The following is a 112,074-nucleotide window of genomic DNA, read 5'->3' as shown; positions in this document are numbered from 1 at the left end:
GGAGACCCGCACCCGCGCCTTCGCCCGCCGGGACGCCGCCACCGCGGCCACCGGCTACGCCGACGATCTCGTGCTGTACGACGCGGTCGGCCCGCTCGTCCGCCGCGGCGAGGACCCGGCTGACCGGTTGGAGCGGTGGGTCGCGTCGTACCGCACGGGGATCGGCCACGAGATCCGCGACCTGGAGATCACCGCCGGCGCCGATCTCGCGTTCTGCCACTTCCTGGTCCGGATCAGCGGCACGATGCGGGACGGCGCCGAGGTCGGCATGTGGGTACGCGCGACAAGCTGCCTCCGCCGCCGAGGCGACGCCTGGACGATCGTCCACGAGCACGCGTCGGTGCCCTTCGACGCCGACACCGGCCGCGCCACGCTCCGCGCCGAGCTCTGATGACGCTCCAGGACCGGGTCGAGGATGTCGCGGCCTTCATCAACGCGCTCTGACACGTTCTCGGTGAGTTCGATGCGTGGAAGTGATTGACCGGTCCCGGCGGAGGGCCGTACGTTGCCGTGAGTGGAACTGTGTTTCTTTCAGTGAAACGGTTGGTCCGGCATGGTGTCACTCATCTTCGCGGTGCTGGCGGTCGGCATGGTCGGTGCCGGGGTGGTGGCGGTGCGGCTGCGGGCCTGGCTCGTCGTCGTGGTGGCGGGTGCGCTCGTCTACGACAACACGGTGATCGCGGCCGGGCGGTTCGTCGGTGAAGGGGATGTGCTCGAAGGGCTCAACGCGGGGCGGTTCGTGGGGCACGCGCTGTTCACGCCGTTGCTCATCGTGGTCGGGGCGGGGCTGGCGAGAGGCGGGCGCAGGACGCTGGCGGCGCTCGCGGCGGTGCTGGTCGGGATCGGGATCTGGGCCGACGTCGTGCGGCTGCGGCTGGTGCCCGAGCGGTACGCCGACACCCTCCGCTACGTCAACGACAACGCGGCCGGGCCGCCGGTGCCGGCGGTCGTGGCGATCCTCGTGCTCATCGGCGTCGGGGTGGTGCTGTGGCGGCAAGACCGGTGGCCGTGGCTGTTCGCCGGGGCGGTCGCCATGTTCGGCGCCGCGGCGGCCGGGTTCGCGGTGCCGTGGCTGGGCAACCTCGGCGAGCTCGTCCTGCTGACCACCGTCGTGCTGAGCCTGCGCCACGCCCACCGGAGCATTGATGACACCGCGAACCACACGATGGACAACGCGGCGGGGAAGGCCGCAACCGGATAGACGGGCATAGCGTGTGACGTGACATGCCCGAGTCCGACCGCCGCGCCACCGACCGGCCGCCGCCCGCCGCGGCCGACTTCGACGCGCTCTACGACGCACGCTACGGCGACGTCGTCGCCATGGTCTATGCCCTCGCCGGCGACCTCGCCGAGGCGCAGGACCTCGCCCAGGAAGCGTTCTGCCGCGCCTGGCAACGCTGGGGCGACGTCTCACGGTACGACGACCCGCTCGCCTGGATCCGCCGGGTCGCGGCCAACCTCGCCACGTCCCGGTGGCGGCGCAGCCGGGTCGCCCGCGCGTATCTCGGCCGGGAACGCACGACCGACGTCCCCGCGCTGAGCCCCGACCATGTGGCGCTCGTCGCGGCCCTGCGCCGGCTCCCCAAGGAGCAGCGGCGGGCCGTCGTGCTGCACCACCTGATCGACCTGCCGGTCGCCGAGGTGGCTCGGGAGATGGACGCCGCCGTCGGCACCGTCAAGTCGTGGCTGCACCGCGGGCGGGCGTCGCTCGCCGCCGAGCTGGCACACACCACCGAGGAGGTGACCCACCGTGACTGACGAACTGACCTACGCACTGTCGCGGCTGCGCGCGGACGTCGGCGGCAGCGTCGCGCCACCCCCCGGCGCGCGGCTGCGCCAGGTGGCCGAGCGCAGGCGGCGGCACCGCCGGATCGCCACCGGGATGGTCGCCGCCGCCGTGGTGGGGGCGATCCTCGTCAGCGGCGGGCTGATCTGGCGGGGCGGACCGTCGAAGACGGCACCTGTCCCGGGCGTTTCGCCGAGCCCGTCACCCACCCGGACCGCATCCGCTGACGCCAGGCCGAGCAAGCAGGTGCCGGCCAGGCAGGGACCGCCGCAGACGCCCGCGATCTGGGCCGGGGTGGACTGGGCGTCCGCCACGATCACGCTCCCCGCGCACGAGGGCTGCCCGTCCGGAACGGTCACGCTGCGGAAGGAGGCCTTTATCATGGGGTTCGGGATGGACAGGATCGTGGGCCCCGTGTCGTCGTGGCCGAAGATCTCGATCCTGCCGGAGCCGGTGATGTACGGCGATCTCAACGGCGACGGGAAGCCCGAAGCGGTTTTGTATGCCGATTGCAAGCAGACCGTGGAGGACTCCGGGGACGGGGAGGGGCAGCTGCTCGCGGTGCGCCGCGACGGCGCGACGCTGCGGGCGCTCGGCTGGTCCGGGCCGCGTGGCGAGCTGATCACCGAGTGGTGGGTCGACGGCGGCCGGATCGTGATGGACGCCAAGCCGTGGCACACGGACTGGGGCTACCGGCTCGGCGCCGCCCGCGCCTACCAGTGGACCGGGCAGTCGTTCACGGAGGTGGACTCGGGCCTGCCGGGCATCGTCTCGGCGATCGACTTCGCGCCGGTGGCCGGGCTGATCGGCTGCCCTGCGGCGTCGATCCGGTTCGGCGACCGGCGCCAGGTCACGTCGGACGGCGTGACCTGGGACCTGACCCAGCCGTCGGCGCCGGACCAGCTGCAGCATCTCGCGGACCTCGACGGTGAAGGGCACCGGCGGGTGCTGATCGCCGTCTCCTGCGGCGGCACCGCGGCGGTGGTGCTGCTCGACCGGCTGGCCGACGGCTCGTTCCGTGCCGTCGACGCCATCCGCCCGCCGGAGGGCACGACGGTGGCGGACTGGGCGCTCACCTACGGCGTCCTGACGGTGAAGACCGGTTCGGGCCAGGAGATCCCGTACACCTGGAACGGCGAGTACTTCCAGCGGTGACTACCGGCCCAGCGCCGCACGCGCGAGCTGCTCGTCGTGCGGCCGGGCCAGGTCCCGCGCGACGGTGATGACCCGTTCGAGCTGCGCGGCGGCCTCGTCGCGCAGCCCGGCGGCCCGGCACGTCTCGGCGTAGGCGTGCCGGCAGTCGAGCTCCAGCTGCACCTCGGCGAGCGGTTCGAGCAGCTCCAGGGCGCGCCGGTGGTGCTCCAGGGCCTCGTCGAGCGAACCCTGCCCGCGCAGCGCGACGCCGAGGGCGTTGTGGCACAGGGCCTGGTTGTGCGCCAGGTTGTGCTCCTCCGCGAGCCGCAGCGCGTCCTGGAGGGTGCGCAGCGCCTCCTCCGCCTCGCCGGTGGCGAGGCCGAGCGTCACGAGCCCCGTGATCCGGCCCGGGCCGGCGGCGAGCGCGACGGAGGCCCGCGCGAGCTCGACCGCCTCGGCGGGCCGGCCCAGTTGCAGCGTCACCCAGCCGTCGATGGCCAGCGCCTGCGCCTGGCCCGGGGGCCGGCCGAGCTTCTCGAAGAGCTCGCCGGCCCGCCGCAGCTGCGCCCGCGCCGCCTCGAGGTCGCCGAGGTCGCGATGGGCCATGCCGGCGCGCAGCGCCAGCCCGGCCGCGATCTCGTCGTCGGCCGCACCGGCCTGCTCGGCCTCCTCGTATGCGGCCATGGCCTCGGTCAGTCGGCCCGCGGCGGCGCGGGCGAAACCGAGGTCCGACAGCAGCGCCACCCGCTCCCGTTCCCGGCCGAGCCGGCCCGCGGCAGCGGCGGCCGCCGCCAGCAGGCGGGCCTGGTCGTCGGTGCCGCGGTGGCGGAAGAAGTACACCCGCATCAGCTGCGGCAGCCCGGCGGCGACCTCGTCCGCGCCGATCCGCACGGCGGCGTCGACGCAGGCGACCAGGTTCACGTACTCCAGCTCGAACCAGGCCATCGCCCGCGCCGGGTCGCCCGGTTCGGGCCGCGGGCGGTGCGGCGAGGGCAGGGTCCGCTCGTGGGCGGTGGCCTGCGCCAGGTAGTGGTCCAGGGCGCGGCGCAGCGCGGCGTCGGCCTGGGGCTCCTCGTCGGCGGCGAGGTCGGCGGCGTACTGGCGGATCAGGTCGTGCATCCGGAACCGGCCCGGCGCGACCTCCTGCAGCAGGTGCGCGTCGACGAGCTCGTCGAGGACCTCGCCGACGCCGGAGCGCAGGCCCGCCAGGGCGCCCGCCGTCGAGGCGTCGAAGTCGGCGCCGGGAAGGACCCCCAGCAGCCGGAACACGCGCCGCTGGTCCGCGTCGAGCTGCTGCAGCGACATGCCGAAGACCGCGTCGAACCGGCCGGTGGCGTCGCGCAGCCGCTCGGCGAGCACCGCGACCGTCCAGCCGGGCCGGTGCCGCAGCCGGGCGCCGGCCATCCGCAGCGCGAGCGGCAGCCCGGCGCACTGCTGGAGCACCTGCCCGACCGCGTCCTCCTCGGTGGCGGTGAGTCCGGCGGCGCGGCCGAACAGCCGCGCGGCGTCGCCGTCGGCGAGGGGTTCGAGCGACACCGGCGGCACGCCGTCGAGGCTGACGAGCCGGTTGCGGCTGGTGACGAGGACCGCGGACTTCCCGGCCCCGGGCAGCAGCGGCCGCACCTGTTCGGCGTCGACGGCGTTGTCGAGCACGACGAGCGCCCGCCGGCGGGACAGCTCCGAGCGCCACAGCGCGGCCCGTTCGGTGAGGCCGGCCGGCGGGTGGGTGACGTCCAGCGCGGCGAGGAGCCGGCCGAGCGCCGCCGGCGGGTCGAGCGGCTCCTGCCCCGGCGTGAACCCGTGCAGGTCCAGGTACAGGCCGCCGTCGGGGTACGCGCCGGCGAGCCGGTGCGCGACGTGCACGGCGAGGCTGGTCTTGCCGACCCCGCCCATGCCGTCGACGGCGACCGCGCCGGCGGTGCGCAGCAGCTGCTCGACCAGCGCCGACTCCGCCTCCCGGCCGGTGAAGTCGAACAGGTCGGCGGGCAGGTCGTTGCGGCGGGGCGGGGGAGCGGCGCCGGCCTTGGCCGCCTCCGCCCACACGGCGCGCAGCGGGCGCGGGTCGCGGCCCACCGCCCGGCAGAGCGCGACGACGGCCTCCCACGGCGGCACCAGCTGGCCCGACATGTACCGCGACAGCGACGAGCTGCTCAGGCTCGCCTTCGTCGCGAGGGCGCGCAGGCTGAGCCCGCTGAGCTCCTTGATCCGGGCGAGCTGCGCGACGAGGTGTTCCTGCGGGCTCGACACGTGCAACACCGTACCCGTCCCGCCCCACGAGGTCGGATCGACGGGGTATCTGCCCAGCTCAGCGCCGTTGCGCGTGTCCCACGGTGTCCCATGGACGTCGAGGGACGGGGTGCGCCGCTGATCAGATGGGTCCTGTCAGCGAGAGCACACAGCAAGGGAGTTCGCGATGTCGACGGAGCGCATGCCCAACCCGGCGGCCCTGATCCCCGGGGCGATGGAGGCCCTGATGGCGCTCACCGGCGCGATCGCCGGCGCCGGGGTGAGCGAGCGGGTGCTGGCGCTGAGCCACCTGCGGGCCAGCCAGATCAACGGCTGCGGGCCGTGCGTCGCGGGCGGCGCCGCCCAGGCCCGCCGGCACGGCGCCGGCGACAACCAGGTCGACGCCGTCGCCGCGTGGCGGGAGACGCCGTGGTTCAGCGACGAGGAGCGGGCGGCGCTCGCCCTCACCGAGTCCGTGACCCGGCTCGCCGACCGGTCCGACGCCGTGCCGGACCAGGTGTGGGACCTGGCCGCGAAGCACTTCGACCACAAGGAGCTGGCGGCGCTGCTGCTGAACATCGCCGTCACCAACGCCTTCAACCGACTCAACGCCCCGACCCGCCAGCAGGCCGGGCAGTGGTGACCAACTTCAACGTCAGCTCCGACTTCAACGAGAGAGGCACGATCATGGCGAACACCGAGAAGTACGACGGCTTCACCACCGCCGAGCGCACCGCGATGAAGGACCGGGCGAAGGAGCTCAAGTCGACCGCGCGGCGCGGTACCAAGGCGGACACCGAGAGCGAGGTCCTGGCGAAGATCGCCGAGATGGCCGACACCGACCGCGTCCTCGCCGAGCGCCTGCACGCCATCGTGAAGGAGAGCGCCCCCACGCTGACGTCGAAGCTCTGGTACGGGATGCCCGCCTACGCCCGCGACGGCAAGGTCCTGTGCTTCTTCCAGAGCGCCGCCAAGTTCAAGACCCGCTACGCCGTCCTCGGCTTCAGCGACGAGGCGCAGCTGGACGACGGCACCATGTGGCCCACGTACTTCGCCCTGACCACCCTGTCCGCCGACGACGAGGCCCGCATCGCCGCCCTGCTCAAGCAGGCCGTCGGCTGAAGCCAGCCGCTGCTGGTTCGCCGTGCCGCCAGAAGGCCCCCTCCCCAGGGGGCCTTCCGCGGTGCGGCACGGGCATCATGCGTGAGATGCGGAGCAGGGTGTTCGGTGAGGTCGCGGAGCTGTACGACGCCGGGCGGCCCGGCTACTGCGACGACATGGTCGACGAGGTCCTCGCCTACGCCGCGCTGGGTGCGCGGCCGGCGGCCGAGATCGGGGCCGGCACCGGCAAGGCGACGGTCCAGTTCGCGGCCCGCGGCGTCCCGGTCGTCTGCGTGGAGCCCGACGAGCGGATGGCCGAGGTGCTCCGTCGCAACACCGCCGGGCACGGTGAGGTGACGGTCGAGGTGAGCGCGTTCGAGGATTGGCAGCGCGCCGGCCGGCGCTTCGGGCTGCTGTACGCGGCGACGTCCTGGCACTGGACGGACCCGGGCCGCCGGTGGGACCTGGTGCACGCCGCCCTGGAGCCGGGCGGCACCCTCGCGCTGTTCTGGAACCCGCACGGCGTCATGGACGCCGGGCTGCAGGCGGAGCTGGCCGAGATCGACCGCCGGCACGGTGTGGAGCACTCACCGCATGACGCGGTCGCGTCCTTCTACGACGACGTGCCAGGGGCCTGGACCGGTGTGGAAGGTTGGCCGCTGGAGGAGTGCCAGCGCGACGGGCGCTTCGCTGACCTGCGGTCGGCGCGGTTCCGGGACCAGGTCAGCTACGACACCGGCCGCTACCTGGCCTACCTGACCTCGATCTCCGCCTACCGGATTCTGCCCGCCGCCGACCGTGAGCTGGCCCTATCGGAGACCGCCCGGGTGCTGGACGCCAACGGCGGCGGGATCGACATGCTGCGGCTGAGCGACCTGTTCCTCGCCCGGGCCGCGTAGTCACTCGCAGAAGACGCGGACCTTGGCGTCGGGCTGGTCGACGTCGACGGTCATCTCGTCGAGGTGCTCGATGAGCGCCTCGAGCTGCTCGGGCTTCAGCTGGGTCAGGTCGAACGGCACGCCCGACTTGTGCATCTCGGCGTTGGCGTGCTGGAGCGCCTGCGGCGGGATGAGCGCCACCAGCTTCACGCCGGCGCGCAGCAGCTGCAGCGGCACGCGGACGTTGACGCGGCCCGGCTCGCCGCCCTCGAGGGTGTCGACCAGCACCCGCAGGTACTTGGGCTTGCCCTTCGGCCGGGCCTCGGGGAGGGCCGCGACGGGCGGCTGGTCGCGCTCCAGCGCGGCGATGAGCTGCTCCGCCTCGTCGACGGTGATCTTGCCCGCGGCGAGCATGTCGAGGATGTCCTTGCGTTGCTCGTTCATGGTTGACGCTCCTATCTGATGGAGACGAGGACGGCCGTGTTGCCGTCTTCGATGTCGACCCGGGTGCCCGGCAGCGCGGAGAAGACGCGCCAGCCGGTGCCCAGGGTCCGTGGCACGCTGATGCGGAAGATGAGGCAGGCGATGATCCCGCCCAGCACCGCGAGCAGCAGCAGCGGCGCCAGGATCAGCGCCACGGGCAGCACCGGGATCCAGAGCCGGACGGGCCGGCGGTGCCGCCGGTCGACCCGCACCGTCAGCAGCTGCGGCATCATGTGCGACCGTCCAGTTCGGACAGTGCCTGCTGCGCGGTGATCTCACCGCGCCGCAGCCGGTCGATGACGTCGGCCCGCGACGGCCGCGGATCGGTCTCGACGAAGTCGAGGGACTGCGTGATCCTGTTCAGCCGCGCCTTGATCGTCGGGTAGCTCACCCCGAAGATCCGCTCCATCTCCTTGATGGAGCCGTGGCACCGCACGAACGCCGTGACGAAGACCTGGTCCTCGACGTTGAGCTGGGCCAGCTGCGGCAGCTCGAACCGGCCCTCGATCGCGACGTCGCTGTCGGTCAGCCGCACCCGCTCCACGACGAACGGCCGGCCCCGGGTCAGGTTCGTCAGCTCCTGCCAGTCCATCGCCTGCTCTGTCATACCTGAAGTATGCGCGCCTCTAGGATTAACTTTCAAGAAGTTGATCTTAAGATTTTTAATTACGCCCTCTGGAGGGGAGTCGCGATCCTGACAGCGGGGAACGGCGCCGCCCGACGGCCGGTCAGAGCTGCCATGAGACGCAGATTCGCCGCAGCCGCCGTCGTGACCGTCCTCGCCGCCGCGGGCTGCGATGGTGGAGCGGTCCAGCCGAGCCCGAGCCCGAGCCTGCAGCCGACGACGGCGCCGGTCGGCGGGCCCGTCCCGTTCAGCGTCAAACTCGGCGCGGGCCAGCGGCTCATCCCGCTGTCGCCGGGGCCGCAGGGCTGCCCGGGCGTCGACACGCGGGTGCACCTCGGCGACGGCCGGCTCATCCGGTTCACGGCCTACGCGACCGGCTGCCCGCTGCCGGACGACCCCCGGCGCATCAACGGGCGGCACGGCGTCTACCGCAGCGCCGCGGACATCCCCGCCGACCTCCGCGCCGGCGCGACCAGCATCCAGACGCCGCTGGGCGAGGCGACGGCGTTCACCCAGGACTACTCGGAGTACACCAACTCCGCCAACCACTACACGGAGCCGGTCGCCGTGATCACGCTGGCCCGGCCGGCGGATCCGGCGTACCAGACGCTCACCGTCATCGCGGAGAAGGGGACGCTGCCGATGGACGGGCTCGCCACCGTCCTGCGGGAGCAGCTGCTGGCACCCTGAGCCCGGGTCAGCGCAGCGGCCCGCACTGGCCGCAGGTGCAGATGGAGCCTCTCGTGCGGCTCGACGTGATCGGCAGCCGCGTCAGCACGTGGTGCCACGGGCGATGGATGTGGCACTGCGTCAGCAGCGCCCGCTCGTCGACCACCGTGTCACCCTCCGGGCTGCCGACAGCACCCGCCAGGTCCTACAGACCCGCGTACGCGTCGAGCAGCCGCTCCGTCATCTTCTGCCGGACGTTGCGGCGGTAGCTGTGCCCCAGCCAGAGACCGGCCACGCCGAGCACCACCGCGACAAGCACCTGCGTGTCCAAACACCGCCCTCGGTCCGCGCCCACCGGCCGCCGCGACATCATCGCAGCATCGCCGGCGGACGTGGGGCACGTCGATGGACGAGATCAGGGCGACCCCGCTGCCGGACTCGATGGCGCTCACCGAGCCGCAGGCCCTCGCGGCCGTCCTCGACCGTCACCCGAACGTCCTCGGGGTCCTGGCCGGTCATGCCCATACGGCGGCCGCGACGACGTTCGCCGGGCGGCCCGTGCTGTGCGCGCCGGCCGTCACGTGGACCCTGCGCCTGCCGTGGGAGGGCGACGGCGTCGCGGACCTGCAGGCGCCGCCGGCCCTGGCCTACCACGTCGTCGACGGCGGCAGGATCGTCACCCACTACCGCGTCGTGCCGTGATGCAGCCGGCCGCCGTCGCCGGGTTCGTGCTGGCCGTGGCGCCGCTGCTCGCCGCGCCCGGAGCGAGTCTCGCCCTGCTCGCCGACAGCGTCGCCGCCGGCCGGACGGGTGATGCCGCGCTGGTGATCACGGGTACCGTGACCGGGCTCTACGTGCACGCCACCCTGGCCGCGGCCGGTCTGTCCGCGCTGGTGCTGCGCTCCGACGCAGCCTGGCGGGCGGTCCAGCTGGCCGGCGGTGTGTACCTGGTCGGGCTCGGCCTCTGGATGCTGCGGATCCGGCGGCCCGCCACCGGGGTGCGGGGCGGGCGGGGCCCGGCGTTCCGGCGGGCGCTGCTGGCCAACGTCCTCAACCCCAAGGCGGCGGCCATCGTCCTGACCCTGATGCCGCAGTTCATGGACGACCGCACCGCCATCGGCGTCCAGTACGCGGTGCTCACGACCGCACAGGCCCTGGTGCTCACGGTCTGGCTGACCGGCTGCGCCGTCGCGCTTTCCCGCGGCGGGCGCGTGCTCGCGCGGACGGTGCTGCCGCGGCTCGGTGCCGCCGGCCTGATCGCCGTGGGCGTCTGGACGGTCTACCTGGGGACGAGGCCGCACTCGTAGGCGACGACGACGAGCTGGGCGCGGTCGTGGGCGCCGAGCTTCGTCATCGAGCGGTTGATGTGGGTCTTCACCGTGTGCGGGCTGACCCGCAGGTGGGCGGCGATCTCGTCGTTGGACAGGCCCGTCGCCACCAGGCCGACGATCTCCCGCTCGCGGCCGGTCAGCAGGTCCACCAGCGGCGCCGCGTCGAGGCGGCGGCGGGCGGCCGGGGCGGGCTCGGCCAGGAAGCGGGCGATGAGGGCGCGGGTCGCCGCCGGGGAGAGCAGCTGCTCGCCGCGGTGCACGGTGCGGATCGCGGCGAGCAGCTCCGCCGGCTCGGCGCTCTTGCCGAGGAAGCCGCCGGCGCCGGCCCGCAGGGCCTGGAACACGTACTCGTCGACCTCGAACGTGGTGAGGATGAGCACCCGCACGCCGGCGAGGTCCGGGTCGGCGGTGATCAGCCGGGTGGCGGCCAGGCCGTCGAGGTCGGGCATGCGGATGTCCATGAGCACCACGTCGGCGCGGGCGGAGCGGGCCAGCTCGACCGCCTCGCGCCCGGTGGCGGCCTCACCCACGACCGTCACGTCGTCGGCCGAGTCGACGAACACCCGGAACCCGCTGCGGATCAGCGGCTGGTCGTCGGCCAGCACCACCCGGATCACCGGGCCTCCAGCGGCAGCACCACGGTCAGCCGGTAACCGCCGGCAGGCCGCGGGCCCGACTCCAGCGACCCGCCGAGCGCCGACACCCGCTCCCGCATCCCGACCAGCCCGACACCGGGCGCCGCCGCAGGCCGGCCCGGGGTCCCCGGTGCGTTCTCGACCTGGATCGTCAGGGCCTCCTCAGACCGTTGCAGCAGGAGGTGTACGGCCACCGCCCCGGCATGCTTGCAGACATTCGTGAGCGCCTCCTGCACCACCCGGTACGCGGTCAGGTCGACGGGCACCGGCAGGTCGAGCGCGTCGCCCAGCCCCGACGCCGACACGGCCAGCCCGGACCGGCGGAACGTGTCGAGCAGGTCGGGCAGACCCGTCAACCCCGGCACCGGATCGACCGGCGCGAGCTGGTCACCCGGCTGGCGCAGCAGGCCGATCGTGTCGCGCAGCTCGCCGAGCGCGGTCCGGCTCGCGTGCCGTACATGGGTGAGCGCCTCCCGGGCCCGGACAGGCTGCGCGTCGAGCAGGTGCGCGGCCACGCCCGCCTGCACGTTGATCAGCGCCAGCTGGTGCCCGACGGCATCGTGCAGGTCCCGGGCGATCCGCAGCCGCTCGTCGGTGACGCGGCGGCGGGCGTCGGCGTCACGGTCGCGTTCGGCGCGCAGCGCCCGCGCCTCCACCTCCGCCAGGTACTCCCGCCGGCTGCGGGCACCATCGCCGGCGGCCACGGCCAGCCCGCCGAGCGCGGCGAGCGCGAGGTTCTCCGCGCCGAGCCACGACGCCGGCTTCGCCAGCATGTGCAGGCCGGCGAACGCGGACACCGCCAGGACCCCGATCGTCAGCGCACGCCGGCGGCTGGCCGACTCCGCGACCGTGTACAGGGCGATGAGCGGCGCGGCCAGGATCAGCATGCCGTTCGCCGTCTTGTGGTTGAACACCAGATACGCCTCCGCGGCGACCGAGCTGACCAGGAACGTGTGCAGCGGCCACCGCCGCCGCAGCGCGAGCACCAGGCACGCGACCGCCGCGACCAGCGTCGCCGTCACGTCCAGCGGCGCGGCGTGCGGCGTGCCGTGGGTGGTCGCCAGCACCACGACCCCGACGACGAGCCCGATGGCCAGGTCGACGGCCGGGTCGATGCGCATGCCCACACGGTAGGCCGGTGCTACCGCGCGGACATCCCGCAGCCGCGGTATACGGAATGCCGCCGCCGCGGGACGACTTCTCCGGCCCCGGCGGCGATCGTAGGCGGCATGACAGCAGTCCACGTCCGAGAGCTGACCAAGCGGTACCGGGGCGTCCGCGCGGTCGACGCCCTCACCTTCGACGTCCCCGCCGGCTCGGTCACCGGCTTCCTCGGCCCCAACGGCGCCGGCAAGACCACCACCCTGCGCATGCTGCTGGGCCTGGCCCGGCCGACCAGCGGCACCGCCCTCATCGACGGCCGCGCCTACCACGACCTCGCCGAGCCGCGCCGGACCGTCGGCGCCGTCCTCGAGTCCGGCGGCTTCCACCCGGGCCGCACCGGCCGCGACCACCTGCGGATCCTCGCCGGCTCGGCGCGGCTGCCGATGGCCCGCGTCGACGCGGTCCTCGACGAGGTCGACCTGACCGGCGCCGCCGACCGGCGGGTCCGCACGTACTCCCTCGGCATGCGCCAGCGGCTCGGCCTCGCCGGCGCCCTGCTCGGCGACCCCGGGCTGCTCGTGCTCGACGAGCCCGCGAACGGCCTCGACCCGGCCGGCATGTCCTGGCTGCGCGGCCTGCTGCGGCGGCGGGCGGCCGCCGGCGGCACCGTGATCGTCTCCAGCCACGTGCTGTCGGAGATCGCGCAGACCGCCGACCACGCCGTCATCGTCGGCGCCGGCCGCCTGCGCCACGCCGGCCCGGTCGGCGACGACCTGGAGCGCACCTTCCTGGCGGTGACCTCGAATGCGAACTGAACTGCGCAAACTCGCCACCGTCCGGGGCCCGTGGCTGCTGCTGGCCGCCACCGTGGCCCTCGTCGTGCTCGGCGCGAGCGGCCGGCTGTCCGGCCACCCCGACGACGTCGCCGGCGCCGCCGCGCACGTCGGGCTCGTCGCCCTGTTCCCGCTGATCCTCGGCGTCATCGCGGTCGCCGGCGAGTACCGGCACCGCACCGTCGCCGACACGTACCTGTCCACGCCGCGCCGCGAGCGGGTGCTGCTGGACAAGCTCGCCGTGCACACGCTGCTCGGCGCCGGCTTCGGCGTGGCCGCCTCCGTGACGGCCCTCGCCACGATCGCGGCCTGGGGCTCCTGGACCTCCTCGACGCTCGACGACGTGTGGCCGACCCTCGCCGGCGACGTCGGGTGGAACGCCGCCTTCGCCGCGATCGGCGTCGGGCTCGGCGCCCTGGTCCGCAACCAGATCGCCGCGGTCGCCGGCGCCCTCGCCTGGCTCGCCCTGATCGAGGGCGTCGCCGCCGAGCTGATCGGCGCCGACGCGGCCCGCTGGCTGCCGTTCCGGGCCGGCAGCGCCCTGGGCCGGCTCCCGGCCGCCACCGGCCTGGACCAGTGGACGGCCGCCGCGGTCCTCGCCGGCTACGCCGCGGCCTTCACGATCGCGGCCGTCGCCGCCCAACGCCGCGACCCGCTCTGAGCCGGCAGGGTCGTCGATGCGATGCGGCGCAATACCCTCGACCGTGGCGGCGGGACCCTTTCATTGACACCAGGACCGGCGTCCATCCGGGGATAGCTGTCTTAGTCTGCTGAACAGTGAAGCCGAGGTGTTGAGGAACCTACAGGATTCGTCGATATGGTGAGGCGTGGCCATGTTCCGGACGGTTGCTGCTGCGCGGCGGTTGGGTGTTCATCCGCAGACGTTGCGGTTGTGGGCGGGTTCGGGGCGGGTTCCGTTGGTGTGGGTTGGTTCGGAGCGGCGGTTCCGGTCGGAGGATCTGAGCGGCTCTCGCGAAGCGCGTGTCCGGCTGCTGGGCCGGCCATCGGAGCGCCGGGACGGTGACCGGTGACGGCGACGGTCACCGCGACCGCGACGGTGACCGCATTTCGCGGGATGGAGGTGTCGACGGGGCGGCTGCTCAACGCGGATGCTGCCGCGCGGCGGGTTGGCTGGCTGTCGGTCATCGTGCGGGACATGACCGCCCGGCTGGTCGCCGGGCGTTGGACGGCCGAGTCCCTGGCCGCACTGGCGGCGGGCGTCGACCAGGCCGGGAAACCTTTGCCGGGCAAGGGGTGGGTGGCGTTGCGCCGGCTCGGCTGGGTGAGTGTCCCGCCGGCCGGTGTGGTGGTGTCGGATCGGGTTCGCAGGATGGCGGAGGAGCATGCGGCGAGGCTGTTGCGGCTCGCCGTGCACCGTGACGCGCTGCTCCGCGCGGTGATCGCGTCGTGGCCGGCGAACCCGGCCAGGCGCACGCAGGCGGAGTGGGAAGCGTTGTGGGCCGCCGGGCCGGAGGCCATGACGAAGGCCGAGGTCCGTAACCGCACCCGGCAGGTGCTGGGTTTCCTCACCGGACATGGCCGGCTGCCGGTCTCGATCGTTGAGGTGGAGGCGCCGCCGTACGTGTCGGGGCAGGTCCTGCTCGCCGCTGCCGACCGTCAGCAGGTCGCCCCGGGTCGTGGCGAGGACGACCCGGCCCGGCACGCGCTGCGGGTCCTACTGCCCGCCGTGGAACGTCCCGCCTCGTACCGGGACTGGGCATGGGTAGTGCTGGACGCGAACCTTCCCGCATCCGTGCCCGCCCACGCTGCTCTGCTCACTCCGACACTGCGCCTGGTAGCCGGCCGGGGCCGGGGGGTCCGGGTCGACCTGCCGTTCATCCGGCCCGCCCCGCTGCCGCAGGTGGTCGGACACCAGCGAGCGATCGGTGTGGACTGGGGCTACAACACGCTGCTCACCGCCACCACCGCCCGTCTCGGCACCGACCGGGTCGGCCGGCCCAGGGTTACCACCGCCGGGAAGCCGCTCTTCTTCGACGCGACCGGCGTGTCGGCGAAACTGCTGCGCCTGCGCACCTTGCGGGAGCAGATCCGGACCCGCCTGGATCACTACCAGCGGCTGCTGGACGGCCGGCACGATGACACGCTCGCCGCGAAGCGGGACACGCTCGCCGCCGAGCACGACCGGGTGTGTGCCCGAATCCGGAATCTCGGCAGGAGTCTCGCGTGGGCGGCGGCCCGCTGGACGATCGACCACGCCCTCGCCGAGCGAGCCACCGCCATCTACATCGAAGACCTCACCACCATGCAGACCCGCGGGCTGAGCCGGACGATGAACCGCCGCCTCGGCGGCCACATCCGCGGGGCAGTGTTCGCCGCGCTCACCCACCTCGCCAGACGCGAAGGCATCGCGGTGGTCACCATCCCCGCCCGCGGCACCTCGGCCGGCTGCCCCCGCTGCGGCCGGTACGCCACCGACGCGGTCAACGCCGACCCTGCCCACCGGCCCGGATTCCGTCACGTGAAAGCCCCGGACCGGGCCACCACCCGCGGCCACAAGTGGTCGGTCTGCGCGTGTGGCCTCTGCCTGGACCGCGACCACGCCGCCGCCGAACGTATCGCCGCCCGCGGACTCCTCGGCCAGGCCCACACCCGCCGGCACCGCACGACCGGCCAGATACGCACGGTCAAGACCGTCGACGGCCCGGTTCGGCCGATCGCCAAGACCTCCCGGGACCGTCGTGTTCCGGCCGCGAAGAGCTCCCGGAACCGTCGTGTTCCGGGTGAAACCACCACTCCTCGCACGCCCTTGCGACGTGCGACTCCCGCCCCAGCACACATTGCTGGTCAGCGTCCGGCGGGACGGACACCCCAGACCCCCAGCCACACCGAGGGCCAGGTGCCGACCAAGAACCTACGCCGCCGCCGCACCCGCGACCGGCAAACCCATCGAGGATTCCACTGGTACGTGACAGCAACACCGCCTCGTACCAGACCAGTGCCCCGACGAAGCCTTTCGTAGGATTCAGAGACGCTGTCACACGCCGTTCAGCTCCCGGCCGCCGGCCGGGCCTAACGTCCGTAGGTCGGCCTCCAGCAGTGACGGAGCCGAATCACGCCCACCTGGAGGTCCGGGTCTATGTCCCGTGCGGTCATCCGACGCACAACCGTCGTTTTGTCCCTTACCATGGCCGGCGCAGCCTGGCCATTACTCGCCGACCCTGCCGCCGCGAACCCGGCCGGCACGGGTCTGGTCATCAGCGAGGTATATGTCAACGGCGGCTCGTCCGGCGCGAGCTACCTGAACAAGTTCGTCGAGCTGTACAACCCGACGTCCGCCTCGATCCCGCTGAGCGGGACGACGCTGCAGTACCGGGCCCCCACCAGCACCGTCGTGCCGAGCGGGTCGCAGGTGTTCACGCTGACCGGCGCCGTGGCGGCGCACGGGCACTTCCTGATCATGCTGCCGAGCAACAACTCCACGACCAACCCGGGCGAGCCGCTGCCGACGCCCGACCTGTTCACCGGCACCAGCGTCAACCCGGGCGCCGGTGGCGGGACGCTGTACATCGCGGCCAGCGCCACCGGCGTGCTGCCCACCGACGCGGCCGTCATCGACCGCGTCGGCTGGGGCACCAGCAACGCGCCCGAGGGCACCGCCGCGACCGGCAACTCCCTGGTCCTGAGCTACCAGCGGGACGCGGCCGGCGCCGACACGGACAACAACGGCGCCGACTTCCGCACGGCCACCCCGGTGCCGCAGAACGCGGCGTCCGACGGCGGCACCGCGACCGTCACGGTCACCAGCCCCGGCAACCAGAACGCCACGGTCGGCACCGCGATCTCGCCGCTGACCCTGAGCGCGTCCGGCGGGGCCGCGCCCTACACGTGGTCCGCGACTGGCCTGCCCGACGGCCTCACGATCTCCGGCGGCGGCGTCGTCGAAGGTACGCCCACCGCCGCCGGCACCGCGTCGGTGACGGTCACCGCGACCGAGTCGGGCGGCGCGAGCGGCTCGGCGACGTTCACGTACACCGTCACGACGACCACGACGGTGCTGCCGATCGCCGCCATCCAGGGCACCAACACCGACACGTCGCCGGAGGTCGGCCGGAACGTGACGACCGAGGGTGTCGTGACCGCCGTCTATGCGACCGGCGGGTTCAACGGCTTCTACCTGCAGACGGGCGGGTCCGGCGGCGCCGAGGCCGACGACGCCACCCCGGGTGCCTCCGACGCGATCTTCGTCTTCGGCTCCGTCGCGGCGGGCCAGGTCCACATCGGCGACAGCGTGCGGGTCACCGGCAACGTCGTGGAGTTCCAGGGCACGACGGAGATCTCCGCGCCGGCGGTCACGCAGCTGGCGACCCCGCTGCCGGCCGTCGCGCCCGGCACGATCCCGTGGGCGTCGCTGACCACGGCCGCGCAGAAGGAGGCCCACGAGGGTGAGCTGATCGCGCCGCAGGGCACGTTCACCGTCGCGGACAACTACGACGCCAACTGGTACGGCTCGTTCACGCTCGCCGCCGGTGACGCGCCGCTGCGCCAGCCGACCGACGCGGGCCGGCCGGGCAGCGCCGAGGCGCTCGCCGCGGTCGCCGACAACGCGGCCCGGAGCATCACCCTCGACGACGGCGCCAGCGTCAACTACAGCGGCTCCGCCAACACGGGCACGCCGCTGCCGTGGCTGACGCCGACCAACGCGGTCAGCATCGGGTCGAAGGTCACCTTCAACCAGCCGGTGATCCTCGAGTACCGCTTCTCGCTCTGGAACTTCCAGCCGCGGCAGCGGGTCACCGACAACGGTGCCGCCGTCGCGACGTTCAGCGACACGCGCACCGGCAACGCGCAGCCGGCCAACGTCGGCGGCACGGTGCGCCTGGCGACGTTCAACGTCGAGAACTACTTCCCGACGACCGGCGAGTCGTACGTCGCGCAGGGCTTCGGCACCTGCAGCTACTTCAACGACCGGGCCGGCACCCGCATCGCCGTCGACAAGTGCGTCGGGCCGGGCAACGCGGCGGGCGTCCGCGGCGCCGCCAACGACGCCAGCTTCCAGCGGCAGCAGGCGAAGATCGTGACCGGCATCAACCGGCTCGGCGCCAGCGTCGTGTCGCTGGAAGAGGTCGAGAACTCGGCGAAGTTCGGCAAGGCCCGCGACGCCGCCCTCGCCCAGCTGGTCGACGCGCTCAACGCCGCCGCCGGCGGCCCCGTGTGGGCGTACGTGCCGTCTCCGGCCGTCCTGCCGCCGATCGCCCAAGAGGACGTGATCCGCAGCGCGTTCATCTACAAGCCGGCGGACATCGCGCTCGTCGGCACCTCGGTGATCCTCACGACCGCGTCCGGCCCCGGCCAGCCGTTCTCGATCGCCCGCGAGCCCCTCGCGCAGGCGTTCAAGAAGGTCGGCGCGACCGACGCCGACGCGTTCCTCGTCGTCACGAACCACTGGAAGTCCAAGGGCAGCGGCGACCCGCTGTACCCGGGCGACGCCGAGGACACGTCCTCGCCGGCGAAGAACCAGGGCTCGTTCAACGCGACGCGGGTCCGTGAGGCCGAGGAGACCGTCGCGTTCGCCAACCAGGTAGCGACGAGCGTCGGCACCGACCGGATCTTCCTCGTCGGTGACCTCAACTCGTACACCCACGAGGACCCGATGCAGGTCCTGTACGACGCCGGCTACACCGACCTCGGCTCGTCCTTCGACCCGAACGAGTCGACGTACTCCTTCGACGGCCTGCAGGGCTCCCTCGACCACGTGCTGGCCAACGCGGCCGCCCGCACGCTGGTCACCGGCGCCGACGTCTGGCAGATCAACGCGCAGGAGGCGGTCGCCTATGCCTACAGCCGGTACAACTACAACGCCACCCTGCTGTTCAACGGCGGCGACCCGTTCGCGGCCTCCGACCACGACCCGGTCGTCATCGGCCTGAACCCGCCGGTGACCCCGCCGGCCCCGGCGTGGAACGCCTCGACGGTCTACAACGCCGGCGACAAGGTCTTCTACCAGGGCTCGGTCTGGCAGGCGACCTGGTGGACGAAGAACCAGGCCCCGGGCGACCCCTACGGCCCGTGGCAGCAGATCTCGACCGCCCCCGACGGCACCGCGATCTGGACCGCCTCGCGCATCTTCACCACCGGCGACGTGGTCCTCTACCAGGGCAAGAAGTACGAAGCCAAGTGGTGGACCCGCAACCAGGCCCCCGGCGACCAGTGGGGCCCCTGGAAGCTCCTGCCGTAACGCTCTTGCTGTAATGCTCCTGCTGTAAGCGGGGCCGTCCTCATCCCGAGGACGGCCCCACTCTGTGTCTCCTTGTGGTTGGGAGCGTCGACCGTGCCGCCGAGCAGGCCATTCACCGACGATGAGTGGGTCGTCGTCAAGGAGCGGCACCTGGTGGGTGCCTCCTTCGCGGACCGCGACCTGGTCAAGTTCGCCGCCGTCGGCAACCAGGCCCCGGGTGACCAGTGGGGCCCCTGGAAGCTCCTGCCGTAAGTTGCCTCAGTACGCGACGCGGGGCCGCCCTTTCCAGGACGGCCCCGCTTCGTTTTGTGCCGTGTTACCAGGTCAGACCTGGCGGAGGAACCACTGCTGCGGCGCTGTGCCGACGCAGCTGTACTGCCACACCGTGGTGTTCGGGTTCGGCGACGCCGCGTTCAGGTCCAGGCACTTGCCGGAGATCGGCGTGCTGATCTTCGACACGGGTGCCGAGGGCGGGCCGGCCTGGTAGTCGAGCGTCCAGAGGTTTGCGAAGAAGTACTGCTGCCAGGGCTGGCTGAGGTCGTGGCAGCCGTTCTTCTGGATCAGGACGTAGTCGCCGGTGCCCGCGTTCGCGACGTCGATGCACTTGGTGGCGTCGCCGTTCGGGTGGAACCTGAGGTACTGGCCGCCACGCCGGTCGACGGTGAAGTACTGCAGCGTGTCCGCGGCGCAGGGCTGGCCGAGCAGCGGGCCCGAGGCGCCCGACGGCGCCGACAGGCACGTCTGCGAGACGGCGTTGACGATCTGGTACCGCTTCTGGCCCGCCGCCACCTTGGTGTCGAGCATGATCGAGGCGGTGCCGGCGGGACCCACGCCGCCGTTGGCCCACTCGACCGGTGCGCTGAACCCGGTGCCCGTCGACGCCGCGACCCAGGCCTGCGCCTGGTACCCGATGCGATAGGCGAAACCGAGGTCGCTCTTGCCGTCGCCGGTGTAGTCACCGACCACGACCGAGTAGTTGGGACGGCACCAGCCACCGTTGGTGCCCGAGACCCAGCTGGTCGTCGGCGCGGCGAGGGCCGTGGCGCTGGTGGTCAGCAAGGTGCGGAAGTCGGCCCAGCAGTTGCCGGCGTCGTACACCACGACGATGTCGGCGTAGCTGTCGCCGTTGACGTTGGCGGCGACCCACGTGGCGTCGCCCATGCACAGCCCGCCGGCGCCGGAGTCCCAGCGCACGACGCCGCCGTCCATCCCGCCGGACGCGTTGGTCTTGTGGAAGCGCAGCTCGGTGCGGCAGCCGCCGAGGTCGGCGATCTCGTAGGTGTCGGCCCGGCCGTCACCGTCGAAGTCACCCGCCAGCATCCGCGTGGTCGACCAGGCGTACAGGCCGCCGCCGAACCCGATAGGCGCGGCGAACGACGGCGCGCCGACCGTGCCGTTCGCGACGAACAGGTTGCCGTCCCAGCCGTAGGACTGCTTGCGCTGGACGAGCACGTCGTCCTTGCCGTCGAGGGTGAAGTCGCCGGCGACGACCCGGATCTCGGCGATGTTCCACCCGGACAGGGTCTGCGCGCTGGTGTCGATGCTCAGCAGCTGGTTGCGGTCGGAGCGCTGCACGCCGAGCTGCACGGAGCCGACGGCCTCCTGGGAGAAGGTCACGACGTCCGTCAGGCCGTCGCCGTCGAAGTCGCCCTGGGCGGTCTGCAGCCCGTTGGACACGACGATGCCGGCGGTGCCCTGCGGCGCGACGGCCTGCGGGTGGAAGCCGCCGGCGGCGGAGTTGGTCCACCGCCACGGCACGCTCTTACCGGCGCCCACGTCGCCGAAGAAGGTGAGATCGGCCCGGCGGTCGCCGGTCGCGTCGCCGGGCACCGACGGAGGCGGCGGAGTGACGACGGGGGCGGCGTTCGCGTTGTACCGCGCGAGGACCGGCGTCCCCTGCGTCCCGTCCGCCTTGACCGCGACGAAGACCAGCGAGTTGATGGAGGTCGACGACATCGGCACGACGGTCACCACCGCGGTGCCGTCCGCCGCGGCCGGGACCGACATGACGGGGGTCGGCTGGCCGGTCGCCGTCGCGCCGAACCGGTAGCCCACGACCTTGGTCGCGTCGCCGGTGGCCGGGGTGAGGACGACCCGCGCCGACTGCCCGACGACCGCGGTCGACTTGGCCGCCGGCGGGATGCCGAGCCCGCCCATGCGGAGCGTGAAGTCGTCGATGACGACGCCCGGTGCGCCGAGCGTGGTGCGGTCGACGATGAAGTAGCAGAGCGGGCTGTAGTCGCCGGCCCGTGCCGGGTTGTCGGTGTCGATGCCCCTGGCCTTCCAGGACATGACGGTGTTGTCGGCGATCCCCGCGAAGGCCGTCTTCGCGACGGTGGCGGTGTGGTTGGTCCCCGACGTCAGCGCGGCGGTCTCGTCCGCCGGGATGTCCTGCGCGGCGATGTCGGAGACCCACCAGCTCGCCTTGACCTTGTCGCCCTGGATGGCGTCGGGGTCGTAGAGCACCGCGTTGAGCGTGACCCCCTCGTCGGGGATGCCGATCCGGGGCGCGGTCTGCGGGGTGGTGCCGCAGGAGATGGTGCCCTGCGGGCCCATCTTCAGGTCACTGAGGGCGGGCGTGTTGGGCGCGTGGTCGTAGTCGATGTGCAGCACCGCGGTGCCGGAGTCGAACCGCTTCCACTGCAGGTTGCTGCCCTCGCTGACGGCCTGCAGACCGACGGTCATGTCGGGCCAGCCGCTCGCGAGCGCGTACTGCACCATGCCGGTGGTGTCGAAGCTGACTGTGCCCGGTGCTGTGCAGCCGGCGACGGAGCCGACGGCGTGGTTTGCCGCCGCCGTCGCGGTGTGGTTGGCGTCCCAGCTCGGCTGGTTGTTCCAGTTGGTCGACGAGTTGATCCCGCCGGTGATCCACAGCTTGGCGTCGGAGGCCGTGTTGCAGGTCCAGGACCACTTCTGCGTGATCTCGAAGTTGGCGCTCTTCACGACCGCGCCCTGCGCGCCGGAGGTGTCCATGCGGAAGAACGACCGGACCTTGTACGTGGTGCTGGTGCACTGGTTGCCGCTGTAGGAGTCACAGGTGAGGCCGGAGCCGGCGTCGCCGTAGGTGGCGCCGTTGTTCATGAACGACGTCTGCCAGAACGAGGAGCCGGCCAGGTCGGAGCGGCTCGCCACGACGGCCCAGGCGTTGGCCTGCTTGCCACCGGTGAAGATCGGGTCGATCGAGACCGGGTACTGCGTCGCCGGGTCCGCCAGGAATGCCTGGTCCGGGACGATCGTCAGGCCGTTGCCGGCGAGCCGCTGGCCCATCTGCCTGACCCGGGGCATCGCCCGGCCGGCCGAGGCCGCCGGCGCCGCTGAGCGGGCCGAGGCCGTCGCCTCCGCGGGGGCGCCGGCGGCGTCCCACATCAGGGCGCGGGGCGAGGAGAACACCGTGGCGCCCTTGGCGTCGGTGGCGGTGACGCCGCCGTCCGCGGCGGTCTTGAGGCTGACGCCGGTCGCGGCGAGGCCGAACCGGATCTCGGCCAGCGCCGGGTTCTTGGCCGCCTGCGGCGTCTTGACGAGCAGCACCTCGGCGAAGCCGTACGGCTGCGCGGTCAACTGCAGGTCGACGCCCGGCAGCACCTCCGGGTAGGTGGCCGTCGACCCCGACAGCACGGGCTTCGGCAGCGCCGTCGGCCACGTCAGGCCGACCTGCCGGCCCTTGTCGGCGATCGTCGCGATCGGGCCGGTGCCGCCGCCGGAGAACGTGACGGCCTGCAGCGTCGCGCCCGGGACGACGGCGCCGCCCTGCCAGCGCAGCGTGGTGTCCAGGTCGGTCCAGGTGCCGTCGGTGCGCTTCACCCAGCGCGGCGTGAAGTAGTTGTCGACCTTCGCGCTGCCGTCGCCGGAGACCACGGTGCGTGAGGAGTCGGTGCGCCGGTCGAGCGCCTCCACCTGGCCGCCGCATGCCTGCGCAGCGGCGATGGCCGATGCCAGATCGGCCTTGGAAACCGGACATTCGGTCTGCGCGAATGCCGGCTGGACGTTACCGAGCGTCAATGCGGAGGCGACCAGCAATCCGCTGGCCACCCCCGCGACGATCGATCTGTACGTACGTCTTCTTTTGTGCACGGTGATACACACCCCCGTGATAGCCCGAACGAAACGCGACGAACATACGCCAGCGCCAGCGCCGGAGCAATGAGGCGTTTCGCACGGTGCAGCGCGCCCGAATTCCATTGATTAAGTGCTGTTTCGGGCCCGCTGCACGTGTTCGGGTGGCCCCGCCGGGGCCTGTTCGGGGTCGAAGGATGTCATTCCCGGAATGCGACGTGCCGTGCAGTTCGTCGCGCGTTCACGTCAGGAACCCCAAATCGCGGCGGCCCACTCCGGGTGGTCGATGAAGGGGTTGCGGTTGTGCTGCCAGGTGGCGTAGATACGGTCGTTTCGGCGGCGCTCGAAAGCGTCCGGCGGGTCCTGCTGGTTCCACTGGAGCAGCACCGACAGCTTGCCGATGTAGGGGGCGGAGCCGTTGGCGGTCGAGTTGTTGATCTCCAAGTTGGGCCAGCCGTCGTCGCCCTCGTAGCGGATGGCCATGTACATGATCATGCGGGCGACGTCGCCCTTGACGGCGGCGCGGGGTTCGAAGGAGTCGCTGTCGGTGAGGCAGCCGGGGGCCTCGCTGACCGCCGAGCCGCCGAGGTCGAAGTCCTTGTTGCCGCGGGCGGAGTTGACCGACACGTCCTCGGGGCGCAGGTGGTGGACGTCAGTGCCGGGGCCGGTGGCGGTACCGAAGTCGCCGTGGGACTTGGCCCAGACGTGCTCGCGGTTCCAGTCGTTGGCGCCGCCGCCGTTCGTCGACTTGCTCTGCGACCGGCCCGAGTAGATCAGGATGACGTTGGCGCTGTTGTTCGGGTCCTGATCGGTGTCCTTCAGGGCGTCCCACACCTGGTCGTACGTGAGCTTCGTCTGCGTCTTGATGATGCCGTGCAGCGCGTTGCGCAGCGCGGTGCCGGTCTTGCCCGCGGCAGCGGCGTAGTAGGTCTCGACCGGGCCGGTCGGGCCGGTGGTCGGGCTGCTCGTGGGGGTGGTGCCGGCGAAGGCCATCGAGGTCGGGGACTTCAGGCCGCCGTGGGAGAAGTACGCGGTCAGCTGCCCGGCGACGACGAGCCGGCGGCCCATCACCGACGGGTTCGTCTGCAGCCCGAACTGCGCCCGGTAGGCGGCGGTGATCTGCACGTACAGCATCCGCGAGGTGCCGGTCTCGCTCGCGGAGTCGGCGAGGGCGAGGGCCGTGTCGCCGGTGAACCCGGACCGCAGCACCGTGTTGGTCGCGGTCGGCTGCCCGACCACGTACCCGACGACGGAGGCCGACCGGCCGTCCTGCGCCGCGAGCGCCTGGCTCACCGACAGGTCCGCGGCCACCGCCGCGGTCGAGGTCATGACCACGGCGGCACCCGCCGCGGTCAGGGTAAGGGCAATTGCCGTCGCGATCCGCCGCGATCTCCACATGGCCAGAACCTCATCTCGCAGCCGTGTGGAGACATCGTAGAGTGCCGATGTGTCGGGCGGCGTGGACCGCAGTGGGCGGGCGGGTTACATGTAGGGTGCGGGCGTCAGGTCACCAGCAGGGTGCCGCCGGCCTTGACGCGGCGCACGACCGGGGCGGTCTCCACCGAGGCCACGCCGTCGAGAGAGCCGATGTCCCCGGCGATGTACTCGTACAGCTCGTTCAGGTCGCGGCAGATCACCGACGCCGCGATGTTGGCCGGGCCCGTCGTCGCGGCGGCGTACGCGATCTGCGGATGCGTGGCCAGGGCCAGGGTCGTGGCCGAGAGGGCGGACGGCGCGACGGTCAGCCACATCATGGCCTCCGCGTGGTAGCCGAGCAGCGCCGGCTCGATCTCCACGTCGAAGTACAGGACGTTGCCGCGGCACAGTTCGTCCAGCCGCCGCCGGACGGTGGTCTCGGACCACCCGGTGGCGGCCGCGAGGGCGGGCAGCGGCGCCCGGCCGTCCCTGGCGAGCGCGGCGAGCAGCGCGTTGTCCGCTCTGGTCGGCGGTGTCTGCAGCGGTACGGGCGGCGCCAGGCGCAGCGCCGTGACCTGGTCGGCGTCCAGTGCGTCGGTGCGGCCGGGCCAGCCGTGCAGGCCGGCGACGCCGCGCAGCATGCAGTGCGCGCTGAGGACCGTGATCCGTGGCGTGCGGGGCAGCTTCTGCAGCAGGAGGTCGCCGTCCGCGGACTGCGACCGGGTCCGGGTGATGCACGTGATCTCGGTGCCGCCGGACACCAGCGTCACCCACGACGTGTCCTCGCGCCGGGCGAGGGCCGCGGCCACCGGCACGGCGGTGTCGGGCGAGCAGCGCATCCGCACCAGCCAGTCGACGTGGCCGAGGGCCGCGGCGTCCGGCAGCCCCACGACCCGCAGCGCGCCGGCCTCGCGCAGCCGCCCGTACCGCCGGGCGACCGTGCGGTCCGAGGCGCCGAGCACGGCCGCGATCCGGCTGAACGGCGCCCGCCCGTCGACCTGCAGCGCGTGCACGACCTGCCGGTCGAGCGTGTCCAGATCCACCGTCAGACGGTACCAACGTGTCAGAATCCGCCAGAAGTCCGGACCTCGGCGCCGGTTGGGTCGATGCCGGCGCAAGGTCCTGGTCATGCGCAAATGGTTGCCCCTGCTCGCGGTCTCGCTGAGCACCTTCATGCGGCTGGTCGACCTGACCATCGTCAGCATCGCCGCGCCGGACCTGGCGCGGGAGCTGCACTCGTCGTTCGCCGCCCTGCAATGGACCGTCGACCTGTACGTGCTGGTCCTCGCGGCCCTGCTGATGGCGGCCGGCTCGTTGTCGGACCGGCTCGGCCACCGGCGGGTCTTCGTCGCCGGTCTCGTCGTCTTCGCCGCCGCGTCCCTCGCGTGCGGTCTCGCCACCGGCACCGGGACGCTGATCGCCGCCCGCGGCGTGCAGGGCGCCGGCGCCGCGGCCATGTACGCCACCAACGCGGCGCTGCTCGGCGTCGTCTACGCGGGCCGGGACCGGTCGGTCGCGTTCGGCGTGTGGGGCGCGGCGAACGGCGCCGCCGCCGCGGCCGGGCCGATCCTCGGCGGGTTCCTCACCGAGCACGTCGGCTGGCGGTCGATCTTCCTGGTCAACCTGCCGGTGGCGGTGGTCGCCGTGGTGCTCGCCCGGGTCGCGATGCCCGGCGGGCGCGGCTCGGCGGCGGGGCGGGTCGACGTGCCCGGCGTGGCGACGTTCACCGCCGCCGCCACGCTCGTCGTGTACGGGTTGATCCGCGCCGGCGACACCGGCTGGACCGACCCGCTGACCGTGGGCGTGCTCGCCGCCGGCGCGGTGACGGCCGCCGGCTTCCTGCTGGTTGAGCGCCGCCGGACCGACCCGATGCTGGACCTCACGCTGTTCCGCCGCCCGTCCTTCGCGGTGCTGATGTTCGGCGCGGCGGCGGTGACCGCGGCGGCGTTCGCCAACCTGGTGTTCGTGTCGCTGTGGGCGCAGTCGGTGCTCGGGCTCGGCGCGATGGCGGCGGGGCTGATCCTGGCGCCGATGGCGGTCGTCGCGTTCGTGGTCGCGGGGCTGGGCGGTCGGCTGCTGCACACGGTCCCGCCGCGGCACAGCATCGGGTGGGGCCTGCTGCTCGTCGCCGCCGGCACCGCGCTGTGCATGCTGGCCGGACCCGGGTCGGGCTGGGCGGCGCTCATGCCGGGGCTGTGCGTGTCCGGCCTCGGCGTCGGCCTGTGCACGCCGGTCCTGGCGTCGGCGGCCCTCGCCGTCGCGCCACCCGACCGGGCGGGCATGGCCAACGGCGCGTCGAACACGTTCCGCCAGCTCGGCTACGCCCTGGCGCTGCCGGTCTTCGCCACCGTCGTCACCGCCCGGGCAGGCGAGGTCCTCGGCGACGCCGGCACCGCCCGGCGCCTCACCGGCGGCGGCTACCAGGACCTGGTCCGGCAGGTGCCGGCCGGCGTGTTGCGGGCGGCGTACGTCGCCGGCCTCGACCGGATCTTCCTCATCAGCGCCGTCATCGCCGGCGTCGCGGGGGTGGCGGTCCTGGCCCTGCTCCGTCCGCCCGCCGCCTTCGCTGCTGAGCCGGACCGGGCCGAGGCACCGTCGGGCGTCGCGGCCTGACCCCCGTCCGCCGGCGCGCTCACCACCAGAAGTTGTCCTGCGGTGTGTAGGCGGCCTCGAGATCGGTGAGCTCGCCGGCGGTGAGCTCGAGGGCGAGGGCGGCCACGGCGTCGCGCAGGTGGTGCGGCTTCGTCGCACCCACGATCGGACAGGACACGACCGGCCTGGTCAGCAGCCAGGCGAGGGCGACCTGCGCCATCGGCACCTCGCGGGCCTCGGCGACCCGCTGGATCGCGTCGACGACCGGCCGGTCGACGTCGCGGTCGAACGCCCGGGCGACAGCGTCGGACGAGGACCGCGCCGTCCGCTCGCCCCAGGGCCGCGCCGCCCTGCCCTTCGCGAGCGGCGAATACGGCGTGAGACCGACGCCCTGGTCGAGGCACATCGGGATCATGTCCCGCTCTTCTTCACGTTTGAGGATGTTGTACTGGTCCTGCATCGCCGCGAACGGTGTCCATCCGCCGAGCACCGCGACGTGCTGCAGCTTGGCGAACTGCCAGGCCCACATGGACGAGGCGCCGAGGTAGCGGACCTTGCCCGCCTGCACCAGCGTGTGCAGCGTGGCCATGGTCTCCTCGGCCGGCGTCTCGGGGTCGAAGCGGTGGATGTAGTACACGTCGATGTAGTCGGTGCCCAGTCGCCGTAGCGACGCGTCGACCTGCTCCAGGACGGCCTTGCGGGACAGGCCGCTGCCGCCGGGCCCGTCGTGCATCTTCCCGCTGACCTTGGTGGCGAGCACGATGTCCTCGCGCCGCGCGAACCGGCGGATCGCGCGGCCGACGAACTCCTCCGACGTGCCGCCCTGATAGACGTTGGCGGTGTCCCAGAACGTGACGCCGAGCTCGACGGCCTGGCGGAAGAACGGGGCCGCGGCGTCCTCGTCCAGCGTCCACTGGTGCATGCCCGCGGCGGCGACGCCGTAGCTCATGCAGCCCAGCCCGATCCGGCTCACCCGCAGCCCGGTCCGGCCCAGCCGTGCGTACTCCAATGCGCTGCCCTCCTGATCCACCACAGCCTCGCACACCACACCTCGCTTGGACTGTTCGTCCAGAGCCTGGACGTTTATTATCGAGCGCGTGATGCTGGAATCCCTGTCGCTGCGCTGCGGCGCGTGCGGCCACACCGAACCGCTGGACAGCCTGGCCTGGCGGTGCGCGAAGTGCCACGGCGTGCTCGACCTCGACGGGTTCGCCGCGGCCCCGCCGTCCCTGGCCGGCCTCGCCGGGCGGGGCACCAGCCTGTGGCGGTACCGGGAAGCCCTGCCGATCGCCGAGCCGGCCGACATCACCATGGGGGAGGGGATGACGCCGCTGGTCGGGGCGCCCGGGCGGCCCGGGGTCACGCTCAAGGTCGACCACCTCATGCCGACCGGGTCGTTCAAGGACCGGGGCGCGGTCATGCTCGTGGCGCTCGCCGCCCGGCTCGGCGTCGCGCGGCTCATGGCCGACAGCAGCGGCAACGCGGGGACCGCCGTCGCCGCGTACGCCGCCCGCGCCGGGATCGCCTGCGACGTCTACGTGCCCGCCGACACCTCCGCCGGGAAGGTCGGGCAGCTACGGGCCTACGGCGCGACCGTGCACCAGATCCCCGGCAGCCGCGAGGACACCGCCCGGGCCGCGGCGCTCGCCGCCGGCGAGCCGGGCGTGTTCTACGCCAGCCACGTGTACCACCCGTTCTTCGTGCACGGCACCAAGACCTACGTCTACGAGGTGTGGGAGCAGCTCGGCGGCCGCCTGCCCGACACGCTGGTGCTGCCGGTCGGCAACGGCACCCTCGTCCTCGGCGCCCACCTCGCCTGCGCGGAGCTGCTCGAGGCGGGGTACATCGAACGGTTCCCGCGCATCGTCGCGGTCCAGGCCGCCGGATGCGCGCCGCTGGCCGCCGCGTTCGCCGGCGGGTCGCCGGTACCGGCGAACATCGCCACGCAGGGGACCGTGGCCGAGGGGATCGCCATCGCCCGGCCCGCCCGCGGCGCGCAGATCCTCGCCGCCGTCCGTGCGACCGGCGGTGCCGTCGTCACCGTGACCGACGAGCAGGTGCGGGCCGCGCACGCCGCCCTGGCCCGCTCCGGCCTCTACGTCGAGCCGACGTCGGCCGTCTGCTGGGCGGCCATCGAGGCCGGCGAGGTCGAGCCGCAGGGGACCGTCGTGGCGCCGCTGTGCGGCAGCGGGCTGAAGTCCAAGCCGCCCGTCATGTGACCGGCTCGAACAGGAACGACAGGTCCTGCCAGTACTGGCGCGACCGGGCGACGGACGCCGGCCAGGAGCCGTGGACCGTCTCGGCGCGCGGGTCGGCGCCCTCGGCGAGCAGGCGGCGCATCAGCTCCGGCGGGCCGCCGTTCATCACCGCGAGGTAGAGCGGCGTCCGGCCGACGCGGTCCCGGGCGTCGACGGGGACGCCCTCGGCGAGCAGGAGCGGCAGCACCCGCTCCCAGTCGACCCACATCACCAGGTGCAGCAGCGACCAGCCGTTGGCGTCGCGCATCTGCGGGTCGATCACGCCGCGGCCGAGGCCGTCGAGCAGCCAGTCGGTGTCGCCGTGCTGCATGCGGTGCTTCACCTGCCGGCGCTGCGCGGCGAGCCCGTGCGGCAGCCGGCCGGCACCGGTCGTCCAGGTCTGCTGTACGGCGTAACAACCGGTGCTGGTGCCGCCGAGGGACCGCAGCATCCGCTCGCGCAGCTGCTCCTCCTCGTCGTGGTCGGGCAGGCGCAGCGCACCGCCGTCGACGCCGACCCGGTGCCATTCGCCCTGGCAGCGCACTCGCGCCGTGGTCTGGACCGCGTCGGGTCTCGGCACACCGTGGGCCGCCACCGACTCCGGGAACAGCGCCTCGCGGACGAGCGGGTGCAGGTCGGCAGGGCGTTGCAGGCCGGCCGCGATGAGCGCCAGGTCCGGCGGCACGGACCCGGTCAGGATCCGGGTCGGCACCTCCAGGTATTCGCTGACGTCGAGAGCCTCGGCGGTCATCCCGTCGACGGTGAGCGTCAGCGAGGCGCCGTACAGGGTGGCGACCTGCTGCACACCGAACGCGGCCGCGGCGGCCCTGGCCTCGTCCGCGACCCCGACCGGCAGCGTCGGCGGCGCCGAGGGCCGTTGCAGGGCGTCGGGGTCGACCCCGCGCACGTCGATGCCGCACTCGCGCCACGCCCCTTCGAGGTCGCCCGCGACGATCCGCTGATGGATGCGCTCGGTGGTGGCGGCTTCGTCGGTACCGGCGGCGATCACCTCCCTCGGCAGCGCTCTCCCCTCCGGGGTGAGGAACGGCATCCTGGTCGCGGACCCGCCCCACGCCTTGCGCACGGCGGCGGCCTCGCGCACGTCCCAGGTGTAGCGGGGCGCGACATACCAGCGCTCGTGCTCCAGCTCCGCCAGGGTCGTCACGGTCAGCAGCAGCCGCTGGGGCCCGGTCGGCGATTTCGGCAGCCGTACCTTCAGCAGCGGCGCACTGTCAGCGCCCGTCCGCGGCGGCAGGACCGCGCTCACCATCGGTTGCAGCGTGCTCATCCCGCCGCGGTGCCTCGGCAGGTGCCACCACAGCAGGTCGAGGCTCAGGTGCCGCAGGTCGTCGCTCTCGTACTCCGGGGCGATGTCGACGTCACAGCGGGCGAGCTCGGCGGCGCGCCGCCAGTCCCCGGCCTCCCGGGCCCTGGCCGCCGCGTGCACGACGTCGTGCGGCAGCGACTCGGCCCTGATCCGGCGCCACTGCGGCAGGTCGTTGCGCACTGCGGTGCATACCTCCACGCGGGGTCCGAGGCGGCAGGCCGACCGGATTCGAACCGGCGTCTTCCAACTTCGCAAGGTGGTGTGACGACCTCTGCACTACGGCCTGCCGCCCGCGAGCCTAGGCCACGACCAGCCCTCAGAAAAATGTCGTACCCGGGAGCTAGGTTGTCGGGCATGAGCAACGCCGTGCAGTCGCTGAGCTATCTGGCCCCGTCGGCACTCCACGACGGAGGGCTGCAGCTGCAGACCGCCGGTGGTGTGGCGCAGCGTGCCGTCACCGCCAACCCGCGGTTCTTCACCGGGTTCCTGACCACGCCCGCCGCGGCGGCGGCCGGGCTGCTCGCGGTCGCCGAGGTGGCCCGCACCCGCTACTTTCAGCCCCTGAGCCCGGCCAGCCTGGACCCGGTCGTCACCGGCAGCCGGGACCGGCTGCGGTTCGAGTCGTTCTCCGGCTGCTGCGGCGTCTATGCCCGCCTCGACGTGCTGCCCACCGGCCTCGACGGTGAGATCGTCGACCACGGCACCACCAACGTCGACGTCAACACGCCACTGCGGCAGGCGCTGCAGCGGCTGACCGGCGTCGACCCGCTGCACGTCAGCGTCGGCCCCGACGACCTCACGGTGTCCACGATGGACGGTGCGGTGGTGGAGAAGAAGGTGCCGCTGCCGTCGCGCTGGCTGCGCGGGTTCGCCGAGGTGCAGGTCATCGCGTCCGACTTCGACCCGCGGGCCGAGCTGTCCGCGGCCGAGGCGACCGCGTTCCTGCGCCGGCTCCCGTCGGGCGGCGACCGCTCGGTGCTGTGGGCCGTCCCCGCCGGCCGCTCGCTGCGGCTCACGTCCCGCGCGGTGCCCGGCGCCGTCTGCCTGCCCGGGCCGGCCCGCCTCGCCGCGCTGAAGCCGGTCCTGCGCTTCGCCAAGCACCTGCGGGTCTATGGTCCGGCGGTCACCGCCGGCAGCGGGCCCGTGTCGAGCACGTGGGAGCTGGACACCGGCGAGCTGCGCCTGTCGCTCACGCTGTCGCCGCAGCCGAGCCGCGGCTTCTCCGGCGAGGGCGCGGTCCTCGCCGCGCTCGCCAGCGACGACGTCACCGACGACGCCGAGCTGATCGCGACGCTGCTCGCCTGGGACCCGACGGTCGACGTCGACGCGCTCGCCGAGCAGGCCGCGATGCCGGCCGCGCGGGTCAGGGCGGCGCTCACCCAGCTCGGCACCGCCGGCCAGGTCGGCTTCGACGTGTCGGAGGCCGCCTATTTCCACCGCGTGCTGCCCTATGACGCGCAGCGCGCCGAGCGGCACAACCCGCGGCTGGCCGGCGCCCGGGCGCTCGTCGAGACCGGCGCGGTGACGCTGGACGGGTCCGGGGCGAGCGTGCGCAGCGGCGAGGAGACCTACCGGGTCCGCGCGGCCGGCGACGCGCTGCACTGCACCTGCCCGTGGTGGGCGAAGTACCGCGGCGGACGCGGCCCCTGCAAGCACGCCCTGGCCACCGAGCTGGCCCGCGCCGCCGCCCCGGCGGTGACCCGGTGAGTCTCTTCACCCGCCGCCGCTCCGGCCCGATCGCGTGGCCCGACCTGCTGACCATGCTGCAGAAGGGCAACTTCGCGGCCACCGTGGAGGCGCTGCGCGACCTCGACGAGTCCCAGCGCGCCGAGCTGGGCCACAAGCTCGTCGCGCTGCGCGGGGACGCCGGCACCTGGTTCAACGCGCAGCAGGCCACCGCCTATGCGGTCGCCGCCGTCGGATGCGTGTCGACGGCCGCGAAGGCCGTCACCGTGATCGCCCGGCGCGGCTGGCCCTGGTCGGCCATCCAGCCGCAGCCGGTGCTGCGCGCCGCCGCCGACCGCGGCGTGCCGTGGCTCGGTGAGCTCGCGACCAGGCTGGCCGGCAAGCTGCCGCGCGACGGTGGGTCGCTGCCCCCGTGGCGCCTCGTCGCGGACCTGGTGGTCGCCACCGGCGTGCCGGTCCCGACCGGCGAGCGGTTCGTCGACGGCTGGCTGCTGTCGCTGCAGCTGGCGGAGCGGGACAAGGTCGTGCTGGACAAGCTGCGGGGCAGCCCGTTCACCGACGTGCTGCTGCCGCACGCGTTCGAGCGCGACGGGATCGCCGCCACCATCGGCGGCCACGACCCGGACACCGGCAAGTGGATCACGTGGCCCGGCATCCTCTTCGCCGTCGCCGCCCTCGTCGAGGAGGGCCGGTTCCCGCGTGCCGACATCCTCGACCGCTGCCTGGACGCCCTGCTCGCCGGCCGCCCCAAGGCGGTGCTGCACGCGTTCGTCAGCTTCCACGACAAGCTCGCCCCGACGGAGGCCGAGGTCGCCGAGCGCACCACGATCTACCTGAAGCTGCTCTCCGACGCCATGGGCTCGGTGGCGACGATGGCGCAGAAGGCGCTGAAGAACGCTGAGGCGGCCGGCGGCCTGGAGCTGGAGTCGCTGCTCGACGCGTCCCGCACCGTCCTCACCCGCAGCGAGAAGGGCCTCGTCAAGGCGCAGCTGATCTGGCTGGAGAAGCTCGCGAAGCGGCACCCCGCCCGCGTCGCCGAGATCGCCGAGGTCGTGGCCGTTGCCGCCGACCATCCCGACGTCCAGGCCCGCGACCGCTCGGCGGCGTTCCTGGCGAAGCACGCGGTCCCCGGGGCCACCGACGTGCAGGTCGTCACGCCCGAGCCGGACCTGCTGACCGGGCCGGTCGGCGCCGCCGACATGCCCGAGCCGATCGCCACCCCCGACGAGCTGGCGGAGGAGATCGCCGCGCTCGACCAGACCGACTGGCAGACGGTGCCGTTCGAGCGGGTCCTCGCGGCGGTCGTCCGCATGCACGCCGCCGACCCCGTCGGGCTGCGCGCCGCGATCGCCCCGGTGCTGCAGCGGGCCCACAACCGGATCGGCGACGGCTGGTGGGGCTCCGAGGGCCACTGGCGCACGGTCGCGATGTTCACCGCGGTGCTCAACAAGGCCGCCGGGCTGCCGTTCGTCCTCGACGACGCGGCCCGCGCGCTGAAGGGCACCCCCGCCGACCTCCGCCTCGGCAACTCCTACGCAAAGCTGCAGGGCGTCCTGACGATCCGGCTGGCCGAGATCGTCATGCGGCTGTCCACCGACCCGGTCCCGTCCCTGGTCGCGACGCCCACCCTGGTCAACGGGCTGCTCGACCCCGCCGCGCTGGTCGAGCGGCTCGCCCGGGCCGAGCGGGAGGGCTGGCAGCCGTGGAAGCACGACCTGCGCCAGGCGCTGTACCGGCTGCCCGCCGACGCCGACCCCGACACGCTGCGGCAGGCCCGCACCCTGACCTCCGACGCCGGCCGGACCCTCGTCGAGTGGCTGGAGACCGGCGGCGCCGGCCGACCCGACGTCCGGGTGGTCCGCGTGCACCGCCAGCGCGCCGAGCGAGGCCGCTATCTCGAATGGCTGCCCGAGTCCCGCTTCTACGCCACCTCATCGCCGGACCGGTCCGGTCTGGACCCCTACTGGCTGACCGAGCTCGCGGCACCCCCGGTCGTCAACGGCGACAGCGACGGCCTCGGCCTGGCCGCACTGTGGCCGGCGGTGCTGCCGTCGCAGCGGGAGATCGTCGCCGCGTGCCTGCTGCCCCTCATCGCCGGCGCCGCCGACCTCGACTCCGGCCGTGGCAATGTCCAGCTGCTGCCGCTGCTCGCCGACCTTGCCGGCCCGGTCGGCCCCGCGACCCTCACCGCCGTCGCCTACGGCCTCGCCGCCACCCAGGCCGACGAGCGCATCGCCGCGCTCGACGCGCTCATGGCCCTCGGTGGCACCGACGAGTTCGACGGCGGCGAGCTCGGCGCCCAGCTGGCCCGCATGGCCGGCACCAAGCTGATCGTCCTGAGCCGCGTCGTCACCCAGCTGGAGGAGGCGGGCCGCATCGCCCCGGCGCTGACGTGGCGGATCGCGGCGGGCGCGCTCGGCGGCCTGCTGCCGGCGGAGACCAGCAGGCTCGCACCGGGCCCCGCCATCACCCCGCCGGCGTCCGCCGCACCCCTCACCAGAGCCGCCGTCAGGGCCGCCGCCAGGGACCTGGCCGCGGCCATCGGCTCGGCTGGGGCTTCCGGCTCGACTGGGGCGACTGCGGCGTCGGGGGCGGCTGTCCGGGGCGGCGGGGGAGGTGCGGACGGCAAGGCGCACGTCACGCCCCGCGGACTGCCGGACCTGCTGACGCTCGCCTCGACCACGGCGGCGGCGTCGGGCAGCAGGGGTGAGGTGCCGGGCCTCGCGGACCTGGCCGCACGCAAGGGCTCGACCCGCCTCGTCGTCGAAGCGAAACGCCTGCAGCGGACCCTGACCACGACCTGACCCCCGCCACCGCACCACGCCAACCACTGCGGTGCCGGCGCCCTATGGGCAGCCACTGCCGCCGGCACCGCTTGGTGGTTGCGGGTTGGTCAGCGCTTGCGGTGGCGGGAGGCCTCTTCGCGGCCCGTCACCTGGCGTCGAGCAGGTTCATGGCGATGGCGGCGGACGGAAAATTGGGCGGCGGGCATCGGCCGGGGTCGGTAGGTTGCTCCGCGTGAGCAGGATTCTCTCGGTCAACCTCGCGGTGCCGGAGCCGAACCCGGCCAAGGGTGGTCTCACAGGCATCAACAAGCAGCCGGTCGACCACCTGGTGACCGTGCGCGCGCCGGGACCGAAGACGACCGGCCTGCACACGGGCCTGGTCGGCGACCAGATCTACGACATCCAGAACCACGGCGGCGACGACCAGGCGGTGTACGCGTACGCCCGGGAAGACTACGACTGGTGGCAGGCCCGGCTGACCCGCCGGCTCGCCAACGGGCTCTTCGGCGAGAACCTGACCACGGAGGGCGTCGACGTCAACGGCGCCGTCATCGGCGAGCTGTGGCGGATCGGCCCGCGGCTGGTGCTGCAGCCGACGTTCGGCCGGATTCCCTGCTCCACGTTCCAGCACAAGATGGGCGAGCCGCGCTGGCTGAAGACGTTCACCCGGTCTGTCCGCCCGGGCGCGTACCTGCGCGTGGTGGAGCCGGGCGAGGTGTGGGCCGGCGACCCGGTGACCGTCCTGGACCGTCCGGCGCACGGGGTGACGATCGCGCAGGCGTTCCGCGCGTACATGACCGAGACGGAGCTGCTGCCCGGCCTGCTCGCGATCGACTGCCTGCCCGACGATCTCCGCGCGACGTTCGAGGAACGCCTCCCCAAGCGCCGGCCGGCACCTCCCACGACGTCCGCCCGCTGACCTCACCCGGGTCGGCTCGATCCCGGAGGGAACGTAGCGATCCGGTACGGTCGCCGGACCGGGCCGGGTGGCAGGACCACGCCGCCGGCGGGGACGAGCGGGGAGGCCGGGACGATGGCGGCAGGGCGGGTCGTGGTCGAGGGGCTGGTGTGCAAGGAGCCCGCCGGCATGGCGTGGGAGGACGGGGAGCGGGACCTGTGGTGGTCGCGGGCCGCGGCGCTCGAGCACGGCCTTGAGCGGCCCGACTGGGGTGCGGTGGCCGCCGGCGCGGACCGGGTGTCGGACCTGACGCCGCCGCAGGTGGTGTGGTTGTTCGCGAAGGGGCCGGAGGTGCCGGCGCGGGCGCTGCTCGGCAAGCTGGTGATGCTGCGGCACCGGCAGCGGGTCGATCTGTGCCGGGTGCTCGTGGCGCGGTTCGAGCTGGACGCGCTGCCGTTCGTGCGCGGCGAGGCGAAGGAGCACGCGGACGAGCTGGGTGCGCTGCTGCTGCCGTTCCGGGCGCCGGAGGTGGCCACGCTGGTGGCCGGGTGGCTGCGGCACCTCGGGTCCGCGCGGCTGTGGGCGCGGCTGTGGCTGGGCCGGCACGCCGGGACCGCGGCGCGGGCGCTGATCCCGGCCGCGGCGGGACGCTCCGCCAGGGAGCGGCAGCACGCCGAGGAGGGGCTGCGGTTCCTGGCCTCGATCGGGCACGGGCCGACGATCGCCGAGGCCGCCGCGGAGTACGGGCCGGACGTCGCCGACCTGGTCGCCGCCGGACTCGGGCAACCGGCGGCGCGGAGAGGGAAGCGGCCGGCGTGGACGCTGCCGGAGCGGCTGCCGGAGATCCGCCTGGCCGGTGGCGGGACGATGCCGCTGGACGAGGTCGCGCTGCTGGTCGACGGGCTGACCCGGTCGCGGCTGGCGGATCCGCCCGAGCCGCCGCCCGGCGATCCGGCCCCGCGGCGGGACCGTCCCACGTCGGGTGTGGAGTCGTCGAAGGCGCGGCAGCCGCTCGTACACCTGCCGGATCCGGAAACGGGTGCACGCATCGACGACTGTGACCGGGGGAGTCTGGCGGAGTTCGGTCGGGCGCTGCTGACGGCGTGGGTGGCGGACGGGATGCCGCCGGCGGAGGCGTGGGTCGTGCCGGCCCAGGCCCACGTCGGCGACGACTCCACAATGGACATGCTCGCGCCGCTGCGGCGGTCGTGGTCGCAGGGCGGCCGGTGGGAGCGGTCGGTCGAGGGGCTCGCAGTGCTGGCCACGGCCGGCACCGACGCGGCGCTGCGGCACCTGCTGGCGGTCGAGGAGCGGTTGTCGGCCGGGCCGACGAACGACCGGGTCGGCGACTACCTGGCGCAGGCCGCCGCGCGGCGCGGGATGACCGTCACGCAGCTGGCGGACCGGCTGGCGCCGGCGCACGGGCTGGACACCGGCGTCACCCTCGACTACGGGCCGCGCGCGTTCACGGTGGGCGTCGACGGGCACCTCACGGCGTTCGTCGCCGACGCCGACGGGCGGCGCCTCGCCCGGCCGCCGAAGCCGGGGGTCAAGGACACGAACCCTGAGGCGTACCAACACTTCCTGCGGCTGAAGAAGGACCTGCGGTCGACCGCGGCGGCGCAGGTCGCGCGCCTGGAACGGGACATGCTCGCGCGCCGGTTCCGGCCGGCCCGCGACCTCCCGGCGGTCGTCCTGCCGCACCCGGTGCTGGGGCCGATCGCGCGGCGGCTGCTGTGGGGCGAGTACGGGCCGCGCGACCACCTGGTCCGGGCGCTGCGGATCGCGGAGGACGGCAGCTTCACCGACCGTCACGACGCGACCGTGACCGTCGGCGGCGACGCGTGGCTCGGCGTCGTGCACCCGGCCGACCTCGGCGGGGACCTGGCCGGCTGGGTGCAGGTGTTCGCCGACTACGAGCTCTTGCAGCCGTTTCCGCAGCTGTACCGCCCAGCGATGGCGCTCACCGAGGCGCAGCGCGACATGACGAGCCTGACCGGGTTCGGGCCGGTGCCGGCGGACCGGATCGCGCACCTGCTGGGCGGCGCCCGGTGGCAGGGCAACGGATACCACCGGCAGCAGCGGCTGCACACGCAGCTCGCCCACCGGCTGCCCGGCGGCCTGACGGTGCTGGTCGAGCTGGACCCGGGGGTGGAGACGTCGGCCGTCACCGCCGTCCGCGAGCAGCGCGTCACCGAGATCTGGGCCGACGACTCGTGGTCGGACCACTGGCAGGTCGCGCGCCGCATCCCGATGGGGCGCTGCGACGCGGCCGCCCTGTCGGAGGTGCTCGCCGAGCTGTACGCCGTCACCTGAACCATCGCACACAGCAAGGACGGCACCGGTGCCCTCGTGTCACCGGTGCCGTCCTTGCTGGATTCATCGTCGCCGACGGGTGGCCGGACCTCCAGGACGTTGACCGGAACTTGGTCGGAACTTGTCGTACCGGAGGCATAGGGTGGCGGCAGCGGCAGAACACGCGGTCTGGGGATGGCGATGGTCGAGGTCGACGGGGCGTTCGGAGCGCTCGTGCGTGCTCACCGGCAGCGTCTGGGGCTGACGCAGGAGGAGCTGGCCACGAAGGCCGGCCTGAGCGTCCGCAGCATCGTCAAGCTGGAGGGCGGCCGGATCGGGGTGCCGCGGCCGCCGACGGTGCGGCTGCTGGCGCAGGTGTTCGGCCTGACCGGCGCCGACGCCGAGGACTTCCGCCGCTGCGCGGCCGGGGTCGCCGTCGAGCCGCCCGCCGGCGGTCGGGTGGGTGCCGGCCGGGTGCCGGCGCAGCTGCCGCCGGACGTGTCGGCGTTCACCGGCAGGGAGGCGCAGCTGGCCGCCCTCGACGCGCTGGCGGTCGCGGCCGCCGACCAGCCGACGGCGGTGTTCGTCGCGGTCGTGACCGGGCCGGCGGGCGTCGGCAAGACGGCCCTCGCGGTGCGGTGGGCGCACCACGTCCGCGACCGGTTCCCCGGCGGGCAGCTGTATGTCAACCTCCGCGGCTATGACCCGGCCCGGCCGATGGCCGCCGGCGACGCCCTCACCAGGTTCCTGACGGCGCTGGGGGTCGCCGCCGAGGACGTGCCGGTCGACGAGGACGACCGGGCCGCCCGGTTCCGCACCGAGGTGGCCGACCGCCCGCTGCTGCTCCTGCTGGACAACGCGTCGTCGGCCGAGCAGGTCCGGCCGCTGCTGCCCGGCACCGCGTCGTGCACGGTGCTGGTGACGAGCCGCGACACGCTGCCGGGGCTCGTCGCCGTCGACGGCGCCCGGCGGGTCGAGGTCGACCTGCTTACCGCCGGCGACGCCGAGGTCCTGCTGCGGCGGCTGATCGGGGCGCGGGCCCGGTCCGCGCCCGACGCCGTCGCCACCCTCGCCGAGCAGTGCGCCCGGCTGCCGCTGGCGCTGCGGGTCGCGGCCGAGCTGATCGCGGCACGCCCCGAGGCGACGCTGGAGGACCTGGTCGACGAGCTGCACGACCAGCGGCGCCGGCTCGCCGTGCTCGCCGCCGCAGAGGACCCCCGGGCGTCGGTGCCGGCGGTCCTGTCGTGGTCGGTGCGGCACCTGCCGCAGCCGGTCGCGCGGACGTTCGGCCTGCTGGGGCTGCATCCTGGCCCGGACTTCGACGCGCACGCCGCCGCGAGCCTGACCGGTGCCGGCCTGGCGGAGACGCGCGACGCCCTGGCGCTGCTCGTCCGGGCGCACCTCGCGCACCGGACCGGTCCGGGCCGCTTCGGCATGCATGACCTGCTGCGGGCGTATGCGGGCGCACACGCCGAGCAGCCGGCGGAGGCCCGCCGGCGGATGTTCGACTTCTACCGCGTGACCGCGGCGAGCGCCGTCGCCACGCTGTTCCCGCGTGGGCAGGTGGCGGCGGCGCCGTCGCCGGCCCTGCCGCCGGGCGACCGGGTCGCGGCCCACGCGTGGCTGGAGGCCGAGCGGGCGGCGTTGCTCGCGATCGTCGCCGAGTCCGCGACGAGCGGGCACCCGGCGCACACCATCGACCTGGCGGCGACCCTGGCGCGCCACCTCGTCGACGGGCCGCCCGCCGACGCGGTCGCCGTCCACGGTCTCGCCGCCGACGCGGCGCTCGGCGACCCGGCGAGGGAGGCGGCGGCCCGCGATGCCCTCGGCCTGGCGCTGCTGCGGCAGGGCCGGCCCGTCACCGCCACGGCGCAGTTCGACCGGGCGGAGGCCCTGTTCGCCGACCTCGGCGACCTCGCCGGTCAGGCCCGCGCCGCCTTCGGGCATGGCCTGGCCGAGGGGCAGCGGCACCGGCTCGAGGCCGCCGCCGCCAGGTTCGAGCGCTCGCTGCACCTGTTCGAGCAGGCCGGCGACCGCACCGGCGAGGCCCGCGCCCTCAACAACCTCGGCCTCGTCGAGGAGCGCCTGGGCCGTTTCAGTCCCGCCGAGGCGCACCAGCAGCGGGCGCTCATGCTGTATGAGCAGCTCGGCATCCTCCTGGGAGTGGCCGCCGCCCTGACCGACCTGGGCATCGTCGAGCACCGGCTCGGCCGGGCGGAGCAGGCCGCCGCGCACCACCGCCAGGCCCTGGAGCTGTTCCTCGACGGCCGCGACCGCCTCGGCGAGTCCTGGGCGCGCAACGGCCTCGGCGAGGCCGCGATGACCTTCGGCGACCCGTCCACCGCCCTCACCCACCACGCGGCCGCCCTCGCCGCCGCGACGATCGCCGCCGCCCGCGACCAGGAGGCCCGCGCCCACCTCGGCCTCGGCGACGCCCACGAGGCCCTGCACGACCTGTCCAGCGCCCGCGCCCACCACGAGGAGGCGGTCAGGCTGTTCACCGACCTCGGCATGCCCGAGGCCGACGGCCTCCGCACCCGCCTGACCCGCGCCCCCGAAGGAGGTCCCGGCTGACGACACCCGCCACGTGCTCGTCCATGCCGCCGTCACTGCGGGAGGCGTTCGGCGGCGCTGCCCTGATACAGAACGGGCACCGCCGCCGAACGCGTCCGCGACGCGGACCTGCACGCCCGTGACGTCACCTTCACCCGACGCGACCGTGGCAGGGGGCGCTCGACGGCAGGCCCTCGGGTGCGCGGCATGTCGCGGATCGAGCTCGTAGCGATCCCCCGGCGGGCTGCGGCGGCCTGCTGGAGATGGTCATCGGATTCCTTCCGTGGATACTCCGGCCTTCAGGCCGGGGAGGAAACGGAACTCCTGCGGAGCAGGGCAGGGAAAGCCGATCCGCCGCCAAGGCGGATCGGTGTTTGCCCGGGTGCCACCGCAAGGTTCACCATCCAGGCGGTTATCGTGTGAGCCGTGTCCGGGACGGTGAAGCGGGCGTTCAGGTACCGCTTCTACCCGACCCCTGGGCAGGCCGCCGACCTTGCTCGGACGTTCGGGTGTGTCCGACTGGTCTACAACCTGGCGTTGCAGGCCCGGACCGAGGCGTGGACGCTGCGCCGGGAACGGGTCAACTACCACGCCACGAGCGCGATGCTGACCGGCTGGAAGAGGACCGGGGAGCTGGCGTTTCTCAACGAGGTCTCCTGCGTGCCGTTGCAGCAGGCGCTGCGCCACGTGCAGGTGGCGTTCACGAACGTCTGGGCGAAGCGTGCCAGGTATCCGACGTTCAAGTCCAGGAAGCGGTCGCGGCGCTCGGCGGAGCACACGACCAGCGCGTTCCGCTGGCGCGACGGCCGGCTCACCCTGGCCAAGATGGCCGAGCCCCTGGACATCGTGTGGTCCCGGCCGCTGCCCGAGGGGGCTTCGCCGTCCACGGTGACCGTGTCGCAGGACACCGCGGGCCGCTGGTTCGTGTCGCTGCTCTGTGACGATGTGATCCCCGACGTTGCGGCAACGGGCGCGGTCGGTGTCGACGCAGGGCTCAACAGCCTGCTCTGCCTGTCCACCGGGGAGAAGGTCACCAACCCTGAGCATGAACGCCGGGACCGGGCCGCGCTCGCCCGCGCCCAACGCAACCTCGCCCGCAAGGAGAAGGGCTCCGCGAACCGGGCCAAGGCGCGGCTGAAGGTCGCCCGCGTCCACGCCCGGATCACCGACCGGCGCAGGGATCACCTGCACAAGCTGAGCACTCGGCTCGTTCGTGAAAACCAAACGATCGTGATCGAGGACCTGACGGTGCGCAACATGATCCGAAACCACCGCCTCGCCCGCGCCATCGGCGACGCGGCCTGGCGGCAGTTCCGCACCATGCTCGAATACAAGGCCGAATGGTACGGCCGGACCCTGGTCGTCGTGGACCGCTGGTTCCCGTCGTCCAAGCTGTGCTCGACCTGTGGTGCGCTCGCTGAGCGGATGCCGCTGCACGTGCGGTCGTGGACCTGCCGGTGCGGCACACCCACGACCGCGACGTCAACGCGGCCCGCAACATCCTCGCGGAGGGGCTCTCCGTGATTGCCTGTGGAGGCGGTGTAAGACCTCAACGAGAGTCCTCTCGGACGGGGCAGTCGTCGGTGAAGCAGGAACCCCCTGGGGTGACCCAGGGAATCCCCGCCCTCTAGGACGGGGAGGACTGTCAAGTAGCCAGAAGTCGTCCGGAGGGCCCGGACGTCGATCACGGACCGTTGGAGCAGCTCCACGATGGGTAGCGAGCGGCATTCAGGTCAGGCATGAGCGATGGCATGGCCGCCTGGCGTCCGGTCCGGCGGCGTGGCGATGATGTGACCATGACCGACTACGGCTCTTTGCTGGCTCGGATCGCGGCGAGGGCGGCCGAGGACGAGCCGATGCTGTCGCTCGCCGACCGGCCCGCTCCCTTGGGCGCCGAGGAGATCGACAGAGCCGAGCGCGCGCTGGATTCACGCTGCACCCGTCGACTGCCGCAGCGAGCAGGGCACGGTGCTGCTCTTCGAGCCGAACCCCGGCGTTCCAGACCTGGCGTGGTACGTCGATGCAACGAGCCTGGAGGCGTGGTTCGAGGCCTACGTCGGCCGCACCGGCTGGTGGGACATGCTGGAGAACGGCGACGAGCCCGACATGCAGCCCTGGCCCGACTTCAAGGCGAGAGCCTGACGACAGGGCCGCCATCCCGTCCGCCAAATGCTTCACCGAAGCCTCACACAAACAGCGCGGTGGAGCGGTTCTCGACGGCCTGGTCGCTGCGTGTCGGGGCGATGCCCGGCCCGTAGTGCGAGCACAGCATCGGGGCGACCTGCAGGAAGAGATTCAGGATCTTGGTTGGCTGAGGGGCACAATGGTGTGTGATCAGTCGAGTGGGGGCGGCCGACGTTCGGCTCTTCGATCGGGCGATGGCCGAGTTCGGGGTGGTGCCGGGTGGGGGCCGGGCGTTTCTGGGCAGTCCGGGCGCGTTGGCCTTCGTGGCCTCTGACGGTGCGGAGGTCCTCGGTTGGTGCTGGGGTTATCACCTGATCCGGCCGGATGCGTCCTCGATGCTGTACCTGCATCGGCTGGAGGTGGCGCGGGAGTATCGCCGGCGGGGGGTCGGCAGGGCGTTGTTGCGGGCGTTCATGGCGGCCGGTGTGCGGGCCGGTGCCAGCAGGATGTTCTTGACGACGGGTGAGGCGAATGCCGCGGCCCGGGCGCTGTACGAGTCGCTGGGCGGTGGTCTTGCCGCGCAAGGTCCCACGGTCAGCTACTGGTTTCCGCTGCGGCCGGACGCGGCGGCCGGTCAGCTGCCTGACTGCCGGGGCTTGCTGCTCACCGGTGTCGCCGGGGTGGGGAAGTCGACCGTGGCGGACGCGGTCGGACGGGTGCTGACCGGGGCCGGTCACGTCACGGCGGTCGTCGACACGGACCTGTTGGCGCAGTTCGGGCCGCGTGCGGGAGGCTATGACGAGCTCAAGTGCGCCAACCTGGCCTCGGTGTGGGCGAACTTCAGGGCCGCCGGCGCGCGGTTCGTCGTCGTCGCGGCGATCGTCGACAGCGTGGCCCAGCGGGAACGGTATGAGGAGAGCCTCGCGGGCTGTGCCGTCCGGGTGGTCAGGTTGACCGCTGATGTCGGCACCGTCCGCGACCGCCTGTACCGACGAGACGCCGGGTCGAAGCTCGAACAACACCTGCGGGCGCTGGACCGGCCACCGGTCGCGACCGCCGTCGAGGACTTCACGGTCGCGAACGACCGCACCCCCGCCGAGATCGCCACGGAGATCCTCGTCCAGGTGGGATGGGTGTAGCCAGCGGTCAGCGGTGAGGGCGGAGGTGGCGGGCCACGGTTTCCAGTGCGGTCAGGACCTCGGTGAGGGCCGCCGGCTCGTCGGTGCTGAGGGCGGCGGCGACCGTCGGGGCGATGTCGATGGCGGCGACCTCGCGCTGGCGGGCGGTGGGGTTGGGGTTGCGGGCGAGGAGCTGGCGGCGGCGGTCGGCGGGGTCCGGCTCGGCGAGCACGGAGCCCGCCTCGCGCAGGCGGGCCACGGCGCCCGAGACCGCGCTCTGGGGGAGGCCGGTCCGGGCGGCGACCTCGCCGACCGTGGTGCCGGGGTGCTCGTACACGTCGGACATGACGATGACGACGGTGCGTTCGCCGCCGCTGGTCGACGGCAGGGCCTGCTCGCCGAGCTTCATGAGCGTGCGGCCGAGCAGCATCAGTTCCACGGGACCCATGTGAGGCAGAGTACATCATTCTTGATGCATCAGAAATGATGTATTACGTTGGGCGGCATGGACACCTCAGTGAAGGTCGACGGAGCCCGGATCCACTACGACGTCATCGGCCGCGGGCCGGTGCTGCTGGTCGCGCAGAGCGGGGAGGGCGACGCCGGCAGGACCGTCGACCTGGTCGGTCACCTCGCCGGGCGGTTCACGGTCGTGACGTACGACCGGCGGGGGCTGTCCCGCAGCAGGCCCGACGACCCGGCCGCCCCGGTGTCGGTGCGGCAGCACGCCGACGACGCGGCCGCCGTGCTGCGGCAGGTCACCGACGAGCCGGCGCTGATGCTCGGGCTCAGCCTCGGCGCGGTCATCGGCCTGCACCTGATCGCCGCGCATCCCGGCACTGTCGGCACGCTTGTCGCGCACGAGCCGATCGCGCTGCGGTTCCTGACCGCCGCCGAGGAGGCCGCGGCGCGGGGGGGCCTGGAGAGTGTCCGGCGGGTGCACCGGGAGCAGGGCTGGCGGGCTGCGGCGGCGCGGGTCGCCGCGGTGCTCGGGATCGACCCGCGCGCACAGGAGACGGAGCCGGGAATCACCCCGTTCCCGTTCACCGAGGCGCGGGCCGCGAACTTCGACTACTTCCTCACCAACGACCTGGCGGCGGTGCTCGCCGACGGCCTGGAGCTCCGCGACGTGCCGAAGGCCGCGCACGTCATCCCGGCCGTGGGGCGGACCAGCCCGCGGGACGGATTCGACTACCTGGCGGCGCAGGCGCTCGCCGTACACCTGGAAACCCCGGCGCACAGCTTCGCCGGTGGCCACAACGGCAACCTGACGCACCCGCGCGCGTTCGCCGAAGGGGTGTGCGAGGCCCTGACGGTCAGGACGGCGGCCCGCCGGTAGCGTCGCGGAACTCGAAGACCCCGGCGGACCAGCCGGTGTCCGGGGTGGCGTCGAGGGCGGCGCTGATCGTGCGCTCCTCGAACCGGAAGTGCGACTCGAGGATCGCCGCCAGGCCGTCGAGCTCTCCGGCGAGCGAGTCCGTCGAGGGGCCCCGCAGGAGGTCGGTGATGCGGGTCAGGATCCACGCGATCATCTCGTGGTCCTCGACGAGCTTGGCGACCGTGCCGGTCAGGTCGGGGCGCTCCCGCAGCAGGTCGGCGAACATGCCGGCGTCCTCGCCCTGGTGGTGCGCGGCCACCGCGGCGCAGAACGCGAGGCAGTGCGTGGTGAGCGTGCCGGGGGAGCCGGCCCTGAGGGTGGCGAGCTGCCGCCGCAGCTCCTGGTGCGCCTGCTCGAGCTGGAGGCTGAACGCGACCGCCCGGTCGCCGTGCTGGGATGCCATGGAATGGCCGCCCTTCGATCCCGCACCTCCATGCCTGACGCAGACCGTCACCGGCACGCGATGCTGGACCCATTCAATCAGGGGCGCGCCGCCAGGTGGTCGGCGAGGTGGGAGACGACGAAGCGGGCGTCGTCCTCGATGCCGTGGATGAAGGTGGACTTGCGTCGGCGCAGGACCGGCAGGCCGAGGGCGTAGAGGCCGGGGCTGGGCAGGACGCCGCCGTCGTGGTCCAGGTTGCCCTTCGGGTCGAGGACTGGGACGTCGAGCCAGTCGTACGCGGGACGGAAGCCGGTCGCCCACACGACGCTGCGGATCTCGCCGGAGGTCAGGTCGAGGTGCAGCCGGGAGGTGGCCGGCACCCGGGTCGGGGGCAGCGGCTCGATCGGCGGGAGGCCGGCGAAGGCGTCGAACCCCCGCAGCAGGCGCTGCTGCTTGAGGTCGGCGAGGGAGAACACGTTGCGCAGGCCGCCGGAGAACAGTGCGCGGCCGTCGCGGAGCCCGGCCCAGCGGCCGACGAGCTGGACGCCGAGGTCGGTGAGGGCGTTGAGGTCCAGCGTCGAGCGGTCCGGCGTGCCGGCGAGCTGCGGCGACGGCAGCCGGCGGGCGCGGGTGAGGTCGTCGATCTCGTCGTGGCGCTGGTCCCACACCCCGGAGGCGTCCATCCACCAGAGGATGTCGCGGTCGCGGTACGTGCGGGGCAGCCGCGTGTGCTCCCCTACGGCGAGGGTCACCGGCCGGCCGGAGCGCTGCAGCTCGGCGGCGAGCTGCACGCCGGTCGCCGAGGCACCGACGACCAGGACGCCGCCCTCCGGGAGCTTGGACGGCCCGGAGTAGTCGAAGGGCGTGAACTGCTCGACGTCACCGGGGACCGCCGAGGCGAGCGCCGGCACCACGGGCCGGTTGCAGGCGCCGCTCGCGATGACCACGGTCCGGCAGCGGAACAGGCCCTGGTCGGTGACCACGTGATACCCGTCGTCGACCCGCCGCACCGAGGTCACCGTGGTGCCGGTGCGGACGGGAGCGGCGGTGACGGCGGCGAAGCGCTCGATGAAGTCGACCACTTCGCCCATCGTCATGTACCCGTCGGGGTCGGCGCCGTCGTAGGCGGACCCGGGCAGGCGGGTCAGCCAGTTGGGCGTCAGCAGCCGCAGGGAGTCCCACCGCTCGCGGCGCCACGAGTTGGCGACCTCGCCGCGCTCCAGCACGACGTGGTCGATGGACCGCTCGCGGAGGAAGTGACTGGCGGCGAGGCCGGCGTGCCCTGCGCCGATGACGACGGTGGTGACGTTCAACGTGGCGGCCTCAGGCCACTTCGACCGTGACGTCGGTGGGGTTGGTCAGCGCGTCGAACACCGCGGACCGCTTCTGCGACTGCGCGACGAGCGCCTGGATGTCCTCCTTCGACGCGTCGGCGTCGATGGTGAACGTCACCTTGATGTCGTTGAAGCCGTTGCGGACGTCGGCGTCGGCGCCGAGGATGCCGCGGATGTCGTGCTTGCCCTCGACGACGGCGTCGACGGAGCGCAGCTGGATGCCGCGGTTCTGCGCGACCGACGCCACGCCCGCGGTGAGGCAGCCGGCGAGGCCGACGAGCAGGTACTCGATCGGGGTGATGCCGTTGTCCTCGGCGGCGAAGACCGCGGGGTGGTCGGCGTCGAACACGGACTCGTTCTTGTGGCTCTGCTCCTGGCCGAGGCCGTAGAACTGCTGGACCCGCGTGGTGCTGTGCACGCCGTGGTCCCACTTCGAAGTCGCCCGCCAGGTGAACTGCGCGGCCTCGGGCGCGCTCTGCAGCGCGGTGCGCGCCTCGAGCAGGGCCTGCACGTTGACGCCGTTCTCAACCGTGGTCATCGGATGACGCTCCCTTCAAACAGCCATATTCCCCATCGGGATGGTTGACAGTACATCGGCTTCGCGGCGACGGCTATGATCGCCACCATGAGTTCAGCCTCGACCCGCGCCGCCGGCTCGGTCGGCGTCGTCGAGACCCAGTATGCCGACCTGCCCGGACCGGTCCAGCTTGACTGCGGCCAGGAGCTGTCCGGGGTTCGTGTCGCATATGAGACGTACGGGACGCTGAGCCCGCAACGGGACAACGTGCTCCTCGTCTGCCACGCGCTGAGCGGCGACGCGCACGCGGCGGGGGAGTCCAGCGGGCCGAGGGAGAGCACCCGCGACGGCTTCGGCGCCGAGGACCGCGACGGCTCGGCCGGCAAGGGTCTCGGTTGGTGGGACGGGATGATCGGCCCGGGCAAGGCGTTCGACACCGACCGGTACTTCGTCGTGTCGACGAACCTGCTCGGCGGCTGCGCGGGCACCACCGGCCCCTCGTCGATCGACCCCGGGACGGGCCGGCCGTTCGGCGCCGACTTCCCCGTGATCACGGTCGCGGACATGGTACGGACCGAGCGCGCCCTCCTCGACGTGCTCGGCATCGAGCGGCTGGCCGCGGTCGCCGGAGGGTCCCTCGGCGGGATGCAGGCGCTGCAGTGGGCGGTGCTCTACCCCGACCAGGTCGACGCGGTCGTGATGATCGCCAGCACGCACGCGCTGCACCCGCAGGGCCTGTCGTGGAACGCGATCGCCCGCGACTCGATCATGCGCGACCCGGACTGGCAGGGCGGGCAGTACTACGGCACCGGCCGGAAGCCCGACGCCGGCATGGGCGTGGCGCGGATGGTCGGTCACGTCACCTACCTGTCGCAGGCGTCGATGGGCGACAAGTTCGGCCGGCGGCTGCAGCACGCCGACGACATCCGCTACACGATCACCGACGCCGAGTTCCAGGTGGAGAGCTACCTGCGGCACCAGGCGGAGACGTTCGTGCGGCGCTTCGACGCCAACACGTACCTCTACACCTCGCGCGCCCTGACCTACTTCGACCTAGCCCGCCAGCACGGCGAGGGGTCGCTGGAGCGGGCGCTGGAACACGTGCGGGCCCGGACGCTGCTGATCGCGTTCACGTCCGACTGGCTGTACCCGCCGCAGGCCTCGCAGGAGATCCACGACGCCCTGGAGAGCACGGGCAAGCCCGTCGAGCTGCACGTCATCGACGCGCCGTACGGGCATGACTGCTTCCTGCTGGAGGAAGCCCGGCAGACGCCCCTGATCCGCGCATTTCTGAACCTGGAAGAGGCACCGTGACCGACAAGCCCCTGCGGGCCGAGGAGGCCCGCGAGTTCGGGTTCGAGACCCGGCAGCTGCACGCCGGGCAGCGCCCCGACCCCAACACGGGCGCGCGGGCCGTGCCGATCTTCCAGACGACCAGCTACGTCTTCGAGGACCCCGAGTCCGCCGCCGCGTACTTCAACCTGCAGGAGTACGGCAACACGTACAGCCGCATCATGAACCCGACCGTCGCGGTCTTCGAGGAGCGGGTCGCGAACCTCGAGGGCGGCAGCGGGGCGGTCGCGTTCGCCAGCGGGATCGCGGCGCAGGCGGCGGCGCTGTTCACCCTGCTGCAGCCCGGTGACCACGTGGTGTCGTCGTCCGCGCTGTACGGCGGGACCGTCAACCAGTTCAAGCACCTGCTGCGCAAGATGAGCGTCGAGGTGACCTGGGTCGACCCGGACGACACCGACGCCTGGGCGAAGGCCGTCCGCGACAACACCAAGGCGTTCTTCGGCGAGACGATCGGCAACCCGTCGGGCAACGTCCTGGACATCGAGACCCTGGCCCGCATCGCGCACGAGCACGACCTGCCGCTGGTCGTCGACAACACGTTCGCCACGCCGTACCTGTGCCGCCCGATCGAGTGGGGCGCCGACATCGTCATCCACTCGGCGACGAAGTTCATCGGCGGGCACGGCACCAGCATCGGCGGCGTCGTGGTCGAGGCCGGCACGTTCAACTGGTCCAACGGGCGCTTCCCGGTCGTCGCGGACCCGTCGCCGGCGTACCACGGGCTGCAGTTCCACGAGACGTTCGGCACCTACGGGTACCTCATGAAACTGCGTGCGGAGACGCTGCGCGACCTGGGTGCGGCGCTGTCGCCGTTCAACGCGTTCCTGTTCCTGCAGGGCCTGGAGACGCTGTCGCTGCGGATGGACCGGCACGTCGCCAACGCCCGGCGGGTCGCTGCGTTCCTGGCGGCGCACGACCTGGCCGCGAACGTCACCTACCCCGGGCTGCCCGGCAGCCGGTACCGTCCGCTGGTGGACAAGTACCTGCCGCTGGGCGCGGGCGCGGTGTTCTCCTTCGAGTGCGCCGGCGGCCGCGAGGGCGGGCAGGACCTGATCCGCGGCGTGCAGCTGTGGTCGCACCTGGCCAACGTCGGCGACGCGAAGAGCCTCATCATCCACCCGGCGAGCACCACGCACCGCCAGCTCAGCGACGACGAGCTGCGCGCGGCCGGGGTCGCGCCGGGCACGGTGCGGCTGTCGGTCGGCACCGAGTCGGTCGACGACCTGATCTGGGACCTGGAGCAGGGCTTCGCGAACGTCAAGGCAGGTGGCTGATGACCTCCCTCGATCTCAACTCGTACCAGGACCCGCTGACGATCCAGCGGGTGCTGCACGGCGCCCGGACGATCGCGATCGTCGGGCTGTCCGGCAACGAGCTGCGGGCCAGCCACTTCGTCGGCTACTACCTCAAGCGGCACGGCTACCAGGTGATCCCGGTCAACCCGCGCGAGCCGCGGATCCTCGGCGAGACCAGCTACCCGAGCCTGACCGACGTGCCGGTCCCGGTGGACATCGTCAACGTGTTCCGCGCCCCCGACGCGCTGCCGGGCATCGCCCGCGACGCCGTCGCGATCGGCGCGGGGTCGCTGTGGACCCAGTTCGGTGTCATCAACGCCGAGGGCGCCCGGATCGCGGCCGACGGCGGCCTGACGGTGATCATGGACCGGTGCCTGAAGGTCGAGCACGCCCGCTACGTGGGGCGCATGCACTGGCTCGGCTTCAACACCTCCCGCATCACGTCGGTGCGCGGCGGCCTGCAGTAACGGCGGCTGTCACCGGCCCAGCGCGCGCTGTGCGAGAGCACGCCACCGCGGCTCGCCGGCCGCGCCGCGTGCCATCACGGCTGAGTTCCGGGTGGACACGACGAACGTGGCGGCGACGTGGTCGTGCCAGCCGCGCTTCCACGGTCCCGGGTCCAGCAGTGGCGACAGGTAGAACAGCAGCCCGCCGAGGCCGCACGACAGGCAGCCGGCGATGGTCAGGAAGAACGTCCTGCTGAACGCGGAACCCCACCCGGGCTCGTCGCCGTCGAGGCGGACGACCCGCAGCCGCATCACCCGTTTGCCGATGGTTTCGCCGTACGCGCCGAGCATCACGAACTCGTAGCCGCACAGCACCCCGAAGGCCGGCACGGCCAGCATCGCCGGCAACCGGCTGCCGTCCCCGAGCAGCAGCACCGCCAGACCCAGCACCAGCACCGCCCCGGCCAGCACCCCGGTGTCGATGAGCCGCGCCACGGCCCGGTCCCGGACCGTCGCCGGCGCCATCGGCGGCCCCACCTCCACGTCCCCGATCATGCCAGCGACCTGGTCCGGCGTCCCCCGAACGGGTCATCCCGGGCGGCGAGCGCCGAGCGGTCCGTCAGATGTGCCCGTGGGGACGGGACCGAACGAATCGGGTGATGGGATGACGACGTTTTCCGCGAGCGACCTGCTGCATCCGGCCGACGAGTCGGCGCGGCGCCATCTGGAGTCGATGAGCGGGCTGCAGAACGCGGTCAAGACGTACCACAAGAACTTCAGCGAGCGGCTCATCCGCAACGGCCAGCTCGCGGAGGCGCTCCGGCTCGGGCCGCACCAGCTGCCGGAGATCTACCGGCTGCTGCCGCCGATCTGCGAGGCGTTCGGGATCGAGGAGCCCGAGCTGTACCTGGCGCTCGGGCCGGTCAACGCGTTCACGACCGGCGCGACCAGGACGTCCATCACGCTGTACAGCGGGCTGCTCGACCACCTGTCGCCGGACGAGATCGAGGCGGTGATTGCGCACGAGTGCGGGCACATCCTGTGCCAGCACATGCTGTTCCACTCGATGGCGCAGTTCATCGAGCTCACCGTCAAGGTCGGCAGCGCCGCCAACATCCCGATCGCCTCCGCGGTGCTCAGCGTCGCCTCGCACCCGCTGCGGATGGCGCTGAGCAACTGGAGCCGCAAGAGCGAGCTGTCGGCGGACCGGGCGGCCGCGGCGTACATGGGCAGCGCCGACGCCATCACCCGGGTCATGTTCCGGTTCGCGGGCATCCGGCACGACTCGCGGTACACGCAGAACATCCAGCCCTTCGCCGACCAGGCCCTCGAGTACGAGGCGCTGCGGGAGTCGAAGTGGGACCGGTTCCTGCAGTGGCAGATCAGCCAGTCCTCGACGCACCCGCTGCTGGCGGTGCGGGTCAGGGAGATCCAGAGCTGGGTCGGCACGCCGACGTTCGCGAACCTCGCGGCGCTGGCGGCGAGCGTGCGGTCGGCGCCGCGCTGCCACAGCTGCGGCGGGCGGACCCAGCCCGGCTGGCGGCACTGCCAGCGCTGCGGCACGACGCTCATCTACGGGGGCGCGCCCGCCGTGGCCGCCACGGGCCCCATCCCCGGGCAGCCGGTGCCGCAGGCCGGGGTCCAGCCGGCCTGGAAGCGGTGAACCGGCGATGGGCGTGTTCAAGAGCGAGCGGCGCTTCTGGCTCGACGCACCGATCGACCCGGCGCCGATCGTCGCCGACGTGACCCGGCACTTCGAGGGCGCCGGCTACCAGGTCGTGTCGGCGCGGACCGGGGCCGGCGCGTGGGACGTCGACGTCACCCGCACCGGCATGTTCCGCACCGTGGCGGGCATGCGGACCGCGTTGAAGATCAGGCTCGAGTGCGACGAGCAGGCGCTGGTCGCCCGGGCCGGCGTGGGAGTGCTCGGCCAGCAGGCGCTGCCGACGCTGATCTCGGCGTTCGTGTTCTGGCCGGTGATCCTCACGCAGGTGTGGGGCGTGGTCCAGGCCGCGCGAATCGACAACGACGCGATCAGGGTGATCGAACGCAGCGTCGAGCACCGCAAGGCCCTGCCGCCGCCCGCACCGGCGGCGCCCGGCCAGCCGCCGGCGAACGGCTGCGCCCGGTGCGGGCAGGTCAACGACACCGGCAGGTTCTGCACCAACTGCGGGGCGCCGCTGCCGGTCGGGTGACGCACCGCCGGGCGGCGTCAGGACGTGGCGCGCAGCTCGGCCTGCATGGCGCTCAGCAGGTCCATCAGGTCGGCCGCCGCCCCGCCCGCCGAGCGGGGGATGCCGTCGCCGAGGTCGACGTGGGTGGGTGGCGCCCCGGCGATGCTGGCGACGGAGCGGAACGTGCGCCCGGGGAACGCCCGGTAGGGGACCGCGATCACCACCGAGCCGCGGTCCTTGTCCAGCCAGTACAGCGCCGCGTCGGTGAGGAGCAGCCCCGCGCCGACCGGCAGCCGCCCGACCGCGAGGGTCTGCTCGCGGTCGGCGATGCCCGCCGTGTTGCGGATCGCCCGTTCGAGGCGGCTGCGGGCGGCGGGTGCGACCTGCATGCCCGCGATCGCGCCGGTACGGGCCGCGACCACGGCATCGATCAACGCCGCCGGCGGCGCGGCCGGTGACTGCGGCGCCGCGGGCATCGGCGGCGCCTCGTCCGGCAACGGCAGCGCATACCCGTACGGCGGCGTGCTCGTGTACGGCGTGCTCGTGTATGGCGTGCTTGGGTGCGGCGTGCTCGTGTACGGCGGCGGGCTCGTCAGCGGCGGCGTGGTCGTGTGCGGAGGGCTCGTCAGCGGCGGCGGGTCTACGGGCGGCGGTGTGTGGGTGCGGGGCTGCGCCGGTGGTGGCTCCATGGGCGGCATCCATGGTGTGGCCGGCTCCGGCTCGTCCGGCGGCGTCGCGATGGGCTCCCAGAGGTCGCCGGGGACGCCGATGGCGAGCTTCGCCTCGGCCTGCATGATCAGCTGCGGGATGCCGCGCGTGGTGTCGAGGATCCTGCGGCACCGGGCCCGATCGCCGCCGGGACCCGCCTGCCCGGACCGGTGCTCGCCGGCGCGGGCCGGCAGCAGCCCGCTCAGGCCGGGCAGCTCGCGCATCAGCTGCAGCGACTCGATCAGGTCGAGGCCCAGGAGCCGGTGCCGGCACACGTCGGGACGCTGGAGATCGACCGGGGCGACCCGGCTGGTCAGGATCACCCGCGACTCGCCGCGGTGCCCGATGAGCGCGCCGATCAGGTCCGCCCAGCGCGGGTCGCGCCAGCGGCCTTCCGGGGTGAGCAGGCTCTCCAGGCCGTCCAGCACGATCAACAGGCCCCGGTCCGCGAGGAGCTTGGTCAGCTGCGGCAGGAACGCGTGCAGGCGGGCGACCGACTCGGCCGCCTCGGCCATGGCGAACCCGTACGGCTGCAGCTGGCGCTCCAGCGACTGGGCCAGGCCGAGGAGCGCGTCGGCGAACCCTTCCGGTGGCGGCGCGGCCCAGTACGCGGAGGCGGCGAACGTGTCGTGGCGGCCGTAGGCGAGCTCCAGGGCGCACGCGGTCTTGCCGACGCCAGCCTCGCCGTCGAGCAGCACCGTGGTGAACCCGCTGCCCGCGGACAGGGCACGGCCGGCGGAGATCAGCACCGCGGTGCGGCCCACGAAGGACTCCGGCTCGGCCGGGAACCCCGCCATCGGCGCCTGCGCCGGGTCGAGCACGGGCCCGGCGGCCGGCGGCACCAGCGGCAGCGCGGCGGTCGCCGCGCCGTGCAGCGTCGGGACGGCGATCGAGATCGCGGGCCGGTCGGGCGTCGGCGTGGTGCCCGCCGCCGCCGGCACCGCCCGGGCGACCGCGGCGGCCACGGGCAGCTCGAACGTGAACAGCCCGGTGTAGACCTCGCGGGCCAGCGCGATGGCGTACTCGTCGCTCACCGGGAACCGCATGGCCAGCACCGCGGCGCCGAGCTCGCGCGCGATCACGTGCGCCAGGCTGCTGCCGGCCCACCGGACCGGGCCGCGCTCCGTCCCTGGCAGACCCCACCCGGCGAGGTCCCGGCCGGAGGGGCCACCGTCCGGGTCGCCCGGGTCACCGGCCAGGCCGGCCCAGGCCGCCGCCTCCGCCAGGCCGGCGCCCGACTCGCAGGCCGACAGCACCACCAGCTTCAGCTGGTTCTTCCCCGGGCGCAGCAGCTCGACGAGATCGTCGGTGCCGACGAGGTCACGGCCGCCGGTCTCGGACTCCAGCACGAGGCCGCCCGCGGTGCCGTGCGCCGAGATGTGCAGGACGTCCGGCCCCTGGCGCAGCCACATCTTGTCCTGCAGCTCCTGGCGGGTCGCGCCGTACTGCAGCACCTCCAGGTCGATCGCCTTGCGCTCGTGCGCCGCCAGCCGGCGGACGAGCCGGCTCAGCGCGAACCGCTCGTGCCGCAGCGCCAGCGCCGTGGTCGCGGTCGGCTGGCTGAACACCGCCAGCATCCGCAGCCGCGCCCCGACCGGCCGCTTGTCCTGCCCGGCGCCCGCTGCCCGGAACACCAGGGCGATGTCGCCGCGGGCGGCCAGCGGTACACCGGCGACGTGCGCCAACTCGAGCGGCCCTGGATCGACCGGCGGCGCCGCCTCGACCCACACGGTCGCGGGCCGCGCCGCCACGATCGCCCGGCCGATGCCTTCCCCGAGCACCTCCCGGCCCAGCCACTCCGCGAACCCGTCGAGAACCGCGGACCCGCCCCCGCTCCCGTGGCGCACCAACCGGTGCAGGTCGTCCATCCCGGCGGCCTGCCAAGCCGACCGGTCGACCCTGACGGTGTGATCGCCGAGCACGTTGCCGGCGGTGTCGGTCAACAGCCACCGCCACGCATGCCGGCCGTCCACGTCGATCGCCTTGAGGATCAGTTCCATCACGGACCAACGTAGAGGACGGCGCCTCACGCGCGACAGTCCCCGATCGCACCGCGCGCGCCCGTCAGGGGCCCTGGATGAGGCGGTCCAGGATGGCGCGGGCGGCGGCGAGCTTCTCGATGGACCGGGTGATCCGGTCGCGCTCCTCGGCGAGCCCGTCGAGCAGCTCCGGGCAGGTGGGAGCGAGCACGGTCGTGTCGTCCGGGACGCAGGGCAGGATCTCGGCGATCACGGTCGTGCCCAGGCCGGCGGAGAGCAGGAGCTGGATGTGCCCGACGGTGTGGACCGCCCGCTGGTCGTAGTCGCGGTAGCCGCTCGCGCGGCGGGTGGGGTGCAGCAGGCCCTGCTCCTCGTAGTAGCGCAGGGCTCTCGGCGTGGTGCCGGTCCGGCGGGCGAGCTCGCTGATCCGCATGCCCTGCACTGCATCAGGACTTGACCTTCACGTCAACGTGAACGTTTACGGTCGGCGGCGTGACAGACACCGACATCGCGATTCTCGGGCTCGGGCCGATGGGCCGGGCACTCGCCGCGGCGGCGCTCGCCGCCGGCTGTTCCACAGTGGTCTGGAACCGGACGCCGCAACGCGCGGCGTCGCTCGTCGAGCAGGGCGCGGTGCTCGCGCCGTCGGTCGGCGACGCGGTAGCCGGGGCCAGGGTCACCGTCGCATGCCTGCTCGACTATTCCGCGGTCCGGGCGTGTGTGGCGCCCGTACGGGACCGCTTCGGGGGCACTCTCGTCAACCTGAGCAGCGGGCCCGCCGCGCAGGCACGCGCCATGGCGGACTGGGCCGGGCAGCACGGCATCGACTACCTCGACGGCGCGATCCTCACGCCGGCGCCGACGATCGGGACCCCCGCCGCGACGGTGCTCTACAGCGGCGCCCGCGGCTCGTACGAGCGGAACCGCCGCACCCTCGAAGCCTTCGGCGGGACGGGTGTCCACCTCGGCGAGGACGCCGGCGCGGCGGCGGCCTACGAGATGGCGCTGCTCGACGTGTTCGCCATGTCGGTCGGCGGGCTCGCGCACGCGTTCGCGCTGGCCATGGCGGAGGGCATCGAGCCGGCCGCGTTCGCGCGCTTCGCCAGGGGCATCGGCGCCATGCTGCCCGGCATGGCCGACCGCTTCGCCGACCAGCTCACCGAGGGCCGCTTCCCCGCCGACATCTCCAGCATCGCGTCCGCCGGCTCCGCGGTGGCCCACGTCGCCGACGCCGCCACGGCCCGCGGCATCGACGCCGCCCCGCTGCGCGCCGTCCAGCGCATCGTCGACCGCGCCGTCGCCGCGGGCCACGGCGGCGACAGCTACGCCCGCCTCGCCCAGCTGCTCCGCGAGCCCGTGACCTGACCGGGGCGCTATGGTGCGCCGGTGCGTGATGCGGACCGCCGGCTGCCGGTGGAGGTGGTGTCGGCGCTCGTCGAGCACGGGCACCTGGACGAGCTCCGCCGGCACGCCGACGCCGGCGACTGGGACTGCGGGCGGGCGCTGGCCGAGCACCTGGTCGAGCGGGCCGAGCCGGCCGCGGCCGCCGACGTGCTGCGCCCGTTCGCCCACGGTGGGCTCTGGGCGGCGGTGGAACTGCTCACCGAGCTGCTCGTCCGGCGCGGGCGGAAGGATGAGGCGGCCGAGGTGCTGCGGGCGGCCGCGCTCGACGGCGGTGGGCAGGACAGGACCCCCGACGGCACGGCTGGCTCGATCGAGGGCGGCGGGCCCTGGCCGGACGAGACCGGCACGCGGATGGCGGTCCGGCTCGTCCGGGAAGGGCGCGTCGCTGAGGCCGTCGACCTCGTGCGCGCGCCGGTGGACGCGCGCGCGGCGGTCGAGCGGGAGCTGGACGCGGTGTTCTGGCAGCGGTTCAGCGGACAGGGACGCGGGCGGACCAGTCCTCGAAGCGGGTCGGGGCGATGACAACGCCGGGGCGGGGGATGAGGGCGTCGCCCGGGACGGCGGCGAACAGGCCCGCCGAGCTGTCCGTGATGACCGGGCGGGGGTCGTGGTGGGCGGCGAGGGCGAGACGGCCCAGCGCGTCGAGGGAGAAGACGTCGGGGCCGGCGACCTCCCGGGTGCCCCGCAGCGGCGCTCCGACGCTGACGTCGGCGACGGCGCGGGCCACGTCGTCGGCGGCGATCGGCTGGATCGGGGTGGGCGGCAGGTGCACGGCGTGCTCGTCGGAGGTCCACGACATCACCGTGTCGATGAACTCGAAGAACTGGGTGGCGCGGATGATGGAGTACGGCACCGGGGCGGACTTCAGGATGTCCTCCTGCGTGACCTTCGCCCGGTAGTAGGCGAGGTTGGGCACGCGGTCGATGCCGACGATCGACAGCAGCACCACGTGGCCGACGTCCTCGGAAACGGCCGCCCGCAGCAGGTTGTCCATCGTGGTGCGGAAGAACGCCGCCGCACTGTCGTCGAACGTCGGCGAGCTGGTCACGTTGATCACGACGTCGGCGCCGCGCAGGCCTTCGGTGACGCCCCGGCCGGTGAACAGGTCGAGACCGGTGGACAGGGCGTGCGGCACGGCCCGGTGGCCGCGCGAGGTGAGGATGTCGACCACCCGTGAGCCGATGCGGCCGGTGCCGCCGATCACAGCGATGTGCATGATGTCCTCCCTACAAGGCGTTCCTACAAGGCGTTCGGAGTCAGGACTGCCTGGACAGTGTCCGGAGCTCGGACTCGTCGACGAGCGTCAGCATGGGCTCGCCGGGGGTGCAGAACATGGTGACGATGAAGCGGAGCGGGACGTCGTCGCGGTTGTTGCCGTCCTGGAAGTGGATGACGTCGCCGCCCGGCTCCCAGAACGCCTCCCCGGCCTTCACGACCCGAGGCGGCGAACCTTGCAGCTCGAACAGCATCTCGCCCTCGAGGACGTAACCGAAGGCGGGCCCGGGGTGCCGGTGGGGCGGTGTGCCGGGGTCTCCCGGCGGGAACTCCACCAGGACCGTCATCTCGTGCGCGTCGGCCGGGATCCACGGCGGTGTCGCCTCCTGGACGACGGTGAGCGCCGACTGCCAGGCATCAGAGTGAGCCTTCATGCCGGCGCTCTACCCGGCCAGGCCGGGACCACACAAGCCGCCTGCGAGAGGGTGAGGCCGAGCCGTCCCGCGCCGCAGTAGCGTCGGACCTGGCTACCTCGGAAGGGATTCGTGATGTCCTCAACCGCAATCCTGATCGTCGCCATCATCGTCGTGCTCGTCATCGCGCTCATCGCGGTCGGCCTCAGCCGGCACCGTCGCACCAATGAGCTCAAGCAGCAGTTCGGGCCCGAGTACGACCGGGCGATCGGCGAGCAGTCGAGCCGCCGCGCGGCCGAGCGCGATCTGCAGCAGCGCCAGCGCCGCCACGACGAGCTGGACCTCAAGGAGCTCGATCCTCAGCAGCGGCAGCGGTACGCGGAGCAGTGGGAGCGCATGCAGGCCCACTTCGTGGAGGAGCCGGAGGCGGCCACCCGCGAGGCCGACGACCTGGTGACGAAGGTGATGCACGAGCGCGGATACCCGACCGGGGACTTCGACGTCCGGGTCCAGGACCTCAGCGTCGACCACGCCGAGACGCTCGGCCACTACCGCGAGGCCCACGAGATCAACCAGGTGAACGAGCGTGGGCAGGCGTCGACGGAGCAGCTCCGCCAGGCGCTGATGCACTACCGCCTGCTGTTCGCCGAGCTGCTCGGCGAACCCTCGGGCGGCGGCCGGCCGATCCCCGGACACGGCTGAGACAAAGGCACGGCTGAGACAAAGGCACGGCTGAGACACAAGGTACGGCTGAGACACAAGGAACCACAAGGAACCACAGGGAACCGCTGAGACGCAGGGATGCAAGGAGGCGTGACCGTGATCCGAGACGACAACGTTCCCGTCGGTGGGGGCCAGGCACCACAGCCACCCGGGGCGTTCCAGACGCCGCCCGCGACACCGCCGCCCACGACCACCACGAGCGCGGGCGAGCCGGCCGCGCCGCAGCAGACCACCACGAGCGCAGCCGCGCCGGCCGGGCCGCAGACCACCACCGCCGCGCCGCCGCAGGGCACCACCGCCGCGCCGGAGGGCGTCCGCGACCTGAGCATCTGGGACACCGGCAAGGCCGACGAGTTCCGGCACCGCTGGCACGACGTGCAGACCCACTTCGTCGAGGACCCCCGCGGCAGCGTCACCGAGGCGCGCCAGCTGGTCGACGAGGCCATGCAGGCCCTGTCCGCCAGCGTCAACGAGCGCGAGGACCAGCTCGAACGCGCCGGCGCCCGGTCCTCCGACAGCACCGAGGGGATGCGCGACACGGTCCTGCGGTACCACCAGCTGCTGGACCGGATCCTGACGGTCTAGAACGAGGCGAGCTCGGCGGCCGCCGTCTCCAGCGTCGCGTCGGTCCCGTGTGCCAGCATCCGCACGAACGTGGCGTCGCCGGCCGCCGCGGCGCGACGGACCTCCTCCGCCATGGCGAGGACCCGCCGGCGTACGACGCCGACGAAGTCGCCGGCCGGGCCGGGCCACCCGTACGCGTCGAGGAACAGTCGCAGCCGGCGCGGCCGGTCGGCGAACGCCGTGAAACCCTCCGCCGCCACGACGTGCCGCGCGTGCAGCGGCACCCAGCCGAACGCGACCGACGCCAGGTCCTGCTCGACCGTGGCGGGCGCGGCGAGGTCCCAGTCGAAGAACCCGGCCAGCCGCCCGCCGGACCAGACCGCGTTGTACGGCGCGGCGTCGTTGTGCGCGATGACGAGCCCTGGCCGCCAGACGCTCCCGTCGCGCCAGACCGCGCCGTCCGGCGGCACGAACGTCGCGACGGCGGCGTGGTAGTCGCGCAGCCAGGCGGCCACCTGCCGCAGCGCGTCGTCGCTGTGCACCCAGTCCGGCCACGGCCGCTGCGCGCCGACGACCGTGCCGGGCAGGAAGGACAGCACCTCCCGGCCCTGGTCGTCGAGGCCGAGCGCGCGCGGCGCACGGTCGAACCCGGCGGCCTCCAGGTGCCGCAGCAGCAGGTGTACGGCCGGCGTCCACACCCCCACGGCCCGCCGGACGGTGTCGCCCACGCGGACCGCGCCGTTGTCGAACCCGCCGGCGAGGCGCTGCCCGTCGCCTCCAGCGGTCAACGGCGCTCCCGCAGCAGCGCCGCGACGTCGGCCGCCAGGCGGATCGTGGCCTCGATCTCGGCGCGGCGGATCGAGACGCTCTCGACGTTGAAGCCGTACGGCATGCCGAGGTGCTCGCAGAAGTCGGCGAGGTCCCGGGCGATCGCCATGGCCTGCCGGTAGGACTCGGCGAGCGGGTCGTCGGAGAAACGAATCGAGTTCTGCAGCCAGCGGGGCACGTCGACGCCCAGCCAGCGGACGAACTCGAGCGTCTTGAGCGACCCGCACAGCGAGAGCGTGAAGACGACGGTCCGCGGCGCCGTCCCCCGCTCCCGGCACGCGTAGAAGTAGTCGGAGAGCAGGTTCTTGGTGTCGTTCACGTGGTACACCACCTGCGAGACGAAGAACGAGCAGCCGCGCTCCTGCTTGGCCAGCATGCGCAGGTGCTCTTCGCCGCCGCGGGTGTGCCGCTCGCCGATGACCACGGCACCCAGCGGCAGGTCGGGGCGGACCTCCTGCCGCACGGCCTGGGCGCGGCGCATGTCGGTGCGCACCGACTTGTCGCCCGACGACGCGCCGACGAAGACGCTGAGGACCCGGTTCGTGTCGGCGTGCCGCAGCCAGTCGGCGAGGTCGTCCTCGCGGTACTTGCCGACGCAGCGGTAGATGATCGTCGGCTTGTCCCAGCCGCCGAGGTGCTCCGCGTGGAACACGGCCGGGTCCATCGTCGGCAGATACGGGAACGGCCGCTCGTCGGGGTTGCGGTCCGACTCGTCGTCGATGTCGTACAGGATGAGGCCGTCGACGTCGAGCCCGGCGAGCCGGTCGAGCGTCACCGCGGCGATCTCCTTGACCCGCGCGTCGCTCTCGCTGCGCCGCGGCGGTGTCAGGCTGAACAGCAGGATCCCTGACCGCGCCTCCGCCAGCTTCTGGTGCAGACCACTTCCAGACATCCCATCACCTTACGAGCCGACCCCCGCCGCGGACGACGTCACCCGACTCACGCCTCAGCGGCACTACAGCCCGCTGTACCACAGATGCGGTGGCGCGGGGTATCGGTCCTGGTCGCCGCCGTGCCTAGCCTCGGACGGCATGAGATCCAACTGTGCGGTGCGCCTCGATGCGGTGTCGAAGGTGTACGGGTCGGGCAAGCACGCGGTGCGCGCGCTCGACGGGGTGACGGCCGGGTTCGCGCGCGGGACGTTCACCGCGGTCATGGGGCCGTCCGGGTCCGGGAAGAGCACGCTGCTCAACTGCGCGGCGGGACTGGACCGCCCGACGTCGGGCCGGGTGCTGCTGGGCGACACGGAGCTGTCCGGCCGGTCCGAGACCGAGCTGACGCAGCTGCGGCGGGACCGGATCGGGTTCGTGTTCCAGGCGTACAACCTGCTCGGCGCGCTGAGCGTGGCGGACAACGTCACGCTGCCGCTGCGGCTGGCCGGGAAGCCGGTCGACCGCGGGCGGCTGGCGGGTGTCCTCGCCGCGGTCGGGCTCGCCGAGCACCACGACCGGCGGCCGGGCAGCCTCTCCGGCGGCCAGCAGCAGCGGGTGGCGGTCGCCCGGGCGCTGATCACCGAGCCGGACCTGGTGTGCGCCGACGAGCCGACCGGCGCACTGGACAGCCGCAGCGGCCGCCAGGTCCTGGAGCTGCTCAGGAGGGTCGTCGACGAGCTCGGCCAGACGGTGCTGATGGTCACGCACGACCCGGTCGCCGCCGCGCAGGCCGACACCGTCGTGTTCCTCGCCGACGGGAGGCTGGCGGGCGAGCTGCACCGGCCGTCCGCAGAGCGGATCGCGCAGCGGCTGACGCACCTGGGGGACGCGTGAACCGCCGGATGCTGCGGCTGGCTGTGTGGCTGGCATGGAGCACCATCAAGGACCGCAAGGGCGGGTTCGTCGCGGCGTTCGTGGCGGTGGTGTTCGGCTCGGCGGTGATCACGGCGTGCGGGATCCTGCTGGAGAGCAGCGAGCGCTCGGGGGCTCCCACCGAACGCTACCGGGCCGCCGACCTCGTGGTGGGTGCCCCGCAGACGCTGCCGGTGGCCGACGACGTCGACCCGCGGTTCGCTGAGCGGGCCACCCTGCCGGCCGCCAAGGTCGCGGAGGTCGCGCGGGTTCCCGGGGTACGGGTGGCGATCGCCGACGTGAGCGTCCCGGTGAGCCTCGTGACGGCCGACGTGACGGCCGACGGGGCGGGTGGGCGGCCCGTGCTGGGGCACGGCTGGGGATCCGCCGCGCTCGGCCCGGTCACGATCAGCGCCGGGCAGCCGCCGGCCGGGCCGCGGGACGTGGTGCTGGACGCCGCGCTGGCCGAGCGGGCCGGCGTCGCCGCCGGCGCGGACGTCCGGCTCGCGGTCGGTTCGAACACGGCCACGTACCGGGTGACCGGCATCGCGGTGCGGCTGGGGAGCCGGCAGCCCGCGGTGTATTTCACCGACGAGCGGGCCGGGGAGCTGACCGGCCGGCCGGACCGGGTGGCCGTGATCGGCGTGCTGGCCGCTCCCGGCGCCGGCGACCTCGCGCGCGCCGTCAAGGAGGCGGTCCCGGGTGTGGTCGTCTACGCGGGCCGGGACCGCGGCGAGGTGGAGTTCCTCGACGTCGGCGCGACGCGGTCGTTCATCACCGAACTGTCGTTCGCCTTCGGCGGCAGCATGGTCTTGGTGATCATGGTCGTCGTCGGGAGCACCCTCGCGCTGTCCGTACGGCAGCGGCTGCGGGAACTGGCCCTCCTGCGGGCGATCGGCGCGACCCCGAAACAGGTGCTGCGCATGATCGCCGCGGAGACAGTGCTGGTGGGCGCGCTCGGCGCGGTGCTCGGCGTGGTCCCGGGCATCGGGCTCGCCTTCCTCCTGCGCGGCGTCTTCGCCCTCGCCGGTGCGGTGCCGGACGACTTCGAGCTGTCGATCGGCCCGCTGCCGCTGCTGGCGGCGACGGTACTGTGCCTGACCGGCGCCCGCCTCGGCGGCTGGATCGCGGCCCGGCGCGCGGCCAGGCTCAGGCCCGTCGACGCGCTCGGCGAGGCCGCCGCGGAGCCGGCGCGACTCGGCCGGATCCGGCTGGCCGCCGGCCTGCTGCTCGTCCCCGCCGGCCTCGCCATGGCGATCGTGCCGCCGCTGCGGGTGCCCGGCGAAGCCGCCGCCGAGGGCGCCGCGTTCTCGGCGTTCCTGCTCGTCCTCGCCGTCGGGCTGCTCGGGCCGCGGCTGCTCACCGGCGCCGTCCGCGTCCTGAGCCCCTGGCTGCACCGCGGGTCGGGTGTCAGCGGGTTCCTCGCGACCGCGAACGCCCGCGCCAACTCCCGGCGGCTCGCCGCGGCGACCACCCCGCTGATCATCGGCGTCACCCTCGCGGCCGGGCAGCTCTTCAGCGGCACGACCGCGGGCGCGGCCGCCCGGGAGCAGGCCGGGGACGGACTGCGCGCCGGCTACGTCGTCACCGCGACCTCCGCGGGGGTGTCGCCCGAGGTCGCCGACGCGCTGCGGGACGTGCCGGGCATCGCGACGGTGACCCCGCTCGTGCGCACGCGGACCCTCGCCCTCTTCGGCTCCGGCGACGACCGGCAGATCCGCAGCTACGCCGCGCAGGGGGTCACCGGCGACCGGCTCGCGGCGACCCTGGACCTCGGCGTGCTCGAGGGCGACGTCGCGGACCTGCGGGGCGAGACGGTGGCGTTGAGCCGGATCGCCGCGGGCACCCTCGGCGCGACGCTCGGCGGCACCGTCGACCTCCGGCTCGGCGACGGCACGCCGGTCACGCCGACGGTGGTGGCGATCTACGAGCGCGGCCTCGGCCTCGGCGACGTCACGCTGCCGCACGACCTCGTCCTGGCGCACACCACGGACCGGCTGGACCTCGCCGTGCTGGTGGCGGCGGCGCCGGGCACCGACGCCCGGGCGGTCGGCGACGCGCTGCGGTCCGCCGTCCGGGACCTGCCGACGGTCCGGGTCAGCGACCGGGACTCGTTCGTCGCCGCGCAACAGGACGCCACCGCCGGCGAGTCGGTGGTCGGCCTCGTCCTCAACGCGGTGCTCCTCGGCTACCTCGCGATCGCGGTGGTGAACACGCTGGTGATGGCGACCGCCGCGCGCTTCCGCGAGTTCGCGCTGCTGCGGCTGGTCGGCGCGAGCCCCGGGCAGGTGCGCGCGATGATGCGCGGCGAGACGAGGATCGTCGTCGTGGCAGCCGTGGTCATCGGGTCGCTGGCCGCGCTCCCGTCGCTGGTCGGCACGAGCTTCGCGCTGACCAGGACGCCGATCCCGTCGGTGCCGCCGCCGATGTACGCCGGGATCGTGGCCGTCGCGGCGCTGCTCGGCTGGGCGGCGATCATGACGGCGACCCGGATCGCGATGCGGCCGGCGCCGGTCGACGCGATCGGCGCCCGCTCGTGAAGCCCTCGACCGTCGCCGCCCGCTCGTGAACGCCTCGGCCGGCGGCGCTCAGCGGCCGGCGGCGCTCAGCGGCCCGCGGCGTTGAGGTAGGCGAGGACGGCCAGGACGCGGCGGTGGCCGCTGTCGGTGACGGCGAGGCCGAGCTTGGCGAAGATGTTGCCGATGTGCTTGTGCACGGCGTTGTCGGTGATGACGAGCCGCGCGCCGATGGCGGTGTTGTCGAGGCCCTGCGCCATCAGCCCGAGCACCTCGCGTTCGCGGGGCGTGAGGGCGGCGAGCGGGTCGCCGGCGCGCTGCACCAGCTGGGCGATGACCTCGGGGTCCATCGCGCTGCCGCCGTCGGCGACCCGGCGCAGGGCGTCGACGAACCCGTCGACCCGGCTGACCCGGTCCTTGAGGAGGTAGCCGACACCACCGCCGGCGGTCGCGAGCAGCTCCGCGGCGTACTGCTGCTCCACGTACTGCGACAGCACCAGCACCGGCAGCCCGGGGTGCTCCCGCCGGGCCTGCAGGGCGGCCCGGATCCCCTCGTCGCGGAACGTCGGCGGCAGCCGGACGTCGACGATCGTCACGTCGGGCCGGTGCTCCCGCACGGCGGCGAGGAACCCGTCCGCGTCCTGCGCGACGGCCGCGATCTGGAAGCCGGCCCGGCCGAGCAGCAGCTCCAGCCCGGTGGACAGCAGCACGTTGTCCTCGGCGATCACCACCCGCACGGCAGCTCCACGGTCACGGTCGTCGGCCCGCCGGTCGGGCTGTCGACGTCGACGGCGCCGTCCAGGGCGAGCACCCGGCGGCGGATCCCGGCGAGACCGGTGCCCCGCCGCTCGTCGGCGCCGCCGGCACCGTTGTCGGTGACCACCACCGACAGCCGGTCCGCGGTGCGGCCGACCCGCACCCGGGCCGCGGTCGCGCCGCTGTGCCTGGCGACGTTGGTGAGCGCCTCGGCGACGGCGAAGTAGACGACGGCCTCAACGGCCGCCGGGACCCGATCGAACTCGCCGATCTCCAGCCGGGTCGGCACGCCGCAGCGGGTGACCACGGCGGTCAGGGCGCCGTCGAGCCCCCGGTCGGCGAGGATCGGCGGGTACACGGACCGGATCACCTCACGCAGCTCCGCCATCGCCTCCTCGGTGCCCTCGTGCGCGTCCCGGAGCAGCCCCTCCACGAACTGCTCGTCCCGCGGCGACTCGGCGAACGCCTGCCGGGCCACGGCCAGCCGCATCGCGATGGCGACGAGCCGGGCCTGGGTGCCGTCGTGCAGGTCACGCTCGATCCGGCGCAGCTCCGCGCCGTGCGCGTCGAGCACGTCCGCCCTGGTCCGGGTCAGCACGGCGACCCGCTCGGCGAGCTCCTCGTCGGCCCGGCGCGCCAGCACCGCCACGCAGCTCCGGGCGTGCGCGCGGGCGACCGGCGGGAAGGCCACGTACGCCAGCACCGTGAGCAGCACGACCTGCAGGGGCCCGAGGGTCAGCGCCGTCGCCCACCCGGTCACCGGGACGTCGATGAACAGCCGCGGCCGCTCCACGAACGGAAACGCCCACCACAGCGGCGTCGCGATCAGCGCGACCACGATGTTGCCCACGCACAGCAGCGCCGGCAGCCCGAACGCCACCCCCGTGACCGCATGCACCGGCAGCCAGAGCAGGGCGCCGGCCGTCCGGCCCGTCGCCGCGTCCGCCCACGCCGCCCGCAGCGTGGGCCGCGCCCCTGACGCCGGGTCGAGCAGCCGCCGGGCGCGGCCGCGGTGCCAGGCCGCCCACCAGCGGGCGAGCCGCGGCACGCACAGCAGCGGCAGCGCGAGCACGGTGCCGACCGCGGACAGCAGCGAGCCCAGGAGGTACACCCCGCCCCGCCGCGCCGCCCGCACGGCGTCGAGTCTGCCCAATGATCGTCGCGCCCGCCAATACAATCGGCCGGGCCTGAAGCGGACGGAGTGCGTACAGTGGATGACAGGGCGCAGCGGGTCCTGGCGGGCCTGCGCGAGTTCTACGAGGCCCCGCCGGGCGCGGCGGCGGTGGAGGACGGCGCCGAGCGGGCGCTGCGGCTGTTCCGCGACGTCGCCGCGAGCGTGCCCGCATACCGGGCGTTCCTGCGCGAGCGCGGCGTCGACCCGGCCGGCATCGCCACGGCGGGCGACCTCGCGCGGGTGCCGCTGCTGACGAAGGCCGACTACCACCGCAGGTATCCGCTGCCGGAGCTGTGCCGCGGCGGGACGCTCGACGGCGCGGAGACGGTCGCCGTGTCGTCCGGGTCGTCGGGGCAGCCGACCGTGTGGCCGCGCTCCGTGCCGGACGAGCTCGTCGTCGCCCGCAGGTTCGAGCAGGCGCTGGTCGGCAGCTTCCGGGCCGACCGCCGGCGCACGCTCGTCGTGGTGTGCTTCGCGCTCGGGTCGTGGGTCGGCGGCATGTACACCGCGGCAGCCTGCCGGCACCTGGCCGCGAAGGGCTACCCGGTCACGGTGGCGACGCCCGGCAACAACGTCGACGAGATCCTGCGGGTCGTCCAGGAGCTGGGGCCGCACTTCGAGCAGGTGGTCCTCGCGGGGTACCCGCCGTTCGTGAAGAACGTCGTGGACGCCGGCCGGGAGCGGGGCGTGGACTGGCCCGCGTACGCGATCAAGCTGCTGCTCGCCGGTGAGGTCTTCAGCGAGGAGTGGCGCACGCTCGTCGGCGCCAGGGCCGGGATGACGGACCCGCTGTCGGACTCCGTCTCCCTGTACGGCACCGCCGACGCCGGCGTCCTGGGCACGGAGACGCCGCTGAGCGTGGCGATCCGGAGGTTCCTCGCCGGCCGTCCCGACGCCGCCCGCGCGCTGTTCGGCGACCCGCGGCTGCCGACGCTCGTGCAGTACGACCCGGTGACCCGCTACTTCGAGACCCACGAGGGCACGCTGCTCTTCACCGGCGACGGCGGCATCCCGCTGGTCCGCTACCACATCGCCGACGAGGGCGGGCTGCTGTCGCACGAGGCGATGCTCGCGTACTGCGCCGGCCTGGGCTTCGACCCGGCGGCGGGCCTGGACGCCGGCGCCGCCCCGCGGCTGCCGTTCGTGTGGGTCTTCGGCCGGTCGCTGTTCACCGTGTCGTACTTCGGCGCCAACATCTACCCGGAGAACGTGACCGTCGCCCTGGAACGCGACGGCATCAGCGACTGGGTCACGGGCAAGTTCGTCCTGCAGGTCCTCTCCGACAGCGACGAGGAGCGCCACCTGTCCGTCGTGGCGGAGCTCGCGCAGGGCGAGACCGGCGCCCCTGGAAGGGCCGCGCAGCTGGCCGGCGCGATCCGGGACGAGCTGCGGCGGCTCAACAGCGAGTTCGCCAACTACGTGCCCGCCGCCTACCAGACACCGCGGGTCGAGCTGCGCCCCACCGGCGACCCCGAGTACTTCCCGCCGCAGGTCAAGCACCGCTACACCCGCCCGGCCCGGTGACCCCGCCGGGCCGGTGTGGTGCCGATGACGGGCGTTCGCCGGCCTCAGCCTGATCCGTCGCCGACCGGCGCTGGCTGGCGCGGCACCGGTCCGGCCGGATCCGTCGCGACCGGGCGGGCGAGGTGCTGCTCGAGGGCGTCGACGGCCGCGCGCAGCGACGCCAGCTGCGCCGCGACCGTCGCGTCTGCGGGCTGTCCGGCGGGGTCCTCGGCCGGGGTGGGGGCGGCGTTCGCCGTGTCGCGCTCCTCCTGATGGGCGTCCTGCAGCGCGTTGAGCACGACGCCGACGAGGAGGTTGGTCAGCAGGAAGCAGGCGGCGACCATGTAGGAGACGTAGTACAGCACCGCCCACTCGGTGACGGCGCGGCCGGTCTGCAGGGTGTCGGTGATGCCGTCGAGGGACAGCAGCAGGAACAGGGTCAGCATCGCCTGCCCGACGGTGCCGTACCGGGCGGGGTTGGCGTCGGCGAACATCATCCAGCCGAGCATGGCGTAGCCGTACAGCAGCAGGACGGTGACGAGCAGGAAGCTGCCGAGGCCGGGCAGGCTGCGCCGGATGCCCACCAGGATGACCCGCAGGCTCGGGAAGAGCCGGAACGTCCGCACGATCCGGGCCAGGCGCAGCATGCGCAGCACGGTCACGTTCTCCCGGACGCCCGGCAGCAGCGGCGAGAGCAGGATGAACAGGTCGAAGAGGTTCCAGGCGTCGCGGAAGAACGCCCGGGGCGCCGGCAGCTGCGCGCCGAACCGCACCAGCAGCTCGACCGCGAAGCAGACGATGCAGCCGTACTCGACGGCCCGGAGCACGTCAGCGGCGGCGCGGTGCGCACCGTCATAGGTTTCCAGGCCGAGCACCGCCGCGTTGATGACGATCACCGTGAACGAGGCGACGGTGAACCAGCGCGCGTCGATCAGCGCGCGGCACGCCGTGGCGACGCGGGCCACGGACGGATGGATGGTGTTCATTGACAGGCCGAACTCCCAGGACGGTGACCTTCAACCGGGACGCAGCCTACGACATGATCGACATGTCCGGATCGACGGGACAACCCGCCGGAGGAAGCCGTGCTCAACCGGGCTGCCCGGGGCCGGGCGGACCCGGCGGCACCGGCGCGCGGCGTGCAGCAAGATGGGAGGCATGACTGAAACGCCTGCCACACCGCACCCGCTGCAGCCGGTCGACGAGGACTGGCAGCGGGCCCTCGCGATCGTCGCGCACCCCGACGACCTGGAGTTCGGCGCCGCCGCGGCGATCGCCCGCTGGACCGGTCAGGGCAAGGAGGTGGCGTACGTGCTGCTGACCAGCGGCGAGGCCGGCATCGACGGGATGGACCCGGCGGAGGCCGGGCCGCTGCGGGAGCGGGAGCAGCGGGAGTCCGCGCAGATCGTCGGGGTGTCGCAGGTGGAGTTCCTGGGCCTGCCCGACGGTGTCCTGGAGGGCGGTGTGCCGCTGCGGCGCGAGCTGGCGCGGGTGATCCGCACGCACCGGCCGGACATCGTCATCACGAACAACTTCCGCGACAGCTGGGACGAGGCCGGCGACGCGCTCAACATGTCGGACCACATCGTCACAGGCCGGGCGGTCCTCGACGCCGCGCGTGACGCGGGGAACCGGTGGGTGTTCCGGGAGCAGATCGACGAGGGGCTGGAGCGGTGGGGCGGGGTGCGGCAGGTGTGGGCGGCGAACTCGCCGCTGTCCAAGCACGCCGCCGACACGACCGCCACGTTCGACCTCGGCGTGCGGTCCCTGGAGGCGCACGAGGCCTACCTGCGCGGTCTCGGCACCGGCGACTTCGACGCGGAGGAGTTCCTGGAGGGCTTCTCCCGGCAGACGGGCACCCGCCTCGGCGTCACGTTCGCCGCCGCGTTCGAGGTGTTCAAGCTGAGCCTGCTCTGACCGCTGCCGCGAGGGGGCGGGGCCGGACGGATCCGGCCCCGCCCCCTCTGCCCGCGAATCAGGCGTAGGTCTCGAACTCGGCGACCTTCGGGGTGCCCGTGGCGCTGGTGATCTCGAAGGTGACCTTCTTCAGCGAGGTGCGGGTGAAGGTGATGACGCCCGCACCGGTACCGGACGCGAGGACCGCACCGGTGTCACCGTTGAGCACGCGCCAGTTGCGGATGACGCCGGTGGAGCCGGACGCCTCGCGGATGTTGATGCGCGAGATCGCGGTGGCCGAGCCCCACTTGATGGAGATGGAGCCGGTCGTGCCGGACGGCGACCAGTACGTGCTCATGCTGCCGTCGCGGACGTCGCCGTAGCTGGTGCCGTCGGCCTTGCTGGAGCCGTCGGAGCCGGCGCCGATGCTGAGGTTCGTGCCGCCCTGCGTGGGTCCCGGCGAGGACGGGCCGGGGGAGGACGGCCGCGGCGACGACGAGGTCGGCCCGGCGGAGGTCGGACCGCCGGTCGGGCTGGTCGGCGTGCAGCTGCCGTTGGATACCTGCAGGCCCTTGTTCGCGCCCGCGGTGCGGCTCACGACGTCCGGCACGCAGCTGGCCGGGTCGAGGGAGAAGCTGTACGGGATGCTGACGCTGGTGTTGGACGTCGGGTTCGGGCCCGCCGGGTTGGTGTCGGTGCCCTTCGGCGACCAGGTCACGTTGTCGAAGATGTTGCCCGCGACCTGCCAGTAGCCGGCCTCGCTGGTGTAGAACGTGCCGATGACGTCCTTGGAGTTCTTGAAGTAGTTGTTGTCGATGCGTGCCCGCGCGCCGGCCCGGGAGTTGATGCCGGACTCGTTGAGGCTCACGTAGGAGTTGTTGTAGATGTGCGCGATGCCGCCGCGCAGCAGCGGTGTGCGGGAGTCGATGTTCGTGTACGAGTTGTGGTGGAACGTGATGTAGCTGTTGCCCCGGTCGCTCTCGCTGGAGCCGATGAGGCCGCCCCGGCCGGAGTTCTTCAGGGTGCTGTAGGACAGCGTCACGTACTGCACGTCGTCCTTGAGGTCGAACAGGCCGTCGTAGCCCGCCGACTCGCCGCCGGACGCCTCCAGGGACACGTGGTCGACCCAGACGTTGCGGACGGTGCTCTCCATGCCGATGGCGTCGCCGCCGTTGGACGTGGGTGAGCCGGACTTCTTCACGTTCCTGACCGTCACGTTCTGGATGATGATGTTGCTCGAGTCGCGGATGTGGATGCCGAGCTGGTCGAAGACCGCCCCGCCGCCGACACCGATGATGGTGACGTTGCTGATCTCCTTGAGCTCGATCTTGTCCTCGGCGGTGTTGCAGCTGCTGCCGGAGACCTTGGTCGTGTTGCCGTGGTTGATCGTGCCCTCGACCTGGATGATGATCGGGGTGCTGCTGCTGGCGCGGTTGCACAGGGCGGCGTGGATGGCGGTGCCGGTGGTGGCCCGGACCGTCTGCCCGCCGGCGCCGCCGGTGGTCCCGCCGTTCTGGGTCGCGAAGCCGGTGACGCCGCCGGTCGCCGCGGACGCCTCCGGCGTGGACAGGGCGACGCCGATCGCGGTGCCGACGATGGCGGTGGCGGCCGCGGCCACGCCGGCCCGGAGTGCGAGGCGGCGGGGTGTTCGGGACTGTGGGCTCATGCGAAGCCTCCGTGGGGGTGATGCGACGGGGGTGTCAAAGCATCGGCGGAACCCGATACTAGGAAAGCGCTTTCCTCCACGACAAGGGTTCTGGTGTGCAGGTTTGTTGCAGGAATCCGGATCCGTGAAATTTTCAGGCGCGGGCAAGAATGCGCTGCACAAGACCGGTGATTCGCGGGTCTGACATCGCTGACGGTTGATGCACCAGGTGATACGTGATAGGTGGCAGGTCCCGGACCGGGCGGGCCACCACCCCCGCGGGTGGCGGCACGCAGCCGTTGACGACCGACAGCCCCACGCCGAGCGCGACGAACTGCGCGATCAGCGGCCACCCCTCCGCCTCCACCGCGACCGTCCAGCCGGCACCGGCGGCCCGCAGCGCCTGCTCCAGCAGCACCCGGTGCGGCCGGTGCTGCGGCGGCACGACCATGCGGGCGCCGTCCAGGTCGCGCAGCCCGACGCTCCTGCGCCGGGCCAGCCGGTGTCCTTCGGGCACGAACAGCATCTGCGGGAACGTCGCCAGCTCCGCCACGGTCAGGTCCTCGGGCAGCACGTCCAGCACGCTCACCCCGAGGTGCGCCTGCCCGGTCCGCACCGCGGCGAGCATCTGCCGGTGGTCGCAGTTGATCAGGCGCAGCCGGGTCGGCTCCTCGGCCAGCACCGCCCGGATCGTGTCGCCCAGCAGGTACAGGTAGGCGCCCTGACCGGCGGCGAGCACGACCGGCCGGCGCGGCGCGGCACCGGCGAACTCGGCCAGGAACTGCGCGAGCCGCTCGTCGTGCGCGCGGGCGAATCGGGCCACCGCCTCACCGTCGGGCGTGAGCACCAGCCGCCGCCCCACCCGGTGGTACAGCGGCCGGCCCAGCTCCCGCGCCAGCTTGCCGATCTTCACGTGCAGCGCGGGCTGGGAGATGCGCAGCCGCTCCGCCGCCCGGGTGAAGTTGAGGTGCTCGGCGAACACCGCGAACGCGGCGAGGGCGTCCGGCGACACAGCCATAGCCGCAGACTATAGCCGCGCGGACAAGAATAGTTCCGCTCTAGCGCCGCGGTGGCGACGCTGAACCACATGAACACAGCAGGCAGCAGGCTCGGCGTCGACATCGGCCGGGTCATCATCGGCGGGTCCGCCCCGGGCGGCGGCGACACCCAGTTCTTCAGCGGCGACACCGCCAGGATGCTGGCCACGCCGGCGGTGCCCGGCGCGTTCGAGGCCCTCGCCCGTCTCGTGCCGCGCTTCGAGCAGGTGTGGCTGGTCTCCAAGTGCGGCGAGCGGGTGCAGCGCCACACGCGGCAGTGGCTCGACCATCACGCGTTCGCGGCCCGCACCGGGATCCCCCGCGAGCACCTCCGGTTCTGCCTGCGGCGGCCCGAGAAGGCCGTGCACTGCGCGGAGCTGGGCATCACCCACTTCGTCGACGACAAGCTCGACGTGCACGAGGCGCTGCGCGGCATCGTGCCGCACCGGTTCCTGTTCGGCCCGCAGCCGGCCCCGGCGCCGCCGTGGCTGCACCACACCGAGACGTGGGCCGCCGCCGAGGCCGCGATCCTGCGCAGCCTCGATCAGGCCCTGGATGAGGCGCCCGCGCGGCGGTAGGCGACCACGGCGGCGAACAGCGCCGCGAACCCGGCGAGCAGTGCGGCGATGCCCAGCGTGATCGCGGTGCCGTCGGTCTGGCCGTCGGCGGCGGTGTCGGCGGCGTCCTGCGCGGCGGTGATCACGGCCGTGGTGGCGGGCGGCTCGGTCTTCTTGGTGAGTTTGAGGACGGGGGCGGGGTGTTCGGCCTCGGCGCCGGCGGCGGGTTCGTCGATCCAGCGGACGATCTCGCCGGTGGAGTAGGTCTGGAGGGCCTTGAAGACGATCTGGTCGGTGGTCGGCAGGGGGCCGAGGGAGACGTCGAACTCCTGGAACTGGTGTGGTTTGATCTCCGCGCCGGCTGATGCGGTCCAGGTGATTTTGGAGACGGCGTCGGTGAGTTCGCCGTCGTCGGTCTTGATCGGTGTGGCGAGTTTGCTGGTCTCGGCGACGGCGGTCCAGCCCTGGATCGGCTTGAGTGACACCGACGCGATCGGCTTGTCGGTGGGCAGCGCGATCTCGAGTTTGGTGGTGGAGGCGTCGTCGCGCTCGTTCGGCACCCGGAACGTCACCTTGGTGTAGCCGCCCTGCGTGGCGGTGTTGGGGTTGACGGTCACGTGCGCACCCGCGGCGGCGGGCACGGCGAAGACGGCGATCAATGCGGCGGCCAGGGCGGCGGCCGGGCGGGTGAGACGCATGGCTTGGCGTTCCTCGGTTTCGGCGGAGGGTTCGGCGGAGTGGGGCATGAGGTAGTCGGCGATCGGGCGCGACAAGTTCCCGGGAACTTCCTCCGGTCCGGCGGCGACTACATGCTCGTGGGCCCGCCCGCCCCGATCGCCTGTATCCGGAGGTCTCCCGATGTCCGTCGCCACCGACGTCTCACCCCCAGCCGTGCAGCCCCGCCCCGAGGCGTCGGCCCGGTCGATCGTGCCGCTGCTGACCCGCCTGCACTTCTACGCCGGGGTGCTGGTCGCGCCGCTGCTCGTCGCCGCGGCGGTCACCGGGCTGCTGTTCGTGTTCACCCCGCAGCTCGACAACCTCGTCTACGACAAGGAGCTGCACGTGGCCCGGGTCGGGCCCGGGCTGCCGAAGCCGGTGTCGGAGCAGGTCGCCGCCGCGATCGCCGCCCACCCGTCGGGCACCTTCACCTCCGTCACGCCGGCGTCGGCGCCGGACGCGACCACGAAGGTCGTCTTCAGCGTGCCGTCGCTGGGCGAGAAGACGCACACCGTCTACGTCGACCCGTACACGGGTGAGATCCGCGGCCAGCTCACCACCTGGTTCGGCGAGACGCCGCTGACGACCCGGCTCGACGACCTGCACCGCCACCTGCTCCTCGGCGACGTCGGCCTGGTGTACTCGGAGACCGCCGCGAGCTGGCTGTGGGTCGTCGTGCTCGGCGGGCTCGTCCTGTGGTGCAACCGTCAGTGGCGGTCCCGCGGGGAGCGGCGGCGTAGCCGTACCGAAGCGACACTGCTCTATGACCTGCGCGCCGCGAAGGGAGTCCGCCGCACCCGGGGCATGCACGCCGCGACCGGCGTCTGGCTCACCGCCGGCCTGCTCTTCCTCTCCGCGACCGGCCTGACCTGGTCGGACTGGGCCGGCGCCAACTTCAGCCTCGCGCTGGACAGCCTCGACTCGCGCCGCCCCGCCGTCAGCACCGCCCTGTCCGGCGCCCCCTCCGGCGGCGGTGGCCACCACGGTGAGGGCGGCGCGGCGGCCCCGGCCGGCGACCCCGCCCAGGTCGACGCCGTGCTGCGCATCGCGCGCGCGAACGGCCTCACCGGGCCGATGGACATCACCCCGCCCGCCGCGGACGGCGCCGCCTGGACCGTCTTCGAGAACGACAACGTGTGGCCCGTCCACTTCGACCGCATCGCCGTCGACCCGGTCGCCGGCACCGTCACCGACCGGTCCGACTTCGCCGACTGGCCGCTGCTCGCCCAGCTGACCAGCCTCGGCGTCCAGGCCCACATGGGCTACCTGTTCGGGCCGGCCAACCAGATCCTCCTCGCCGCCCTCGCGATCGGCCTGCTGTGTGTCGTCGTCTGGGGGTACCGCATGTGGTGGCAGCGCCGCCCCACCCGCACCCTGACTGGTGCGCCGCCCGCCCGCGGCGCGTGGCGCCGGGTCCGTCCGCCCGTCCTCGTCGCGGGCATCGTGGTCACCGGCGCGATCGGCTGGGCCCTGCCGACGTTCGGCGTCACGCTCGCCGCGTTCATCGTCATCGACGTCATCGCCGGCCTGCTCCGCCGCCGTCGCGCCGCGGCGGACCCGCCGGCAGTGGGGTAGGAACGCCCCGCAGCCCCGTCAGGGGTCAGCCGGGCTGGGAGCAGAGGCAGAATGGCTTGCCGACCGGGTCGAGGAAGACGCGGAAGGTCTCGCCGCCGGCCTGGAGCCGGGTCGCGCCCAGGGCCAGGGTCGCCGCCTCGGCCTCGTCCAGGTCGCCGACCAGCACGTCGAGGTGGAGCTGCTGCGGGTGGGCCGGGTCCGGCCAGCGCGGCGGGGTGTAGCCGTCGACGCGCTGGAAGAGGACGGGGCGGTCGCCGTTGTCACCGATCTGCGTGAAGTCGTCGTCGTTGTGGGTCAGGGGCTTGCCGAGCAGGGCGGTGTAGAACTGGCTGAGGCTCCAGGGATCCGCGCAGTCCACGACCGGGCCGAGCAGGGTCACGCCGTCGTTGCCGGGCTGCCAGCAGAGGTCGAGCGGGTGGCCGGCCGGGTCGGCGACGGTGATCCAGCGGTCGTTGCGGCGCAGCAGGGTGCCGCCCAGCGCCAGCACCCGCTCGAGAGCGGGCTCGAGCGCGGGGACGCGGAGGTCCAGGTGCGCCTGCTGCGGGCGCTCCTGGCCGGGCCACAGCGGCGGGCGGTGGTCGGGGGCGAGCTGGAAGCCGACCTTCCATCCGTCGTTCGCGCGCAGCGACACCCAGTCGTCGTCGGCGTAGGTCTGCTCCCAGCCCGCGAGCTCGGCGTAGAACGCGGCCAGGCCGCGGTAGTCGGCGGCGTCCAGGACCACGACGTCCAGCGTTCCGATCATGGGTCGAGGATACGACCGCCGCCGCGGCGCACCCGTGCGCGGGACCTCGTCCGGGGGCACGCGTAACCGGCTACGTCCTCAGGTCGTTGAGGAGTGAGGTCCAGCAGACGAGGCGGACCGGTCGAGCGTTGCGTGGGGGTGCGGGGCTGATGGCACGATGCTGATGCGGCGGGTCGATCCGCCGGGCAGGGCGGCGCCGGCGGGCAGGGCCGGCGTCACGCTGGCCGTGGCCGTCACGGGCTACATCCTGCATTACTGGGCGTGGATGCTGATCGGCCCGCTGGGCCCGCAGCTCGGTTACCGCTTCGGGCTCGACGAGGGCGCCTGGGCCCTGCTCGGCAGCGTGCCGCTCGTCGTCGGCGTGCTGCTGCGGGTCCCGGTGGGGGTGCTGACCGACCGGTTCGGTGCCAGGATCGTGCTGCCGGTGGTGAGCCTCGCCGCGGCCGCCGCGGCGGCCGCCCTGGCCGTCGTCGACGGGCTCGCGGCGCTGATCGTCGTGGCGTGTGCCCTCGGCGTCGGGGGTGCGGGCCTGCCCGCCGCCGCGGGCGCCCTCGTGCGAGCCGTCGCGCCCGGCCGCCGCGCGTCCGCGCTGAGCCTCCTCGCCGCGGGCATGTGCCTGGCCGCCACGACAGGGGTCGCCGTGCGGGCCACGGTCGCCATCGACCGGGAGCACGGCCTGCTGATCCTGACCTGCGCGCTGCTCGGCCACGCCGGGCTGGCCGCCGCCGTGCTGCGCGACCGTCCCACCGCCGGGCGACGGCCGGGGAGTGCCTGGTCGGCCGTTCCCGCCCTGGTGCGCCGGCCGGTCACCCGCTATCTCGCCGTCTGGTACGGCGTCTCGTGCGGCGGCCTCGTCGCCCTCGACGTCTACCTGCCGGCGTACCTGCACCACACGTACGGCGTCGGCTGGACCGCGGCCATGCTGTTCGCGGCCGGCGCGGTCGGTCTCGGCGCGATGGCCGGGCCGTTCGGCGGCTGGCTGTGCCGGCGGCGCGCCCCCACCGCCGTGATCGGCACCTGCTTCACCGCCCTCGCCGGGCTGCTGGTGATCCTGGCGTTCGAGCTGCCCCTCGCGTGGGTCGCGGGCCCGGCCCTGGGCGGCGTCGCGGTCGCGCTGGGCACCGCGTTCGGCAGCGTGCTGGCGCTCATCGGGCGCACCGCCCCACCCGCCCAGGCCGGCACCATCACGGGCGTGATCGGCGCTGTCGGCAGCGGGGTCGGGTTCTTCCCGGCGCTGCTGCTCAGCACCGTGCACGACATCAACGGCTCCTACGCCATCGGGCTGATCCTGCTCGCCGCCGCCGCGGTCAGCGGCGCGAGCAGCCTGCGGGCCCGGCGCGCCTGGATCGGCGCCGCCGTCGCCTTCCCCGCGCCGGCCGATGTCGCGTCACAGGCCGATGACGCGTCGCAGGCCGCCACGACGATCGTGGCGCTGGAGGGGCCGCAGGTCCGCGCGTACCTCGGCGACGTCACCGCCGTCCTCGCGACCCTCGCGACCCGGCACGAGGTGGCGGTCGTCTGCCGGGACGGCGGCACGGGCATCGGGTTTCAGCTCGTCGCGGGTCTGCGCCGGCACCTGCCGGCGCACACCGTGCTGTCCATCACGGCCGAGACGCCGCCGCACCCGCACGAGACGGCGGCGATCGCGGAGATGATCGACGCGGGGAAGATCCCGGTCGTGCTCGTCGACGGCGTCGACCCCACGCCGACCGCGATGCTCCTCGCGGTGTCCGTCGAGGCCGACCAGGTGCTCCAGCTGAGCCCGGACCGGGTCGAGGGGCTCATTCCGTTCCAGCGTCTCCCCGCGACGCACCTGCCCCTCGTCGGCGGGTGATCCGGCGGTACAGCAGGAACACCACGACGACCAGGAACACGCTGCCGCCGGCGGTGGTCACGGTGAACCACCCGGGCCACGGCCCGCGGTCCGGGTCGGCGGGACGCACCACCAGCGACGGCAGCAGCCCGGTCGCCATGCGGATCTCGTACGCCTGGCACGTCTGTGTCCCGTACTCGCAGCTCTGCCCGGCGTCGAACCGGCTCAGCCGCGTGCCGGGCAGCCCGCCGTCCAGCGGCACGTCCCGCAGCTCACCGGGGCCCTCGCCGGCGGAGACCAGCGCGACGATCCGGTCGCCGGACCGCCACCCGAGCATCTCCTCGGCCGCGATCGGCTCCGGCACCGGCCCGCTCCCGGTGGCGTCGGCGAAGACGATCCGCCGGTGGTAGTACGTGACCCCGTCGCCGCCGCTGGAGGTCGTGGCGCCAGTCGCGGCGAGGAGCCGGCCGTCCGGCGACCAGGCGGCGTTCATGGTGAGGACGTGCTCCGCGGGCAGGTCGACGGTCCGCACCACCCTGCCGTCCAGGTCGACGATCTTGACCTGGGGCCCGGTCTGGACCGCGATCCGCTGCCCGTCGGGCGCGAACGACGCGGCGAAGACCGGGGTCACGCCGTCCAGCGTGCGGTGCCGGCCGGTGGTGAGGTCCACCAGGGTCAGCACGCCGGTCCGGCGGGACTCGCCGAGGGTGTCGTTGTACGGGTCGCCCATCGGCATCGGCACCGCCGAGTACGCCAGGGTCCGACCGTCGGAGGAGAACGCGAGCGGCACCGCACCCGTCGGCGCGGGCAGCGGGACCGCCCGCCGGCGTCCGGTGGGCAGGTCGACGAGGGTCAGCGCGTCGACGGCGATCTTGTCGTCGGTGAGGACGGCGGTCGTCCCGTCCGGCGACAGCAGCCAGGGCCGGATGCCGCGGCGCCCTTCGGCCGCGTCCAGCTGCCGGTAGGTGTCCCGGTCGGCGCCGAGCGCGAGCGGCTGGAACTGGTTGAACAGCTCGCCGTTGCCGAACTGGTACAGCATGACGGCCCGCCCGCCGGGGGAGCGGCTGACGGTGCTGGTCAGCGACGAGTACGGCGCGATGTGGTCGGGCAGCGACGGCGTCGCCCCCGGCGCGGCCGGCACGACGGCGACCGGCCGCACGAGCGGCAGCAGCCCGAGACCGGCGGCGAGCACGGCCACGACGGCGATCACCGCGGCGACCCGGCGGCGCCGCACCGACCTGCGCCCCCGCGCGACGAGGGTGTCGACGTACTGCGGCGGCAGCGGCGGCTCGTCGAGCGGCACCGACCGGAACAGCTGCTCGCTCACCGCGCCTCCCAGGCGTAGTCGGGCATGAGGCGGCGCAGCGCCGCGAGGGCGTAGGACGTCTGGCTCTTCACCGTGCCGGTCGAGCAGCCGAGGACCCGCGCGGTCTCCGCGACGTCGAGCCCCTCCCAGTACCGCAGCACCAGCACCGCCCGCTGCCCCGGCGCCAGCTTGGCGAGCGCCGCGTGCAGGTCGACCCGGTGCTCCAGCACAGGCGCCGCCGGCACCACCGGCGCCGGATCGGGCTCGGCGTCGGTGAACAGCCGCACGTTGCGCGCCCACCACGTGCCGCGCTGCTGCAGGTACACGTTGACGAGCACCTGCCGCACGTACGCGTCCGGCGAGTCCGCGGCGCTGATCCTGCCCCAGTGCCGGTACAGCTTGATGCAGGTCGCCTGCACCAGATCGTGCGCCTCGTGCCAGTCCCCGCACAGATGGTAGGCGGTCCTGCGCAGCGCGAGCACCCTGTCGCTCACGTACTGCACGTAGGCGTGCTCCTCGTCGGCCCGCATCCGGCTCCCTCCCTGCTCACCTCCTGGATCGCAGCAACCACCGGATCGGTTGTGCCCGCCGCCCGGAAATTCTGCGGGATGCGGGGCCGGCGCGGTAGGTCAGGGGAGCTGGCCCGGGAACTCGCAGGCGGTCTTGCTGGCGCCACCGGTGTCGGCGTGGCACCAGTCGATGTCGGCGCCGCCGTCGAGGGCGTCGTAGCCGGAGCCGCCGGACAGCACGTCGGCGCCCTGGTCGCCGTGGATGGTGTCGCCGCCGGCGCCGCCGTGGAGGTCGTCGGCGCCGTACCCGCCGTAGATGGTGTCGGCGCCGTCGCCGTCGGTGATCGTGTCGTCGCCGCCGAGGCCGTACGAGACGTCGTTGCCGCCGAGCGGGTAGATGGTGTCGTCACCGCCGGTGATGGGCAGCCAGTTGCCGCTCGGGTCGCCGCGCAGGACGTTCGCCGAGTCGTTGCCGTACAGGACGTCGTCGGCGGAGCCGCCGGTGAGGTTCTCCACGGCGGAGCCGATAAGGTCGCCCTCGCCGGGCGCGCCGTCGTTGGCCAGGCCGTCCAGGCTGGCGGTGACCGGCACCGCGTGGTCGCCGTAGCTGACCGTGTCGACGCCGGTGCCGCCGTACATCGTGTCGGCGCCGTCGCCGCCGAGGAGCGTGTCGTTGCCGCCGCCCCCGCTGATCAGGTCGTCGCCGTCGCCGCCGCTCAGCGTGTTGGCCCCGGCGTCGCCGATGAGCGTGTCGTCGCCGGGGCTGCCGACGACCGCCTCGACGGCGGCGAGACCGTCGTGCTCGGGGCCGCCGTCGCCGGTGCTCAGGTCGACGGTGACGGGTCCGGGGTGCTGTGCGTAGCTGACCGTGTCGGTGCCGGCGCCGCCGTCGATCTGCTCGCCGTGCGTGCTGGACGTGACGGTGTCGTTGCCGTTGCCGGCGGCCACGTTGGAGCCGGAGACGGTCACGCCGGTGAGGTCGACGGTGTCGTTGCCGTCGCCGGTACCGATGAGCCAGTGCACCGAGCCGCCGCCGATCACCGTGACCCGGTCGCTCCAGTCGCCCGGCTCGACGTGGATGTCGGGCGACATCGACACCGTGCACTGCGCGACCGTGTCGTCGCCCAGGACGGGGTGCGTACAGTCGCCGGAAACGCTGATCGGATGGATGTCGTCGATCGTCACGGTCGTGCCGGACTTCGTCACCACGACGTCGTTGGCGAACCCGGGGGCGCCGCTGAAGGTCAGGTTGTGGGAGATGTCCGTGGTCGCCGACCCGCCGGGCGGCACGGCCGCCGCCGGCTCGACCGTGACCAGCACCGTGCTCATCGTCGCCGCCACCGTGAGCGCGGCCAGCCGTCGCATCATGCAGCCGTGGTACCAGCGACGGTCACCGGCCGCTCCGACGGGGTCAGCTATCCGACACGCTGCGTGACCAGGTTGGCATCCCGGGCCGGTCAGACGCGGGGGAGGTCGAACCAGACGAGCTTGCCGCCGGTCGGGACGAGCTCGGAGCCCCACGCGGCCGCCAGTTGCTCGATGATGTGCAGGCCGCGGCCGTTGTCGTTGTCGACGCCGGCCGGTGACGTCCGGCGCTCCGGCGGGCGGATGCTGGTGTCGTGGACGGTGACCCGCAGGTACTCGTCCAGGCACAGCTCGACGGTCACGTCACCGACGGTGTGCTGGATCGCGTTGGTGATCACCTCGTCGAGCAGCAGCAGCGCGTCGTCGATGATCGGTGCCTGCTTCCACGCGGTGAGCATGTCGGCGGCGAAGCGGCGGGCCGCCGACGCGCTGATCGCCTCGCCCCGGAAGCGGCGCCGCGCGGTCGGCGGCGCGGTCGGCACGGCGTCGCTGGTGAGGCAGAGGACGGCGACGTCGTCGGTGCGGGGCCGCGGGCCCACGTCGCTGCCGAGGATGTGGTCGAGGGTGCCGCCGGGGTCCCGGGTCGGCGCGCTGTGCAGGGCCGCGCGCAGCTCCCGCAGCCCCTGGTCGATCGGGTGCCGGCGGTCCTCGACGAGGCCGTCGGTGTAGAGCAGCAGCGTCGCCGCCTCCGGGATCAGCAGCGTCGTGTCGAGGTAGACCGCGTCAGGGGTCACGCCGATCGGCGGGCCGGGCCGCAGCCCCAGCCGGTGCACGCCGTCGGCGGTGCGCAGCATCGGCGGGGGATGGCCGGCGGAGACGGCGGTGACGGTGCCCTCCGCGAGGTGCACCTCCAGGTAGCAGCAGGTCGCGATGGTGTCCGGGTGCAGGTCCAGCACCAGCCGGTTGACGTGGTGCACGACGCTGGCCGGGTTGTGCCGCTCGCCGGCATACGCGCGCAGCGCGTTGCGGACCTGCCCCATCGTCGCCGCGGCCGCCGCGCTGTGCCCGGCGACGTCGCCGATGACGACGCCGACGGCCCCTTCGCCGAGGTCGATGATGTCGTACCAGTCGCCGCCGACGTCGACACCGTGGGTCCACGGCAGGTACCTGGCCGCGTGGCGCAGCCCCGGCACGCGCGGCAGCGTCGCGGGCAGCAGCGCCCGCTGCAGCGCGGACGCGAGCGTGGTGCGCGCCTCGAAGAGCAGCGCCCGCTGCAGCGCCTGGGCGCCGAGGCCGGCGAGGGCCATGAGCGTCGCCTGCTCGTCGTAGTCGAACTCGCGCGGCCTGCGGTAGCCGACGACGAGCGTGCCGAGGACCTCACCACCGACCGCCAGGGGCAGGAACGCCCAGGCCTGCCGCTCGCCCGCCGGGACCGCCACCGCCGGGTCCGGCTGCGCGGCCTGGAACTGGGCGAGGGACGTCAGGTAAAGCGGCTGCCCGGTCCGCGCGACCGCCGTCGCCGGATACGGGTGGTCCAGCGGCAGCTCCCGCAGTTTCGCGACGACGTCGGGCTCGTAGCCGTCGTGGAACCGCAGCTGCAGCTGCTGCTCGTGCAGCAGCAGGAGCGCGAGGCCCTGACCGCCCGCCGACGGGCGCAGCACCGAGCCGATCGCCGCGTACACCTCGGCCGTCGTGCTGGCCGCGACCAGCGCCGTCGTCGCCGTCTGCAGCGCGGTGGCGCGGGCCGCCGCGTCCGTCGCGCGGGCGGCGGCCCGCTCGGCCTCCGCGGCGACGGCGGCGAGGTGCCGCTGCTGCCCGACCTGGTCGGTGACCTCCCGGAACGACACCGCCACGGCCGGCGTGCCGGCGTCGGTCCGCGCCCGGGCGATCTTCACCTCCCACACCTGGCCGACCTGCGGATACGGCCGCTGCTCCAGCCACGGCTCGCCGGTCTCGGCCACCGACCGGTACCGGTCGAACAGGCCGTCGTCCCAGCTGCCGGGTGACACCTCGCTGAGCGGGTGCCCGATGACCTCCTCGGCGGTGCGGCCGACGAGCTTCGCACCGAGCTGGTTGACGTAGTCGCAGACGAAGTCGACGATCGCGCCGCTGCCGTCGGTCACCGCCCGCAGCAGCGTGAAGCCGTCGAAGGCGGCGTCGAGGACGTCATACAGCCGGGTGCCACCCGTCGACGGCGGCGCGACCGTCAGCTGCCGCAGGTCCACGAACCGCACCCCGAGCCCGTCACCCCACGGGCTGACCCGCATCTCGAAGTGCCCGGTCACGCTCGGCCGGTCGTAGTAGACCGTGCGGGTGACGGGTTGTTGCGTCTCCACGACCTCCCGGTAGAGCGGCAGCGTCCCGTCGTGCACGGTCTCCGGCCACAGGTCCCGGTAGCGCCGGCCGATCAGCTCCTCGCGGGACCGGCCCGCGAACCGGCAGCCGGCGTCGTTGATGTACACCATCTCGAAGTCGACGATCTCGCCGTCCTCGCGCACCGCCGTGGCGAGCACCCAGCCCTGCCGGTCGTCGTCGAGCATTGCCAGCAGTCGCGCATCGCGCGGCGCGCCGCCGTCCTCGCCCAACGGGCCTCTCCTTCTCGCCGGTGCGTCGCGGTGACGCCCTGTCATCCTCCCGCATCCGCCGCGCGTCGTCGAACCACCGCGACGCGAACCCCTCACCCAGGGCACCGCGCGCCGACGGCCGGGTTCCGCTCGTCGGTGCCGGGACCTTCGCAGCCGGCGGGCTCGGGTGCGGGACGGGTGCGCGCAGGGTGCTGAATCGGGCGATGTGGCGGTGGTTACCACGAAACGGGACGGGACCGGCTGATCGGACGACAGCTCCGGGCCCGCGGCGGCCTTACGATCGAATGACCGCACCGTCTGATGGAGGTTTGATGCGTCCAGGTTCCCTGATCCGGGCCGCTGTCGCCGCGACCGCGGCGACCGGTCTGCTGGCCGGGCCGCTCGTGGGGCCGGCGGCCGCGGCCGTCCGCACGGGGCACGCCGCCGAGGCGTCGGTGGCGGTGATCGTCCGGCATGACGGGACCGGCGGAGCGGAGGCCGCCGTAGCCCGGGTGGGAGGCACCGTCGGGCAGCACCTCGACCTGGTCGGGGCGTTCACCGCGACGATGCCCGCGGGCGCGCTCGCCGCGGTGAGCGCCGCGCCGGGTGTACGGGCGGTCACGCTCGACGGCGCGGTGCGCCTGCAGGGCGAGGAGTGGAACGCCGACAAGGACCAGCACTCGATGTACAGCCTGACCCAGTCGATCGGGGCGCAGGACGTCTGGTCGGCCACCGACTCGTCCGGCGCGAAGCTGACCGGTCAGGGCGTCGGCGTCGCCGTCATCGACTCCGGGATCGCGCCCGTCGCGGGTCTCGACACGCCGGGGAAGGTCGTCAACGGCCCCGACCTGTCGTTCGAGTCGCAGACGCCCGCGCTGCGCAACCTGGACACGTTCGGGCACGGCACCCACATGGCGGGCATCATCGCCGGCCGCGACAGCGGGGTCGCGGCCGGCGAAGAGGCGGACAAGAAGCGGTTCGTCGGGGTCGCGCCGGACGCGCACCTGGTCAACATGAAGGTCGCCGCGGCCGACGGCGCCGTCGACGTCTCGCAGGTCATCGCGGCGATCGACTGGGTCGTGACGCACCGGGACGACCCGGGCCTCAACATCCGGGTGCTCAACCTGTCGTTCGGCACCGACTCGACCCAGGACCCGCGCCTCGACCCGCTGTCGTACGCGGTGGAGGCGGCCTGGAAGAAGGGCATCGTCGTCGTGGTGTCCGTCGGCAACGACGGCCTCCAGGAGTCCCGCGTGGGGATGCCGGCGCAGAACCCGAACGTCCTGGCCGTCGGCGCCGCCGACCCGCTGACCACCGCGGACCGCTCCGACGACGTCGTCGCCGACTTCAGCACCGGCGGCTCCGCGACCCGCCGCGCCGACCTCGTCGCGCCCGGCAAGTCGGTGGTGTCGCTGCGCGTGCCGAACGGCTTCATCGACGCCGCCTACCCGCAGGCGCGCATCCCTGAGGACCCCGACCAGCGGTACTTCCGGGGCAGCGGCACCTCGCAGGCCGCCGCGGTCGTGTCCGGCGCCGCCGCGCTGCTGCTGCAGCAGCGCCCCGACCTCACCCCCGACCAGGTGAAGAAGCTGCTGACGGGCGCCGCCGACGCCATGCCGGCCGGCGACACGCTCGCCCAGGGCGCGGGCCAGCTCGACATCGCCGCCGCCGTGAAGGCGCCGACCCCGGCCGCCGCGGCGCAGGGCTACCTGCCGGCGACGGGCCTCGGCTCGCTGGAGGCGTCGCGCGGCACCTCGCACGTCGCCGACCCCGACACGGGCACCGAGCTCACCGGCGAGGTCGACATCATGGGCCAGGCGTGGACGCCAGCCGGCTGGGCGCAGGTCTGCACGACGGGCACCGCCTGGAACGGCGACACGTGGAACGGCCGCACGTGGTCGGGCCGCACCTGGTCCGGCAGCAACTGGGCCGGTCGCACGTGGTCGGGCCGCACGTGGTCCGGCGCCGTCTGGGACGGCCGCACGTGGTCGGGCCGGACCTGGTCGGGTCGCACGTGGTCCGGCCGCACCTGGTCGGGCCAGGCATGGTCCGCGAGCGACTGGGGCTGACGCGTCCCGGCTCACCGGCTCCCGGTCGCAGGGTTTCCGACCCTGCGACCGGGAGCGCTTCGGTGCTGCCGCCGGCGGCGGTCAGCGCCCGGAGTGGTCGTGCAGCGGGCCGGCCACGACCGCCCGGCCGGCTGGGTGCTCCAGCGCGGCCGGCCGGGCCTGCCGCACCCTGTCGTGGGCGGCGGCGACGGCGTCTGGCATCCGTCGAGTATCGCCACCCGCTGCAAGGCGTGGCCTACGTGGTGGTCGCGGGCAGCCGGGGAGCGGGCACCCGCGGCAGGCCGCGGCGGCGGGTGGTGGCGTCGGTGCCGCCCAGCCAGCGCAGCCAGCGGCAGGCGGTGCGGACGCGCCTCATCGCCGCGGGCCCTGGGGACGGGGCTGGAGCCGGAAGACCAGCGGGGGAGCGACGTCGCCGGCCGGTCCGTCACCCGGGAAGGGGACGGCGACGACGACGTACGCCGAGTCGTAACGGTGTCTGTCTGCGGTGGATGGACGCTTGCGGGCACGCGGGGTCGACATCACGGTTCCTCACGAAGTGGTTCGGGGGCGAACGCATCCCGCGTCGCGCGGGGGTCGCTGGAAGGAAGCGGGCGTGAGTCAGGCGGGACAGCTGGCCGACCACACTCGACCGAAGTCGATGTGGTCGCGGGTCCACAGTGGCGTGCTGGCCATGGAAACAGTGCAGCAGCGTCGATGCGCGGATGTCAACGACCCGTCGGGCTCGTCACGGAGACGGCCGCGGGCGTGGACTAATTACTAGTTAGCAGATAGGATTAAAGGGAAACCCCGGATGGGGTGCGGCGGCCACCGCACCCCACCGTGGGAGCGTCACTCGAACAGGTCGTAGACCGAGGCCGGGGCGGGGACCGCGCCGGCCGGCTCGGTGACCGGCTGGACCGAGCCGAACCCGGCGAACGTCAGCCGCATCGACAGCTCAGGGTCGATCGCGTCGCCGTCCACGGCGAACTCGGTCAGCCGGCCCTTGGCGTCGACGGTCGCCGTGAACGGGACCGCCTTGGCCTTCGCGCCTGCCTTGCGCACCGCGTCGTCCGGAGGGGCGAGGATGGTGTCGGCGGCCGTCACGTCGACGGTGCCCTTGTAGTGGGTGGCATCGGTCCGCTCGACCTCACCGAGACCGTTCTTGGCGTCCCGGCCTGCGTCTCGATCGTGCAGCCGGTCAGGCCACCCGCGGTCAGGGCGAGCACGAACAGCACAGTTATGTGTCTCATCTGGCAAGGGCCTCCGTATCGGGGTGCACCCCCAGGCTCGGAGGCGCAGCCGCACGGACGGTATCGGCCCGCCGCCACGGCCCCGACCGGCCGGAAGCCGTGGTGACGCAGGTCAGCGCAGTCGGCCTCGTTTCCGTGACACGACTTGTGTCGACTATCCGCCCCCGGCTGCGTGCTCAAGTGGCGGGCCGGGCGGCCGATGAACGGGGCGTGCTCAGGGTTCTGGCCGTTGCCGCCGTCACCGTGCTCGCGATGTCCGGGTGCGCCGGAGGCGGTGAGGGCGCGAAGGAGACCGTCGGGTACGCCGCGGACCAGCCGCCCGTCACGATCGACTTCTGGTACATGCCGTCGGGCGGCCCGCTGCAGGAGAAGGCCGTCGCCGAGGAGGCCAAGGAGTTCCACGCCGCGCACCCCAACATCACCGTCAACCCCGTGCGGGTCGTCTGGGAGGACGCGCTCACCCGGCTGAGCACCGCGTCGGCCAGCGGCGAAGGACCCGACGTCACCCAGCTCGGCACCACCTGGGTCGGCGGCTTCAGCCAGCTGGGGGCGCTGCGCCCCTACACGGCGGCCGAGATCGACGCGGTCGGCGGGCAGACGGCCTTCACCGCCGCCAGCTGGAGTTCCAGCCATCTCATCGGGTCCCCGGACACGACGGCGATGCCGTGGCTGGTCGACGTGCGGGCGCTGTTCTACCGTACCGACGTGCTCAAGGCCGCCGGTCTGGACGCGGCCACGGCGTTCGCCACGTGGGAGTCGCTGGAGGCGGCCCTGCAGCGGATCCAGGCCACCGGCGGCGGGGTCGCGCCGCTGGCGATCGGCAACGAGAACACCTTCGGCATCATCCACAACGTGGCACCGTTCGTGTGGAGCGCGGGCGGGGACCTGCTGGACTCGGCCGGCACCGCGTCGCGCCTGTCCGAGCCGGCGGCGGTCGACGCCGTGCACTACTACCAGCGGCTGGTCGCGCGGTTCAACGACCCGCAGGTGGCGCGGATGGTCTCCAACGACGTGCCGGCCGCGTTCGCCGCCGGCCGCGGCGCCGTCGCCATCGACAACTCCCAGTCCGTCGGGGACTTCCTGGCCGATCCGGACCGCCCCGGCCTGCGGGCCGGCTGGGCGACCGCGCCGCTGCCCGCGGGCAAGGCCGGGCGGTTCGGCTTCCTCGGCGGCTCCGACCTGGCGATCCTCAAGGACGCGAAGCACCCCGGAGCCGCCTTCGAATGGGTGCGGTTCCTCACCGGGAAGCAGAGTCAGCAGCGGTACGCCGTGAGCACCGGCCTCTGGCCCGCCCGCTCGGAAGCGGTCGCGGGGACGAGGCTGGAGACGGAGCCCGCGTACGCCGCGTTCCGCGAGATGATCGGCCACGGCAGGATGTACCCGTCGGTCGCCGCGTGGATCGTGGTGGAGAGCGTGATCGCCAAGGACTTCGCCGAGCTGTGGCACGCGCCGGGGGAGCTGACCCGCGACCAGGTCCGCTCGATCCTGGCCAAGACCAGCGCCGACATCGACGAGACCCTGGCCGATCCGGGCCGGACCGGCATCGGGGAGTAGCCCGGGCGGTGGTTGGTGTTGTTGTGACGAACCACTAAGTTCGATCACGACACAGCACGCCGCCTGGAAAGGACGCCGGTGGACAGCAGCGAGCAGAGCCGGATCGACACCACTGTGCCGCACCCCGCGCGGCGGTACAGTTACTGGCTCGGCGGCAAGGACCACTTCGCAGCTGACCGCGAGTCCGGTGACGCGATCGCCGCCGCCTTCCCGGCCGTCGTCGCCCTGGCCAGGGCCAACCGGGTGTTCCTGCGCCGCGTCGTGCACTTCCTGGCCGAGGCCGGCGTCCGGCAGTTCCTCGACCTCGGCACCGGCCTGCCCGCGCCCGACAACACGCACGAGGTCGCGCAGCGGGTCGCCCCCGAGTCGCGGGTGGTCTACGTCGACAACGACCCGATCGTGATGGTGCACGCCCGGGCGCTGCTGCAGGGCGACCCGCGCGGCGCGACCGCCTACCTCGAGGCCGACGTCCGCGACCCCGACTCGATCCTGGAGCACCCGAGCCTCCTCGAGACGCTCGACCTGACCCGCCCGGTCGGCGTCCTGCTGATCACCACCCTGCACTTCGTGCACGACGACGAGCAGGTCGCCGCCATCGTCAAGCGCCTGGTCGACGCGGTGCCGTCCGGCAGCTACCTGGTGATCACCCACGGCACGATGGACTTCAGCACCCCGCAGGGCATCACCGCGTATGAGCAGATGTTCGCCGCCGGCCGCACCGACGTCCGCGCCCGGCCGCGGGCCACCCTCGAGCGCTACTTCGCGGGCCTGGAGATCGTCGAGCCCGGCATCGTCCCGGTCGGCGACTGGCGCCCCGACACCGATCAGCGCCCGGTCAGCGAAGACCTGCAGATCTACGCGGTGGTCGCCCGGAAGCCGTAAAGTTGCAGGGTTCGGTGCCGATCGGTTGGAAGCACAGCCGTCGCACCGACCGAAGGGGTCACGTTGGGCCTGCTGCGAGCACGTGGTCGAGGCCAGGAGCCCGACTCAGCGGTCCCCGGAGACGTGGAGGCGCTGGAGCGGCTGGTCGCTGCCCTGGAGCGGGCGACGGACGAGGCGTCGACCTGGCGGATCGCGGTCGAGTCGCTGGTCGGCTCCTACGGGTTGCTGTACGGCGCGGTCTGGCTGCCGGAGTCGTCGGGCCCGGCCGGTGGGTTGCGGCTCGGGTTCGAGACGAGCGTGATCCGGTCCGCGCTGGACACGGTGCGCAGCGCGTTATGGCGCAGCTGCTCGAACGCGGCTGAGGTCCCTCGCGCGACGAAGGCCCGGCCGGATCGGCCGGGCCTTCGTCAGTGCGTCACTTCTGCGAGCCGGACTTCGGGGCCTTCTGCGACAGCGCGCTGCCGGCGGCCTGCTTGTCCGCGTTGGTCGCGTCGGGGTCGCGCAGGACCTCGCTCGCCGCGGAGGCCGCCTTCTCGCTGGTCTGCTTGGTGTTCTCAGCCATGAATACCGCTCCTCGCATTCGTTGCCGATCGGCGCCGCGCGGGGAGGCGCGACACACCACTTAGGAGAGTGGTTGCCCGCTTCGGCGCCGGTTCAATCAGCCCGCGTGGATCTCGGCCGACTCTCCGGCGTCGCACCCGCAGGTTCTGACCATGCGGTGGTGGCCCCGGCCGCGTTGGTAGCCGAGCCGGTCGTTGACGGCGAGCATCGCGCGGTTGGCGGCCTCGACCTCGGTGCGCATGCTCCGGATTCCGGACCGGGCCGCCTGCCCGGCGGCGTGGAGCTTCAGCGCTCGGGCGATGCCGTGGCCGCGCCAGGCACGGGCGACGGCGGTGTAGTCGTTGTGGGCGGTGTACGGGTCGTCAGTGGTGCGCAGGTGGCACACGCCGACGACCCGGTCGTCGTGCAGGGCGAGGAACAGCCAGTCGGGGCGGCACCCGTCGCCGTCGAGGACCTCCCGCCGCCAGTCGTCGAAGGCGGGGACGCTGTCGATGTGGCCGGGGTTGTCCGGCAGCGTGTCGAGGTACAGCTGGTAGAGCTCGGCCGCCCGGCCCGGCGCGGGCTCATCGGCGATGCTGGTCAGCCGGACCGGGCCGCGCGCCGTGGCGTGGGTGTCGCCGGCGGACGCGGCGTCGGCCGGGATCGGCGCGGTCGCCTCGCACACGTGTGCCCGCGACCGGTAGCCGCACGCGGCCAGCAGCCGCAGTCCGGCCTCGTCGTGGTCGGCCACCTCGCACATGATCTGCTCCGCGCCGATCCGGGACGCCCAGCTGTGCAGGCCCTCCAGCAGCGCCCGGTGCGCCGCTCCGGCGTGCTGCCGCGGGTCGACGGACACGGCGCTGGCGACCACGCCGGCCGGTGTCCACGGCGCGCGCCAGGCCACGGCGTACCCGACGAGGCCGCCGTCGCCCGGGCAGACGTACCGGACGCGGTCATGCCCTACTAGGCGGCCATCGTCGTCGGTGGACAGTGCGCCGTGCGGCGGCATCGCGGCGTCCTGCCCGGCGAGGTCCGCCGCGGTGACCGTGTCGCCGCAGCGGGTCAGCAGGTCCGCGACCGCGTCGTAGTCGGCCGGCGCGCGCATCGCACGGATGGTCAAGTCGGACGGCACCGGCGAAGGCTAAGCCGCCGCCGACCCGGCGTCAGCCGAATTTCGGGGTCCGTCGCGATGATCGACCGCGTCCGGCTATGAGAAGCCGAGGTAGCGAGTTTCGTCAAGTCTCGTCAAAAGTCTGGGCCATGTGCCGTCACATCACAGTTTGATTGCCGTGAGTTGACAGAACAGCCTGTGCGGGACGAAGGTTCGGGCAGGTCTTTCAATCATGCTCAAACATGTTCGACCACACACCGACATCTCTCAACACCCCCGTGTAATCCCCGCACAGGAGGACACATGCGCGTCAAGACGCGTGCGCTCGTCGCCGCCGCCGGCCTCGCCCTCGCCCTCGTGGTGAGCGGCTGCGGCGCCGACGACGGCGACGGCAGCAGCAACGGCAGTGGTGGCAACAAGAAGGTCGAGGTCTTCACCTGGTGGGCCGACGGCGGTGAGAAGGCGGGCCTGGACGGCCTCGTCGCGCAGTTCAAGACCGACTGCTCGCAGTACGAGTTCGTCAACGGCGCGGTCGCCGGCGGTGCCGGCTCCAACGCCAAGCAGGTCCTCGCGTCCCGCCTGCAGCAGAGCGACCCGCCGGACACGTTCCAGGCGCACGCCGGCGCCGAGCTGTCCGACTACATCAAGGCCGGCCAGATCGAGGACCTCAGCGCCCAGTACAAGGAGTGGGGCCTGACCACGGCGTTCCCGAAGGGTCTCGTCGACAGCCTCACCGTCGGCGGCAAGATCTACTCCGTGCCGGCGAACATCCACCGCGCGAACGTGCTGTGGGCCAACAAGACCGTCCTCGCCAACGCGGGCATCACCGCGCCGGCGAAGTCGCTGCCCGAGTTCTTCACGCAGCTGGACACGTTGAAGGCCAAGGGCATCGCGGCGCCGCTCGCGCTGGGCAAGGACTGGACGCAGCAGATGCTGTTCGAGGCCGTGCTCATCTCCGACCTCGGCGCCGACAAGTTCAACGGCCTGTGGAACGGCAAGACCGACTGGGCCGGCGCGGACGTGACGACCGCGATCAACGACTACAAGAAGCTGCTCACCTACAGCAACAAGGACCGCGACACGTTCGACTGGACCGACGCGGAGAAGCTGCTCATGGAGGGCAAGGCCGCGTTCCAGCTCATGGGTGACTGGGAGGCCGCCGACCTCGACGCCAAGAACTTCAAGGACTACAGCTACTCGGTGTTCCCGGGCAACGGCGACGCCTACCAGTGGCTGGCCGACTCGTTCGTGCTGCCGAAGAACGCCAAGAACGCCGAAGGCACCAAGTGCTGGCTGAAGACCCTCGGCTCCGCGGCCGGGCAGAAGGCGTTCAACGTGAAGAAGGGCTCCATCCCGGCCCGCACCGACTCCGTCGCGACCGACTACCCGGCCTACCAGCAGGCCGCGATCGCCGACTGGGCCAAGGGCACCCCGGTCCCGTCCTGCCCGCACGGCTCGGCCTGCTCGCAGGGCTGGCAGGGTGCGGTCGGCTCGGCGCAGGGCAAGTTCTCCAGCGACGGTGACGTCGCTTCGCTGCAGAAGGCGCTCGTCGCCGCCGCCAAGCAGTTCGCCGGCAAGTAGGTGTCTTCGCGCCGGGGCTTTCCAAAGCCCCGGCGCGTCGGTGATTGGAGAACGTTGACCACCAAGAACACGGCCCGGATGCGCCGGTGGGCGCCGGGCCTGCTGCTGCTGTCCCCCTCGCTCGTCGTGCTCGGCGTCTTCGTGTACGGCCTCATCGGCTGGACCACGAAGCTGTCGCTGACCGACGAGCACGACGCGTTGGGCAGCAAGGGTTTCGTCGGGCTGCAGAACTTCGTCGACCTCTTCACCGAGGACATCAACGACCGGTTCGTGCACTCGCTGAAGAACCTGCTCGTCTTCACCGTCGTCTTCATGCTCGGCGCGCTGCTGATGGGCCTGCTGTGGGCGTTCCTCCTGGAGCGCGGCGTACGCGCCGAGGGGTTCTTCCGGGCGGTGTACCTGTTCCCGATGGCCGTGTCGTTCGTCGCGTCCGGCGTCGTGTGGCGGTGGCTGATGAACTCCGGCACGGGTGACGCCGCCGGCGGCCTGAACCGCATCTTCGCCGACCTGCACCTGGGCTTCCTGCAGAACCCGTGGTGGACCGACCCCGACTGGGGCATGGCCGCGATGGCCCTGCCCGCGATCTGGCAGCTGTCCGGCTACGTGATGGCCCTGTTCCTGTCCGGGTTCCGCGGCATCCCCGCCGAGCTGCGCGAGGCCGCCGCGATGGACGGCGCCTCCGGCTACCAGCTCTACCGGCACGTCATCTTCCCGCAGCTCACCCCGACCGCACTGTCGGCGCTGATCATCCTCGGGCACATGTCGATGAAGATGTTCGACCTGATCATGTCGGTGTCGGGCGCCCAGTGGATCACCGAGGTCCCCGCCGTGTACGTGTGGCAGACGCTGCTCACCAGCGACTACGCCAAGGCCGCCGCGATCTCGGTCATCCTGCTGCTGCTCGTCGCGGTCGTCATCATCCCGTACCTGGTCTACAACAACCGCGTGGAGCGACGCTCATGACCGCCACCATCCCACGCGACGCCGCCGACGCCGCCACCGCGCCGTCCCCTGCCCGCAAGCCGAGCGGCGGGATCAACCGCCGCTCGCCGCTGGGGCGGCTCATCACGTACGCGCTGCTGCTGCTCTTCCTCGTCATCGTGCTGATGCCGGCGTACGTGCTGATCGTGACCAGCCTGAAGTCGGGCCGCGAGATCGGCGTCAACGGCCAGTGGAACCTCCCGCACGAGTGGACGTTCGCGTCGTGGGAGAAGGCGTGGACGTCGCTGCGGCCGTCGTTCATCCGCACGTTCGAGCTCGCCGTCCCCGTCGCGGTCATCTCCTCGATCCTGGGCGCCGCCAACGGTTTCGTGCTGTCCCGCTGGCGCTTTCCCGGCGCCGACGTGGTGTTCACGCTGATCCTGTTCGGCATGTTCATCCCGTACCAGGCCGTCATGATCCCGCTGCGCTCGATCGTCCACGACATCGGCCTGCCGCCCGGCATCCCGACCCTGGTCTTCGTCCACTGCGTCTACGGCATCCCCATCTGCACGCTCATCTTCCGCAACTACTACGCCACCACCGTGCCCGTCGAGCTGATCGAGGCGAGCCGCGTCGACGGCGCCGGCATGCTCCGCACGTTCGGGTCGGTGATCCTGCCGCTGTCCGCGCCCGGCTTCGTCGTCACGGTGATCTGGCAGTTCACGTCGGCCTGGAACGACTACCTGTTCGCCATCTTCATGTCCAACACCCGCAACGGCCCGATCACCATCGCGCTCAACGCCCTCGCCGGCGCCCAGTCCCCGGACTACGCCGCCTCGATGGCCGGCGCGCTGATCGCGTCGCTGCCCACCCTGCTCGTCTACATCGTGCTCGGCCGCTGGTTCATCGGCGGTCTCATGGCAGGCTCCGTCAAGAGCTGACTACGTGCCCCGCGGCGGGCTCGGCGCATCCGGGCCGAGCACCGTCGCGGGCTCCTTCGCGCAGCGCCGCGCGTCCACCAGGTCCAGCGCCGCCTCGCCCGCCACCGCCGCCGCGGCGTCCTCCAGCCCGCGGACGCCCAGGGCCCCGGCGACGACGGGCAGGCCGGCATCGACCCGCACCGCCCAGGCCAGGACGGCCGCGTCGCCGGTGTGCGACCACAGCGCGGCGAGCAGGTCCGAGCAGTTCGGTGCGGCGACCGCGGCGCGACGCAGCAGCGTGCCGTCGGCCGAGCCGGCCAGCCGGGTCGCCGCCCAGTGCAGCAGGACGGCGCCGCGGTGCTGCCCGGCGGAGAACGGCTCGACGTACCGCGCGGCCCGGGCGAAACTGTCCGCCGCGCCGTCCCAGCGTCCGGCGCCGGCCTGGCAGACGCCGAGCCCCCACCAGGCGGCGGCGTCCAGCGGCTCCTCCCGCCCGGCGGCGGCCAGGTCGCTGTGCGCCTCGCTCCACCACTGGTGCCGGATCGCGGTCCAGCCCCGGTCCCTGCGGGCGGTCTGCCCGGCGCTGGAGGCGACGAACGGTTCGCGCCCGGCGGTGACCTGCGGCAGGACGGTCAGCGCCGCCGGGTCCAGCGCCACGATCCTGGCGTACAGCGCGCCGGACCCGCCGAACGCGGCCACCGTGCCGGGCGCCTCGTCGGTGGCCGGGTCCGGCTGCCGGCCGCACGCGTCCGCGATGTCGCGGGTCGTGAGGTGCAGCTCCTCAATGGTCCGCTCGAGCCGGCGCAGGAGCTCCGGCCATCGCCGGCCTGACGGCGCCGGCGGTCGGGCCGGGACCACCGCCGGGCGGCCCGCGGCGGCGGCGACGATCACCTTGCCGGTGACGCCGGCGGCCATGTACGTGGGGCGCTGCGCAGCCTCCCGCCGCGTTTCGCGGTCGACGAAGGCGTACAGGTCGGCGGTGGAGATCAGGCCGTCGCCGTCCTGGTCGGCCTCGGGTGTGCGCAGCCCCCGTATGACGGCGGCGGTGAAGTGGGAGCTGCCCGCGCCCTCGAAGGCGAACGCCGTGGACTCCGAGGCGGTCAGCACCACGTAGCCGCGGCCGAGCTCGGCCGCCAGTTGCGGGTCGAAGCCCGACTTGCTCGCGAGCCCGGTGGCGAACATGCCGCTGTAGCACGTGTCGAGCAGCAGCACCTTGGACCCGGCGAACGAGTCCTCGAGCTGCTCGTTGAGGAACGACGCGGCGACGCTGGTGCCGGCGAGGAGCGTGGGCCGGGTGTTCGTGGTGGCGAAGTACAGGCAGCCGCGCGGGCTGACGAGACCGTGCCCGGAGATGAAGATGAGCACGGTGTCGCCCGGCCGGCGGTCCGAGGTGACGACGCTGACGGCCTCGGCCAGCTCGCCGGAGGTCGGGTTGGCCAGCACGACGACGTCGTCGAAGAAGCCGCACCGCGGATCCCGCAGCAGCCGGGCGAGCGCGTCGGCTTCCTTGACCGGGGTGGCCAGCGCGGTGAGCGCGGGATCGTCGTAGACGTCGGTGCCGACGAGCAGCGCGTGCCGGGTCATCAGCCGGCGGCCCCGCGGTCCGCCAGCGCGGCGACGACCTTGGCGAGCGCCTCCTGCTGCGCCGGGCCGAGGTCGCCGTCGATCTCCAGCTCGACGTCGCCGGCGGTCAGCCTGATCCGTTTCGCTGCGTGCCGGTTGATGAACGCGACCGCGATCTGGCTGATCGCGGTGACGGTCGCGGCGGAGAACACCCCGGCGACCGCGAGCTGCCCGATCGTCTGCGCGGCACCGGACTTCGCCCCCTCCGGCGCCGGCCCGGTGACCGGCACGGCGTCGACCCCCGCACGCCACAGCTCGGCGCCGAACAGCCGGGTAGCCTCGTCCTGCGCCCCCGCGTCGTCGGGGAACAGGCTCACAACGGTCAGCTTCACATCCATGCGGACCATTGTGCTTGCAGAACCCCGCCCCGCGGAGTCACGACACCGGCAACGACGCTCAGGCCGGCGCCGTCAACCGCTGACGGCCCGGCGGGACTGCTTCGCCTCGACGGCGACGAGCTCGTGCAGCCACTCGCCGTCCGGGCGCCCGTGCCGCTCGGTGTGTTCGCGGCGGATCTCGGCGACGCGCCCGCCCGCCGGGAGCCTAGTCGCGTCGAACGCCACGACCGTCGCCGGCCCGGAGCGCAGCCACGCGGACGGGTCGAGCCCGAACTCCGCCATCGCGGCGAACACGCCGTCGCCGCTGCTGTCGACGAGCGGGAACTCCTCCTCGCACGGCAGCGGCGCACCGATCGCCATGCCGAGGGTCAGCCCCGCGAACGACATGAACGCGTGCCGGACGAGGTCACCGTCGCGCGCCACCGTCAGCCAGTACGTGCCGGACACCGTCTCCGCGCCGGCGCCGACGACGGTGCCCAGCGCCTGTGACATCTCGATGATCATGTCGGCCGCGTCGGACAGCATCATGGACGCGTCGACCAGGAACGCCCGGCCGTCGCCGCCGCCGAGCAGCAGGCCGAACTCGCCGGCGTCCGCGTCGGCCGTCCGGTCGACCACGGCGCCCGTCGCGAACTCACCCGCGTGCCGGGACAGCTCCTCCAGCAGCGCGGCGGGTTCGGCGGTGGCGACGAGGTATCCACAGTGCAGGCTCATGGGGTCGCACCTTAGCCGCCGCCGCGGCGTCGTTGTGCCCCGCGGCGGGGCTCGGTGGCGGATGATCGGATCGGTCCGCAGGTGTCGGGCGAGACCGGCCTGCCGACGGCGAGGCTGGACGTCGAAGGGAGGCCACCGTGATCGCAGCGCTCAACCGGCTCGTAGACCACGTCGAGGGGCAGCTGACCGGCGAGCTCGACGTCGCCGGGCTCGCCGTGGTGGCCGGGACGACGGAGTACCACCTGCGGCGGATGTTCTCGTCGCTGGCGGGGATGCCGCTGTCGGAGTACGTGCGGCGGCGCCGGATGACGGTCGCCGCGGCCGACGTCGTGCAGGGCGGCGACGACCTGCTCAGCATCGCCGTCCGGTACGGGTACACCTCGACCGAGGCGTTCGGGCGGGCGTTCCGGGCGGTGCACGGCGCCGCGCCCGGCGACGTCCGGCGGGACGGTGGCCCCCTTCGCACTCAACCGCAGGTCAGGTTCCGCCTGACCGTCGAAGGGAGCAACCCCATGCACACCCGCATCGTCGAGCGGCCCGCGTTCCGGCTCATCGGGCACGCGGCCCGCGTGCCGCTGATCCACCACGGCGTCAACCCGCACATCCAGGCCCACATCGCCGCCCTGCCGCAGACCGAGCACGTCCGCCTGAAGGCGCTGAGCGACACCGAACCCGGTGGCCTGCTGCAGGTCACCGACGACGTCGACCCCGACGCCGCCGAGGGCGCCGAGCTGACCTACCTGCACGGCGTCGCCGTCGCGGAGGGCTCGGCAGTACCGGAGGACCTCGACGCCATCGAGGTCGCGGCCGGCCGGTGGGCCGTGTTCCGCACCAGCGGCCCGTTCCCGCAGACGCTGCAGTCGACCTGGGCGGCGACCGCCACCGAGTGGTTCCCCTCCAACCCGTGGCGCCTGCGGCCGGGCCCTTCCATCGTCTCGATCCTCGACCGCGCCGCCGACTTCACCACCGCGACCTGCGAGCTCTGGCTCCCGGTCGAACCGGCTTCGTGACCAGCTGACCAGCCAGCCCCGCGACGTTGCTCGGGCCGAGCACCGTCGCGGGGCACCTGGTCAGCAGAGCAGATCCAGCCAGTAGGCGCGGTCGTTCAGGTAGCTGGGCATGTTGCCGAACCCGGACCCGGCCAGGACGGGGGTCAGGGTGAACCACTCGTCCTCGAACCTGATCTTTGCGCCGCCGGTCTGGTTGTTGTACCAGGAGGAAGCGCCGGCGCGCTGGCCGGTGGGGAAGCCGTACTCCGGGAGGCGGTAGGCCCCGCAGCGGTAGAAGGCGTACCCGTAGCCGGCCCGGTTGGCGTCGGCGTACACGCAGGCCCGCCCGGTCCCGCACCAGCTGCCGGCGGCCTCCCCGGTGACGGTGAGGACCACGCCGTCGTCGGGCCAGGCGACCTGGTCGGCGGACAGCCGGGTCGCGGCCGGGTCGGCGGCGAGGATCCTGGCGATCTCAGCCTCGGCGACGGCGCCCGGGGGTGCCGCGCCGGCCGGTGCCGCTGGTACGGCGAGTGGCACGAGCATGGCGAACGCGAGGGACAGGGCGGCACCGAGCGCTCCACGGCGGCGGGGTGTCACTTGAGCGTTGGTCATCGAAGCTCCTCGGCGATCCGCGCGGCCGCGCGGGCCGCACCGTTGGACGAATTCAGGACAGCGGACCTTCACCCGGCGAGGCCGAGCACGACCAGGCCGAGCCCGAGCGGCAGATCCAGCGCCATGCAGGCCTCGGCCAGCGAGCGGGACACGACCGTCCCGCGGCGGTGGTGCAGGGCGTCCCACGCCGCGTGCGCGGCCAGGACGAGCCCGGCCGCGACGAGGCCGGCATTCGGGTCGAGGGTCAACGCGGCGAGCGCGAGACCGCCGTACACGACGCCGGCGACGCTCTGCGTCACCACCTGGCGGCGCGGGCCGCCGACGATCAGGGCGCCGGCGGCGAGCACGGCCGCGGTGGCGCCCAGCAGCACCCATCGACCCGTCCCGGCGATCTCCCCAACGGCGATGACGACGCTGCCGGCGGGCACGGCCGCCCACGCCATCCACGGCCGGTGCAGGGCGGCCGCCGCGACGTAACAGAGCGCGGCCACCCACACGCAGGTGACGGCGGTCTCCCGGTCGGCGACGGTGAGCAGGACGGCCGTCGCGGCGGCCAGGCCGGCCGCGGTCGGCCAGCGGCGCGTCAGCCACGAGGACGTGTCTCGATCGACGGTGTGCGAGGGGGTCATGCCCTCACTGTGGCCACGCCGCGGCCAGGTGAGGAGACGGACCCGGCATCGCGTCAGGAATCCTGGCACTCCGGGCAAGGGTCACCCGCATCACGGCTGCGAGCCGGCGGAGAGCGCCGTAGACATCGACCGGTACTGCGACGGCGGCACCCCGTACTGCGCGACGAACGCCTGCCGGAGGGTCTCCAGCGACGTGAACCCGCACCACCGGGCGACCAGCCCGATGGGGTGGCCGGTGGTCGACAGCAGCCGCGCGGCGGTGTCCAGCCGGGTGCGGCGCACGAACCGGCCCGGTGGCATGCCGACGTGCTCGATGAACAGCCGGTGCAGCTGCCGTGGGCTCACGTCGCAGTGCTTGGCCAGCGTCGCCGTGTCGAGGGTCGTCGCCAGGTGCGCGGTGACGTAGGCGACGGCCTCGCGGACCGTCACGTGGTCGGGGTTCGGTGCGGTGAACACGCTCATCTGCGCCTGGTTGCCCGGCCGCTGCAGGTAGGTGACCAGGGCCTGCGCGACGATCCGGGCCAGGTCGGGCCCGCAGTCCTCGGTCACCAGCGCCAGCGTCAGGTCGAGGGCGCTGGTGACACCGGCGGACGTGGCGACGCGCCCGTCGCGGATGAAGATCGGCCGGGGATCGACGTGGACGGACGGGTACTGCCGCGCGAGCGCGTCGGCGTAGCGCCAGTGCGTGGTCACCCGGCGGCCGTCGAGCAGCCCGGCGGCCGCGAGCACGGTCGCGCCCGTGCACACCGACGCCACCCGCCGGGCGAGCGTGGCGAGCCGCCGGACGTGCGCGACGACCGCCGGGTCGGCGGCCGCGGCCTCGTGCCCTCGACCCCCGGACACGACCAGCGTGTCGATCGCCCCCGTCGCGCGCTGCAACGAACCGTGGCTGTGCAGCTCCAGACCCGAGTCACAGCGGATCGGCAGCCCGTTCGGGGAGACCAGCTCCGTCCGGTACAGCGCCCGCCCCGCGATGCGGACGGCCAGGTCGAGCGTCGAGGTGACGCAGGCGATGTCGAGCAGCTCGGACCCGTCATACCCGACGACCACGACCCGCCGCGCAACGCCTTCACCCGATGCGATCGCCATCCTCGCATCCTGTCAGACCGCCCCGCGGACATGCCGGACCGGCCGCGACGGCATCGCGGCACGTCGATGGCGCCGCGGCACGTCGATGGCGTCGATTACGGCTGAAACCTACAAATGTCCACTATGGACACCAGGGCGGCGGCCCGCGGCGCTCCGGCCTACGATCCGAGCCGTGCCTTCGTTGCGGAGCTTCACCTCATCAGCCGCGGTGCTCATCGCCGCGGCCGGCGGGTTCCTCGTCGCCACCGCCGCTCCCGCGGCAGCCGGGACCGCCACGCAGATCCCCTCGGCCCGGGCGGCGTACACCGACGCCTTCCAGCCGCTCACCTCCCACGTCGACGACCCCCTCGGGCAGCCGGTCGGGCTCTGGCGCGACGGCGCCGGCCACTACCACCTCTCCCGGGCCTACTTCACGTTCGACCTCTCGGCGTACGCCGGCCTGACCGTCACGTCGGCGGCGGTGCGGATCCCGGAGTTCTTCGTCGCGGACTGCGCCAAGCCCTCCGGCGTCGCGCTGTACAAGGCCGCGCCCTTCACCGCGCCGACCTGGTCACAGCCGCCGGCCCAGCAGGGGCTGCTGGACGCCACCGCCGAGTACGTCGGGTCCAACCCCACCTGCCCCGGCGTCGCGTCGTGGGACGTCACCGCCGAGCTGGCCGCCGCGCTCGCGCAGGGTCGCCCGGCGCTGTCGGTGGAGCTGCGCCTGCCCGGCCTGAGCGAGCTGGACCCGGGACAGCACCGGCGGTTCACCCCGACCGCCGCCATCGACCTGGTGTACAACCGGCCGCCGCGCGAGCCGGCGCCGCTGAGCATCGACGGGACCTTGTGCGGCACCGTCCCCGGGCCGCAGTCGTCCAACCCGGCGCCGCTGATCACCGCCGGCGTCTCCGACCCTGACAACGACCCGGTCACCACCACCTTTGCGGTCTGGCCGCAGGACGACCCGGCCCGGCGCACCGAGTTCCCGGGCCCGGCCGCCACGGTGCCGGCCGGCGTCCTGGACCACGACGGCGCGTACGTGCTGTCGGCGCGGGCCGTCGACGCGAGCGGGGCCGCGTCCGCCTGGACCGCGGGGTGCGTGTGGCAGTTCGACGCCAACCCGCCGGCGAACGCCCCCACCGTCTCCGCGTCCGGTCCCCAGCCGGGCCGGCCGGGGGTCGCCACCTCGTTCACCTTCTCCGCGAACGGCGACCCGGACGTGGTCGGCTTCAAGTGGGGCTTCGGCGCCGCGTCCAGCGCCGTGGTGCCGGCCGGGCAGCCCGGCGGCAGCGCCACCGTGCCGTGGACGCCGACGGTGTCCGGGGCGTACCACCTCGTCGTGGTCGGCGTGGACCGGGTCGGTCACACGTCCCCCGCGGCGACCTTCGACTACCAGGTCGCCTCCGACGCGCCGACGATCGAGGACCACGACCCCGAGGCGCCGTTCAACACGTACCGCACCATCACCTTCCACCCGGTGGCCGCGGACGTCGTCGACTACGTCTACAAGTTCAAGAACAACGTCGAGCACGTCGTGCCGGCCGGCCCTGACGGCACCGCCACGGTGGAGCTGCTGGTGAACATGGCCGGCGGCGCACCGCTGTCGGTGTACAGCCGCGGCGCCGACGGCACCCGGTCGGAGACCGCCTCGGCGCTGTTCAACCCGCGCAGCTCGCCGACCGTCACGTCGGAGCAGTACCCGATCGGCGGTCCGGTCGGCGCCGTCGCCGGCACGCCCGGCGTGTTCGTCGTGACGTCGTACGTGCCGGGTGTGGTGTCGTACTCGTACCGCATCGACGGCGGCCCGAAGGCGACCGGCTTCACCGACAGCAACGGCGTCCTCGTCATCAACTACACGCCGGCGACACCCGGCACGCACACGATCGTCATCGGCTTCGGCACGATGGCCGACGGCACCACCGTCGACGGAGGGCAGTTCACCTTCATCGCCGGCTGACGCCGCCACAGAGGCCCCCGCTGCCCGCGGGGGCCTCTTCGGTGGCCGGCTCAGGGTGGCGGCGCCGCGGTGAGGTCGAGGCTGAGCCGCCAGAGCCGCGTTCTGACGTCCTGCTGATAGGCGGTGGGATGCGCGCGGGCTTCCGCGGTGCGGTCGAAGAAGCGGCCGGTGGTGCCGGCCAGCTCGGGGAGGCTGATCAGGCGCCAGGTCGCGGCGGTGCCGGCTTCGAGCGTGTCGACGCTGTGACCGAGGCCGGCCAGCACCATCTTGGTCGGCATGTACGTGGCCGGATGCAGGCTGTTGACGGTGATGGGCTCGCCGCGCAGGCGTTCGGCCAGTTCGAGGCCGGCGATGATCTGGGCGAGCTTGCTCTGCCGGTACGCCCGAACCGCGGTGTGGCCGTGTTCGAGCATGACGTCGTCGAAGTCGATCGGGTGCTGGCCGATGGAGGCGACGTTGACGATCCGGGCGTGCGGTGCGCGGCGCAGGAGGTGCAGCAGCCGCAGGGTGAGGTCGAAGCCGGCGAGGTGGTTGACGGCGAAGCGCAGTTCGTGGCCGTCGGCGCTGAGCTGCCGGTGCCGCTCCCCGGGCCCGCCGAAGCCGACTCCGGCGTTGTTCACGAGCGCGTCGAGCCGGTCGGTGGCCGACGCCACGTCGCGGGCCAGCCGGCGGACCTGCGCGAGCTCGGACAGGTCCGCGCAGACGGTGGCCGGCTGTGGGCAGTCGTGCCGGCGACGCAGCTCCGCGGCGGTGCGGCGGAGCTTGCCGGGATCGCGTCCGTGCAGGACGAGCCGGGTGCCGTCGGCCGCGAGCCGGTGGGCCAGGGCGCGGCCCAGACCGTCGGTGGCGCCGGTGATCATCACGGTGGGCCGGTCGATCGTCATGAGACCCCTGCCGCGCCGGTCAGCGGGAGGCGCGCGACGCCCGGTGGGTCGAAGCCGAGCAGTTGGCCGTAGAAGCCGAGCTCGGCGTCCAGCGCGGCGGCGACTGTTTCCGGCTTGACGAAGACGTGCGCTTCGTCGGCGAAGACGAGCAGGGCGTGCGGCACCTGTCCAGCGGTCAGCGCATGTACCAGGGACTGTGCCTGCTCCAGCGGGACGACCGGGTCGCGCTCCCCGTGCAGCAGCAGTACCGGCCGGGTGACCGCGTCGATGCGTGACAGCGGTGACCGGTCGTCGTAGGTGGCCTGCGCCTCGGGCAGCGGCCCGATGAGGCCGTCGAGGTAGCGGGACTCGAATTCGTGGGTGTGCCGCGCGAAGTGGCTCAGGTCGGCGACGCCGGCGTAGGAGACGCCTCCGGCGAACGGCGAGCCCGGGCGCGCCAGCGCCAGCAGCGCGGTGAGCCCGCCCGCGCTGATCCCGCGGATGACGATGCGGGACACGCGGCCGCGCTCGAGGAGGTCGCGGGCGACGGCGATGCAGTCGGTGACGTCGGCGACGCCCCATTGCCCACGCAGCGCGGTGCGGTGCCGCCGCCCGCGTCCGCTCGATCCGGTGTAGTCCACGGCGACGAAGGCGAGGCCGCGGCTGGTGAAGTAGGCGACTTCGGGCTGGTGGTGCCGCGGGAAGGACGCCGTGGGGCCGCCGTGGGCCCACATGATGGCCGGCGGCGCGGTGCCCTCCGGCAGTCGGTACAGCGGCGAGGTCGGCGGGTAGAAGTGCACCGGCACCTCCCCGTTCGGGGTCGCGACGGTGCGGCGGTGCGGCCGTGGTGTCCAGACCGGATCCGGCTGGGGCGGCTCCGCGAGGACGGTCCAGGCGCCGGTCACGGTGTCGACCTTGACGAGGGTGGGTGCGCGGTCGTCAGCCGCCGCGACCCCGGCGACGACGTCACCGCCGGCGTCGAGCCATGGCAGCCAGCTGGTGAACGGGCACTCGAACGCGGTCGCGGTGCCGTCCGGGTCGAGCATCACCAGCCGGCCGCCGGACACCACCGCCGTGCGGCCGCCGGAGACCGGGACGTGGCTCCGGAAGCCCAGCTGCCACAGGGGAACACCGCACTCCTGGGCCACCGGCCACATCGGCACCGGCTCGCCGCCCGCGGAGGGGTGGGCCGCTGGTACGGCGACGAGATTCCACCACCCGGTCCGGTCGGTCGCCGCGCACACCGTGCGGTCGTCCGTCCACGTCGGTGCCAGGACCGACTCCTCCGGTCCGCCGAGGACGACCGTCACGTCGCGGATGGCGGGACGCCCCTGATCGAACGTGAGCGCCGCGGTCCGCAGCAGCGTCCCGTCCCAGGGCATCAGCGGATGGTCCCAGGTCAGGAACGCGATGCCCCGCCCGTCCGGTGCGATCGCCGGTGCCGCGACGAAGTCCGACCCGGTCCACAGGTCCACGACGGCACCGGATCCGTCGAGCGCCACCGCGACCAGCGCGTGGCTCACCGTGGCCCGGTGACGCTCGGCGACGCACACGACCCACCCGGTGCCGGGAAGCTCGGTCGGCTGCGCGTACCGGTCGGCGAGGCCGGTGTCGGGTGTCAGGGGCAGGGCCGTGCCGCCGTCCACGCGGTACAGGCGCTGATCGGCGAAGTTGCTCGTCACCAGGGTCTCGCCCACGACGGTCCAGCCCTGCCCGCCGTACTCGTGCACCCGGGTGCGCGCGTCGAGCCACCGGGGGAGCACCTCGCGCACCGTGCCACCGCGGTCGTGGCGGAACACGCTCATCCGGCCGGTGCTCCCGGGTGTGGTCTGCGCCCACCACACCGTGTCCCCGCCGTCGCGGACGGCGACACCGGCGTGGCCGACCTTGTCCGCCGCGGTGATCGGGCTCGGCCAGGTGCCCGGCGGGAGGACGGACGCCGCGGCGTCAGCGGACGGCGAGGGCATCGATCTCCACCCGGAACTCCGAGTCGATCAGGCCATGGACCAGCACCAGCGTGCTCGCCGGCGGCCGGGCCAGGTCGATGTGCCGGTCCCGCACGCGCCGGAACGCGGCGAGGTCGGCGCGGTCGGTCAGGTACACGGTCAGCTTCACGACGTCGTGCATGCCTGCGCCGGCCGCGGCGAGCGCGGTGGCCAGGTTGGTGAAGACCTGGGCGACCTGCCGTTCGGGATCGCCGGCCCCCACCAGGTTCCCGTCGGCGTCCAGCGGCACCTGGCCGGACACCAGGATGCTGCGTCCTTGGTGGGCGACCGCGTGGCTGTACCCGTTGACGGGGGGAAGCCCGCTGGGTCGAACGTAGTGCTCCTGCTTCATCTGTGCTTCCTTTCCTGCGGGTCGATCAGGCGTTCGGTGCTCACCGTGCGGCAGTCCATCTCGAAGTCCAGGCCCGCCACCGGGGGTCGCGCGGGATGCCACGTCACGCCGCGGTGCGGTGCGAACGCGGTGAACTCCGCCTCCGTGAACGGGGCCGGCGTGCGCAGCTCGCACGCGCACAACGCCGCCGGTGGGCGGCCCGCGGCGTCGATGATCTCCGCGGCCAGGCGCAACCCGTCGCTCAGTGGCACGGGGGAGGAGAACCGCACCCGGGTCAGGCCGTGGCCCTCGGTGCCCACCACGCCCTGGGAGTACTGCCTGACGCGCGGCAGGAAGGCGTAGCCGAACGGGGTCGGGACCAGACCGGACACGGCACATCCTCGGGATCGGCGGAAGCGGGTTGGTTCGCCGACGAGCCTTGCATTCGCTTTTCGAGATGACCAGAATGACTTCTGGCAGGGATCTTGCGAAAAATTCGCAAGATCATCAAGACGCTCGGAGGTGGCCCGCTGCACTCGACCGAATCATCGGCGCTGCGCTACTTCCGCGAGGTCGCGGCCACCGGCTCGGTGATGCGCGCCGGTGCGAACCTGTTCGTGGCGCCCAGCGCCGTCAGCCGCCAGATCCGCCTGCTGGAAGAGGACCTCGGCGTGCCGCTGTTCACCCGCGGATCCCGCGGGATGACCCTGACCGCCGCCGGACACCACGTCCTGGAGTTCGCGACACACACCCAGCAGCGCGCCGCCGACCTGCGTTCGGAGCTCGACGCCGACCGGCACGGCGTGCGCGGGCACGTCGTCATCGCCACCGTCGAGGGCCCGCTGGGCCGGTACATCCCGGACACCCTCCAGGCGCTGGCCTCCACCCATCCCGACATCCGCATCGATGTCCGCGTCGCCGGCTCCCACGACGTCGGTGCCGCCGTCGCCGAGGGCACCGCACACCTCGGGTTCGTCTTCGGGGCGCCGACCCGCTCGGACGTCGTCACGCTGAAGGACCAGCCGTTGCCCCTGTCCGTGATGGTCCGCCCCGACCACCCGCTCGCCGGGCTGGCGGCGTGCTCGCTGCGCGACGTCGGCGACCATCCGGTCGCCCTGCCCGGCATGCGCTTCGGCATCAGGCAGGAGGTGGACCGGGCCTGCGCGGAGACCGGTACCCACCTGAGGATCAGCCACGAGGTGGACTCGCTCGCCCTGCTGCGCGACATCGCGGCACGCACCATGACGGCGATCTTCATGACCGCCGAGGACACCGCCGCCGAACTGGCGCAGGGCACCCTGGTGCGCGTCCCCCTCACCGACCGGCGGTTGACCAGAACCCGCCTGACCCTGGTGAAGGGACTCCAGCCCTACAGTTCTCCCGCCGCGAGGACCGTCGGCGACGCGTTGCTCACAGCCATGAACTGATCCGTTGGCCTACCGGTCGTCGAGCGCTGTGAGGTCGGCGCGGACGTCGGCGGCGTGCGGGGAGCCGAGGTCGGTGTAGAGGGTCAGGGCCTGGTCGTAGTGGTGCCGGGCGAGGGCGGTGTCGCCGAGGGCCCGGTGGGCGTGGCCGAGGCCCGCATGGGCGCGGGCCCGCTGGTCGCGGGGGGCGGTGCGTAGCACGGTGGTGAGGTGGGGCAGGGCGTCGGTGGGGCGGCCGGCGGCGATCGCGGCCTCGGCCAGGCCGTTGAGCGCCCGGGCCTCGCCGTCCCGCTCGCCGGACTTCTGGAAGAGGGCGAGCGCCTGCTGGTGGAGGTCGGCGGCCCGGTCGGGCCGGCCGAGCCGGGTGTGGACACTGCCCAGGCCGTCCAGCGCCCAGGCCTCGCCGCGGGGCCAGGCGAGTTGCCGGCACAGCGCGAGCTCCTGCTCGTGGTGCTCGGCGGACGCCTGGTAGCGGCCCCGCCGCATCTCGGCGATGCCGAGGTTGTGCAGGGCCATGGCCTCGCCGCGTGGGTAGCCGGTCTGCCGGAACAGGGCGAGCGCCTGCCCGTGGTGCTCGGCGGCGGCCTGGTAGAGGCCCCGGAAGTCCTCCACGACGCCCAGGTTCATCAGGCTCATGGCTTCGCCGGTGGTGTGACCGGCCTGCCGGAACAGGGTCAGTGCCTGCCTGTGGTGGTTGGTGGCGGCCTCGTACCGCCCCCGGTGCTCCTCGACGTTGCCGAGGCTGGTCAGGACGCGGGCTTCGCCGATCGCGTCGCCGAGCTGCCGGTACAGGATCAGGGCCCGCTCGTGGTGGCCGATGGCGACCTGGTGCCGCCCCCGGTGGTCGTCGACGCGGCCGAGGTTCAGCACGACCCGGGCCTCGCCGATCCGGTCACCGGCGCGCTGGAACAGGGTCAGCGCCTGCGCGAGGTACTCCCCGGCGGGGTCGGTCCGGCCGAGGCCGAGGTTGGTGGTGCCGAGGGCGAGCAGCGTGTGGGCCTGCCCGGCGGGGTCGCCGGTCTGGCGGGCGGCGTCGCGGGCGTGCCCGTGGATGGTCAGCGCGTCGATGTAGTGGCCGCCTTCGAGGTGTTCGTACAGGGCCATCGACAGTCGCACCGCGTGGGTGGGCAGACCGTGGACCGCGGTGTGGGTGACGGCGGCCACGAGGCAGGGCCGTTCGGCGTCGAGCCACCGTTGGGCGGTCTCGGGGTCGGTGAGGTCTGGGGCGGCTGCGACTGGCGGGGGAGGGCCGGACTGGTCCTGGGCGCCTGCGGGGTGCAGGACATGCGCGGCCGCCGTGGCGGTGGCCAGGTAGTAGTCGAAGAGACGGGTCGACGCCGCCCTGCGGCCGGTCTCGGGGTCCTCCGCGTTGGCCAGGCTGGTGGCGTAGGCGCGGAGGAGGTCGTGCATGGCGTACCGGCCGGGGCTGGTGGGGTGCACGAGGTGGGCCCGGGTGAGCCGGTCCAGGGCGTGGCGGGCCGGCACGAGGCCGGTGCCGGTGAGCGCGGCGGCGCTGTAGGCGTCGAAGTCGGGGCCGGGGTGCAGGCCCAGGAGGCGGAAGGTTCGGGCGGCGTCGGGCGGAAGGTGCCGTATCGACCAGGAGAACACGGCGGTCACGGCGGCGCGGGGGTCGCCGTCGGCGTCGAGGAGGTCCAGGCGCTGCTGGTGGTCGGCCAGCTCGTCGGCGAGTTCCGTGACGGGGGTGGTGGGGCGGGCGACGGCGAGTTCGGCGGCGACCCGTAGCGCCAGTGGCAGCAGTGCGCACTGGGCGGCGAGTGTGGCGGCGGCGGTGGGGTCGGCGTCGATGCGGTGGCCGATCAGGCGGCGGAGGAGGGTGACGGCGTCGTCGGGTGGGAGCAGGTCGAGGGTGAGGCGTTGGGCGCCGTGGACGGCGACGAGTCCGGCGAGGCTGTCACGGCTGGTCACCAGCACCATGCTCGGTCCGGTGCCGGGCAGCAGCGGGCGGACCTGTTCGACGGTGGCGGCGTTGTCCAGGACGATGAGCATGCGCCGGCCGGCGATCTCGGTGCGGTAGCGGGCGGACCGTTCGTCCAGGTCGGCGGGGATGTCGGGGCCGGTGACGCCGAGCGTGTCGAGGAACCTGGCGAGGACGTCGTCGGGGCTTGCGGGTCGGTCGGGGTCGTAGCCGCGGAGGTTCACGTACAGCTGGCCGTCGGGGAACCGGTCCCGGGTCTGGTGGGCCCAGTGCACGGCCAACGCGGTCTTGCCGACTCCGGCGGTGCCGGCGACGGCGGAGATGACGACGGTCGCCGACCGGTCGGCGTTGTCGAGCAGTTTGGTGAGGTGTCGCAGGTGGTCGGTGCGGCCGACGAACCCGGCCACGTCGGCGGGCAGCTGCGCGGGCGCGGGCCGCCCGCGTGCCGGGGCCTCGTCCGCCGGCTGCTGCCCGGCGTCGTCCAGCGCGGACCGGAAGAACCGGTCCCGGTCGGCGCCGTGCAGCGCGAACGCGTCGGCGAGCAGCCGCACCGTGCTGGCGCGTGGGTGGTCGATCCGGCCGGCCTCGAGATTGCGGATGCTGCGGGCACTCACGCCCGTCCTGGCGGCCAGTTCCTCCTGCGTCATGCCCCGCCGCTGGCGATGGGCACGCACCTGCGCGCCGAACATCCGATCCTTCCCGTAGATGCCGGGCCCCGACGGCATCAGTACCGGGCCGGACCCATGCCGGGGCCCAGGATCTCAGCGGCGGAAGTTGCCGGTCAACTTCCGCCCGCCGACCTCGCGGCCGCCGCTGCGCCCGGCGATCCTGGGAGACATCCCGGACACCGGTGCTTCGACACGACGCAGACCAGGATGGTGGGCCGGAAACGGGGGGCCCACCACCCTGGCCTGCCGGGCGGCCGTCGGTTACGGCGCGACCAGGAACGGGGTGATGACCTCGACCGGGCCGGACGGCGCCGACTCGTCGCCGTTGGCGTTGACCGCGGTCAGCCGGTACAGGTGGCGTTCGGCGCCCCGCGTGCGCAGGGTCACCGCGCCGGCCGGGTAGGTGCCGACCACCGTCGCGCCGTCGTAGAGGCGGTAGGTCAGGCCGGCCGAGGTCGACCAGGACAGCGGGATGTCGGCGTAGTACCCGTCGGCGATCGTCGCCCGGCCCGCCTGGAAGCCGGCCGGGGCCGACGGCCGGTCGGCCGCCCCCGGCAGCGTGGTCACCGTGACCGGCGCCGAGGCGGGCGTGTCGGGGCAGCCGGCCAGCAGGCCCACCACGCGCAGCTGGTGCGCCGAGGCGGACGCCAGGCCGGTGAGCACCGCGGCCGGCTCGATGACGGTGGCGACGACGGCGTTGCCGTCCAGCACGGTGTACGAGGTGGCGGTCGACTCGAGGGTCCAGTCGAGGCGGACGGTGGACGCGGTGACGGCGGAAGCGGTCACCCGCGCCGGGGCCGGCGGCTGCGCCGGGCAGGGCTCGGTCGACGGCGACAGCACGGTGCTGTGCTCGGACTCGCTGCCGGCCACGTTCAGCGCCGCCACCGTGAAGCGGTGCCCGGTGCCGTGGAACAGCCCGGTGACCGTCACCGACCGGGTCCAGCTCGTGGCCACCCGGTAGGCGCCGTCGTAGACCGCGTACTGGTGGACGTAGGACCCGTCCGTCGGCCCCGACCAGGCCAGCCCGATGGAGCGGTCGGTGCGGCCGGTGACGACCAGGTCGCGCGGGGCCGCCGTGGTGTTCGTCGTGCCCGGCAGGGTGCGGGTGGTCGCGTACCCCACCGTGGGTTCCTGTGCGCCGCAGCCGACCCGCCGCAGCGCGACCGCGTACGAGGTGTCCGGGGTGAGGCCCCCGACCCGCAGGCTGGTGCCGGACACGACGCCGTAGTCGCGGCCGTTGACGCTCAGAGCGAGCAGCGGCGACGACCGGCCCACGGTCCAGCGCGCCGACAGGCCGGAGGAGGTCACGTCGAAGACGGTGGTTGGCGCGGGCTCGTTGCACTGCGGCGCCATGCCGGGCGTCCACGTGGTCCCCGTGAACGGCGCCGACTGGGCCGACTCCACGCCGGTCGCCGAGACCGCGGTCACGGTGTAGGTGTGGGTGGTGTTGACGCCGATGTACTGCATGGGCGCCGACGTCGTCGCGGTGCGCCGCACGACCACCCCGCCCTCGTACACCCGGAACGACGCGACCGCGGGACCGCCCGCCGGCTGCCGCCACGACAACGAGATCCCGGTGTTGGCGACCGACCCGGTCAGGTCAGCAGGTGCGAGCGGGACGGGCCCGGTCGCGGCGGTTGCGCCGGAGACCCCGGTGAGCCCTGCCAGCAGCACGCCGAGCGCGGCTGCCCGAACGAGAAACCTGCGCATCGACGATCCTCTCTAGAGGGAACGGCGAGCAACTGTAAACAAAGCTTCCTGTTGATGTCAATCGCCTGACGCGAGCGGCGCCTGGGGCAGCGAGGCCCGCACCGTCTCATCGACTCCTATTCGTCATAGGAGGTCGCATGTACAGGCGGGGCAAGGCGAAACGGCGCACGCTGGCGGCCGGAGTGCCCGCCGATGCGCTTTCAGCTGGGTGTGCCACATGTC

Annotated in this window: 101 protein-coding genes and 1 tRNA gene (1 of these 102 cut by a window edge); 51 read left to right on the top strand and 51 right to left on the bottom strand. The window is 73.4% G+C overall.

Going from position 1 to position 112,074, the window contains the following annotated elements:
* The 4 genes from AB0J72_RS12300 to AB0J72_RS12285 form a co-directional block, all read left to right on the top strand.
* Positions 1 to 391, top strand: the 3' portion of a protein-coding gene (locus AB0J72_RS12300) for a nuclear transport factor 2 family protein (RefSeq protein WP_363397901.1). It extends 38 nt beyond the left edge of the window; 391 of the gene's 429 nt are visible here — the last part of the coding sequence; its start codon lies beyond the left edge, outside the window; its stop codon occupies positions 389 to 391.
* Between the two features lie 162 nt (positions 392 to 553).
* Complete coding sequence (locus AB0J72_RS12295) at positions 554 to 1,201, top strand: hypothetical protein (RefSeq protein WP_363397899.1); 648 nt, start codon at positions 554 to 556, stop codon at positions 1,199 to 1,201.
* Positions 1,202 to 1,224: 23 nt separating this feature from the next.
* Positions 1,225 to 1,758: a SigE family RNA polymerase sigma factor gene (locus AB0J72_RS12290; RefSeq protein WP_363397897.1), complete on the top strand. Its 534-nt coding sequence runs from the start codon at positions 1,225 to 1,227 to the stop codon at positions 1,756 to 1,758.
* Positions 1,751 to 2,941: a hypothetical protein gene (locus AB0J72_RS12285; RefSeq protein ID WP_363397895.1), complete on the top strand. Its 1,191-nt coding sequence runs from the start codon at positions 1,751 to 1,753 to the stop codon at positions 2,939 to 2,941. Before AB0J72_RS12290 ends, AB0J72_RS12285 begins: the two co-directional genes overlap by 8 nt.
* Here AB0J72_RS12285 and AB0J72_RS12280 read toward each other — a convergent pair whose 3' ends face one another.
* A complete protein-coding gene (locus AB0J72_RS12280; protein ID WP_363397893.1) occupies positions 2,942 to 5,167 on the bottom strand; it encodes a tetratricopeptide repeat protein in 2,226 nt (741 codons plus the stop codon).
* A gap of 166 nt (positions 5,168 to 5,333) precedes the next feature.
* Here AB0J72_RS12280 and AB0J72_RS12275 point away from each other — a divergent pair, with 166 nt between their 5' ends.
* The 3 genes from AB0J72_RS12275 (at position 5,334) to AB0J72_RS12265 (ending at position 7,146) form a co-directional block, all read left to right on the top strand.
* Positions 5,334 to 5,789 (top strand): carboxymuconolactone decarboxylase family protein, encoded by a 456-nt coding sequence (locus AB0J72_RS12275; RefSeq protein ID WP_363397891.1) that lies wholly within the window; start codon positions 5,334 to 5,336, stop codon positions 5,787 to 5,789.
* Between the two features lie 44 nt (positions 5,790 to 5,833).
* Positions 5,834 to 6,268 (top strand): DUF1801 domain-containing protein, encoded by a 435-nt coding sequence (locus AB0J72_RS12270; protein WP_363398080.1) that lies wholly within the window; start codon positions 5,834 to 5,836, stop codon positions 6,266 to 6,268.
* Positions 6,269 to 6,354: 86 nt separating this feature from the next.
* Positions 6,355 to 7,146 (top strand): class I SAM-dependent methyltransferase, encoded by a 792-nt coding sequence (locus AB0J72_RS12265; protein WP_363397889.1) that lies wholly within the window; start codon positions 6,355 to 6,357, stop codon positions 7,144 to 7,146.
* Here the strand turns inward: AB0J72_RS12265 and AB0J72_RS12260 are convergent, their stop codons facing one another.
* The 3 genes from AB0J72_RS12260 to AB0J72_RS12250 are packed head-to-tail and all read right to left on the bottom strand — an operon-like array spanning position 7,147 to position 8,215.
* The gene (locus AB0J72_RS12260) at positions 7,147 to 7,569 is read right to left on the bottom strand and encodes a hypothetical protein (RefSeq protein WP_363397887.1); all 423 of its coding nucleotides are present in this window, start codon (positions 7,567 to 7,569) and stop codon (positions 7,147 to 7,149) included.
* Between the two features lie 11 nt (positions 7,570 to 7,580).
* Positions 7,581 to 7,841, bottom strand: coding sequence for a hypothetical protein (locus AB0J72_RS12255; RefSeq protein ID WP_363397885.1), 261 nt, complete (start codon positions 7,839 to 7,841; stop codon positions 7,581 to 7,583).
* A complete protein-coding gene (locus AB0J72_RS12250; protein WP_363397883.1) occupies positions 7,838 to 8,215 on the bottom strand; it encodes a DUF2089 domain-containing protein in 378 nt (125 codons plus the stop codon). Before AB0J72_RS12250 ends, AB0J72_RS12255 begins: the two co-directional genes overlap by 4 nt.
* Before the next feature lie 132 nt (positions 8,216 to 8,347).
* On the opposite strand from AB0J72_RS12250, the gene AB0J72_RS12245 reads away from it, so the two are divergent.
* On the top strand, positions 8,348 to 8,923 hold the full coding sequence (locus AB0J72_RS12245; protein WP_363397881.1) for a hypothetical protein: 576 nt from the start codon (positions 8,348 to 8,350) through the stop codon (positions 8,921 to 8,923).
* A gap of 7 nt (positions 8,924 to 8,930) precedes the next feature.
* On the opposite strand, the gene AB0J72_RS12240 is transcribed toward AB0J72_RS12245, so the two are convergent.
* Together AB0J72_RS12240 and AB0J72_RS12235 are read right to left on the bottom strand one after the other, a co-directional pair.
* Complete coding sequence (locus AB0J72_RS12240) at positions 8,931 to 9,068, bottom strand: hypothetical protein (protein WP_363397879.1); 138 nt, start codon at positions 9,066 to 9,068, stop codon at positions 8,931 to 8,933.
* A 39-nt stretch (positions 9,069 to 9,107) separates the two neighbouring features.
* Entirely contained in the window at positions 9,108 to 9,233 is a 126-nt protein-coding gene (locus AB0J72_RS12235; protein WP_363397877.1) for a hypothetical protein, read from the bottom strand.
* A gap of 74 nt (positions 9,234 to 9,307) precedes the next feature.
* Between AB0J72_RS12235 and AB0J72_RS12230 the strand changes: the two genes are divergently transcribed.
* On the top strand, positions 9,308 to 9,604 hold the full coding sequence (locus AB0J72_RS12230) for a hypothetical protein (RefSeq protein ID WP_363397875.1): 297 nt from the start codon (positions 9,308 to 9,310) through the stop codon (positions 9,602 to 9,604).
* Entirely contained in the window at positions 9,604 to 10,209 is a 606-nt protein-coding gene (locus AB0J72_RS12225) for a LysE family translocator (RefSeq protein ID WP_363398078.1), read from the top strand. Before AB0J72_RS12230 ends, AB0J72_RS12225 begins: the two co-directional genes overlap by 1 nt.
* Here AB0J72_RS12225 and AB0J72_RS12220 read toward each other — a convergent pair.
* Together AB0J72_RS12220 and AB0J72_RS12215 are read right to left on the bottom strand one after the other, a co-directional pair.
* Positions 10,182 to 10,850: a response regulator transcription factor gene (locus AB0J72_RS12220; RefSeq protein WP_344499852.1), complete on the bottom strand. Its 669-nt coding sequence runs from the start codon at positions 10,848 to 10,850 to the stop codon at positions 10,182 to 10,184. The two genes, AB0J72_RS12225 and AB0J72_RS12220, sit on opposite strands and share 28 nt — an antisense overlap.
* Positions 10,847 to 11,989, bottom strand: coding sequence for a histidine kinase (locus AB0J72_RS12215; RefSeq protein ID WP_363397872.1), 1,143 nt, complete (start codon positions 11,987 to 11,989; stop codon positions 10,847 to 10,849). The genes AB0J72_RS12220 and AB0J72_RS12215 overlap by 4 nt, the downstream gene beginning before the upstream one ends.
* A gap of 108 nt (positions 11,990 to 12,097) precedes the next feature.
* Here AB0J72_RS12215 and AB0J72_RS12210 point away from each other — a divergent pair, with 108 nt between their 5' ends.
* From AB0J72_RS12210 to AB0J72_RS12190, 5 genes are all read left to right on the top strand, one after another.
* Positions 12,098 to 12,787, top strand: a complete 690-nt coding sequence (locus tag AB0J72_RS12210) for an ATP-binding cassette domain-containing protein (protein WP_360562960.1) — start codon at positions 12,098 to 12,100, stop codon at positions 12,785 to 12,787.
* Complete coding sequence (locus tag AB0J72_RS12205; RefSeq protein ID WP_363397870.1) at positions 12,777 to 13,466, top strand: hypothetical protein; 690 nt, start codon at positions 12,777 to 12,779, stop codon at positions 13,464 to 13,466. Before AB0J72_RS12210 ends, AB0J72_RS12205 begins: the two co-directional genes overlap by 11 nt.
* Before the next feature lie 366 nt (positions 13,467 to 13,832).
* Entirely contained in the window at positions 13,833 to 15,785 is a 1,953-nt protein-coding gene (locus tag AB0J72_RS12200; RefSeq protein ID WP_363397868.1) for a transposase, read from the top strand.
* 165 nt (positions 15,786 to 15,950) lie between these two features.
* The gene (locus AB0J72_RS12195; RefSeq protein ID WP_363397866.1) at positions 15,951 to 19,001 is read left to right on the top strand and encodes an ExeM/NucH family extracellular endonuclease; all 3,051 of its coding nucleotides are present in this window, start codon (positions 15,951 to 15,953) and stop codon (positions 18,999 to 19,001) included.
* A 93-nt stretch (positions 19,002 to 19,094) separates the two neighbouring features.
* Complete coding sequence (locus AB0J72_RS12190) at positions 19,095 to 19,253, top strand: hypothetical protein (protein ID WP_363397864.1); 159 nt, start codon at positions 19,095 to 19,097, stop codon at positions 19,251 to 19,253.
* A gap of 72 nt (positions 19,254 to 19,325) precedes the next feature.
* On the opposite strand, the gene AB0J72_RS12185 is transcribed toward AB0J72_RS12190, so the two are convergent.
* The 3 genes from AB0J72_RS12185 to AB0J72_RS12175 form a co-directional block, all read right to left on the bottom strand.
* Positions 19,326 to 23,030 (bottom strand): RICIN domain-containing protein, encoded by a 3,705-nt coding sequence (locus AB0J72_RS12185; RefSeq protein ID WP_363397862.1) that lies wholly within the window; start codon positions 23,028 to 23,030, stop codon positions 19,326 to 19,328.
* 270 nt (positions 23,031 to 23,300) lie between these two features.
* Complete coding sequence (locus tag AB0J72_RS12180) at positions 23,301 to 24,452, bottom strand: endonuclease (RefSeq protein ID WP_363397860.1); 1,152 nt, start codon at positions 24,450 to 24,452, stop codon at positions 23,301 to 23,303.
* Between the two features lie 104 nt (positions 24,453 to 24,556).
* Positions 24,557 to 25,513, bottom strand: coding sequence for an Lrp/AsnC family transcriptional regulator (locus AB0J72_RS12175; RefSeq protein WP_363397858.1), 957 nt, complete (start codon positions 25,511 to 25,513; stop codon positions 24,557 to 24,559).
* An 85-nt stretch (positions 25,514 to 25,598) separates the two neighbouring features.
* Between AB0J72_RS12175 and AB0J72_RS12170 the strand changes: the two genes are divergently transcribed.
* Positions 25,599 to 27,083, top strand: coding sequence for an MFS transporter (locus AB0J72_RS12170; RefSeq protein WP_363397856.1), 1,485 nt, complete (start codon positions 25,599 to 25,601; stop codon positions 27,081 to 27,083).
* Between the two features lie 19 nt (positions 27,084 to 27,102).
* On the opposite strand, the gene AB0J72_RS12165 is transcribed toward AB0J72_RS12170, so the two are convergent.
* Positions 27,103 to 28,071 carry an aldo/keto reductase gene (locus AB0J72_RS12165; RefSeq protein ID WP_363398076.1) on the bottom strand — a complete coding sequence of 323 codons (969 nt, stop codon included), beginning with the start codon at positions 28,069 to 28,071 and terminating at the stop codon, positions 27,103 to 27,105.
* A 91-nt stretch (positions 28,072 to 28,162) separates the two neighbouring features.
* Here AB0J72_RS12165 and AB0J72_RS12160 point away from each other — a divergent pair, with 91 nt between their 5' ends.
* A complete protein-coding gene (locus AB0J72_RS12160; RefSeq protein ID WP_363398074.1) occupies positions 28,163 to 29,281 on the top strand; it encodes a pyridoxal-phosphate dependent enzyme in 1,119 nt (372 codons plus the stop codon).
* Here the strand turns inward: AB0J72_RS12160 and AB0J72_RS12155 are convergent.
* Entirely contained in the window at positions 29,274 to 30,806 is a 1,533-nt protein-coding gene (locus AB0J72_RS12155) for an ankyrin repeat domain-containing protein (RefSeq protein ID WP_363397854.1), read from the bottom strand. The genes AB0J72_RS12160 and AB0J72_RS12155 overlap by 8 nt on opposite strands.
* Positions 30,807 to 30,839: 33 nt before the next feature.
* Positions 30,840 to 30,912, bottom strand: a tRNA-Arg gene (locus AB0J72_RS12150).
* Between the two features lie 68 nt (positions 30,913 to 30,980).
* On the opposite strand from AB0J72_RS12150, the gene AB0J72_RS12145 reads away from it, so the two are divergent.
* The 8 genes from AB0J72_RS12145 to AB0J72_RS12110 all read left to right on the top strand — a co-directional run bounded on the left by AB0J72_RS12145 (position 30,981) and on the right by AB0J72_RS12110 (position 44,107).
* Positions 30,981 to 32,333 carry an SWIM zinc finger family protein gene (locus AB0J72_RS12145; RefSeq protein ID WP_363397852.1) on the top strand — a complete coding sequence of 451 codons (1,353 nt, stop codon included), beginning with the start codon at positions 30,981 to 30,983 and terminating at the stop codon, positions 32,331 to 32,333.
* On the top strand, positions 32,330 to 35,116 hold the full coding sequence (locus AB0J72_RS12140) for a DUF6493 family protein (protein ID WP_363397850.1): 2,787 nt from the start codon (positions 32,330 to 32,332) through the stop codon (positions 35,114 to 35,116). The genes AB0J72_RS12145 and AB0J72_RS12140 overlap by 4 nt, the downstream gene beginning before the upstream one ends.
* Before the next feature lie 214 nt (positions 35,117 to 35,330).
* Entirely contained in the window at positions 35,331 to 36,017 is a 687-nt protein-coding gene (locus AB0J72_RS12135; RefSeq protein WP_363397848.1) for an MOSC domain-containing protein, read from the top strand.
* Between the two features lie 114 nt (positions 36,018 to 36,131).
* A complete protein-coding gene (locus tag AB0J72_RS12130) occupies positions 36,132 to 38,312 on the top strand; it encodes a DUF4132 domain-containing protein (RefSeq protein WP_363397846.1) in 2,181 nt (726 codons plus the stop codon).
* Between the two features lie 174 nt (positions 38,313 to 38,486).
* A complete protein-coding gene (locus tag AB0J72_RS12125) occupies positions 38,487 to 40,865 on the top strand; it encodes a helix-turn-helix transcriptional regulator (RefSeq protein ID WP_363397844.1) in 2,379 nt (792 codons plus the stop codon).
* Between the two features lie 405 nt (positions 40,866 to 41,270).
* Positions 41,271 to 42,368, top strand: a complete 1,098-nt coding sequence (locus AB0J72_RS12120; protein WP_363397842.1) for an RNA-guided endonuclease TnpB family protein — start codon at positions 41,271 to 41,273, stop codon at positions 42,366 to 42,368.
* A gap of 444 nt (positions 42,369 to 42,812) precedes the next feature.
* Positions 42,813 to 42,986 carry a hypothetical protein gene (locus AB0J72_RS12115; protein ID WP_363397840.1) on the top strand — a complete coding sequence of 58 codons (174 nt, stop codon included), beginning with the start codon at positions 42,813 to 42,815 and terminating at the stop codon, positions 42,984 to 42,986.
* Positions 42,987 to 43,222: 236 nt separating this feature from the next.
* On the top strand, positions 43,223 to 44,107 hold the full coding sequence (locus tag AB0J72_RS12110) for a GNAT family N-acetyltransferase (protein WP_363397838.1): 885 nt from the start codon (positions 43,223 to 43,225) through the stop codon (positions 44,105 to 44,107).
* Positions 44,108 to 44,114: 7 nt separating this feature from the next.
* Here the strand turns inward: AB0J72_RS12110 and AB0J72_RS12105 are convergent, their stop codons facing one another.
* On the bottom strand, positions 44,115 to 44,534 hold the full coding sequence (locus AB0J72_RS12105; protein WP_363397836.1) for a MarR family transcriptional regulator: 420 nt from the start codon (positions 44,532 to 44,534) through the stop codon (positions 44,115 to 44,117).
* 57 nt (positions 44,535 to 44,591) lie between these two features.
* Between AB0J72_RS12105 and AB0J72_RS12100 the strand changes: the two genes are divergently transcribed.
* Entirely contained in the window at positions 44,592 to 45,425 is an 834-nt protein-coding gene (locus AB0J72_RS12100) for an alpha/beta hydrolase (RefSeq protein ID WP_363397834.1), read from the top strand.
* Here AB0J72_RS12100 and AB0J72_RS12095 read toward each other — a convergent pair.
* The 3 genes from AB0J72_RS12095 to AB0J72_RS12085 form a co-directional block, all read right to left on the bottom strand.
* Positions 45,403 to 45,867 (bottom strand): hemerythrin domain-containing protein, encoded by a 465-nt coding sequence (locus tag AB0J72_RS12095; protein WP_363397832.1) that lies wholly within the window; start codon positions 45,865 to 45,867, stop codon positions 45,403 to 45,405. The genes AB0J72_RS12100 and AB0J72_RS12095 overlap by 23 nt on opposite strands.
* A 77-nt stretch (positions 45,868 to 45,944) precedes the next feature.
* Positions 45,945 to 47,159 (bottom strand): NAD(P)-binding domain-containing protein, encoded by a 1,215-nt coding sequence (locus tag AB0J72_RS12090; protein ID WP_363397830.1) that lies wholly within the window; start codon positions 47,157 to 47,159, stop codon positions 45,945 to 45,947.
* Positions 47,160 to 47,169: 10 nt separating this feature from the next.
* A complete protein-coding gene (locus AB0J72_RS12085; protein ID WP_344499896.1) occupies positions 47,170 to 47,718 on the bottom strand; it encodes an OsmC family protein in 549 nt (182 codons plus the stop codon).
* 87 nt (positions 47,719 to 47,805) lie between these two features.
* Between AB0J72_RS12085 and AB0J72_RS12080 the strand changes: the two genes are divergently transcribed.
* The 3 genes from AB0J72_RS12080 to AB0J72_RS12070 are packed head-to-tail and all read left to right on the top strand — an operon-like array spanning position 47,806 to position 50,812.
* Positions 47,806 to 49,011: a homoserine O-acetyltransferase gene (locus AB0J72_RS12080; protein ID WP_363397828.1), complete on the top strand. Its 1,206-nt coding sequence runs from the start codon at positions 47,806 to 47,808 to the stop codon at positions 49,009 to 49,011.
* Positions 49,008 to 50,324: an O-acetylhomoserine aminocarboxypropyltransferase/cysteine synthase family protein gene (locus AB0J72_RS12075; protein WP_363397826.1), complete on the top strand. Its 1,317-nt coding sequence runs from the start codon at positions 49,008 to 49,010 to the stop codon at positions 50,322 to 50,324. Before AB0J72_RS12080 ends, AB0J72_RS12075 begins: the two co-directional genes overlap by 4 nt.
* Positions 50,324 to 50,812 (top strand): CoA-binding protein, encoded by a 489-nt coding sequence (locus AB0J72_RS12070; protein WP_363397824.1) that lies wholly within the window; start codon positions 50,324 to 50,326, stop codon positions 50,810 to 50,812. Before AB0J72_RS12075 ends, AB0J72_RS12070 begins: the two co-directional genes overlap by 1 nt.
* A gap of 9 nt (positions 50,813 to 50,821) precedes the next feature.
* On the opposite strand, the gene AB0J72_RS12065 is transcribed toward AB0J72_RS12070, so the two are convergent.
* Positions 50,822 to 51,346, bottom strand: a complete 525-nt coding sequence (locus tag AB0J72_RS12065) for an RDD family protein (RefSeq protein WP_363397822.1) — start codon at positions 51,344 to 51,346, stop codon at positions 50,822 to 50,824.
* Between the two features lie 109 nt (positions 51,347 to 51,455).
* Between AB0J72_RS12065 and AB0J72_RS12060 the strand changes: the two genes are divergently transcribed.
* Both AB0J72_RS12060 and AB0J72_RS12055 read left to right on the top strand, forming a co-directional pair.
* Positions 51,456 to 52,454 (top strand): M48 family metallopeptidase, encoded by a 999-nt coding sequence (locus AB0J72_RS12060; protein WP_363397820.1) that lies wholly within the window; start codon positions 51,456 to 51,458, stop codon positions 52,452 to 52,454.
* Between the two features lie 7 nt (positions 52,455 to 52,461).
* Complete coding sequence (locus AB0J72_RS12055) at positions 52,462 to 52,986, top strand: zinc ribbon domain-containing protein (RefSeq protein WP_363397818.1); 525 nt, start codon at positions 52,462 to 52,464, stop codon at positions 52,984 to 52,986.
* A gap of 17 nt (positions 52,987 to 53,003) precedes the next feature.
* Here the strand turns inward: AB0J72_RS12055 and AB0J72_RS12050 are convergent, their stop codons facing one another.
* Together AB0J72_RS12050 and AB0J72_RS12045 are read right to left on the bottom strand one after the other, a co-directional pair.
* Complete coding sequence (locus tag AB0J72_RS12050) at positions 53,004 to 55,673, bottom strand: CHAT domain-containing protein (protein ID WP_363397816.1); 2,670 nt, start codon at positions 55,671 to 55,673, stop codon at positions 53,004 to 53,006.
* Between the two features lie 64 nt (positions 55,674 to 55,737).
* On the bottom strand, positions 55,738 to 56,085 hold the full coding sequence (locus tag AB0J72_RS12045; RefSeq protein WP_363397814.1) for a MerR family transcriptional regulator: 348 nt from the start codon (positions 56,083 to 56,085) through the stop codon (positions 55,738 to 55,740).
* A 59-nt stretch (positions 56,086 to 56,144) separates the two neighbouring features.
* Between AB0J72_RS12045 and AB0J72_RS12040 the strand changes: the two genes are divergently transcribed.
* Positions 56,145 to 57,017: an NAD(P)-binding domain-containing protein gene (locus AB0J72_RS12040; protein WP_363397812.1), complete on the top strand. Its 873-nt coding sequence runs from the start codon at positions 56,145 to 56,147 to the stop codon at positions 57,015 to 57,017.
* A gap of 21 nt (positions 57,018 to 57,038) precedes the next feature.
* Positions 57,039 to 57,578, top strand: coding sequence for a hypothetical protein (locus AB0J72_RS12035; RefSeq protein WP_363397810.1), 540 nt, complete (start codon positions 57,039 to 57,041; stop codon positions 57,576 to 57,578).
* On the opposite strand, the gene AB0J72_RS12030 is transcribed toward AB0J72_RS12035, so the two are convergent.
* Both AB0J72_RS12030 and AB0J72_RS12025 read right to left on the bottom strand, forming a co-directional pair.
* Complete coding sequence (locus AB0J72_RS12030; RefSeq protein ID WP_363397808.1) at positions 57,526 to 58,272, bottom strand: SDR family oxidoreductase; 747 nt, start codon at positions 58,270 to 58,272, stop codon at positions 57,526 to 57,528. The genes AB0J72_RS12035 and AB0J72_RS12030 overlap by 53 nt on opposite strands.
* A gap of 40 nt (positions 58,273 to 58,312) precedes the next feature.
* A complete protein-coding gene (locus AB0J72_RS12025; protein WP_363397806.1) occupies positions 58,313 to 58,705 on the bottom strand; it encodes a cupin domain-containing protein in 393 nt (130 codons plus the stop codon).
* A gap of 114 nt (positions 58,706 to 58,819) precedes the next feature.
* On the opposite strand from AB0J72_RS12025, the gene AB0J72_RS12020 reads away from it, so the two are divergent.
* Positions 58,820 to 59,386: a hypothetical protein gene (locus AB0J72_RS12020; RefSeq protein WP_363397804.1), complete on the top strand. Its 567-nt coding sequence runs from the start codon at positions 58,820 to 58,822 to the stop codon at positions 59,384 to 59,386.
* Positions 59,387 to 59,497: 111 nt separating this feature from the next.
* On the top strand, positions 59,498 to 59,992 hold the full coding sequence (locus tag AB0J72_RS12015; protein WP_363397802.1) for a hypothetical protein: 495 nt from the start codon (positions 59,498 to 59,500) through the stop codon (positions 59,990 to 59,992).
* On the opposite strand, the gene AB0J72_RS12010 is transcribed toward AB0J72_RS12015, so the two are convergent.
* Together AB0J72_RS12010 and AB0J72_RS12005 are read right to left on the bottom strand one after the other, a co-directional pair.
* Positions 59,989 to 60,759 (bottom strand): phosphotransferase, encoded by a 771-nt coding sequence (locus AB0J72_RS12010; RefSeq protein ID WP_363397800.1) that lies wholly within the window; start codon positions 60,757 to 60,759, stop codon positions 59,989 to 59,991. The two genes, AB0J72_RS12015 and AB0J72_RS12010, sit on opposite strands and share 4 nt — an antisense overlap.
* Positions 60,756 to 61,691, bottom strand: a complete 936-nt coding sequence (locus AB0J72_RS12005; protein ID WP_363397798.1) for a 5,10-methylenetetrahydrofolate reductase — start codon at positions 61,689 to 61,691, stop codon at positions 60,756 to 60,758. The genes AB0J72_RS12010 and AB0J72_RS12005 overlap by 4 nt, the downstream gene beginning before the upstream one ends.
* Before the next feature lie 139 nt (positions 61,692 to 61,830).
* Here AB0J72_RS12005 and AB0J72_RS12000 point away from each other — a divergent pair, with 139 nt between their 5' ends.
* Together AB0J72_RS12000 and AB0J72_RS11995 are read left to right on the top strand one after the other, a co-directional pair.
* A complete protein-coding gene (locus AB0J72_RS12000) occupies positions 61,831 to 62,565 on the top strand; it encodes an ABC transporter ATP-binding protein (protein WP_363397796.1) in 735 nt (244 codons plus the stop codon).
* Between the two features lie 8 nt (positions 62,566 to 62,573).
* Positions 62,574 to 65,123, top strand: coding sequence for an ABC transporter permease (locus AB0J72_RS11995; RefSeq protein ID WP_363397794.1), 2,550 nt, complete (start codon positions 62,574 to 62,576; stop codon positions 65,121 to 65,123).
* Positions 65,124 to 65,188: 65 nt separating this feature from the next.
* Here AB0J72_RS11995 and AB0J72_RS11990 read toward each other — a convergent pair whose 3' ends face one another.
* Together AB0J72_RS11990 and AB0J72_RS11985 are read right to left on the bottom strand one after the other, a co-directional pair.
* Entirely contained in the window at positions 65,189 to 65,836 is a 648-nt protein-coding gene (locus AB0J72_RS11990; RefSeq protein WP_344499938.1) for a response regulator transcription factor, read from the bottom strand.
* On the bottom strand, positions 65,824 to 66,990 hold the full coding sequence (locus tag AB0J72_RS11985; RefSeq protein ID WP_363397792.1) for a histidine kinase: 1,167 nt from the start codon (positions 66,988 to 66,990) through the stop codon (positions 65,824 to 65,826). Before AB0J72_RS11985 ends, AB0J72_RS11990 begins: the two co-directional genes overlap by 13 nt.
* A gap of 75 nt (positions 66,991 to 67,065) precedes the next feature.
* Here AB0J72_RS11985 and AB0J72_RS11980 point away from each other — a divergent pair, with 75 nt between their 5' ends.
* Positions 67,066 to 68,553, top strand: coding sequence for a phenylacetate--CoA ligase family protein (locus AB0J72_RS11980; protein WP_363397790.1), 1,488 nt, complete (start codon positions 67,066 to 67,068; stop codon positions 68,551 to 68,553).
* A gap of 44 nt (positions 68,554 to 68,597) precedes the next feature.
* Here the strand turns inward: AB0J72_RS11980 and AB0J72_RS11975 are convergent, their stop codons facing one another.
* Positions 68,598 to 69,518: an ion transporter gene (locus AB0J72_RS11975; protein ID WP_363397788.1), complete on the bottom strand. Its 921-nt coding sequence runs from the start codon at positions 69,516 to 69,518 to the stop codon at positions 68,598 to 68,600.
* A 172-nt stretch (positions 69,519 to 69,690) separates the two neighbouring features.
* Here AB0J72_RS11975 and AB0J72_RS11970 point away from each other — a divergent pair, with 172 nt between their 5' ends.
* Entirely contained in the window at positions 69,691 to 70,449 is a 759-nt protein-coding gene (locus AB0J72_RS11970; RefSeq protein ID WP_344499944.1) for a PIG-L family deacetylase, read from the top strand.
* Positions 70,450 to 70,507: 58 nt separating this feature from the next.
* Here the strand turns inward: AB0J72_RS11970 and AB0J72_RS11965 are convergent, their stop codons facing one another.
* Together AB0J72_RS11965 and AB0J72_RS11960 are read right to left on the bottom strand one after the other, a co-directional pair.
* A complete protein-coding gene (locus AB0J72_RS11965) occupies positions 70,508 to 72,094 on the bottom strand; it encodes a pectate lyase (RefSeq protein ID WP_344499946.1) in 1,587 nt (528 codons plus the stop codon).
* 133 nt (positions 72,095 to 72,227) lie between these two features.
* Complete coding sequence (locus AB0J72_RS11960) at positions 72,228 to 73,091, bottom strand: LysR family transcriptional regulator (RefSeq protein WP_363397785.1); 864 nt, start codon at positions 73,089 to 73,091, stop codon at positions 72,228 to 72,230.
* A gap of 69 nt (positions 73,092 to 73,160) precedes the next feature.
* On the opposite strand from AB0J72_RS11960, the gene AB0J72_RS11955 reads away from it, so the two are divergent.
* On the top strand, positions 73,161 to 73,688 hold the full coding sequence (locus AB0J72_RS11955) for a hypothetical protein (RefSeq protein WP_363397783.1): 528 nt from the start codon (positions 73,161 to 73,163) through the stop codon (positions 73,686 to 73,688).
* On the opposite strand, the gene AB0J72_RS11950 is transcribed toward AB0J72_RS11955, so the two are convergent.
* Positions 73,655 to 74,365 (bottom strand): YcnI family protein, encoded by a 711-nt coding sequence (locus tag AB0J72_RS11950; RefSeq protein WP_363397781.1) that lies wholly within the window; start codon positions 74,363 to 74,365, stop codon positions 73,655 to 73,657. The two genes, AB0J72_RS11955 and AB0J72_RS11950, sit on opposite strands and share 34 nt — an antisense overlap.
* Before the next feature lie 160 nt (positions 74,366 to 74,525).
* Here AB0J72_RS11950 and AB0J72_RS11945 point away from each other — a divergent pair, with 160 nt between their 5' ends.
* Positions 74,526 to 75,959 carry a PepSY domain-containing protein gene (locus tag AB0J72_RS11945; RefSeq protein ID WP_363397779.1) on the top strand — a complete coding sequence of 478 codons (1,434 nt, stop codon included), beginning with the start codon at positions 74,526 to 74,528 and terminating at the stop codon, positions 75,957 to 75,959.
* Positions 75,960 to 75,984: 25 nt separating this feature from the next.
* Here AB0J72_RS11945 and AB0J72_RS11940 read toward each other — a convergent pair whose 3' ends face one another.
* A complete protein-coding gene (locus AB0J72_RS11940) occupies positions 75,985 to 76,701 on the bottom strand; it encodes a VOC family protein (RefSeq protein ID WP_363397777.1) in 717 nt (238 codons plus the stop codon).
* A 163-nt stretch (positions 76,702 to 76,864) separates the two neighbouring features.
* Here AB0J72_RS11940 and AB0J72_RS11935 point away from each other — a divergent pair, with 163 nt between their 5' ends.
* The gene (locus AB0J72_RS11935) at positions 76,865 to 78,535 is read left to right on the top strand and encodes an MFS transporter (protein WP_363397775.1); all 1,671 of its coding nucleotides are present in this window, start codon (positions 76,865 to 76,867) and stop codon (positions 78,533 to 78,535) included.
* Here AB0J72_RS11935 and AB0J72_RS11930 read toward each other — a convergent pair.
* The 4 genes from AB0J72_RS11930 to AB0J72_RS11915 all read right to left on the bottom strand — a co-directional run bounded on the left by AB0J72_RS11930 (position 78,483) and on the right by AB0J72_RS11915 (position 84,219).
* Positions 78,483 to 79,841 (bottom strand): hypothetical protein, encoded by a 1,359-nt coding sequence (locus AB0J72_RS11930; RefSeq protein ID WP_363397773.1) that lies wholly within the window; start codon positions 79,839 to 79,841, stop codon positions 78,483 to 78,485. The two genes, AB0J72_RS11935 and AB0J72_RS11930, sit on opposite strands and share 53 nt — an antisense overlap.
* Positions 79,838 to 80,350, bottom strand: coding sequence for a SigE family RNA polymerase sigma factor (locus tag AB0J72_RS11925; RefSeq protein ID WP_363397771.1), 513 nt, complete (start codon positions 80,348 to 80,350; stop codon positions 79,838 to 79,840). Before AB0J72_RS11925 ends, AB0J72_RS11930 begins: the two co-directional genes overlap by 4 nt.
* Positions 80,351 to 80,449: 99 nt before the next feature.
* The gene (locus AB0J72_RS11920; protein ID WP_363397769.1) at positions 80,450 to 81,697 is read right to left on the bottom strand and encodes a calcium-binding protein; all 1,248 of its coding nucleotides are present in this window, start codon (positions 81,695 to 81,697) and stop codon (positions 80,450 to 80,452) included.
* Positions 81,698 to 81,786: 89 nt separating this feature from the next.
* A complete protein-coding gene (locus AB0J72_RS11915; RefSeq protein WP_363397767.1) occupies positions 81,787 to 84,219 on the bottom strand; it encodes a SpoIIE family protein phosphatase in 2,433 nt (810 codons plus the stop codon).
* A 311-nt stretch (positions 84,220 to 84,530) separates the two neighbouring features.
* Between AB0J72_RS11915 and AB0J72_RS11910 the strand changes: the two genes are divergently transcribed.
* Positions 84,531 to 86,267 (top strand): S8 family serine peptidase, encoded by a 1,737-nt coding sequence (locus AB0J72_RS11910; protein ID WP_363397765.1) that lies wholly within the window; start codon positions 84,531 to 84,533, stop codon positions 86,265 to 86,267.
* A gap of 828 nt (positions 86,268 to 87,095) precedes the next feature.
* Here the strand turns inward: AB0J72_RS11910 and AB0J72_RS11905 are convergent.
* Positions 87,096 to 87,350: a hypothetical protein gene (locus AB0J72_RS11905; protein WP_363397763.1), complete on the bottom strand. Its 255-nt coding sequence runs from the start codon at positions 87,348 to 87,350 to the stop codon at positions 87,096 to 87,098.
* Positions 87,351 to 87,706: 356 nt separating this feature from the next.
* On the opposite strand from AB0J72_RS11905, the gene AB0J72_RS11900 reads away from it, so the two are divergent.
* Both AB0J72_RS11900 and AB0J72_RS11895 read left to right on the top strand, forming a co-directional pair.
* The gene (locus tag AB0J72_RS11900; protein ID WP_363397761.1) at positions 87,707 to 89,050 is read left to right on the top strand and encodes an extracellular solute-binding protein; all 1,344 of its coding nucleotides are present in this window, start codon (positions 87,707 to 87,709) and stop codon (positions 89,048 to 89,050) included.
* A gap of 78 nt (positions 89,051 to 89,128) precedes the next feature.
* Positions 89,129 to 89,932 carry an SAM-dependent methyltransferase gene (locus AB0J72_RS11895; protein ID WP_363397759.1) on the top strand — a complete coding sequence of 268 codons (804 nt, stop codon included), beginning with the start codon at positions 89,129 to 89,131 and terminating at the stop codon, positions 89,930 to 89,932.
* A gap of 415 nt (positions 89,933 to 90,347) precedes the next feature.
* Here the strand turns inward: AB0J72_RS11895 and AB0J72_RS11890 are convergent, their stop codons facing one another.
* Together AB0J72_RS11890 and AB0J72_RS11885 are read right to left on the bottom strand one after the other, a co-directional pair.
* On the bottom strand, positions 90,348 to 90,494 hold the full coding sequence (locus tag AB0J72_RS11890) for a hypothetical protein (RefSeq protein ID WP_360562865.1): 147 nt from the start codon (positions 90,492 to 90,494) through the stop codon (positions 90,348 to 90,350).
* A 96-nt stretch (positions 90,495 to 90,590) separates the two neighbouring features.
* Positions 90,591 to 91,604, bottom strand: coding sequence for a GNAT family N-acetyltransferase (locus AB0J72_RS11885; protein WP_363397757.1), 1,014 nt, complete (start codon positions 91,602 to 91,604; stop codon positions 90,591 to 90,593).
* Positions 91,605 to 91,886: 282 nt separating this feature from the next.
* Between AB0J72_RS11885 and AB0J72_RS11880 the strand changes: the two genes are divergently transcribed.
* The 3 genes from AB0J72_RS11880 (at position 91,887) to AB0J72_RS11870 (ending at position 95,026) form a co-directional block, all read left to right on the top strand.
* Entirely contained in the window at positions 91,887 to 93,164 is a 1,278-nt protein-coding gene (locus AB0J72_RS11880) for an extracellular solute-binding protein (protein WP_363397755.1), read from the top strand.
* Positions 93,165 to 93,242: 78 nt separating this feature from the next.
* Positions 93,243 to 94,127 carry a sugar ABC transporter permease gene (locus tag AB0J72_RS11875; protein ID WP_363398072.1) on the top strand — a complete coding sequence of 295 codons (885 nt, stop codon included), beginning with the start codon at positions 93,243 to 93,245 and terminating at the stop codon, positions 94,125 to 94,127.
* Between the two features lie 143 nt (positions 94,128 to 94,270).
* Positions 94,271 to 95,026: a carbohydrate ABC transporter permease gene (locus AB0J72_RS11870; protein ID WP_344500728.1), complete on the top strand. Its 756-nt coding sequence runs from the start codon at positions 94,271 to 94,273 to the stop codon at positions 95,024 to 95,026.
* Here AB0J72_RS11870 and AB0J72_RS11865 read toward each other — a convergent pair whose 3' ends face one another.
* From AB0J72_RS11865 to AB0J72_RS11855, 3 genes are all read right to left on the bottom strand, one after another.
* The gene (locus tag AB0J72_RS11865; RefSeq protein WP_363397753.1) at positions 95,027 to 96,589 is read right to left on the bottom strand and encodes a caspase family protein; all 1,563 of its coding nucleotides are present in this window, start codon (positions 96,587 to 96,589) and stop codon (positions 95,027 to 95,029) included.
* Complete coding sequence (locus AB0J72_RS11860) at positions 96,589 to 96,966, bottom strand: hypothetical protein (RefSeq protein ID WP_363397751.1); 378 nt, start codon at positions 96,964 to 96,966, stop codon at positions 96,589 to 96,591. Before AB0J72_RS11860 ends, AB0J72_RS11865 begins: the two co-directional genes overlap by 1 nt.
* A 72-nt stretch (positions 96,967 to 97,038) precedes the next feature.
* Entirely contained in the window at positions 97,039 to 97,680 is a 642-nt protein-coding gene (locus tag AB0J72_RS11855) for a hypothetical protein (protein WP_363397749.1), read from the bottom strand.
* Positions 97,681 to 97,817: 137 nt separating this feature from the next.
* On the opposite strand from AB0J72_RS11855, the gene AB0J72_RS11850 reads away from it, so the two are divergent.
* Complete coding sequence (locus tag AB0J72_RS11850; protein ID WP_363397747.1) at positions 97,818 to 98,690, top strand: AraC family transcriptional regulator; 873 nt, start codon at positions 97,818 to 97,820, stop codon at positions 98,688 to 98,690.
* Positions 98,691 to 98,750: 60 nt separating this feature from the next.
* Here AB0J72_RS11850 and AB0J72_RS11845 read toward each other — a convergent pair whose 3' ends face one another.
* The 3 genes from AB0J72_RS11845 to AB0J72_RS11835 all read right to left on the bottom strand — a co-directional run bounded on the left by AB0J72_RS11845 (position 98,751) and on the right by AB0J72_RS11835 (position 100,999).
* Positions 98,751 to 99,281 (bottom strand): hypothetical protein, encoded by a 531-nt coding sequence (locus tag AB0J72_RS11845; protein ID WP_363397745.1) that lies wholly within the window; start codon positions 99,279 to 99,281, stop codon positions 98,751 to 98,753.
* 68 nt (positions 99,282 to 99,349) lie between these two features.
* Positions 99,350 to 99,910 (bottom strand): hypothetical protein, encoded by a 561-nt coding sequence (locus tag AB0J72_RS11840; protein WP_363397743.1) that lies wholly within the window; start codon positions 99,908 to 99,910, stop codon positions 99,350 to 99,352.
* Positions 99,911 to 100,000: 90 nt separating this feature from the next.
* Complete coding sequence (locus AB0J72_RS11835; RefSeq protein WP_363397741.1) at positions 100,001 to 100,999, bottom strand: DJ-1/PfpI family protein; 999 nt, start codon at positions 100,997 to 100,999, stop codon at positions 100,001 to 100,003.
* Positions 101,000 to 101,171: 172 nt separating this feature from the next.
* Between AB0J72_RS11835 and AB0J72_RS11830 the strand changes: the two genes are divergently transcribed.
* On the top strand, positions 101,172 to 102,935 hold the full coding sequence (locus tag AB0J72_RS11830; RefSeq protein WP_363397739.1) for a hypothetical protein: 1,764 nt from the start codon (positions 101,172 to 101,174) through the stop codon (positions 102,933 to 102,935).
* A gap of 50 nt (positions 102,936 to 102,985) precedes the next feature.
* On the opposite strand, the gene AB0J72_RS11825 is transcribed toward AB0J72_RS11830, so the two are convergent.
* Genes AB0J72_RS11825 through AB0J72_RS11810 form a run of 4 tightly spaced genes read right to left on the bottom strand, consistent with a single transcriptional unit; the run spans position 102,986 to position 106,506 of the window.
* Complete coding sequence (locus AB0J72_RS11825) at positions 102,986 to 103,819, bottom strand: SDR family NAD(P)-dependent oxidoreductase (protein ID WP_363397737.1); 834 nt, start codon at positions 103,817 to 103,819, stop codon at positions 102,986 to 102,988.
* The gene (locus tag AB0J72_RS11820; RefSeq protein WP_363397735.1) at positions 103,816 to 105,765 is read right to left on the bottom strand and encodes a prolyl oligopeptidase family serine peptidase; all 1,950 of its coding nucleotides are present in this window, start codon (positions 105,763 to 105,765) and stop codon (positions 103,816 to 103,818) included. Before AB0J72_RS11820 ends, AB0J72_RS11825 begins: the two co-directional genes overlap by 4 nt.
* Positions 105,746 to 106,135, bottom strand: coding sequence for a RidA family protein (locus AB0J72_RS11815; protein WP_363397733.1), 390 nt, complete (start codon positions 106,133 to 106,135; stop codon positions 105,746 to 105,748). Before AB0J72_RS11815 ends, AB0J72_RS11820 begins: the two co-directional genes overlap by 20 nt.
* On the bottom strand, positions 106,132 to 106,506 hold the full coding sequence (locus AB0J72_RS11810) for a hypothetical protein (RefSeq protein WP_363397731.1): 375 nt from the start codon (positions 106,504 to 106,506) through the stop codon (positions 106,132 to 106,134). Before AB0J72_RS11810 ends, AB0J72_RS11815 begins: the two co-directional genes overlap by 4 nt.
* Positions 106,507 to 106,599: 93 nt before the next feature.
* Between AB0J72_RS11810 and AB0J72_RS11805 the strand changes: the two genes are divergently transcribed.
* Positions 106,600 to 107,541, top strand: coding sequence for a LysR family transcriptional regulator (locus tag AB0J72_RS11805; protein ID WP_363397729.1), 942 nt, complete (start codon positions 106,600 to 106,602; stop codon positions 107,539 to 107,541).
* 9 nt (positions 107,542 to 107,550) lie between these two features.
* Here AB0J72_RS11805 and AB0J72_RS11800 read toward each other — a convergent pair whose 3' ends face one another.
* Positions 107,551 to 110,163, bottom strand: coding sequence for a tetratricopeptide repeat protein (locus AB0J72_RS11800; RefSeq protein ID WP_363397727.1), 2,613 nt, complete (start codon positions 110,161 to 110,163; stop codon positions 107,551 to 107,553).
* A 240-nt stretch (positions 110,164 to 110,403) separates the two neighbouring features.
* Positions 110,404 to 111,852, bottom strand: a complete 1,449-nt coding sequence (locus tag AB0J72_RS11795) for a fibronectin type III domain-containing protein (protein ID WP_363397725.1) — start codon at positions 111,850 to 111,852, stop codon at positions 110,404 to 110,406.
* Positions 111,853 to 112,074 lie beyond the last annotated feature (222 nt).

This window comes from Dactylosporangium sp. NPDC049742, from assembly GCF_040674675.1.
Classification (GTDB): domain Bacteria; phylum Actinomycetota; class Actinomycetes; order Mycobacteriales; family Micromonosporaceae; genus Dactylosporangium; species Dactylosporangium maewongense.
The sequence above is the reverse complement of the archived record's forward strand: the minus strand, read 5'-3'. Positions and strand labels throughout refer to the sequence as shown.

Excerpts from the sequence above, each read along its gene's own strand:
- AB0J72_RS12130 (WP_363397846.1), top strand. The coding sequence starts at position 36,132 with ATGGCGGCAGGGCGGGTCGTGGTCGAGGGGCTGGTGTGCAAGGAGCCC.
- AB0J72_RS12020 (WP_363397804.1), top strand. The coding sequence starts at position 58,820 with ATGTCCTCAACCGCAATCCTGATCGTCGCCATCATCGTCGTGCTCGTC.
- AB0J72_RS12270 (WP_363398080.1), top strand. The coding sequence starts at position 5,834 with ATGGCGAACACCGAGAAGTACGACGGCTTCACCACCGCCGAGCGCACC.
- AB0J72_RS12100 (WP_363397834.1), top strand. The coding sequence starts at position 44,592 with ATGGACACCTCAGTGAAGGTCGACGGAGCCCGGATCCACTACGACGTC.
- AB0J72_RS12055 (WP_363397818.1), top strand. The coding sequence starts at position 52,462 with ATGGGCGTGTTCAAGAGCGAGCGGCGCTTCTGGCTCGACGCACCGATC.
- AB0J72_RS12095 (WP_363397832.1), bottom strand. The coding sequence starts at position 45,867 with ATGGCATCCCAGCACGGCGACCGGGCGGTCGCGTTCAGCCTCCAGCTC.
- AB0J72_RS11995 (WP_363397794.1), top strand. The coding sequence starts at position 62,574 with ATGCTGCGGCTGGCTGTGTGGCTGGCATGGAGCACCATCAAGGACCGC.
- AB0J72_RS11865 (WP_363397753.1), bottom strand. The coding sequence starts at position 96,589 with ATGACCCGGCACGCGCTGCTCGTCGGCACCGACGTCTACGACGATCCC.
- AB0J72_RS11840 (WP_363397743.1), bottom strand. The coding sequence starts at position 99,910 with ATGACCCCCTCGCACACCGTCGATCGAGACACGTCCTCGTGGCTGACG.
- AB0J72_RS12085 (WP_344499896.1), bottom strand. The coding sequence starts at position 47,718 with ATGACCACGGTTGAGAACGGCGTCAACGTGCAGGCCCTGCTCGAGGCG.
- AB0J72_RS12025 (WP_363397806.1), bottom strand. The coding sequence starts at position 58,705 with ATGAAGGCTCACTCTGATGCCTGGCAGTCGGCGCTCACCGTCGTCCAG.
- AB0J72_RS12275 (WP_363397891.1), top strand. The coding sequence starts at position 5,334 with ATGTCGACGGAGCGCATGCCCAACCCGGCGGCCCTGATCCCCGGGGCG.
- AB0J72_RS11870 (WP_344500728.1), top strand. The coding sequence starts at position 94,271 with ATGCCGGCGTACGTGCTGATCGTGACCAGCCTGAAGTCGGGCCGCGAG.
- AB0J72_RS11970 (WP_344499944.1), top strand. The coding sequence starts at position 69,691 with ATGACTGAAACGCCTGCCACACCGCACCCGCTGCAGCCGGTCGACGAG.
- AB0J72_RS11950 (WP_363397781.1), bottom strand. The coding sequence starts at position 74,365 with ATGCGTCTCACCCGCCCGGCCGCCGCCCTGGCCGCCGCATTGATCGCC.
- AB0J72_RS12205 (WP_363397870.1), top strand. The coding sequence starts at position 12,777 with ATGCGAACTGAACTGCGCAAACTCGCCACCGTCCGGGGCCCGTGGCTG.
- AB0J72_RS11945 (WP_363397779.1), top strand. The coding sequence starts at position 74,526 with ATGTCCGTCGCCACCGACGTCTCACCCCCAGCCGTGCAGCCCCGCCCC.
- AB0J72_RS12255 (WP_363397885.1), bottom strand. The coding sequence starts at position 7,841 with ATGATGCCGCAGCTGCTGACGGTGCGGGTCGACCGGCGGCACCGCCGG.
- AB0J72_RS12230 (WP_363397875.1), top strand. The coding sequence starts at position 9,308 with ATGGACGAGATCAGGGCGACCCCGCTGCCGGACTCGATGGCGCTCACC.
- AB0J72_RS12110 (WP_363397838.1), top strand. The coding sequence starts at position 43,223 with ATGGCCGAGTTCGGGGTGGTGCCGGGTGGGGGCCGGGCGTTTCTGGGC.
- AB0J72_RS11975 (WP_363397788.1), bottom strand. The coding sequence starts at position 69,518 with ATGAACACCATCCATCCGTCCGTGGCCCGCGTCGCCACGGCGTGCCGC.
- AB0J72_RS12180 (WP_363397860.1), bottom strand. The coding sequence starts at position 24,452 with ATGTGGAGATCGCGGCGGATCGCGACGGCAATTGCCCTTACCCTGACC.
- AB0J72_RS11875 (WP_363398072.1), top strand. The coding sequence starts at position 93,243 with ATGCGCCGGTGGGCGCCGGGCCTGCTGCTGCTGTCCCCCTCGCTCGTC.
- AB0J72_RS12070 (WP_363397824.1), top strand. The coding sequence starts at position 50,324 with ATGACCTCCCTCGATCTCAACTCGTACCAGGACCCGCTGACGATCCAG.
- AB0J72_RS11860 (WP_363397751.1), bottom strand. The coding sequence starts at position 96,966 with ATGGATGTGAAGCTGACCGTTGTGAGCCTGTTCCCCGACGACGCGGGG.
- AB0J72_RS12245 (WP_363397881.1), top strand. The coding sequence starts at position 8,348 with ATGAGACGCAGATTCGCCGCAGCCGCCGTCGTGACCGTCCTCGCCGCC.
- AB0J72_RS11890 (WP_360562865.1), bottom strand. The coding sequence starts at position 90,494 with ATGGCTGAGAACACCAAGCAGACCAGCGAGAAGGCGGCCTCCGCGGCG.
- AB0J72_RS11800 (WP_363397727.1), bottom strand. The coding sequence starts at position 110,163 with ATGTTCGGCGCGCAGGTGCGTGCCCATCGCCAGCGGCGGGGCATGACG.
- AB0J72_RS11920 (WP_363397769.1), bottom strand. The coding sequence starts at position 81,697 with ATGATGCGACGGCTGGCCGCGCTCACGGTGGCGGCGACGATGAGCACG.
- AB0J72_RS12065 (WP_363397822.1), bottom strand. The coding sequence starts at position 51,346 with ATGATCGGGGACGTGGAGGTGGGGCCGCCGATGGCGCCGGCGACGGTC.
- AB0J72_RS12045 (WP_363397814.1), bottom strand. The coding sequence starts at position 56,085 with ATGCGGATCAGCGAGCTCGCCCGCCGGACCGGCACCACGCCGAGAGCC.
- AB0J72_RS12080 (WP_363397828.1), top strand. The coding sequence starts at position 47,806 with ATGAGTTCAGCCTCGACCCGCGCCGCCGGCTCGGTCGGCGTCGTCGAG.
- AB0J72_RS12105 (WP_363397836.1), bottom strand. The coding sequence starts at position 44,534 with ATGGGTCCCGTGGAACTGATGCTGCTCGGCCGCACGCTCATGAAGCTC.
- AB0J72_RS12295 (WP_363397899.1), top strand. The coding sequence starts at position 554 with ATGGTGTCACTCATCTTCGCGGTGCTGGCGGTCGGCATGGTCGGTGCC.
- AB0J72_RS12145 (WP_363397852.1), top strand. The coding sequence starts at position 30,981 with ATGAGCAACGCCGTGCAGTCGCTGAGCTATCTGGCCCCGTCGGCACTC.
- AB0J72_RS12260 (WP_363397887.1), bottom strand. The coding sequence starts at position 7,569 with ATGAACGAGCAACGCAAGGACATCCTCGACATGCTCGCCGCGGGCAAG.
- AB0J72_RS11910 (WP_363397765.1), top strand. The coding sequence starts at position 84,531 with ATGCGTCCAGGTTCCCTGATCCGGGCCGCTGTCGCCGCGACCGCGGCG.
- AB0J72_RS11935 (WP_363397775.1), top strand. The coding sequence starts at position 76,865 with ATGCGGCGGGTCGATCCGCCGGGCAGGGCGGCGCCGGCGGGCAGGGCC.
- AB0J72_RS12290 (WP_363397897.1), top strand. The coding sequence starts at position 1,225 with ATGCCCGAGTCCGACCGCCGCGCCACCGACCGGCCGCCGCCCGCCGCG.
- AB0J72_RS11820 (WP_363397735.1), bottom strand. The coding sequence starts at position 105,765 with ATGCCCTCGCCGTCCGCTGACGCCGCGGCGTCCGTCCTCCCGCCGGGC.
- AB0J72_RS12210 (WP_360562960.1), top strand. The coding sequence starts at position 12,098 with ATGACAGCAGTCCACGTCCGAGAGCTGACCAAGCGGTACCGGGGCGTC.
- AB0J72_RS11965 (WP_344499946.1), bottom strand. The coding sequence starts at position 72,094 with ATGAGCCCACAGTCCCGAACACCCCGCCGCCTCGCACTCCGGGCCGGC.
- AB0J72_RS11880 (WP_363397755.1), top strand. The coding sequence starts at position 91,887 with ATGCGCGTCAAGACGCGTGCGCTCGTCGCCGCCGCCGGCCTCGCCCTC.
- AB0J72_RS12050 (WP_363397816.1), bottom strand. The coding sequence starts at position 55,673 with ATGGAACTGATCCTCAAGGCGATCGACGTGGACGGCCGGCATGCGTGG.
- AB0J72_RS11960 (WP_363397785.1), bottom strand. The coding sequence starts at position 73,091 with ATGGCTGTGTCGCCGGACGCCCTCGCCGCGTTCGCGGTGTTCGCCGAG.
- AB0J72_RS11835 (WP_363397741.1), bottom strand. The coding sequence starts at position 100,999 with ATGGCGATCGCATCGGGTGAAGGCGTTGCGCGGCGGGTCGTGGTCGTC.
- AB0J72_RS12215 (WP_363397872.1), bottom strand. The coding sequence starts at position 11,989 with ATGCGCATCGACCCGGCCGTCGACCTGGCCATCGGGCTCGTCGTCGGG.
- AB0J72_RS11825 (WP_363397737.1), bottom strand. The coding sequence starts at position 103,819 with ATGACGATCGACCGGCCCACCGTGATGATCACCGGCGCCACCGACGGT.
- AB0J72_RS11940 (WP_363397777.1), bottom strand. The coding sequence starts at position 76,701 with ATGATCGGAACGCTGGACGTCGTGGTCCTGGACGCCGCCGACTACCGC.
- AB0J72_RS11795 (WP_363397725.1), bottom strand. The coding sequence starts at position 111,852 with ATGCGCAGGTTTCTCGTTCGGGCAGCCGCGCTCGGCGTGCTGCTGGCA.
- AB0J72_RS12000 (WP_363397796.1), top strand. The coding sequence starts at position 61,831 with ATGAGATCCAACTGTGCGGTGCGCCTCGATGCGGTGTCGAAGGTGTAC.
- AB0J72_RS12225 (WP_363398078.1), top strand. The coding sequence starts at position 9,604 with ATGCAGCCGGCCGCCGTCGCCGGGTTCGTGCTGGCCGTGGCGCCGCTG.
- AB0J72_RS11955 (WP_363397783.1), top strand. The coding sequence starts at position 73,161 with ATGAACACAGCAGGCAGCAGGCTCGGCGTCGACATCGGCCGGGTCATC.
- AB0J72_RS11925 (WP_363397771.1), bottom strand. The coding sequence starts at position 80,350 with ATGCGGGCCGACGAGGAGCACGCCTACGTGCAGTACGTGAGCGACAGG.
- AB0J72_RS12125 (WP_363397844.1), top strand. The coding sequence starts at position 38,487 with ATGGCGATGGTCGAGGTCGACGGGGCGTTCGGAGCGCTCGTGCGTGCT.
- AB0J72_RS11815 (WP_363397733.1), bottom strand. The coding sequence starts at position 106,135 with ATGAAGCAGGAGCACTACGTTCGACCCAGCGGGCTTCCCCCCGTCAAC.
- AB0J72_RS12030 (WP_363397808.1), bottom strand. The coding sequence starts at position 58,272 with ATGCACATCGCTGTGATCGGCGGCACCGGCCGCATCGGCTCACGGGTG.
- AB0J72_RS12265 (WP_363397889.1), top strand. The coding sequence starts at position 6,355 with ATGCGGAGCAGGGTGTTCGGTGAGGTCGCGGAGCTGTACGACGCCGGG.
- AB0J72_RS12195 (WP_363397866.1), top strand. The coding sequence starts at position 15,951 with ATGGCCGGCGCAGCCTGGCCATTACTCGCCGACCCTGCCGCCGCGAAC.
- AB0J72_RS12170 (WP_363397856.1), top strand. The coding sequence starts at position 25,599 with ATGCGCAAATGGTTGCCCCTGCTCGCGGTCTCGCTGAGCACCTTCATG.
- AB0J72_RS12250 (WP_363397883.1), bottom strand. The coding sequence starts at position 8,215 with ATGACAGAGCAGGCGATGGACTGGCAGGAGCTGACGAACCTGACCCGG.
- AB0J72_RS11855 (WP_363397749.1), bottom strand. The coding sequence starts at position 97,680 with ATGAGCCTGCACTGTGGATACCTCGTCGCCACCGCCGAACCCGCCGCG.
- AB0J72_RS12060 (WP_363397820.1), top strand. The coding sequence starts at position 51,456 with ATGACGACGTTTTCCGCGAGCGACCTGCTGCATCCGGCCGACGAGTCG.
- AB0J72_RS12160 (WP_363398074.1), top strand. The coding sequence starts at position 28,163 with ATGCTGGAATCCCTGTCGCTGCGCTGCGGCGCGTGCGGCCACACCGAA.
- AB0J72_RS12005 (WP_363397798.1), bottom strand. The coding sequence starts at position 61,691 with ATGTCTGGAAGTGGTCTGCACCAGAAGCTGGCGGAGGCGCGGTCAGGG.
- AB0J72_RS11845 (WP_363397745.1), bottom strand. The coding sequence starts at position 99,281 with ATGACCAACGCTCAAGTGACACCCCGCCGCCGTGGAGCGCTCGGTGCC.